Source organism: Streptomyces sp. NPDC026659 (assembly GCF_040638245.1).
Classification (GTDB): Bacteria; Actinomycetota; Actinomycetes; order Streptomycetales; family Streptomycetaceae; genus Streptomyces.
This window is the reverse complement of record NZ_JBEZXY010000002.1, coordinates 1-115,343: the sequence shown is the minus strand read 5'-3', so window position 1 is coordinate 115,343 and position 115,343 is coordinate 1. Positions and strand designations below refer to the sequence as shown.

The window sequence follows — 115,343 nt, the reverse complement described above, 5'->3', positions numbered from 1 at the left end:
TCGGGCGTACCGGGCGGCACGTTCTTGGTGAAGAAGACCTGGCCGCCGGGGCCGTCGGGGTAGCGCAGGAAGGAGACCGCGCGGTCGCGCAGGTGCGGCAGCAGGACGTCGGCGGTGGTGGCGTAGTAGTGCAGCAGCTCACCCTTGGTGAAGCCGCTCTCCGGATACAGCACCTTGTCCAGGTTGCTGAGCGTGACCCGCCGCCCCGCCACCTCCGTCACCGGCGTCATAGGATGACAATCCCAGAATCGGGGCGAATGGGATAAATCAAACCGTACGGAAGGGGCGCGGCACGTGCGATCCATTTGGAACGGCGCGATCTCGTTCGGCCTGGTCAGCATCCCGATCAAGGTCGTGAACGCCACCGAGAGCCACGCGGTCTCCTTCCGTCAGGTCCACACCGAGGACAACGGCCGCATCCGCTACCGCAAGGTGTGCGAGCTGGAGGACCGCGAGGTCGACCAGGCGGAGATCGGCAAGGCGTACGAGGCCCCGGACGGCGAGATGATCCCGATCACCGAGGACGACCTCTCGCATCTGCCGCTGCCCACCGCCCGCACCATCGACATCGTCGCCTTCGTGCCCGCCGACCGCATCGACCCGCTCCAGATGGACACCGCGTACTACCTCGCCGCCGCCGGAGCCTCCGCCGCCAAGCCGTACACCCTGCTGCGCGAGGCCCTCAAGCGCAGCAACAAGGTCGCCGTCGCCAAGTTCGCCCTGCGCGGCCGCGAACGGCTCGGGATGCTGCGCGTGGTGGGCGACGTCATCGTCATGCACGGCCTGCTGTGGCCGGACGAGGTGCGCGCGCCCGAGGGCGTGGCCCCGGACGTGGACGTCACCGTCCGCGACAAGGAACTCGACCTCGCGGACGCCCTGATGGACACCCTCGGCGAGGTCGACCTGGACGACCTGCACGACGAGTACCGCGAGGCTCTTGAGGAGGTCATCGCGGCCAAGGCGGCGGGCGAGGCCCCGCCCGAGGCCCCCGCCGCGGAGACCGGCGGCAAGGTGCTCGACCTGATGGCGGCGCTGGAGAAGAGCGTGCGGGAGGCGCGGGAGTCGCGGGGCGCGGGGGAACCGGGGGAGGACGCGGAGGTCCGCACCCTTCCTCGCGGCCGCAGCACCCCGAAGGAGACGGGCGGCAAGAAGTCGACGGCATCGGCCACCGCGAAGAAGCCCCCGGCGAAGAAGACGGCCGCGGCGCGGAAGTCCACGTCCAGGTCGGCGGAGCCGTCGGGGAAGCGGGGGGCGACGAAGAGTACGGCGAAGAAGGCGGCGACGGGGAAGAAGACGACGGCGAAGAAGACGGCGTCGCGGAAGCGGCCGGCGTGAGGGGGTGGACGCTCGCGGCGGCGGGGAGACCGATGGCCGCAGCGATGGCCGCGGCGATGACGAGGCCGATGATCACGAACACCCCCGACGGCGGGACTGCCTCCGATTCCCACCCCCTCCCCGCCTTCCCTCATGCACGATGAACGTGTGACATACGTGGTGACCGTGACCATGGCGCCGCCCGAGGGCACGCCGGACCTGGACGCGCTGCAACGGGAGGGCGTCCTCTTCCTGCTGCGCAAGGGCTTCGACTCGCTGGAGGCCATCGAGGGGCCGGACGGCACGGAGGTCGACCTGATGGACGACCTCATCGCCGTCCACCCCGGCGGAGCCCTGCTGAAACTCTTCGTGGACGCGCCCGCGCTGGAGTTCGCCGAGGAGGCGGCCCGCGAGGTCGTGACCGAACTCCTGGACACCTCCGAACCGCTCGCGGACTGGCTGATAACCCGCTGCGCGGTGGAGCTGAACTCCGAACTCCTCCAGGAGAGCCTGGACGCCGCCGACGGCCCCGACGCCCCACCCGCCGACCCGGCGGAACGAGCCCGCCGCCACGCGGCCGGCGACCACCCGAAGCCCTCCCCCGGAGACACCCCCGCCCCCACAGAGGCCGAAGCGATGCGCACCCGCCTCCGCGAACTGGCCCCCCTCCTCACGTCGTTCCCCCTGACGGCCTTCGGCTACGCGGGGGAGGAGACGGGACGAGCGGCGAACGGCGAGACGGCCGGGACGGCGAGCGGCGAGGTGACGGGAGCGGCGACGGGAGGGCCGGTCGGAGCGACCGGGGTGGTAGCCGGAGATCCGGTTGGATCGGCCGGGGCGGTGGCCGGAGATCCGGTTGGCTCGGCCGGACCGGCGAACGGAGAGGTGATCGGAGCGGCGCCAGGCGAGTCGGCCGGGGCGGTGGCCGGAGAGCCGGTCGGCTCGCCCGGGACGGCGAGCGGCGAGGCGCCCCGGGCGGTCGGCAAGGAGGCGGCGGAGATTGCCGCAGGCGCCCTGATCTACGCGATCGACCTCCTGGTGGACGAACTCTTCACCGACCTCGCCGCCCTGGAGGAGGACGGCCCCACGGTCGCCCGCAGCAACGCCACCTTCATGATCCTCGACGACCTCCCCCCACACCTGGCCGACGAGTACACGGTCCTCTTCACCCGCCGCCTCACGGTCACGGCGATCACCCTGACCTCGCGCCTCACCCGCCCCCCGTTCGGCCCCCCGACCTGCGTCGCGGAGAAACTCCTCCTGGGCTCCCTCCTCACCCAGGCGGAGGTGACCGCCGACCTCTACGGCCTCCTGACGGACGAAGTCGCCAAGGCCCTCGAGAACTTCGCCACCTCCCTCAACACAGCCGCCTCCCACCCCACCCACGAAGCCCCGGAATCCTGGTTCACCCCCTTCACGGAGGAATGCCGGGTCCACCCGTACGCGGCGAACGAGGAGCCGGAGGAGACCCTCCACGAACTGCCGGACTGACGCGACCGGATCAGCGGAACCGTTACATCCGGCCGATATCCGCTGTTACTGTCCGCTTGTGGGTACGCAGATGCACGTACAGGTCCCCGAAGATCTCTGGCACTGCCTCGACGAGGCCGACTTCGACTCACTCGGCTCCTTCCGGGGAGCCGACCAACGGGCCGACGTCGCGCACGCGGTCGTCGCCACGGCCGGCCAAGGACTCGGCATGGGAGCCAATCTCGTCACGGTGATCCTTGGCCGGGACGCCATCGCTTTGTTCGGCGACCAGGTGAGGCGTTGGACCGGCAGGCGCGAAGCGGCGGCGCGGAACACCGGCGAAGCGGTGGTGAACCTGACGGTCCGCACCGCCGACGACACGACCACGATCGCGATCACCCGCAAGGGAACGGCGGACGTGGACGTCGAGCTGCTCACCCGGCTCCTGACCTCCGCGATGAACTCCCGTCAGGGGCAGGACGGATGAAACTCTTCGGCCGCTCCCCCTCGCCGGCCGACCGGTACCGGGCGGCCGCACAGGCGTACAAGAGCATCGAGGACCGCTACAACGCCGCGACGCAGGCCCGACAGAGCCTGAAGAGCGTCCGCGACGACATCTGGGACCTGCAACTGGAGCTGTTCGACGACGTGGTGAGAGGCCACACTTCGGTAGCCGGCCCCCTGTTCGCCGCCTCCCGCCTGTCGCTCTTCTTTGAATTCAGCACGGGAGGCGACTGGATCAGAGCGACGATGGCCGCCCTGTCCCTCTCCACCGCGTGCTGTGTCATCGACGCCATATGCAGTCAAGGCGGCGAACCCATGCCCGCACCGCTGTTGCGCGAGATGCACGGCATGGCCCTCATGTCCGCGTACGCGGCCCATCGCGGCGGAGTCCCCCTGGCCGGTGTGACGACCGCGGAAGCCGTCACCTCCCTGGCTCTCTGGGACCGGATGATCACTCGCGAGACGACGGCCATCCTCTCCACCGACGACGGCGCGGCCGCCCTGCGACGCCAACTGTCGGAGATGCGCAGAACGGCCGCCAGCGAGAGGCGAGCATCGCGTACGGCGCTGCGGCACCTGGCGAAGGACAGCGGTCATTCCCTGCGGGAAGTCACGAAACAACGCTTCCTCGACGATCTCGCCACGTACGCCACGACGGACGGCGCCACCAGACTGGCCACGTCCCCCAACGCCGTAGCCGCCGCCCGAGCGGCCCTCTCCAGCGGCCGCACCCTGATCTACATCGCCCCCGGGCCGCTCAGCGGTGCGGCTCTGCGCCTCAACTACCCTCCCGGCGACCGGGAGATATGCGAAAGCGTGGAACTCCCCGCCCTGGACCTCACGACCGTACGCACCCTGGTCGACCGAGTACGAACCGCCTACGCGGCAGCCCAACGCCGCGAACTCGGCCCCAAGGCCCTGGACCGCCTGATCCGCAAAGCCTTGGACCAAGTGACCGCGACGTTCTGGGACCCCCTGCTGACCGAATGGCCCGAACTCCGCACCACTCCCCTGGCGTTGATCCCCCTGGGTGAAGCAGCCCTACTTCCCTTCTACACCGCCCTCGTGGCCGACACCCCCGCCTGCGCAACCCTGGACCTGACCATCGCCCCCTCCGCCCGCGCCCTCCTGCTCTCGGCCGGCTGGCAACCGCCCCCGAACGGCAAGATCCTGGTGGCCGCGGACCCTTGGTACGACGGCGACGGCTTGCGGTCGATCCCGCAGACGGTGTCGGAGGCGCGGGCGATCGCGGCGGTACACGGCGTAGAGCCAAGACTCTTCCGAGCCGATGCCGATACGGACAACGGGGACCCCAAGGGGATTTCACCGGACACCCCGGACCGGCTCCGCACGACCAGCGGAAGTTCGCCCGATTCACCACCCACGGAAACCCCCGACTTCGCCACCCAGTTGACCGAGGCATCCCTCCTCCACCTCGCCTGCCACGGCGACCTCCGCTCCGATGCCCCCTTGTCCTCGTCCCTCCTCCTGGGCGGCAGACTCCCCCTCGCCGACGTCCTCCGACGCAACCTTCACCCAGGCGCCACCGTCGTCCTCTCCGCCTGCGAACTCGGCAGCATCACGGGAGACCTTCCCGACGAACAACTAGGCTTCCCCGCAGCCCTGCTGGCGGTAGGCGCCCGCTCGGTCGTCGGCGCACTGTGGCCGGTCCCGGACACCCCGGCGACGGTGGACCTGATGACGGACACGCATCGTGCGCTGGCCGATTCCTCGGCGACGAGAGCCCTGGGCCGGGCGATCGGCAGGGCCCATGCGGACGGGGTTTCGCCGTTGGTGTGGGCGTCTTTCGCGTGCTTCGGGGCGTGACGCCCACTGACGCCGACGAGCATGCGCCGCCCCTGAAACGGAATGCCAGGGCGACAAGTACAACAAGACGGTCGGCCGAGAAATCGGCGGACGGGTAACGGCGTGGACCGACGGCGACGCCAGGAAGGGGGCGTGCAGCCGCTGCAAGAGGGCCGCCAAGCAACACAAGCCGAATCCCAACGCCAAAGGCCTCCGGGCTCAGTGGCCCGGAGAACCAGTCACCACCCATGAGTGGTGCAGCTGACCATTCCGAACGGCCGTGCCGTCCGGCCACGATTCCCCGAAAGCGATCATGCTTCTCTCACCCACCCCATCGCGGCAGGGTCCGCGCTTCGCGCTCATCGAAACCGGCGTGACCCTGTTCGCCGCCCTCTGCTGGAAAGCACTCGCTTTCGCGATGTACGCGGAGGGCTACGACCTCGACGCGAGCGCACCGGTCCAGGTGACCGGCGAGGACGACATCGACGCCCTGGCCCTGCTGTTCGCCCTCTCGGTCCCCCTCACCTGGCTCCTCCGCCTGACCCCCTGGCCCTCACTGCGCACCGCCACGGACGCGCTCATCGCCCTCCGCCTCGTACTGGTCGTGCTGCTGTCAGCGGTGATGTTCCTGGGGCTGCTCACCGGCATCCGCGTGCCACTGGTGGGCTGGAGGATCTGACCAGGGAGTCGCATTTCCCGCTTCGGCCGCGGTATCGGAGATGGACCCGGCCGAGGCCGCCGAGCGCATGGGCGACAGGAGATCGCCAACCGTAATGGGCGTGCTCTCGCACCCGACTGCCGCTACGCAGGTTCCCAGAAGTCTGCGGTGCCCTCATCAACAGGAGGGCACCGCAGGCCTTCGGTGTTACTGCGAGTTGTAGGCCTTGATGCTTACTGCCGGGCCGTAGGAGTTGCGTACCACCGCAGCGGCGGCTTTCCCAGAGACCTTCACTACTGCAGTGCCGTGGGCCGGTACCCGTGTCAGGCCGCCGATGACGGTGACCTCGACGGCTTGCTGTGTGACGCCTTTGGGGGGCTGGTCCCAGAGGATGTAGGCGATCCGTACAGAGGCGGGAATGTCGTCCTTGTTGGTCAGCCTGACTGCCGAGAAGCGCTCGAATCTACTGATCTCGCGCCCGTGAGCGTCCAGAGCCTGAGTCGTCACATCGTGTAGTCCAGCGGGTATTCGAGCCTTGGTTGTAGTCCGCACCATCACACGGACATCCGCCACGTCATGCTCCCCTGGACCGGAGAACCGCAGGATGTCCGTACTCATCCCGTATGGCGCAACCAGGCTGCCTCGGTCGCTTCCATACACCGTGCTCACCTTGACGTGAGGCAGCACATGCTCATTCTTGTCCAGCGCCTTGAAGGAAAGGACTGGGACCAACGAATCCGGCAAGCCGTTTTTGATCGTCAGTAGCTGATTCATGGTCTCGTCCACGCCGGAGTCGCCGACGTAGCGGAACGACAGCGCCTGGGACAGCACGTCGCTGACAGACCCCGACTCGGAGGGATGCGCATCTCGGGCTTCCCCTGCGAGGGCTCCCGGCTCGCACCCGGACACGAGCGTCCCGATCACAGCCACCGCCACACCTACGGCAGCCAGTCTTCGGCGACCCACCTTCATCGACAAGCACCCCTCCCCAGCGATCACTGTCGGAGGGACGCTACCCGGTTGTCCTCACCGTTTCCGATGCCTTACCTCGGCCGTGGGTCCACCGGCGGCGCAGGTGGTGTGGCTGCACTGCTCTGAGGTGGTGCGGACGAATCCCAAGTGCGACTGGCTGCCAGTGAATCCCAGGAAACCGTGCCATGTGCGGAGAGCGTTTCGGGAAGGAGGCGACGAGGCTGCCTCCACAGGTGTTGGCGCAGGGCCGCTCAGGGTCGCATACGCCTGCACAAACGCAAAGACCCCGGCCTCAGCGTTTCCGCTGTGAACGGGGTCTTTGGGCACCTTATCCAAGGTGCCCCCGGCAGGATTCGAACCTGCGCACACGGCTCCGGAGGCCGTTGCTCTATCCCCTGAGCTACGGGGGCGTGTCGGGCGTTGCGCTGGGCGCTTGCGGCGACGGGTAGAACCCTAGCAGGTCTTTCGAGGTGATCAGGAACGGGTTTGGGGGCGGTGTCCCCCGGGAGGCTGGAAGTGGGGAAAAGCCGGACGCGGTGGCCCGGGCCGACCTACTCTCGAGTTGTGTCAGGCGCCACTGGCCGGGTGCTCGTCGTGGACGACAGCAACGTCATCCGGCAGCTGATCAGGGTCAACCTCGAGCTGGAAGGGCTGGAGGTCGTGACCGCGGTCGACGGTGCCGAGTGTCTGGACGTGGTGCACCAGGTGCGCCCCGACGTGGTGACACTCGACGTCGTCATGCCCCGGCTCGACGGGCTCAGTACCGCCGCCCGCCTCCGGGCCGACCCCCGTACGCGTGATCTCCCGCTCGCCATCATCAGCGCGTGCACCCAGTACGAGGTCGAGAGCGGTCTCGGTGCCGGCGTCGACGCCTTCCTCCCCAAGCCCTTCGAGCCCGACGAACTCGTCCGGCTCGTCAAGGGGCTCATGGCGCGGGGGAAGAGGAACGGGAGGCGTGGCGGGGGCGATGACGACGTCAACGGTGGGGTCGCGGGTGGGTGCGGGTCGGTGATCAGTTAGGTCCCCCCGCCCCCTATTCCTATTCGCATCCGTCGGATGTCCGTCTTTACTTCCGCGTCCACCTCTGGTCCTCCCCCACTCCGTCCCCGTCCTACACCCCCCACCCGCCTCCCCTACGCTTGTCCCGTGACCCCCCTCGACCTCTCCCGGACCGTCCTGGACGCCGTGCGGTGTGCCGTGGACGCGGGGGAGCTGAGCGTGGATCTTCCTGAGCGGGTTGTCGTCGACCGGCCCGGGCCCGGGGGGTGCGGGGACTTCGCCACCAACGTCGCCCTGCGGCTCGCCCGGCCCGCCAACGAGACCCCGCTGCGCGTCGCCGAGATACTGCGGCCCCACCTCGTCACAGCCGAGGGCGTCCGGGACGTCGTCATCACCGGCCCCGGCTTCCTCAACATCAGCCTCGCCGCGCGCGACGACCTCACCGCCGGGATCGTCGACGACATCCTCACGCGCGGCATCGCCTACGGCCACAGCCGCGCCCTCGCCGGGCAGGTCGTCGTACTCCGGGTGCCGTACGAGGTGCGGGCCGAGGTCGTCGCCGATGCCGTCGGTCGTATCGTCGCCACCCAGGGCGGCCGCGCCGAGATCGGGCACGTCAAGGCAGGTGTCGACGAAAACACCGGCGTCCTCCTCCGCCCCGTCCCCGCCCCGGAGGACCCCGCCCCGCTCGGTCCCGACGCCGCCCAGTGGGCCCTGCTCCACCCCGCCGCGCACGACCGGCCCCGGATCAGCGCCGATCACCTCGTGCAGCGCGAGAGCAACCCCCTCTTCCGGGTGCGGTACGCCCACGCCCGTGTCCGCTCCCTCTCCCGCGCCGCCCACCTTCTCGGCTTCACCGCCGAACCCGGCGACACCGGCGACACCGGACTCCACGACACCCACGCCCTCCTCACCCCCCTCACCGCCCACCCCCGCGTCCTCACCGCCGCCGCCACCCAGCACGCCCCCGACCGCCTGGCCCGGCACCTCGTGACCGTCGCCGACGCGCTGTTCCCGCTGCTCCACGACGTGCTCCCGCTCGGCGAGGAGAAACCCGAGGCCGCCCACCGCGCCCGGCTGGCGCTCGCCGAAGCGGCCGGGACGGTGCTCGCCGGTGGCCTGTCCCTGCTCGGCATCGACGCACCCGAACACCTCTGAGGGCACCGCAAGAGGCCTCCGCAGGAAGCCTCGGCAAGAAGCCCCCAGCGCGACACAGAGAGCCAACGTCATGAGCCGTTCCGCCCACCCCGCCGGGCCCCGCCACGCCGACGTCCTCCCCGAGGGTCACTACTCCGCCCCGCCCGCCGACCTCAACGCACTGGACCCCAAGGTGTGGGCCCGTACCGTGCGCCGGGACGAGGACGGTGTCGTCACCGTCGGCGGCATCCCCGCCACCCGGCTCGCGGAGGAGTTCGGCACCCCCGCGTACATCCTCGACGAGGACGACTTCCGGGCGCGGGCGCGCGCCTGGCGCACCGCGTTCGGCGAGAGCGCCGACGTGTTCTACGCGGGCAAGGCGTTCCTCTCCCGCGCCGTCGTGCGCTGGCTGGACGAGGAGGGGCTGAACCTCGACGTCTGCTCCGGCGGCGAGCTGGCGACCGCGCTGTCCGCCGGGATGGACCCCGCGCGCATCGCCTTCCACGGCAACAACAAGTCGGTCGAGGAGATCACCCGCGCCGTCGAGGCCGGGGTCGGGCGGATCGTGCTGGACTCCTTCCAGGAGATCGCCCGCGTCGCGCACATCGCGCAGGGGCTCGGCAAGCGGCAGCGGGTGCAGATCCGCATCACCGTCGGCGTCGAGGCGCACACCCACGAGTTCATCGCGACCGCGCACGAGGACCAGAAGTTCGGCATCCCGCTCGCGGGCGGCCGCGCCGCCGAGGCCGTACGGCGCGCGCTCACCCTCGACGGGCTCGAACTCATCGGCATCCACAGCCACATCGGCTCGCAGATCTTCGACATGTCCGGCTTCGAGGTCGCCGCGCACCGCGTCGTCGGGCTCCTCAAGGACATCCGCGACGAGCACGGTGTCGAGCTGCCCGAGATCGACCTCGGCGGCGGCCTCGGCATCGCCTACACCAGCGACGACGACCCCCGCGAGCCGCACGAGATCGCCAAGGCGCTCACCGAGATCGTCACCCGCGAGTGCGAGGCGGCCCGGCTGAGCGTGCCGCGCATCTCCGTCGAGCCGGGCCGCGCGATCGTCGGGCCCACCGCGTTCACGCTGTACGAGGTCGGCACCGTCAAGCCGCTCGCGGGACTGCGCACCTACGTCTCGGTCGACGGCGGCATGTCGGACAACATCCGTACGGCGCTGTACGACGCCGAGTACAGCGTCGCCCTCGTCTCGCGCACCAGCGACGCCGAGCCCATGCTCGCCCGCGTCGTCGGCAAGCACTGCGAGAGCGGGGACATCGTGGTCAAGGACGCGTTCCTGCCCGCCGACCTGGCGCCGGGCGACCTCATCGCCGTACCGGCCACCGGCGCGTACTGCCGGTCCATGGCGAGCAACTACAACCACGTGCTCCGGCCGCCGGTCGTCGCCGTCCGCGACGGCGAGGCCCGCACGATCGTCCGGCGTGAGACCGAGGAGGACCTGCTGCGCCTCGACGTCGGCTGAGCCGAGCCGAGCCGTCGGAAAAGCACCCCGGCCCGGGGCCGCCCGGAAAACCTCCTGCGGCCCCACCGGGCGAGATGAAATACATGTCTCAGGATCCGGACCAAGGGTAGAAACCGCAGTCCGGTGAGTGAGACTGGTCCCACCGCACACGGTATGAGGGAAACGAGGTCGGATGATGCGTACGCGTCCGCTGAAGGTGGCGCTGCTGGGCTGTGGAGTGGTCGGCTCCGAGGTGGCGCGCATCATGACGACGCACGCCGACGACCTCGCCGCCCGCATCGGCGCCCCGGTGGAGCTGGCCGGTGTCGCCGTACGCCGTCCCGCCAAGGTGCGCGCGGGCATCGACCCCGCGCTGGTCACCACCGACGCGACCGCGCTGGTCAAGCGCGGTGACATCGACGTGGTGGTGGAGGTCATCGGCGGCATCGAGCCCGCCCGCACCCTCATCACCACCGCGCTGGAGCACGGCGCCTCCGTCGTCTCCGCGAACAAGGCCCTGCTCGCCCAGGACGGCGCCGCGCTGCACGCCGCCGCCGAGGAGCACGGCAAGGACCTCTACTACGAGGCCGCCGTCGCCGGTGCCATCCCGCTGATCCGCCCGCTGCGCGAGTCGCTCGCGGGCGACAAGGTCAACCGCGTGCTCGGCATCGTCAACGGCACCACCAACTTCATCCTCGACAAGATGGATTCCACCGGCGCGGGCTACCAGGAGTCCCTGGACGAGGCCACCGCGCTGGGGTACGCCGAGGCCGACCCCACCGCCGACGTCGAGGGCTTCGACGCCGCCGCCAAGGCCGCCATCCTCGCCGGGATCGCCTTCCACACCCGGGTCCGCCTCGACGACGTGCACCGCGAGGGCATGACCGAGGTCACCGCGGCCGACTTCCGCTCGGCCAAGCGCATGGGCTGCACCATCAAACTGCTCGCCATCTGCGAGCGCGCCGAGGACGGCGCCTCCGTCACCGCGCGCGTCCACCCCGCGATGATCCCGCTGACCCACCCGCTGGCCTCGGTGCGCGGCGCGTACAACGCCGTCTTCGTGGAGTCCGACGCCGCCGGCCAGCTGATGTTCTACGGCCCCGGCGCCGGCGGCGCGCCCACCGCCTCCGCGGTTCTCGGCGACCTGGTCGCGGTCTGCCGCAACCTGCTCAGCGGTACGACGGGGCCGGGCGAGTCGGCGTACGCGGCGCTGCCCGTCTCCCCGATGGGGGACGTCGTCACGCGCTACCACATCAGCCTCGACGTCGCGGACAAACCGGGTGTCCTCGCCCAGGTCGCCACGGTGTTCGCCGAGCACGGGGTGTCCATCGATACGGTCAGGCAGCAGGGGAAGGACGGCGAGGCATCGCTCGTCGTCGTCACCCACCGGGCCTCCGACGCGTCCCTCAGCGGGACTGTCGAGGCGCTGCGCAAGCTCGACACCGTGCGGGGTGTCGCCAGCATCATGCGGGTTGAAGGGGAGTAAGCGGCAATGACCCACCAGTGGCGCGGAATCATCGAGGAGTACCGGGACAGGCTGCCGGTGAGCGACAGCACGCCCGTCGTGACGCTCCGCGAGGGCGGCACGCCTCTCGTGCCCGCGCGGGTGCTCTCCGAGCGCACCGGCTGCGAGGTCCACCTCAAGGTGGAGGGGGCCAACCCCACCGGCTCCTTCAAGGACCGGGGCATGACCATGGCCATCACGCGGGCCAAGGAGGAGGGCGCCAAGGCGGTCATCTGCGCCTCCACCGGCAACACCTCCGCCTCGGCCGCCGCCTACGCGGTGCGCGCGGGCATGACCCCGGCGGTGCTCGTCCCGCAGGGCAAGATCGCGCTCGGCAAGATGGCCCAGGCCCTCGTGCACGGCGCGACCATCCTCCAGGTCGACGGAAACTTCGACGACTGCCTCGACCTCGCCCGCGCCCTGAGCGACAACTACCCGGTGGCGCTGGTCAATTCGGTCAACCCGGTGCGTATCGAGGGCCAGAAGACGGCCGCGTTCGAGATCGTGGACGCGCTGGGCGACGCGCCCGACATCCATGTCCTCCCGGTCGGCAACGCGGGCAACATCACGGCCTACTGGAAGGGCTACAAGGAGTACAAGGCCGACGGTCCCGCCGGTCGCACCCCGCGCATGTGGGGCTATCAGGCGGCGGGCAGCGCGCCCATCGTGCGCGGCGAGGTCGTCAAGGACCCGCACACCCTCGCCACCGCCATCCGCATCGGCAACCCCGCCTCCTGGCAGTACGCCCTCGCCGCGCGCGACGAATCCGGCGGTGCCATCGACGAGGTGACGGACCGTGAGATCCTGCGCGCCTACCGGCTGTTGGCCTCGCAGGAGGGCGTCTTCGTGGAGCCCGCCTCCGCCGCCTCGGTCGCCGGTCTGCTCAAGGCGGCCGAGCAGGGCAGGGTCGACCCGGGCCAGACCATCGTCTGTACGGTCACCGGCAACGGCCTGAAGGACCCCGGCTGGGCCACCGAGGGTGCCCCGGAGCCGGTCGTCGTCCCGGTGGACGCGGCCGTCGCGGCCCAGCGCCTCGGCCTGGTCTGACGCCCGCCGCGACCTGCGAAACCCCGAGGGACCGGCCGGGGCGGTTGGAACGGATGCACAGGGGGCTTACGACACGCATCGTGCGCCTCCTGTGCGCCCTATGTCGCCACTGAACCTTCCTTCGATAGGCTGGGACCAACCCGCCCACCGCACCTGCCCACGCGTGTGGCACGGCGCCGCGTCGTCTCCGCGGCCCGACGGGTCTTCGTACGTCATCGAATGTCATCGAATGTCCACACCGAATGTCCGCCGTGCGGCACATTCGGGCAGTCACGCAGCTCAAGGAGAGTCTCGAGCGATGGCCGGTCCCGCGTTCCGCGCCGCCGCCGTCCGGGTGCGCGTTCCCGCCACCAGCGCCAACCTCGGTCCGGGCTTCGACGCCCTGGGCCTCGCGCTGGGGCTCTACGACGACGTGGTCGTCCGGGTGGCCGACGCCGGGCTGCACATCGACATCGCGGGCGAGGGCGGCGAGAGCCTGCCGAGGGACGAGCGTCATCTGCTGGTCCGCGCCCTGCGCACCGCCTTCGACGTGCTGGGCGGCCAGCCGCGCGGGCTGGAGATCGTGTGCGCCAACCGCATCCCGCACGGCCGCGGCCTCGGCTCCTCCTCCGCCGCCATCTGCGCCGGCATCGTCGCCGCGCGCGCCGTGACGATAGGCGGCGAGGCCCGTCTCGACGACGCGGCCCTCCTGGAGCTGGCCACCGAGATCGAGGGCCACCCGGACAACGTCGCCGCCTGTCTGCTCGGCGGGTTCACCCTCTCCTGGATGGAGCGCGGCGCCGCCCGTGCCATCAGGATGGAGCCCGACGATTCCATCGTTCCGGTGGTTTTCGTACCCGGGAAGCCGGTGCTCACCGAGACCGCGCGCGGACTGCTCCCGCGCACCGTGCCGCATGTCGACGCCGCCGCCAACGCGGGCCGCGCGGCCCTGCTCGTCGAGGCGCTGACCAGGCGCCCCGAGCTGCTGCTGCCCGCCACCGAGGACCGTCTCCACCAGGAGTACCGCGCCCCGGCCATGCCCGACAGCGCCGCGCTCGTGGAGCGGCTGCGCGCGGACGGCGTACCCGCCGTCATCTCGGGCGCCGGACCCACCGTCATGGCCCTGGCCGACGCGGGCACGGCCGACAAGGTGGAGGCGCTGGCCGGGGCCGACTGGGCCGCCAACCGGCTGGCCCTCGATCTCCAGGGAGCGAGCGTGCTGCCGCTTGCGCCCTGACACCCGGTTGCCGGATTTGGAGAGGGGGAATGTTTGTTGCATCCGGTAGTGTTAATCTCAAGTCTGCACCCGACCCCACCATGGCGAGGTGCTTCGTGTCCCCGTCAGGGACAGACATTCTTCCGGGAGCCTCCCAAGCCACTCCGTGTTCCGTGCGCCGTACCTGGGCAGTACGACGTATGGGGGCACTGAGCGAGGCACGGGACCCGCTCCGGAATCGGCGCCGCCGCGCCACGTGACACCGAGTGTCACGACTCGCGGGGAGCGTCATCACCAGAAATTTCTCTTCCGCCGCTTCCAGGCGGACCACCGCCCCGGCTCGGTACTCACCGATAGCACCGATGCCGGACAGCACAACCGGTCGCCGAGCCAGACAGGCCGACGTCCGCTCCAGGGAAGGACCCTTCGTGAGCGACACCACCGATCTGATGGGCGCACGTGTCGAGGAGACCGCTGCCGCGCCCGCCACGGACTCCGCGCCTGCCACCGGTGCCGGCTCCCGGCGGCGCCGAGGCACCGGCCTCGAGGGCATGGTGCTGGCCGAGCTTCAGCAGGTCGCCTCCGGCCTCGGTATCAAGGGCACCGCGCGGATGCGCAAGAGCCAGCTGATCGAGGTCATCAAGGAAGCCCAGGCCGGGGGAGGAGCCCCCAAGGCCGAGGCCGCCGCCGAGACCAAGCCCAAGCGCCGCGCCACCTCCAAGACCCGTACGGGTGAGGAGGCCGCCGAGGCGAAGGCGGAGCAGTCCGCCGACAAGGCCGCCGCCCAGATCGAGATCCCGGGCCAGCCCTCCCCGAAGGGCCAGCCCGAGCAGCAGCCCGCCGCCGAGGACTCCTCCGGCGAGCGCCGCCGTCGCCGCGCGACCGCCGAGGCGGGCAGCCCGGCCGAGACCGCCGCCGAGGCGAAGAGCGAGCCGAAGGCCGACACTCAGCAGCAGAACAACGACGCCAAGGGCGACGCCGGTGACGGCGAGGGCCGTGGCCGCCGCGACCGCCGTGACCGCGGCGGCCGGGAGCGCGACCGCGACCGCCGTGGCGGCAAGGGCGACGACCAGCAGGGCGGCCAGCGTCAGCAGGGCCAGCAGCAGGGCGGCCAGCGTCAGCAGAGCCAGCAGCAGCAGGACGACGACGACTTCGAGGGCGGCCGTCGTGGCCGTCGTGGCCGCTACCGCGACCGCCGTGGCCGTCGCGGCCGCGACGAGGTCGTCGAGCCGCAGGTCAACGAGGACGACGTCCTGATCCCCGTCGCGGGCATCCTGGACATCCTCGACAACTACGCCTTCATCCGGACCTCCGGCTACCTGCCCGGTCCGAACGACGTGTACGTCTCCCTCGCCCAGGTCCGCAAGAACGGCCTGCGCAAGGGCGACCACCTCACCGGCGCGGTCCGCCAGCCGAAGGAGGGGGAGCGCCGCGAGAAGTTCAACGCGCTCGTCCGCCTCGACTCCGTCAACGGCATGGCGCCCGAACACGGCCGCGGCCGCCCGGAGTTCAACAAGCTGACGCCGCTGTACCCGCAGGACCGCCTGCGCCTCGAGTCCGAGGCGGGCATCCTGACGACCCGCATCATCGACCTCGTGTCGCCGATCGGCAAGGGCCAGCGCGGTCTGATCGTGGCCCCGCCGAAGACCGGCAAGACCATGATCATGCAGGCGATCGCCAACGCGATCACGCACAACAACCCCGAGTGCCACCTGATGGTCGTCCTGGTCGACGAGCGTCCGGAAGAGGTCACCGACATGCAGCGGTCGGTCAAGGGCGAGGTCATCTCCTCGACCTTCGACCGCCCGGCCGAGGACCACACCACGGTCGCCGAGCTGGCCATCGAGCGCGCCAAGCGTCTGGTGGAGCTGGGTCACGACGTGGTCGTGCTGCTCGACTCCATCACGCGTCTGGGCCGTGCGTACAACCTCGCCGCCCCGGCGTCGGGCCGCATCCTCTCCGGTGGTGTGGACTCCACCGCCCTGTACCCGCCGAAGCGCTTCTTCGGTGCCGCGCGCAACATCGAGGACGGCGGCTCGCTGACCATCCTCGCCACCGCGCTCGTCGACACCGGCTCCCGCATGGACGAGGTGATCTTCGAGGAGTTCAAGGGCACCGGCAACATGGAGCTCAAGCTCGACCGGAAGCTCGCCGACAAGCGCATCTTCCCGGCGGTGGACGTCGACGCGTCCGGTACCCGTAAGGAAGAGATCCTGCTCGGCAGCGAGGAGCTGGCCATCACCTGGAAGCTGCGTCGCGTGCTGCACGCGCTCGACCAGCAGCAGGCGATCGAGCTGCTGCTCGACAAGATGAAGCAGACCAAGTCGAACATCGAGTTCCTGACGCAGATTCAGAAGAACACGCCCGCCCCGGGCAACGGCGACTGAGTCACGCGCAACACCCCCCGCCCGCAAGGGCGTTGAGGCCGCCCCCGTCGGATCTTCCGCCGGGGGCGGCCTCTTTGTGTACGCCCCCTGTCCGCATCCGCGCGGTACGGCGCCGTACGAGACCTTTCCCACACATGTCCCTTCCGCGCCGCCTCCGGACCCCGTCGTCCACCCCGTCGAAACCCCAGGTGAGCGCGGGGATCTCCCGCTCACTCCGGTCACGTTCCGTGACGTTCGTCGCACGCGGTCGGCCCGGTCGGCTGTGCGAGCCTGTCCCGAGTTTCCCTGTATGACCAGGTGGAGCGACGATGGTGCGTGACGACTGCACCCGACCCTGAACGCAGGGGGTAACCAACCGGACGAGATCTAGGAGTGACGTGTCCGCCGAGAGCACCCCGGAGCCCGGCCATCGCGGCAAGGGCCGCCGCCGCAAGCCCCGCAGTACGCGCCGCAAGGCACTGCTCGCCACCGCCTGGGCCGCCGCGGGCGTCGTCGTCCTGGGCGGCGCCGGAGCCGGATACGTCTACTTCAAGCTCAACGGCAACCTCACGAGCATCGACATCAACCAGCTGCTCGGCGCCCACCGGCCCGCCAAGGGCGCGACCGGCTCCGAGAACATCCTGGTTCTCGGCTCGGACACCCGCGCGGGCGCCAACCGCAGACTCGGCGGCGGGGCCGCCGACAGCGGGGCCCGTGCCGACACGGCGATGATCGTGCACGTCCACAAGGGCCACAAGAAGGCCACCGTCGTCTCGATCCCCCGCGACACCCTCATCGACCGCCCCGCCTGCGCCGACACCAAGGGCAACACCTACCCGGCCGCCCAGGGCGTGATGTTCAACTCCGCGTACGCCACCGGCGGCGCCCCCTGTGCCGTGAAGACGGTCGAATCGCTCACCGGCCTGCGCATGGACCACTACCTCGAGGTCGACTTCACGGGCTTCCAGCGGCTGATCGACGACCTCGGCGGCGTACCGGTGACCACCACCCGGGCCATCCACGACCCGCAGAGCCATCTGAACCTCCCGGCCGGCACCCACACCCTCGACGGCACCCAGGCCCTCGGCCTGGTCCGCACCCGGCACGGCGTCGGCGACGGCTCCGACCTCGGCCGCATCCAGCTCCAGCAGGCGTTCGTCAAGGCGCTGATGGACCGGGTCAAGGACATCGGCGTCCTCAGCAACCCCAAGCGGCTCTACGACCTCGCCGACACCGCCACCAGGTCCGTCACCACCGACTCCGACCTCGGCTCGGTCAACTCCCTCGCGGACTTCGCCGGCGGCCTCAAGGGCATCAAGTCCTCCCACGTCCAGATGGTGACGATGCCGGTCCGGTACGACCCCGCCGACCCCAACCGCGTCCTCCTGGAACCCGGCAAGGCCGCCCAGGTCTGGAAGGCGCTGAAGGAGGACCGCCAGGTCCCCGCCACGGCGACCGCGGACGCGGCGACGGGCAGGGCGGGCAAGGTGATCGGCACCCCGCGGGGGTAGCCGTTCGGGACGGCCCCTCGCCCCACGGGGAATAGAAAACGGACGCCCCCGGTTTTGGGGGATGGCGCCAGTCCTGGCAGACTGGTACGTCGGCCCCGGTTCACGCCCCGCATCCCGCGGCAGCGACCCGGAGCCCTCCCGAACCTAGGAGACACCTTGAAGCGCGAGATCCACCCCGAGTACGTCGAGACGCAGGTCAGCTGCACCTGTGGCGCGTCGTTCACCACCCGCAGCACCATCCAGTCCGGCGCCATCCGCGCCGAGGTCTGCTCCGAGTGCCACCCGTTCTACACGGGCAAGCAGAAGATCCTCGACACCGGTGGCCGTGTGGCCCGCTTCGAGGCCCGCTTCGGCAAGGCTGCCGCCGGCTCGAAGAAGTAGCGAGCGCGAAACCGCCGGTCCACGGTCACGCCCCGCCCGGGGTGTGCCCGGGACCGGCGTTTTTGGTCGCCCGCCAGCCCTTCACCCGCAGTACAGGAGCCGAAAGATGTTCGAGGCAGTCGAGGAACTCGTCACCGAGCACGCCGATCTGGAGCAGAAGCTCGCCGACCCCTCGGTCCACGCCGACCAGGCGAACGCGCGCAAGCTGAACAAGCGCTACGCCGAGCTGACCCCGATCGTCGCCACGTACCGCTCCTGGAAGCAGACCGGTGACGACATCGAGACCGCGCGCGAGTTCGCGGCCGACGACCCCGACTTCGCCGCCGAGGTCAAGGTGCTGGACAAGCAGCGCGAGGAGCTGACCGACAAGCTCCGCCTCCTGCTCGTCCCGCGCGACCCGAGCGACGACAAGGACGTCATCCTGGAGATCAAGGCGGGCGCGGGCGGCGACGAGTCCGCCCTGTTCGCCGGTGACCTCCTGCGCATGTATCTGCGGTACGCCGAGCGCGTGGGCTGGAAGACCGAGATCATCGACGCCACCGAGTCCGAGCTGGGCGGCTACAAGGACGTCCAGGTCGCGGTGAAGACCAAGGGCGGCCAGGGCGCCACCGAGCCCGGCCAGGGCGTGTGGGCCCGGCTGAAGTACGAGGGCGGTGTGCACCGCGTGCAGCGCGTGCCCTCGACCGAGTCGCAGGGCCGTATCCACACCTCCGCCGCCGGCGTGCTCGTCACGCCCGAGGCCGAGGAGGTCGACGTCGAGATCCACGCCAACGACCTGCGCATCGACGTGTACCGCTCGTCCGGCCCCGGCGGCCAGTCCGTGAACACCACCGACTCCGCCGTGCGCATCACCCACCTGCCCACGGGTGTCGTCGCCTCCTGCCAGAACGAGAAGAGCCAGCTCCAGAACAAGGAGCAGGCGATGCGTATCCTGCGCTCCAGGCTGCTCGCCGCGGCCCAGGAGAAGGCCGAGGCCGAGGCCGCGGACGCCCGCCGCAGCCAGGTCCGCACGGTCGACCGCTCCGAGAAGATCCGTACCTACAACTTCCCGGAGAACCGCATTTCCGACCACCGCGTCGGCTTCAAGGCGTACAACCTGGACCAGGTCCTGGACGGCGACCTCGACTCGGTGATCCAGGCCTGCGTCGACGCCGACTCGGCGGCGAAGCTCGCCGCCGCGTAAGCACCACCGCACGACAGCACCCACCGCACGACGAAGCACGAGACCGGAGGAGAAGCGTGCAGCAAGACTTCGGGGGGCGACCCCCGAGCCCCCGCAGCGTGCTGCTCGCGGAGGTGGCCCAGGCCACCCAGCGGCTGGCCGACGCCGGTGTGCCCTCGCCGCGCAACGACGCCGAGGAACTCGCGGCGTTCGTGCACGGCGTCAAGCGCGGCCAGCTCCACTCCGTGAAGGACGCCGACTTCGACGCCCGCTACTGGGAGGTCGTCGCCCGCCGCGAGCAGCGCGAACCGCTCCAGCACATCACCGGACGCGCCTACTTCCGCTATCTGGAGCTCCAGGTCGGCCCCGGCGTCTTCGTCCCCCGCCCCGAGACCGAGTCGGTCGTCGGCTGGGCCATAGACGCGGTGCGCGCCATGGACGTCGTCGAGCCCTGCATCGTCGACCTGTGCACCGGCTCCGGTGCCATCGCGCTGGCCCTCGCCCAGGAGGTGCCGCGCTCGCGGGTGCACGCCGTGGAGCTGTCCGAGGACGCCCTGCAGTGGACCCGCAAGAACATGCAGGGCTCCAGGGTCGACCTGCGCCAGGGCGACGCCCTGGCCGCCTTCCCGGACCTCGACGGCCAGGTCGACCTGGTCATCTCCAACCCGCCGTACATCCCGCTCACCGAGTGGGAGTACGTCGCCCCGGAGGCCCGCGACTACGACCCCGACCTCGCCCTCTTCTCCGGCGAGGACGGCCTCGACCTGATCCGCGGCCTGGAGCGCACCGCGCACCGGCTGCTGCGCCCGGGCGGAGTCGTCGTCGTCGAGCACGCCGACACCCAGGGCGGCCAGGTGCCGTGGATCTTCACCGAGGAGCGCGGCTGGGCCGACGCGGCCGACCATCCCGACCTCAACAACCGCCCGCGCTTCGCCACCGCCCGCAAGGCGATGCCGTGAGCGCCCCCCGGACTTCATCCCCGCAGTACCCGTACGAGGAGGCCCGCTAGATGGCACGGCGATACGACACCAACGACGCGACCGACCGCGTGACGGGTCTGCGCGAGGCCGCGTCCGCCGTCCGTCGCGGCGAACTGGTGGTGCTGCCGACCGACACGGTCTACGGCATCGGCGCCGACGCGTTCTCCTCCGAGGGCGTCGCCGACCTGCTCGCCGCCAAGGGCCGGGGCCGCAACATGCCCACCCCCGTCCTCATCGGCTCCCCGAACACCCTGCACGGCCTCGTCACGGACTTCTCCGAGAAGGCGTGGGACCTCGTCGACGCCTTCTGGCCCGGCGCCCTCACCCTGGTCGCCCGGCACCAGCCCTCCCTCCAGTGGGACCTCGGCGACACCCGGGGCACCGTCGCCGTCCGGATGCCGCTGCACCCGGTCGCCATCGAACTGCTCACCGAGTTCGGCCCCATGGCCGTCTCCTCCGCCAACCTCACCGGCCACCCCGCCCCCGAGACCTGCGACGCCGCCCAGCAGATGCTCGGCGACTCCGTCTCCGTCTACCTCGACGGCGGTCCCACCCCGGGCAACGTGCCCTCCTCCATCGTGGACGTCTCCCGTGACGTCCCGGTGCTGCTGCGCGCGGGCGCGATCTCCCCGGAGGAGCTGCGCAAGGTCGTACCCGACCTTGAGGTGGCGAATTGACGGCCCCCGAGCCCGCCGTCCTCCCCGTCCCGCCCGAGCAGGGGGTCACCCCATGCGCGGCATAGGCGGCGGGGAGAGCGCGGCGGAGCAGACCACCACCTTCGGGTTTCCGCGCGACACCTTCCGCATCCTCCACGTCAGCACCGGCAACGTCTGCCGCTCGCCCATCACCGAGCGGCTGACCCGGCACCTCGTGGCGGAGCGGCTCGGCGTGCTCGGCGGCGGTCTGATCGTGGAGAGCGCCGGCACCTGGGGACACGAGGGTGCCCCCATGGAGGAGAACGCGGAGACCGTGCTGGCCGAGTTCGGCGCGGACGCGGCCGGGTTCACCGGCCGTGAGCTGCTGGACGAGCACGTCATCATGGCCGACCTCGTCCTGACCGCCACCCGCGACCACCGCGCCCAGGTCATCTCCATGGGCCACTCCGCGGGCCTGCGCACCTTCACACTGAAGGAGTTCACCCGCCTGGTGCGGGCGATAGATCCGGCCACTCTGCCGCCCCTGGAGGACGGCGTCGTGCTGCGCGCCCGCGCCCTGGTCCGGGCCGCCGCCGCGCTGCGCGGCTGGCTGCTCGCCCCGACCGCCGAGGCGGACGAGGTGTACGACCCCTACGGCGCCCCGCTGCCCTTCTTCCGCTCCATCGGGGACGAGATACGGGACGCGCTGGACCCGGTCGTCACCGCACTGACCGGCGTCCCCGCGCACATGTGACGTCCCCGCCGCCCAGGAGGCGGCGGGCACCTCCGGGCTCACCGACACCGGCCCGGACACCGCCCCGGCACCGAACCGGACCCGGGGCGGAGCGGCCGCGGACCCGGGGCGGAGCGGCCGAGCGCCCCTTCCGCCCCGGGCCTACATTGGAGGTGACTCCACTTCCGACCGCCCGGAGCCCTCCATGCCGGTCACCCCCGCCCTGGACCCGGACGTCCTGCGCCGGCAGGACCCGGAGCTGGCCGACATCCTGCGGGGCGAGCTGGACCGGCAGACGACCACCCTCCAGCTGACCGCGGCCGAGAACTTCGCCTCCCCGGCCGTCCTTGCCGCGCTCGGCTCCCCGATGGCCAACAAGTACGCCGAGGGCTATCCCGGCGCCCGTTTCCACGGCGGCTGCGCCTTCGCGGACGCCGCCGAGCACCTGGCCGTCGAGCGGGCGAGGGAGCTGTTCGGCGCCGAGCACGCCAACGTCCAGCCGCACACCGGTTCCTCGGCCGTGCTCGCCGCGTACGCGGCCCTGCTGAGCCCCGGCGACACCGTCCTCGCCCTCGGGCTGCCCCACGGGGGCCATCTCAGCCACGGCTCGCCCGCGAACCTCTCCGGCCGCTGGTTCGACTTCGTCGCCTACGGCCTCGACCCCGAGACCGGGCTCGTCGACCACGAACAGGTGCGCCGCCTGGCCTTGGAACACCGGCCCAAAGCCATCGTGTGCGGCTCGATCGCCTACCCCCGCCATCTCGACCACGCCTTCTTCCGCGAGGTAGCCGACGAGGCGGGCGCGTATCTGATCGTGGACGCGGCGCATCCCATCGGCCTGGTCGCCGGGGGAGCGGCGCCGAACCCGGTGCCGTACGCCGACGTCGTGTGCGCGACCACGCACAAGGTGCTGCGCGGACCGCGCGGCGGCCTGATCCTGTGCCGCGCGGCGCTGGCCGAGCGGGTGGACCGGGCGGTGTTCCCGTTCACCCAGGGCGGCGCGCAGATGAACGTCGTCGCCGCCAAGGCCGTCGCGTTCGGGGAGGCGGCGACGCCCGAATTCGGCGGCTACGTCCACCGGGTCGTCGACAACGCCCGGGTGCTCGCGGCCCGGCTGGCCGCCGAGGGGCTCGCCGTCACCACCGGGGGCACCGACACCCATCTGATCACCGTCGACCCGGCCCCGCTCGGCGTGGACGGCCGCACCGCGCGCGGTCTGCTCGCCGCCGCGGGACTCGTCCTCGACTGCTGCCCGCTGCCGCACACCGAGGACCGGGGACTGCGCCTGGGCACGGCCGCGATCACGACGCAGGGGATGGGAGAGGCGGAGATGCACCGCGTCGCCGCGCTCCTTGCGGGCGTGGTGCGGGGTGATTTTGCTCCCGGTACGGTGCGCGCCGAGGTGCGCGAACTGACTGGCGCGTTTTCGCCCTACCCCGCCTGAGCAGGGGTAGACGGTAGGCCGTACGGTCCCGTGAGCGGGTGGTGCGCGGGGGGCGGTGCAACCATCGTCACTACCCGGAAGTCCTCAACCGTATGCCCCGCTCGCTAGGGTGTGGGGCTGTGATGGCCAGCGAGATCTGTGGGGAAGCCCGTGCGTGAATACCTGCTGACGCTCTGTGTCACGGCCGCGGTGACGTACCTCCTGACGGGACCGGTACGGAAATTCGCGATCGTGGCGGGAGCGATGCCGGAGATCCGGGCACGCGACGTGCACCGCGAACCCACTCCGCGCCTCGGCGGGATCGCGATGTTCTTCGGACTGTGCGCGGGCCTGCTGGTGGCGGACCACCTCGGCAGCCTGAACGAGGTCTTCGTCCGCTCCAACGAGCCGCGCGCGCTGCTCTCCGGCGCCGCCCTGATCTGGCTGATCGGCGTCCTGGACGACAAGTTCGAGATCGACGCCCTGATCAAGCTCGGCGGTCAGATGATCGCCGCGGGTGTGATGGTCATGCAGGGTCTGACGATCCTCTGGCTGCCGGTGCCGGGCGTCGGCACGGTCGCGGTGACCCAGTGGCAGGGCACCCTGCTGACGGTGGCGCTGGTGGTCGTCACCATCAACGCGGTCAACTTCGTGGACGGTCTCGACGGCCTCGCGTCGGGCATGGTGTGCATCGCGGCGGCCGCGTTCTTCATGTACGCCTACCGCATCTGGTACTCGTACGGCATCGAGGAGGCCGCCCCCGCGACGCTGTTCGCGGCGATCCTGATGGGCATGTGCCTGGGCTTCCTGCCGCACAACATGCATCCCGCGCGCATCTTCATGGGCGACTCGGGCTCGATGCTCATCGGACTGGTCCTGGCCGCGGGCGCGATCTCCGTCACCGGACAGGTCGACCCGGACCGGCTGTTCGGCGCCTCCGAGCGCAGCACCGTGCACCAGATGGTGCCCGTCTACATCCCCCTGCTGATGCCGCTGAGCATCATCGCGATCCCCGCCGCCGACCTGGTCCTCGCCATCGTGCGCCGCACCTGGCGCGGCCAGTCGCCGTTCGCCGCCGACCGCGGGCATCTGCACCACCGCCTGCTGGAGGTCGGCCACTCGCACAGCCGGGCCGTGCTGATCATGTACTTCTGGTCGGCGCTGATCGGCTTCGGCGCGCTGGCCTACTCGGTCAACTCGGCGTCCATGTGGATCGTCCTGAGCGTGGTCTTCCTGAGCGCCATCGGACTCGTCCTGCTGCTCCTGCCCCGCTTCACACCGCGCGCCCCGCGCTGGGCGGAGGGCTTCGTGCCGCCGCGCTACCGCCGTCGCCGCCAGGCGGCCGCCGAGGCCCGGGAAGCGCTGCCAGCTTCGGAGGCGGAGCCCGCCCAGGAAGCGGAGCCGACGCCGGAAGCGGAGGCCGGTGAGCGGGTCGCCGTCGCCTCGGGCGCCCCGACCGTCAACGGCGCAACCGCGATCGGCGGCTCCCGCCCGAGGTTCGCCGACCGGTACAAGGGCTAGAGCTACGGCCGACGAGACCGGCCGCCACAGACGGTGGTGAGCCGTCACAGCCGGACAAGGGCAATCTTGTTCGATTTCAAGACGAACGCCGACGTCGGCCTGTGCGGGGATTTTCCGGACCTCACGGCATGGAACCTCCCTCACCAGGCACGTTGCTGATCTTCGCGTTCGCTCCTGTGCGTCATTTCGTCAGGCAAGTGGATTTTGAGACGCAAGAGCACGGTGATGCGCAAGTAACCGCTGGTGCGAGCGTGACCCCCATTGCTAGAAATGGGCCCGCCAGGGGGAATTGAGGCGCCGGTCATGACCAGACTGGCGCCGCCCCATTCGCTCGTGAATGGAGGTAAACCATGCGCAAGTTCGCAGCAGCGGGCGTCGCCGTCGTGGCGCTCAGTGGTTCGCTCGGATTCGCCACCACGGAGGCCGTGGCCGCGCCGCAGGGCGACAAGGTCGTACAGGTCGCCCAGGGGGCCGTGCCGAGCTGCGTCAAGGTTCAGAAGACCACTGTCGACGCCGGGTACCCGGCGTACAAGGTCACGAACAACTGCAGCGGCACGAAGAAGCTCAAGGGCGTCTTCAAGTACGGCTACGACTCGGCCTGCGAGTCGGTGGCGAAGAACAAGTCGGCCCTGCTCACGTCCTCGCAGCCGTGGGTGGACTACGACAAGGTCGTCACCTGCTGACCGTGCCGGCCGTGAGGGCTGACTGAGTCATGCTCGAGCGCCCCGGGAAAGGACCGCCAAGGCCCTTTCCCGGGGCGCTCTTGGCGTTGCCGGGGGCTGTCGCAAGGTAAGAATCTGACTAGAGCATTGCCAAGTCGTGGGGGAGCAAAGACCCCCAATACCAGACAAGTGGGCGCGGTTTTTGCACAGGCGCGCAGGGTCACCCTCATGTGTGACGCCGTGCACACCAGGTGGGTAAAGACCTCATCAAATAGTTTGTGATACGGTTCACGAGAACCCCGGAGACAGCCGAAGGACCCTAGTGCGACGGTCCATTGGCGCGAGTAATCGATCACTCGGCCCGGGACTACGCTCGTCCATGACGACACCTGCCCCCTGTGAAAGCGGAGTTGCCGCCATGCCGTCCAATGACGTCCGGATCCTGGCCCAGGCCGCCGTGCCCACGGCTGTCGTCGGTGCGATCACCACCGTCGTCAGCGGTGTGGTCGCGGGCGGCAAGGGGGCCATCGGGGCGGTCGTCGCGACGCTGTTGGTCAGCGCCCTCATGGGGCTTGGTCTCTTCGTGCTTCAACGCACCGCCAAGTCACTTCCCCATCTGTTCCAGATGATGGGTCTGATGCTCTACGCGGCCCAGCTCCTGCTGGTGATCATGTTCATCGCCGTGTTCAAGGACACGACGGCGTTCAATCCGCGGGCCTTCGCCATCGGGATCGTGGTCTGCACGCTCACTTGGACCGCCGCGCAGACGCGCGCGCACATGAAGGCCAAGACTCTCTACGTCGAACCTGATGCCTCGTCGAAGGGCGACAAGCCCGATAAGACAGGGCACTCGTCGTGAGAGGTAGGGCCGGGATAAAGGCGCACGCGAGATCCTGCTATCGTCCGGTGCCAACTGCGGCATCGCGGACGCGGGCATCCCAGCTGACGCCTGTTCCATCGCGAGGCGAGATGCCCCCGAGCCGCCCCCACATCCGAACCACCAGTCCCGTGCCGACCCGCGGCCCTGAGCCGTGCCGACACAACGAGGTTGCCGTACCCATGCGCCACGATGAAGGAGCCCGCGGTGAGTGCTGATCCGACGCAGACGCTCGCTTTCGACACGAGCTGCCACCTGTTCACCGGGTGCGGCTTCCCGGCTCCGGGCCTGCACTCGTTCCTGTTCAAGCCGCTCTGGGGCGACGCGGACAGCAACCTGTACTTCAACAAGCCGATGCTCCTGGCGTTGCTCGGTTCGATCATCGTCGTGGTCTTCTTCTGGGCCGCCTTCGCCCGCCCGAAGGTTGTCCCGGGCAAGCTCCAGATGATCGGTGAGGCCGGCTACGACTTCATCCGGCGCGGCGTCGTCTACGAGACGATCGGCAAGAAGGAGGGCGAGAAGTACGTACCTCTCGTCGTCTCGCTCTTCTTCTTCATCTGGATGATGAACCTCTGGGCGATCATCCCGGTCGCTCAGTTCCCGGTGACGTCGATCATCGCGTACCCCATCATCCTGGCTCTGATCGTGTACGTCCTGTGGGTCTCGCTGACCTTCAAACGGCACGGCTTCGTCGGTGCGTTCAAGAACTTCACCGGCTACGACAAGTCCCTCGGCCCGGTGCTTCCGCTGTCGATGACGATCGAGCTCTTCTCGAACCTGCTCGTCCGGCCCTTCACTCACGCCGTGCGACTCTTTGCGAACATGTTCGCGGGTCACACTCTGCTGCTGCTCTTCACGATCGCCAGCTGGTACCTGCTGAACGGCATCGGCATCGCGTACGCCGGCGTGTCGTTCATCATGACCATCGTGATGACTGCCTTCGAGCTGTTCGTCCAGGCTCTTCAGGCGTACGTCTTCGTGCTCCTGACGTGCAGCTTCATCCAGGGCGCGCTCGCCGAGCACCACTGAGCATCCGCCAACCCCCATCCCCTGAGACGTCCGGTGGCCCAAGTACCACCGGTCCTTGAAAGAGAAGGAAGAACTGGCATGTCCCAGACTCTTGCCGCTGTCACCGGTGACCTCAAGGCCCTCGGCTCCATCGGCTACGGTCTCGCCGCCATCGGCCCCGGCGTCGGCGTCGGCATCATCTTCGGTAACGGCACGCAGGCTCTTGCCCGTCAGCCCGAGGCTGCCGGCCTGATCCGTGCCAACCAGATCCTCGGCTTCGCCTTCTGTGAGGCGCTCGCCCTGATCGGTCTGGTTATGCCGTTCGTCTACGGCTCCTGATTCGACCGCCGCACCCTTAGACGAAAGGCACTGATATGAGCCCCCTGGTTCAGCTTGCGGCTGAGGAGGCCGAAAACCCCCTCATCCCGCCGATCCCAGAGCTCGTCATCGGCCTGATCGCCTTCGTCATCGTCTTCGGCTTCCTCGCCTGGAAGCTGCTCCCGAACATCAACAAGGTTCTGGAGCAGCGTCGCGAGGCCATCGAGGGCGGTATCGAGAAGGCCGAGGCCGCGCAGACCGAGGCCCAGAGCGTCCTTGAGCAGTACAAGGCCCAGCTGGCCGAGGCTCGGCACGAGGCCGCGCGGCTGCGCCAGGAGGCTCAGGAGCAGGGCGCGGAGCTCATCGCGGAGATGCGGGCCGAGGGCCAGCGTCAGCGCGAGGAGATCATCACCGCCGGTCACGCCCAGATCGAGGCCGACCGCAAGGCCGCTTCCGCCTCGCTCCGCCAGGACGTCGGCAAGCTCGCCACCGAACTGGCCGGCAAGCTCGTCGGTGAGTCCCTCGAGGACCACGCCCGGCAGAGCCGTGTGATCGACCGCTTCCTCGACGAGCTCGACGAGAAGGCCGAGGCCACGCGATGAACGGAGCGAGCCGCGAGGCACTGGCAGCCGCGCGTGAGCGTCTCGACGCGCTGACGGACTCCACGTCCGTGAACGCCGCGCAGCTCGCCGACGAGCTGGCGGCCGTGACCGCGCTGCTCGACCGCGAGGCCGGCCTGCGCCGGGTCCTCACCGACCCGGCGCAGCCCGCCGAGGGCAAGGCCGAGCTGGTGCAGCGCCTGATCGGCGGCCAGGTGAGCGGTCAGACCGCCGACCTGGTGGCCGGGATGGCACGCTCCCGCTGGTCGCAGCCCCGCGACCTGGTGGACGCGCTGGAGGAGCTGGCGGACATCGCCGACCTCACCGCGGCGGAGAAGGACGGCACGCTCGACGACGTCGAGGACGAGCTCTTCCGGTTCGGCCGGATCGTCGCCTCCGACACCGCCCTGCGGGCCGCGCTGACCGACCGGGCCGCGAGCGCCTCGGCCAAGGCCGAGCTGCTGCGCCGACTCCTCGGCGGACGGGCCAAGCCCGTCACCGAGCGTCTGGTCACGCGCCTCGTCACCGCGCCGCGTGGACGTAGCCTGGAAGCGGGACTCGAGTCCCTGTCCAAGCTGGCCGCGGAGCGCCGGGACCGGCTGGTCGCCACCGTCACCTCCGCGGTGCCGCTGAGCGACGCGCAGAAGCGACGCCTGGGCGACGCCCTGGCGAAGCTCTACGGCCGCCGGATGCACCTCAACCTGGACGTGGACCCCGACGTCGTCGGCGGACTGCGCGTGCAGGTCGGTGACGAGGTCATCAACGGCGCCATCGCGGACCGGCTGGAAGACGCCGGCCGTCGCATGGCGAGCTAGAACTCAAAAGCAAGACGTACCTACGGCCCTGGTTGGGCCGTGCAGAGGATTCACCTCGTTCAGGGGGGAGTCCCCATCCCCCCAAGTGAAACTTCGGGCCCAACAAGGAGAGCAGGGAACCCAGATGGCGGAGCTCACGATCCGGCCGGAGGAGATCCGGGACGCGCTGGAGAACTTTGTCCAGTCGTACAAGCCGGACGCGGCCTCGCGCGAGGAGGTCGGTACGGTCACCCTTGCCGGCGACGGCATCGCGAAGGTCGAGGGCCTGCCCTCGGCCATGGCCAACGAACTGCTGAAGTTCGAGGACGGCACCCTCGGCCTCGCCCTCAACCTCGAGGAGCGCGAGATCGGTGCCATCGTCCTCGGTGAGTTCAGCGGCATCGAGGAGGGCCAGCCGGTGCACCGCACCGGTGAGGTGCTCTCCGTGCCCGTCGGCGACGGCTACCTCGGCCGTGTCGTCGACCCGCTCGGCCAGCCGATCGACGGCCTCGGCGAGGTCGAGACCGACGGCCGCCGCGCGCTTGAGCTGCAGGCGCCCACGGTCATGGAGCGTCAGTCGGTGCACGAGCCGATGGAGACGGGCTACATGGCCGTCGACGCGATGACCCCGGTCGGCCGCGGTCAGCGTCAGCTGATCATCGGTGACCGCCAGACCGGCAAGACCGCCCTGGCCGTCGACACGATCATCAACCAGCGCGACAACTGGCGCTCGGGCGACCCGAAGAAGCAGGTCCGCTGCATCTACGTCGCCGTCGGCCAGAAGGGCTCCACCATCGCCGGCGTGCGCCGCGCGCTGGAGGAGAACGGCGCGCTGGAGTACACGACCATCGTCGCCGCCCCGGCGTCCGACCCGGCCGGCTTCAAGTACCTGGCGCCGTACACCGGTTCGGCCATCGGTCAGCACTGGATGTACCAGGGCAAGCACGTCCTGATCGTCTTCGACGACCTGTCGAAGCAGGCCGACGCCTACCGCGCCGTGTCCCTGCTGCTGCGCCGCCCGCCGGGCCGTGAGGCCTACCCGGGTGACGTCTTCTACCTGCACTCCCGTCTGCTGGAGCGCTGCGCCAAGCTCTCCGACGACATGGGTGCCGGCTCGATGACCGGTCTGCCGATCGTCGAGACCAAGGCCAACGACGTCTCGGCGTTCATCCCGACCAACGTCATCTCCATCACCGACGGCCAGTGCTTCCTGGAGTCGGACCTGTTCAACGCCGGTCAGCGCCCCGCGCTGAACGTCGGTATCTCCGTCTCCCGAGTCGGTGGTTCCGCGCAGCACAAGGCGATGAAGCAGGTCTCCGGCCGACTGCGCGTGGACCTCGCCCAGTACCGCGAGCTGGAGGCGTTCGCCGCCTTCGGTTCCGACCTGGACCAGGCCTCGAAGAACCAGCTCGAGCGCGGTACCCGCATGACCGAGCTGCTCAAGCAGAACCAGTACCAGCCGATGTCCACCGAGGACCAGGTCGTCTCGATCTGGGCCGGTGGTACGGGTCGCATGGACGATGTCCCGGTCGACGACGTCCGCCGCTTCGACAAGGAGCTCCTGGAGTTCCTGCACCGCAAGCACCAGGGCCTGATGACCTCCATCCGTGAGGGCGGCAAGATGTCGGACGACACCCTGCAGGGCATCGGCGACGCGATCGCGGAGTTCAAGAAGCAGTTCGAGACCTCCGAGGGCAAGCTGCTCGGCGAGGACGCCCCCGCCACTGCCGCCAAGTGACGTAAGGAAGGGACCTGACTCATGGGAGCCCAGCTCCGGGTCTACAAGCGTCGCATCCGATCCGTCACCGCGACCAAGAAGATCACCAAGGCGATGGAGATGATCGCCGCCTCGCGTGTCGTCAAGGCGCAGCGCAAGGTGGCGGCCTCCAAGCCGTACGCGGACGAGCTCACGCGCGCCGTCACGGCGGTGGCCACCGGGTCGAACACCAGGCACCCGCTGACCACGGAGGCGGAGAACCCGACCCGTGCCGCGGTCCTGCTCCTCACGAGCGACCGCGGCCTGGCCGGCGCCTTCAACTCCAACGCGATCAAGGCGTCCGAGCAGCTGACCGAGCGCCTTGAGCGCGAGGGCAAGCAGGTCGAGACCTTCATCGTCGGCCGGCGCGGTATCGCCCACTACAACTTCCGTGACCGCAAGGTCGCGGAGTCGTGGACGGGCTTCACCGACGAGCCGACGTACGCGGACGCCAAGAAGGTCGCGGAGCCGCTGATCAAGGCCATCGAGACCCCCGACTCGGAAGGCGGCGTGGACGAGCTGTACATCGTCTACACCGAGTTCGTGTCGATGATGACGCAGACGGCGGTCGCCCAGCGGCTGCTTCCGCTGCGTCTCGACGAGGTCGCCAAGGAGGCCGCCCCCACGGGGGAGATCCTCCCGCTGTACGACTTCGAGCCCTCGGCGGAGGACGTCCTCGACGCCCTGCTGCCGCGGTATGTGGAGAGCCGCATCTACAACGCGATGCTCCAGTCGGCCGCTTCGAAGCACGCCGCCACGCGGCGCGCGATGAAGTCGGCCACCGACAACGCGGGCGAGCTGATCAACACGCTCTCCCGTCTTGCCAACGCGGCCCGCCAGGCCGAAATCACCCAGGAAATCAGCGAGATCGTCGGTGGCGCCAGTGCCCTGGCCGACGCGAGCTCGGGGAGTGACCGATAAATGACCACCACTGTTGAGACCGCGACGGCTACGGGCCGCGTCGCCCGGGTCATCGGCCCGGTCGTCGACGTGGAGTTCCCCGTCGACGCGATGCCGGAGATCTACAACGCCCTGACCGTCGAGGTCGCCGACCCGGCGCGGGCGGGCGAGAAGAAGACGCTGACCCTGGAGGTCGCCCAGCACCTGGGTGACGGCCTGGTCCGCACCATCTCGATGCAGCCCACCGACGGTCTGGTCCGCCAGTCCGTGGTGACCGACACCGGCGACGGCATCACCGTCCCGGTCGGCGACTTCACCAAGGGCAAGGTGTTCAACACCCTCGGTGAGGTGCTGAACTCCGAGGAGAAGCACGAGGGCGAGCGCTGGTCCATCCACCGCAAGGCCCCGAACTTCGACGAGCTCGAGTCGAAGACCGAGATGTTCGAGACCGGCGTCAAGGTCATCGACCTGCTGACCCCGTACGTCAAGGGCGGCAAGATCGGTCTGTTCGGCGGTGCCGGCGTCGGCAAGACGGTGCTCATCCAGGAGATGATCTACCGCGTCGCCAACAACCACGACGGTGTCTCCGTGTTCGCCGGTGTCGGTGAGCGCACCCGTGAGGGCAACGACCTCATCGCGGAGATGACCGACTCGGGCGTCATCGACAAGACCGCCCTGGTCTTCGGTCAGATGGACGAGCCCCCGGGCACCCGTCTGCGCGTCGCGCTGGCCGGCCTCACCATGGCCGAGTACTTCCGTGACGTCCAGAAGCAGGACGTGCTGTTCTTCATCGACAACATCTTCCGCTTCACGCAGGCCGGTTCCGAGGTCTCCACGCTGCTCGGCCGTATGCCGTCCGCCGTGGGTTACCAGCCGAACCTGGCCGACGAGATGGGTCTCCTCCAGGAGCGCATCACGTCGACCCGCGGTCACTCGATCACCTCGATGCAGGCGATCTACGTCCCCGCGGACGACCTGACCGACCCGGCCCCGGCCACCACGTTCGCCCACCTCGACGCGACGACGGTTCTCTCCCGTCCGATCTCCGAGAAGGGCATCTACCCGGCCGTGGACCCGCTGGACTCCACGTCCCGGATCCTGGACCCGCGCTACATCGCGCAGGACCACTACGACTGTGCGATGCGCGTCAAGAACATCCTGCAGAAGTACAAGGACCTCCAGGACATCATCGCGATCCTCGGTATCGACGAGCTGGGCGAGGAGGACAAGCTCGTCGTCCACCGTGCCCGTCGTGTGGAGCGCTTCCTGTCCCAGAACACCCACGTCGCCAAGCAGTTCACCGGCGTGGACGGTTCGGACGTTCCGGTGGACGAGACGATCCGCGCGTTCAACATGATCTGCGACGGCGAGTTCGACCACTTCCCGGAGCAGGCCTTCTTCATGTGCGGTGGCATCGAGGACCTGAAGAAGAACGCGAAGGAGCTGGGCGTCTCCTGAGTCCCGTGCTCTTGAGCCTGTGCTCTTGAGTTCGTGCTCTTAGAGGAGGGGGCGGGGTCCGTCCCGCCCCCTCCTTCACGCCCTTTAGAATTGACCCCAACACCCGGCACAACCGCCGGGTGGTGACCCGAGGAGCCAACCTTGGCTGCTGAGCTGCACGTCGAGCTGGTCGCCGCCGACCGCCAGGTCTGGTCCGGCGAGGCCACCCTGGTCGTGGCGCGCACCACCTCCGGCGACATCGGCGTCATGCCCGGTCACCAGCCGCTGCTCGGTGTGCTGGAGTCGGGCCCGGTGACCATCCGCACGAGCGACGGCGGGACCGTCGTCGCCGCGGTGCACGGCGGTTTCATCTCGTTCGCGGACGACAAGCTGTCGCTGCTGGCCGAGGTCGCCGAGCTGGCGGAGGAGATCGACGTCCAGCGCGTCGAGCGGGAGCTGGAGCGCGCGAAGGCGGAGGAGGACGCGGACGCCGAGCGTCGCGCCGATGTCCGTCTGCGGACGGCGACCGCGGCGAAGTGATCCCACGCGCCGTGTGACCATGTCATTCAGCCGCGGCCGGCCCGGAACATTCCGGTGCCGGTCGCGGCTGTGGCGAATACGGGTGTTTTTCCGGTTCCATTACCTGGCACTGCGGTTTCATTACCTGGTGCCGTCCGTAGTACCCCTACCAGGAAGACGAGGAGGTCGGTGTCGATGATCCTCGCTCTGACTGTGTGCGGAGCCGTGGTGGTGCTCGTGCTGGTGGGGCTGTTCCTGTTCGGACTGCGCCGCAGGCTGATCCAGCGCTCCGGCGGCACCTTCGACTGTTCGCTGCGCTGGGACGTCGACACGGACCCGGACACCAGCGGCAAGGGCTGGAGCTACGGCGTCGCCCGCTACAACGGCGACCGCATCGAGTGGTACCGGGTCTTCTCCTACGCGATCCGCCCGCGCCGCGTCCTGGAGCGCTCCCGTATCGAGGTGGCCGGACGCCGGCTGCCCGAGGGCGAGGAGGAGCTGGCCCTGCTGTCCGACGCGGTGATCCTCGCCTGCGTCCACCAGGGCACCCGCCTGGAACTCGCGATGAGCGAAGACGCGCTGACCGGGTTTCTCGCTTGGCTGGAAGCAGCCCCGCCCGGACAGCGCGTCAACGTCGCTTGAGGTCTCGCGACCCTTCGTACTTTCTTACGACAGGCCGCTGTTCACGGCCGTCACGAGCTCACCGTTGCTGGTGTCACCGCTGAAGTCCCAGAAGAACGCGCCGCCCAGGCCCTGGTTCTTGGCCCAGCTCATCTTTCCGGCGATGGTCGACGGGGTGTCGTAGGACCACCAGTTGCTGCCGCAGTGCGCGTAGGCCGTGCCCGCGACGGTGCCGGTGACCGGGCAGGAGCCCTTGAGGACCTTGTAGTCCTCGATGCCGGGCTCGTAGGTGCCCGGGGCCGCGCCGGTGGCGGTGCCGCCCGGGGCGTCCTGGGTGACGCCGGTCCAGCCGCGGCCGTAGAAGCCGATGCCGATGAGGAGCTTGCTCGCGGGGACGCCCGCCGCCTTGTACTTGGCCATGGCGTCGGCGGTGGTGAAACCGGCCTTCGGGATGCCGTTGTACGAGGTGAGCGGGGAGTGCGGGGCGGTCGGACCCTGGGCGTCGAAGGCGCCGAAGAAGTCGTACGTCATCACGTTGTACCAGTTGACGTACTGCGAGGCGCCCGCGTAGTCCGCGGCCTCGATCTTGCCGCCGTTGGAGCCGTCCGCGGTGACCGCGGCGGTGACCAGCGCGCCGGCGCCGAACTTGGAGCGGAGCGCCGAGACGACGTTCTTGAAGGCCGCCGCGCCGCTGCTGTCACAGGACAGACCGCAGGCGTTGGGGTACTCCCAGTCGATGTCGATGCCGTCGAAGACATCGGCCCAGCGGGGGTCCTTGACCAGGTTGTAGCAGGACTGGGCGAAGGCCGCCGGGTTCTGGGCCGCCTGGCCGAAGCCGCCGGACCAGGTCCAGCCGCCGAAGGACCAAAGCACCTTGATGTTCGGGTACTTGGCCTTCAGCTGACGCAGCTGGTTGAAGTTGCCGCGCAGCGGCTGGTCCCAGGTGTCGGCCTGGCCGCTGACCGACTGGTCGGCGGTGAAGGCCTTGTCGTAGTCGGCGTAGGAGTCGCCGATCGCGCACTGGCCGTTGGTGACGTTGCCGAAGGCGTAGTTGATGTGCGTGATCTTGGCGGCCGAGCCGGACGTCACGATGTTCTTGACGTTGTAGTTGCGGCCGTAGATGCCCCACTCGGTGAAGTAGCCGAGCTTGACCTTGTCGCCGGTGGCGGGCGGCGGGTTGGTGCCGCCGCCGGTGGTGTGCACCGCTACGGAGCCGCTGGCCGGACCGGTCTGGTCGGCGGTGTCACGGGCCTGCACGGTGTACGAGTAGTCGGTGCCCGCGCTCAGACCGGTGTCGGTGTACGAGGTCGAGGTGACGGTGGCGACCTTGCTGCCGTCGCGCAGGACGTCGTAGTTCTTGACGCCCTTGTCGTCGGTGGCCGCCGACCAGGACAGCTTGACCGAGGTGTCCTTGATCTCGGACGCGGCCGGGGTGCCGGGGGCGGAGGGCGCCGCGTCACCGGGGACCGTGGTGCCGTCGCAACTGCCGCCGTTGAGCTTGCAGTTGGACGGGGAGCCGGAGCCCGCGCCGTTGAACGAGAACGAGACCGAGGCGCCGGGGGCGACCGAGCCGTTGTAGGACTTGTTCTTGGCGGTCCAGTGGGTGCCGGAGGACGTGACGTCCGCGTCCCAGGCGGAGGAGACGGACGTGCCCGAGGGGAAGTCCCACTCGATCGTCCAGGAGCTGATGGCGGTGGAACCGGTGTTCTGGACGGTCCACTTGCCCTCGAAGCCGGTGCCCCAGTCCTGGGTCTTGGCGTAGGTGGCCGTCACACTGGTCGCGGCTTGTGCGGGGCTTGCGATGCCGACCAGGCCGGCCAGGGGGAGTGCCAGGGTCGCGGCTGCGGCCGCGGCTCTGAGTCCGAAGCGCATACTGCGCCTCCCTCGTATTGGGGGGTGTCAGGAGGCATGGGGGGCATGACTGAGCCTTCACGCCCATGCTGCCGCGAGAATAGGAAAGGTCTGGACCACCGGTCAATAGGTCTGGACCATATGGGAGAGAAGTCGGGGAAATTCTCAACTCCCTTGACTTGCAGGTTGGTTGAACGAGGAGAGCGCATGGGTGACACACCACGTTCCGGGACGGTCCTGGTGGTCGACGACGACGCGGCGATCCGCCGATCCCTGGAACGCGGGCTCCGGCTGAACGGCTTCGCGGTGCGCACCGCCCCCGACGGCGCCCGCGCGCTCACCGCCGTCACCGAGGAACCGCCCGACGTGCTGGTGCTCGACGTGTCGATGCCCGGCCTCAGCGGTATCCAGGTGTGCTCCCAATTGCGCGCCGAGGGCCGCGAACTGCCCGTGCTCATGCTCTCCGCGCTGGACGAGACCGCCGACCGCATCGCCGGGCTCCAGGCGGGCGGCGACGACTACCTCGTCAAGCCCTTCGCCCTCCAGGAACTGGTCCTCCGGCTGCGCGCCCTGCTGCGCCGCAGCCCGCCCGCAGACCGCGAGGTGCTGCGCGCGGCGGGCCTCGTGATCGACCCCGCCGCCCACACCGCCGAGCGCGAGGGCCGCGAACTGGAGCTGACCCGGCGCGAGTTCGGTCTCCTGGAGGTGCTGGTGCGCAACGCCGGTCTCGTCCTCACCCGCGACCAGCTCCTGGAACGCGTCTGGGGCTACGACTTCGAGGTGCGCACCGACGCCGTGGACACCTTCGTCAGCTATCTGCGGCGCAAGCTGGAGGCGGGCGGCGCACCCCGGCTGATCCACACCGTGCGCGGGGTCGGCTTCGTCCTCAGGGAGACGCCGTGAAGCTCTCCACCCGCGTCGGCCTCGCCGTCGGCTGCACCGTCCCGCTGCTCGTGCTCGCCTCGGGCTGGCTGCTGCTCCACCTGGTCGCCCGTGATCTGCGCGGCGCGGGCACCGAGCATCTGCGGCAGCGGGCCACCGCCATCGCCCCGGACGCCCGCGCCCTGCTGCGCGCCTCCGCGAACGGCCGCCCCCGGGTCGCCGACGTCCGCGAGCGGCAGCTGTTCAGCGCCGCGCTCGACGTGGGCGTACGCGTCGAGGGCGCGGGCACGTCCTTCAGCGGCGGACCGCAGCCCGGCGCCTCGGCCCGGCTGCCCGCGCCCGGCGGCGGACCCGTGACCGTGCGGGACGGCGGCCGCGCCTGGCAGGTCCTGGCCCGCCCGGTCCGCGCCGGTGACGCGCGCGGCACGCTCTGGGTCTTCGCGCCCGACACCGCGAGCCGCGCCCAAGTGCAGCTGGTACGGCGCCGGGTGGTGCTGACCGCGCTCCTCGCCGCGCCGCTGTCCGGGCTGCTCGCCTGGGGGGTCGCCGGGGGCGCGAGCGCCCCGCTGCGCCGCCTCACGCGCCGTACGGCCGGGCTCGACCCGCGTATCAGCGGGGACCGGCTCGGCCAGGAGCGCACCGGGGTCACCGAGGTGGACGAGCTGGCCGCCACCCTGCGCACCGTCCTCGCCCGCTACGACGAACAGGCCGCGCGCACCGCAGAGGCCCTGGACACCGCCCGCTCCTTCTCCTCCGCCGCCGCGCACGAACTGCGCACCCCGCTGATGAGCATGGGCACCAACCTCGACATCCTCGGCTTCCCCGGCCTGCCCGACGGCGACCGGGACGAGGTGCTGACGGACCTCCGGCTCGAACACGCCCGGCTGCTCGGCCTGTTGGTGATGCTGCGGGAGCTGGGGCGCGGCGACCTGGTGGAGGCGGAGACCTTCGCGCCCGTGGACCTCGCGGACGTCGCCGACGCGGCCGTGGCCGAGGCCCGCCGCCGGGACCGGGCCGCCGGAATCGCCCTGGACGCCGAACCGGGACTGTCCGTGCACGGCTGGGAGCCGGGGCTGCGGCTGCTGCTGGACAACCTGCTCGCCAACGCGCTGGCCCACGGCCGCGACACGACGGGCGCCGCCCGCATCCGGGTGAGCGCGCACCGCTTCGGGAACGACGCCGTCCTCGCCGTGACCGACCGGGGGCCCGGCATACCGCCCGAGGCCCGGCAGCGGGTCTTCGAGCGGTTCCGGCGCGGCCCGGACAGCACGGGCTCCGGCCTCGGCCTCACCCTCGTCGCCCAGCAGGCGGCGCTGCACCGGGGGAGCGTGGGCGTCGCCGACGGCCCGGACGGCACGGGGGCGCGCTTCGAGGTACGGCTGCCGCTCGGGGGGCCGGGCCTGCCCGGGCGCCGGGACTGGCTGATCGGCACGGCGGAACACGGCCTCACAGCCGGGACGAACCGGTCACAGGGTTTCCCCAAAGAAGCCTCCTAGCTTCTCCCTCGACGGACGGCCGAGTCGGCCGCCCCGGAAGCGAAGGAGAGGCACATGCACATACGACCGCAGGCCCGCACCCTCCTGGCCGGACTCGCGGCCGCGGCACTCCTGGCGGGCACGGCGGGAGTCGCCTCGGCCACCGACGCCACGCCCACCCCGAAGGCCGCCGGGCCCACCGGGGACGGCGCCCAGGCGCTGTGCAAGCGGGTGCCGAAGATCGACCGGCGGCTGGACCGCGCCCTGGAGCGGCTGGACGCGGGCGCGGCCCGGCGCGGCTCGGTGGCCCGGCTCCAGCAGCGCGTGGACAACGCCGAGAAGGCGGGCCACTCCGAGATCGCCACGTTCCTCAAGGACCGGCTGGACTTCCGCAAGTCGCTGCGGACGAACCTGGAGCAGCGCCAGAAGGACCTGAACTCGGTCAAGGACTGGTGCGCGAAGAACGACGACGGCAAGGCGGGGAGCTGATGCGCGTCGCCGCTGCCGTACTCCTGACGGCGCTCGCGGCCCTCGCCACCGGCTGCGGCCACGACGACGCCGCGACGACCCCGGGCACCGGGGGCTCGCCGGCGGCCGCCACCTCCGCCCCGTCCGGCTACGCGGACATGGAGAAGAAGGTCGACGCCGCCGAGTCGGCGGCGGCCGCCGCGGACCGCGACGCGACGAGCGACGCGGACAAGTAGCGGCGGGGGAGAGGGCCGGGACACCGAGGGTGCCCCGGCCCTTCGGCCTCCCGGCCCTTCGGCCTCCCGGCTCAGCGATCCCCGCCCGGCACCCACAGCACGTCCCCGGTCTCCTTGTTCGCCGTGCGGGCCAGGATGAACAGCAGGTCGGAGAGGCGGTTGAGGTAGGTCGCGGTGAGCGGGTTCATCGCGTCGCCGTGCACCTCCAGGGCCGCCCAGGTGGACCGCTCGGCCCGCCGTACGACCGTGCACGCCTGGTGCAGCAGGGCCGCGCCCGGGGTGCCGCCCGGCAGGATGAACGACCGCAGCTTCTCCAGCCGTTCGTTGAACCGGTCGCAGTCCGCCTCCAGCCGGTCCACGTAGAACTGCTCGACCCTCAGCGGCGGGAACTCCGGGTTCTCCACCACCGGCGTCGACAGGTCCGCACCCACGTCGAACAGATCGTTCTGCACGCGGGTGAGGACCGTGACGACCTCCTCCTCGAGCCCGCCCAGGGCGATGGCGGTACCGATCACGGCGTTCGCCTCGTTGGCGTCCGCGTAGGCGGCGATCCGGAGGTCGGTCTTGGCGGTCCGGCTCATGTCGCCGAGGGCGGTGGTGCCCTTGTCGCCGGTCCTGGTGTAGATGCGCGTCAGATTGACCATGCGGCCAGCGTAGTTACGCCCCGGCCGTACGGAACACTCGTGTGCCCACCGCCACGGCGAGCACGGCGAATCCCACGGCGACGAGCGAGCCGTACAGCATGTGGGCGCTCGCGTACCGGCCCACGTAGGCGTCGCGCACCGCGTCCACCAGATAGCGGAACGGCACGAGGTGCGAGAGCAGGTCCAGCCAGCGGGGACCGAGCGTCATCGGCAGCATCAGCCCGGACAGCAGCATCGACGGCACCGTCAGGGCGTTGATCAGCGGGGCGAACTCCTGCGGGGTGCGCGCCTTCATCGCCAGCGCGTACGACAGCGAGGCCAGCGACACCGTCAGCAGGGCCACGAACGCGAAGCCGGCCAGGATGCCCGGCAGCGGTGCCCGCAGCCCCAGCACCAGCGCGGCCAGCACCAGCAGCACGGCCTGGAGAACGAGGACCGTCGCGTCCCGCAGCACCCGGCCGAGCAGCAGCGCCAGACGGCTGACCGGGGTCACCCGCAGCCGCTCCACCACCCCCTGCGCGTTCTCCATGATGAGGGCGAAGCCGGCGAACGAGGCGCCGAACAAGGTCAGTTGGAGCAGCAGTCCGGGGACGAGCAGCTGCCAGGAGCTGCCCCGGGCGCCCAGCGGCAGACGGGTCAGCAGCGGGCCGAAGAGGAACAGATAGAGCAACGGCGTCAGCAGTCCGAAGAGCAGCCCCACCCGGGAGCGCAGGGACTGGCGCAGAGAGCGGCCGTAGATGAGGGCCGTGTCGTGCAGAAGCATGGGGAGTCCTGTGCGTCCTAGACGGCGACGGGGGAGGAGTCGGCCGGGGCGGGGCCGCGGCCGGTGACGGCGAGGAAGGTGTCCTGAAGCGTGGCGTCGAGAGAGCCGCCGTACTCCAGCTTGAGGGCGGCCGGGGTGCCCTCGGCGGCGACCACGCCCCGGTCGACGATCACCAGCCGGTCGGCGAGGGCGTCGGCCTCGTCCAGGTAGTGGGTGGTCAGGAACACGGTCGTGCCCTGCTCGTCGCGCAGTCGCCGGATCAGCGCCCACAGGCCGGCGCGGCTGCCGGGGTCGAGGCCGGTCGTCGGCTCGTCCAGGAACAGCACCCTGGGCCGGTGGGTGAGCGCCATCGCGATGTCCAGACGGCGGCGCTGGCCGCCGGAGAGCGCGCCCGCCTTGCGGTCGAGCAGTTCGGTGAGGTCCAGCTCGCGGGCGAGTTCCTCGGCGCGGGCGACCGCCTCGGCTCTGGACAGCCGGTACAGCCGCCCCTGGGTGACGAGTTCCTCGCGCACGCCGACCTGCGGGTCGACCCCGCCGGACTGGGCGACGTAGCCGCACACCCGGCGCACTCCGGCCGGGTCGGTCGCGAGGTCGTGCCCGGCGACGGTCGCCGCGCCGCCGGTGGGCTTCAACAGAGTGGTGAGCATGCGCAGGGTGGTGGTCTTGCCCGCGCCGTTGGGCCCGAGGAGGCCGAGGATCTCGCCCTCGCGCACGGCGAGGTCGACGCACCGTACGGCCTCCACGGGTCCTGTCTTCGTACGGAAGGTGCGGGCCAGTCCGGCCGCGCTGATGACTGCTGCCATGCCCACAGAAAAACAGAGAGACTCTAAAATTGCAATGACTCCAAAATTTCAGAGACTCCACCCAGGGAGGGGTCGATCTACGATGACGGCATGGCAGAGGGGCTCAGGGAGCGGAAGAAGCGCGAGACCAGACAGCGGATCTCGGACATCGCCACCGGACTGTTCCTGGAGCGCGGCTTCATGGCGGTGACGATGGCGGACGTGGCCGAGGCGGCCGACGTCTCCGTGAACACGGTCTACAACTACTTCCCCGCCAAGGAGGACCTCTTCTTCGACCGCGCGGGCGGTCTGGTCGACCGGCTCACGCGCTGGGTGCGCGGCCGCGACACGGGGGAGTCCGCGGCGGTGGCCGTGCTGCGCGAGCTGCGCGGCGAGGTCGAGGCCGTCTCGCCCCGGGTCGGCCTGACCAAGGGCTACGACCGCTTCATGCGCGTCGTCCACGAGGCGCCGCCCCTCAGGTCCCGGCTCTGGACCTTGCAGCAGGAGATCCAGGACCACCTGGCGGCGGCCCTGCGCGAGGAGACGGGCGCCGCCGACGGCGATCCCCGGCCCGAGCTGATGGCCGGGCAGATCTGCTGGGTCCACCAGACGGTCTCCGCCGCCATCGGGCGCGCCATGCTCGCCGGGCGCGAACCCGGCGAGGTCTCCCGTGAAGTACTCGTCCTCCTGGACGACATCGAGGAGCTGCTGAGCGAGCAGGTCCTCAACTATGCGGTCCGGGAACCCTGCTGACCGGATCGCGCGCCAAAGGGTGCGAAAGCGTACGCATTTGACGCCCCGCGCCGGTCCCACCGGAACGTGACGGGTGTCTCACGCCCTGAGACCGTGACACGCGTTACTTACGGTCCTCACGGCCGTGCCCGGGCGCTAATGTCCGCCGGAGAGGAACCATAAACAGCGCGTAAGGGGTGTGGGAGTGGCTGGGAAGCTCGCCGTCATCGGAGCCGGGCTCATGGGGTCCGGGATCGCCCAGGTCGCCGCTCAGGCCGGTTGGGACGTCGTGCTGCGCGACGTCACCGACGAGGCGCTCAAGCGGGGGACCGACGGCATCCGGGCCTCGTACGACAAGTTCGTGGCCAAGGGCAAGCTCGACGCGGCCGACGCCGAGGCCGCCCTCGGGCGGATCACCCCGACCACCGACCTCGACGCGGCCGCCGACGCGGACATCGTGGTCGAGGCCGTCTTCGAGAAGCTGGAGATCAAGCACGAGATCTTCCGCGCGCTCGACAAGATCGTGCGGCCCGACACCGTGCTCGCCTCCAACACCTCCGCCATCCCGATCACCAAGATCGCGGCCGTCACCGAGCGCCCCGAGCGGGTCGTCGGCGTGCACTTCTTCTCGCCGGTGCCGATGATGCGGCTCGTCGAGCTGGTCCGGGGTTACAAGACCAGCGACGAAACCCTCGCCACCGCGCGGGAGTTCGCCGAGTCGGTCGGCAAGACCTGCATCGTCGTCAACCGCGACGTCGCCGGGTTCGTCACCACCCGCCTGATCTCCGCCCTCGTGGTCGAGGCCACCAAGCTCTACGAGTCCGGCGTCGCCACGGCCGAGGACATCGACCTCGCCTGCAAGCTCGGCTTCGGACACGCCATGGGCCCGCTGGCCACCGCCGACCTCACCGGCGTGGACATCCTGCTGCACGCCACCGGCAACATCTACACCGAGAGCCAGGACGAGAAGTTCGCCCCGCCGGAGCTGATGCGCCGGATGGTGGACGCCGGTGACATCGGCCGCAAGAGCGGGCAGGGCTTCTACACGTACTGATCCGTACTGACGCGGTACCGGGTCGGAACCGGCCCGGTACCGACCCCCGTACCGATCCGTACGCATCCGGACAGACACCCCTGGAGTATCACTCTCGGGGGTGAATTCGGTATCGGTTCGCTTACAAAGAGCAACCGCTCTGCCACTCACACAGTCAGACGGTGCACAGCACCGACACGGAGTACGCCACTCGCACTCAACGGGGAGCGCATATGTACATCAGGGGCGACCACGCCGAGCTGGTCGTCGGGGGGCGCCTCGACGTCCGCAGCGCGGCGGACGCCCGTACGGCCCTGCACGCGGCCGTCGACCACGGGGTCGGCGATCTCGTGCTCGACCTGTCCGAACTGGACTCCTGGGACGCCACCGGGCTCGGGGTGATCATGGGCGCCCACCGGAGGGCCGGCCGCTGCGGCCGCCGTCTGGTGCTGCGCCATGTGCCGGCGCAGATGCAGCGCCTGCTGGTCGCCACGCGGCTGCACCGCATCCTCGCCATCGAGGGCGGCATCGGCGTCGAGTCGCTGCCCCGGGTGTGACCCCCGGGCAGTAACGGTCCTGCCGCCGCGCGCGGTTCACCGCGGTAAGCCGCAAGGCCGGACACGGACGCCCAACCGCACGTCGGGGGCATTCCTCACCGGACCGTGATCTCTCGGACCACCGGGCACCCCGCTCTGTCGCGGATGCCGTCCGAAGGTTTAAGGTTCGGTCGCCCGCCGCCTCGTATCCCTTCCGGCGGGCCCGGACCAGAAGCGACAGCGCGATGTGCGGCAGGCCGGTGGGGGCCGAGACAGGGCACACGACGCTTTTGGGGAGAACCCATGGACCCGATCATTCCGGGAGCCGAGGAGCACGACCGGGCGCCGGGCCGCCGACCGCCCCGCGACTCCCTCACCGCCCACCTCGTCCAGAGCGCCCCGGCCCTCGCCCGTACGACCCGGATCGTCTCCGGTGACTTCCTGCTGACCGTCAACCCCGTCGACGGCAGCGAGATCGCGCCCGTCCCGCCCGGCACCCCGGGCACCGGCACGCCCCGCAGGCGCAGCCCCGAGGAGCGCGCCGAGGCCGAGTACGCCGCCCTGCCGCCCGGCGCCGAGGAGTCCGAGGTCGAGCTGCTCGCCCGTCAGGAGGTGCGCGAGAGCCTGGTCCAGCTGCTCACCCGGGGCCGCTCCGTGCGCCTGACCGGCCCGGCCGGCGCCGGCCGCACCTCCCTGCTCGACCTGGTCGCCGAGGACTGCACCGACCTCGCCCCCGACGGCGTGGTCCGCCTCACCGGCGCCCACCGCACCGCCGACGACCTGCTGCGCGACCTCTTCCACACCGTCTACGACGCCCCGCACCACCGCCCCGAGCCGGACGAACTGCGCGCCCTGGTCAAGGAGATCGGCGCCGTCGTCGTCGTGGACGACCTCGAGTTCGGCGGCGCCTCGCTCTCCGGCCTCCTCGACGCCACCCCCGAGTGCGCCTTCCTGCTCGGCGCCACCCCCGACATCCCCGCCCCCGCCGCCGACCTGGAGGTCGAGGAGGTCGAACTCCCCGGCCTGGACCGCGCGGCCGGCATGGAGATCCTGGAGCGCACGCTCGGCCGCGGCCTCACCGAGGAGGAGGCCAACTGGGCGGGCGACCTGTGGTTCGAGTCCGAGGGGCTGCCCCTCAGATTCGTCCAGGCGGGCGCCCTGCTCCGGCAGCGCGAGCAACTGCGCGCGGGCGCCGGGGTGGTGGACGAGTACGGCGTCTTCGAGGACGTACGGCCTCCCGCCGAGGCGGTGTTCGGGGTACCGGTCGAGGAGGACGAGGCCGAGGAGGTCCCGCTGCCCTCCCTCGGCGAGGCCGCCGCCCCCGCCCCGCTGCTCGCCTCCCGGCTCAGCTCCTCCGCCCGCGCCACGCTCCGCTTCGCCGTCGCGCTGGAGGGCGAGGTGCCCCACCAGGCCCATCTGCCCGCGCTGGTGGGGGACACCCACGCGGACGCCGCGCTCGCCGAGCTGTCGGCCTGCGGCCTGGTCTCCCGCGCCGGTGCCCGCTACCGGCTCGCGTCCAGCGTGCGGGTCCAGCTGGAGGCCGCCGGATACGGCGACGACGCCGCCGAGCGCGCCCTCACCGCCGCCCGGCACTACGCCTGGTGGGCGGGCCACCCCTCGGTCGCCCCGGAGCGGGTGTGCGCCGAGGCCGACGCGGTGCTCGCCGCGCTCGCGCTGCTCGCCCCCGCCGTACGGCAGCAGGCCGACGGCGAGGGGAACGAGGCGGAGGCGGAGGAGAACTGCGCGGTACGGCTCGCCCACGCGGCCTGCGCCGCCTTCGCCGCCGGACTGCACTGGAACGCCTGGCAGCGCACCCTGCGGGTCGGCACCGAGGCCGCCCGGCTCGCCGGTGACACGGCCGAACAGGCTTACTTCCACCACGAGTTGGGCGTACTCGCGCTGTGCGAGGGCCAGTTGGACCGGGCCCGTACCGAGCTGGAGGCGTCCCAGGGGCTGCGGGCCGCGCTCGCGGACAAGCGCGGCACCGTCGCGGGCCGCCGCGCGCTCGCGCTGGTCGCCGACCGTGCGGGCGACCTGCCCGCCCTCGCCGCGCTGACGGCCGCCGAGGCGTCCGAGGCCCGGCACGACCAGACCGTGGCCGTGCCCGTCGCGCTGTACGGCCCCACCGACGCGGGCACGGTCACGATGCGCCCGGTGGCCGAGGACGGCCGGGCCGGAATCCGCAGAACGGCCCGGCGCAATCTGGTGGCCGCCGGGTCCGGCGCGCTGCTCGTCGCCGTGCTCGGCACGGTCGTCACGCTCGGCATGACCTCGCAGCAGAACGCCGACCGCGATCCGGCGGGCAGCGTGGAGATCGACCCGTCCGCGACCCAGGGCCTGGACGACGGGAACCTGGGCGCGGTGCCGAAGAAGGACGACGCCAAGGCCCGCGACACGTCCGCCCCGAGCGCCCGGCCCACCGACGCGGGCCCGGACGGCACCCTCGGCACCGCCGACGACCCGGCGTCGTCCGCCACGCCGCTCAAGGCGCCCGCCGGCGCGGGGGAGACGAGGGGGACGGGCGGGGGACAGCAGCACACGCAGAAGCCCGGCCCGACGCCGAGCCGGAGCGCGGAATCCCCGAGCCCGCCCCCGCAGACCAGCGACTCGCCGACGCAGTCGACGCAGACCCCGACCGCACCGACCACACCCGCGTCGCCGACCGCGACGGAGACCGGGACCGACCCGGAGACCTCCACCTCCGCCAGCGGTCCCGCGCCCTCCAGCGCGTCGGCCCCCGTCGACCCGGCGAGCAGCGACCCCGGCGAGGTGATGTGAGCCGGGGAGGCGCGGGTCAGAACAGACGCAGCTTGTCGTCCTCGATGCCGCGCATGGCGTCGTAGTCGAGGATCTGGCAGTTGATGCCCCGGTCCGTGGCGAGCACGCGGGCCTGGGGCTTGATCTCCTGAGCGGCGAAGACCCCGCGCACCGGGGCGAGGTGCGGGTCGCGGTTGAGCAGCTCCAGATAGCGGGTGAGCTGCTCCACGCCGTCGATCTCGCCGCGCCGCTTGATCTCGACCGCGACGGTGCCGCCGTCGGCGTCCCGGCACAGGATGTCCACCGGGCCGATGGCGGTCATGTACTCGCGGCGGATGAGCGTGTAGCCCTCGCCGAGCGTCTCGATGCGGTCGGCGAGCAGCTCCTGGAGGTGCGCTTCCACGCCGTCCTTGATCAGACCGGGGTCCACCCCGAGTTCGTGGGAGGAGTCGTGCAGGATCTCCTCCATCGTGATGATCAGTTTTTCGCCCGCCTTGTTGATGACGGTCCACACCCCGCTGTCGTCCCCCGTGCCCTCCTTGAGGGTGCAGGGCGGCGACATCCAGTTGAGGGGCTTGTAGGCCCGGTCGTCCGCGTGGATGGAGACGCTGCCGTCCGCCTTGACCAGGATCAGGCGGGGAGCCGAGGGCAGGTGGGCGGTGAGCCGGCCGGCGTAGTCGACCGAGCACCGGGCAATGACGAGACGCATGGTCGGCAACGCTACTCGACGCGCACCGGTGCACGCGATTCGCCCAGCTCCCGCCCCGCCCCACCCGCCTCGGCCGTCCACTGGGTCACCCTATTTGTCCCTGGAAACTCTTGTTCATCCCTGGCCGATTGTGACCGCAGAGCGACCGTTCCATATACGCATTCTGCTGGTGTGGTCACCGACGGTTGCCTACCGTAGGAATCGGGGGGCGCGGTGGTGCTACCGATCGTCCGGATGTCGCGCACTCCCACATCTGTCCGGCAACCCCTGCCCGTCGGGGGTGCGAGAGGAGAACCCATGTCGCTCGACGTCTCACCGGCCCTACTCGAAAAGGCCGAGCGAGGCGAGGTCGACGATGCAGAATTCGTCGACTGCGTCCGGACCTCCCTGCCTTTTGCGTGGGAGATGATCAGCGCCCTGGTGGCCCGGCTGAACGTGGACGGCGGACCCTTCGCCGACAACCAGACGCCCCCGCCGGACGAGCACGCGCGTGGTGAGCTGCTGCGTGTGCTCGCGAGCGATGCCATGCGCGGCGCACTGCAGCGGCACTTCGGAGTGCGGCTGGCCTTCCAGAACTGCCACCGGGTGGCGGTGTTCCCGCTCGACCCCTCGGCGGACGAGACGCTGGCCCGATTCACGTCGGTGCGCAGCCAGTTGCTCAACCAGTCGCCGGAACTCCGGGACTGCTGACGGCCCGGCCGGCCTGCCGCTCCGCCCCCGCGCAGCCCGCGCGGCGGGGGAGCGGCGGGCAGCCCGGCCGGGGCCCGGGGAGCCGGTCAGCGCAGCTGGGGCAGTACCTCGGCGCCCAGGCGCCGCAGGTTCTCCTCGGTCGCGTCCAGATCGCCGGACCCCTCGGTCAGCAGGGCGAACCGGGAGATGCCGGTGCGCTCGGCCGTCGCCGCGAGCCGGTCGGCGGCGAGCCGGGGCGTGCCCACCGGGTGCAGCCCGCAGAGCAGTTCGGTGTAGGCGAACGGGTCGCGCATCGCGCGGGGCCGGCCGTCCACCGTCACATGCGCGTCGAGGCCCTGTTTCAGCCAGCCCGGCATCGCCTTCAGCAGCGTCTCCACCGCGTCCGTGCGCCGGTCCGCGAGCTGGCAGACCCCGGCCGAGACGTGCGCGGCCCCGGCGATCTCCTCGCCGGAACGGCCCGCCGCCCGTGCGTGGCGTCGCCACAGCCCGACCATCTCCGCCTTCTCCTCGTCCCCGATGTGCATCCCGAGCAGCATCGGCAGCCCGCGCTCGGCGGCCAGCCGTACGCTCGCGGGCGAGGTGCACGCGACGACCACCTCGGGCCCCGGCGCCTCGGTCAGCGACTCCGACGGACGCGGTACGACGGGCACCTCGCGGAAGCGGTACCGCTCGCCCGAGGCTGCCACCGACGGCTCCCGCAGCCAGCGCAGCAGCAGGTCCAGAGACTCCGGGAAGCCGCGCTCGTACGCCCCGAGGCCGGTGCCGAACACCTCCAGGTCGACCCAGGGGCCGCCGCGGCCGACGCCGAGGGTGAAGCGGCCGCCGCTGGTCACGTGGAGCAGCGCCGCCTGTTCGCCGACGGCGACCGGGTGGGCGGTGGGCAGCACGCTGACCGCGGTGCCGACCCGGACGCGGCGGGTGCGGCCGAGCAGCAGGGCGGCCAGGGTGATCGCCGACGGGCAGGTCCCGTACGGCACGAAGTGGTGCTCGGCCAGCCACACGGTGTCCAGTCCGGCCTCGTCGGCCACCTCCGCCGAGCGCACCGCCCGGTGCAGGGCCTCCCCGGGCCCCTGGCCCGGGAACCGGGCCGCCAGGACAAAACTTCCTACACGCATCGCACTTCCCGCTTTCTCGGCTCCGACCGGAGCTCCCCCGCTCTCGGCATAACCACATGACACGTGCCCAGGACACGGCTCGGCAGGGGGATTTGCGGATTGTCTGCAGAATGGTCGGTTCTCTGCTGGAATGGATCGCCCCTGAGGGGGACTTGTGCGGGTTGGTTCTTTACGCCTGCCCGCTCGGGTGCCGCGTAGGCTGGACGCGGACCGTACTTCCTGTATAGCCCCGAGAGGTGTCCCGTGTCCCCGCGTCGCAACCGACCGAAGGCAGCCGGAGCGTCCGGCCGCAGCGCCGAGGACGAGGGGACCGGCCGGTACGGCGGCTGGCAGGCCAGCGAGAGCTGGCGGGGCGAGGACTGGAGCGTGCGCCATGTCGCGGGGGCGAGCGCCGAGGGCAAGACCTATCGCTGCCCCGGCTGCGACCAGTTGATCCCCTCCGGCGTCCCGCACGTGGTGGCGTGGCCCGAGCACGCGGGCGTGGACGACCGCAGGCACTGGCACAAGGCCTGCTGGAACGCGAAGGACCGCCGCACCACGAGGGTGCGACGGCCCGGTGGCGCGCCGAGGTTCTGAGCGGCCCTTACCGCATGGGTCCTTACCGCGCGGGTCCTTACACGTCCCGGCTCCGCAGCAGCGCGTACGCCGCCGCGTAGGCCGCGGCCGTCACGCCCAGCATGATCCACAGCGGCTCCCAGCCCGAAGGCCCGGAGTGGCTCAGGGTGTTGTCGTAGAAGACGCCCATCTGGCTCGGGATCGAGTACTCGAGCAGCAGTTGCTGGACCTTCTCCAGCGAGGACGCGTTCATGAAGAGGGCGATCACCAGCGGGGCGAGCACCGCGCCGATCATGAGGGTGATGGCGCCCGCGGAGTGCCGGATCATCGAGCCGACCAGCAGCGAGATCAGCCCGATCAGGGCGATGAAGAGGCTGATGCCGACCGTGGCCTTCAGCCAGTCCTGACCGGTCGGCGGCTCCACGCCCTGGCCCGTCAGCAGCGAGGTCTGCACCAGGGCCGTCACGGTCACGGTCACCAGCGTCACCACGAACGCGAGCACGAAGAACACGATCGACTTGGCGGCGAGGACCCGGCCCCGGGTCGGGCACGCCGTCATCGTCGTACGGATCATGCCCGTGCCGTACTCCGAGGCCGTCGTCAGCACGCCCAGCGTGATCACGCAGACCATGCCGAGCAGCAGCCCGAAGAAGCCCATGGCGAGGGCGGTCGCGCCGGACAGGTCGGCGGAGGTGCCGCGCACCGCGAGCGCGACCAGCAGGCCGATGCCGAACACGAGCAGCGCGAACACGCCCAGCGTCCAGATCGTCGAGCGCACCGACCTGATCTTCGTCCACTCCGAGGCCAGCGCGTGCCCCAGATGGGTGCGCACGATGGGGATGGGCGAGCTGTAGCCGGGGTACGGTCCGCCGCTCACGGCGGCCGCGGGTGCCTGCGGCAGCGGGGTGTTGTGCGTGCTCATCGGGCGTCCTCGGGCTGGGTCGGTTCGGCGGATGCGGCGGCCTTGCCGGCGGCTCCGGCGGACTGCGCGGGCTCGGCGGCCGGGGCCGGCTGCGGGGCCGGGGGAGCGGCGGCGGGCGCGGGCTGCGGCTGAGGGGCCTGTGCGGGCGTCGCGTACGGGTTCGGGGCCCCGGCACCCGCCGGGCCGTATCCGCCGCCGTACGGCCCGGGGGCCGGGTTCTGCGGGGCGTACGGGGCGCCCGGCTGGGGCGGCGGCGGGGCGTACCAGCCCGGCTGGCCCTGGCCCGGCACCGGCATCGGAGGCTGGGCGTCCGGCGGCAGCGGCTGCTGGAGGCCCGAGCGCTGGTCGGTGGTCGAGCGGTAGTCGACCACGCCCTGCGTCATCCGCATGTACGCCTCCTCCAGCGAGGCCTGGTGCGGGGACAGCTCCCACAGCCGTACGTCCGCGCCGTGCGCCAGGTCGCTGATGCGGGGCAGCGGAAGGCCGGTCACCCGCAGCGCGCCATCCGGCTCGGGGAGCACGTGGCCGCCCGCCTCGGTGAGCGCGGCCGTCAGCTTCTCGCGCTGCTGCGGCTCGGTCTCGGGGGTACGCACCCGGGCGAAGTCGGCGGAGTTGGCGGAGATGAACTCCGACACGCTCATGTCGGCCATCAGCTGGCCGCGCCCGATCACGATGAGGTGGTCGGCGGTCAGCGCCATCTCGCTCATCAGGTGCGAGGAGACGAAGACCGTACGGCCCTCGGCCGCGAGCGCCTTCATCAGATTGCGCACCCAGAGGATGCCCTCGGGGTCGAGGCCGTTGACCGGCTCGTCGAAGAGCAGCACCTGCGGGTCGCCGAGCAGCGCGGCCGCGATGCCGAGCCGCTGGCCCATGCCGAGCGAGAAGCCCTTGGAACGCCTCTTCGCCACGTCCTGGAGGCCGACGACCCCGAGGACCTCGTCCACCCGGCGGGCCGGGATGCCGGACAGCTGGGCCAGGCTCAGCAGGTGCTGACGGGCCGAGCGGCCGCCGTGCACCGCCTTGGCGTCGAGGAGCGCGCCGACCTGGCGGGGGGCGTTGGGCAGCTTGCCGTAGGGATGGCCGCCGATCGTCACCGTCCCCGAGGTCGGGTTGTCCAGCCCGAGGATCATCCGCATGGTCGTGGACTTGCCCGAGCCGTTGGGCCCGAGGAAGCCGGTCACCGCACCCGGACGTACCTGGAAGGAGAGGTTGTGCACCGCGGTCTTGTCACCGTAGCGCTTGGTCAGGCCTGCCGCCTCGATCATGCTCCGCACCCATCGGAAGGTTCAGGACAGCGGGGCGCACGCCCCCGTAAGGGTTAGGAGGATATCCGGGCGCTGACGGTTCCGCTCAAGAGAAAGTAAAGCCAGAGCTTCACCCGGCGTGTCCGAAGGTTCCCGGGCGGCCCGGCCGGAGACCGTGGCGATCATGCCAGGACCGGGCGGAGCCCCCTGCCGACTGCAACGGAAGGGGGCTCCGCCCGGTCCTGGCGACCGTACGGGAAAGCTGCCGCGCGGGTACTAGCGCGTCTGCTGCGCCGGGACGCCGCGCGAGACCGACTCGTCCTCGACCGGCGAACCGGCGGCGGCCACCGCGGCACCGGTCAGCGTGGCCAGCATCTCGCGGACGTTGGTCAGCTGGGCGTTGATGCTGTCGCGGCGGTTGGTCAGGGCGGCCAGCTCGCGCTCGGACTCCGAACGGATGCGGTCGGCCTTGGCGTTGGCGTCGGCCACGATGTCCTCGGCCTGGCGCTGCGCCGTCTCCACCGTCTGACGGGCACGGCGGTCGGCGTCGGTGCGCAGCTTCTCCGCCTCCAGACGGAGCTGCTCGGCGCGGTGCTCGATCTCCGCCAGACGCTTCTCCGCCTTCTGCTGACGGGAGGCCAGGTCGCGCTCGGACTGCTCGCGGCGCTTGGCGAGGTTCGTCTCGAAGTCGGCGGCGGCCTGCGCGGCCTTGGCGCGGGTCTCCTCGAAGAGGGCGTCCGCCTCCTCGCGCTTGGACTGCGCGTCCTTCTGCGCGTCGGAACGCAGCTGGGCCGCGTCGCCCTTCGCCTTCTCGACGATCCGGACGCCGTCGTCCTCCGCCTTGGCCTTGCGCTCGGAGGCGAACGACTCGGCGTCGTTACGGACCTGCTGGGCGGCCGACTCGGCCAGCTCACGGTGCTGCTCGGCCGCGCGCCTGGCCTCCTCGCGCAGATCCTTCGCCTCTTCCTCGGCGAGCCGAAGGATCTTCTCGACCCGCGCGCCGAGACCCGCGTACGACGGCTCGGCGTCGGTGACCTGGGCCTGGGCGTTCTGCGTCTCGAGGTGGAGCTCCTCGATGCGCTTCTCCAGAGCGGTGATCCGGGAGAGCGCGCTGTCACGGTCGGAGACGAGCTTGGAGATGCGTTCGTCCACCTGAGCGCGGTCGTATCCACGCCGCACAAGCTCGAAGCCGTAGGGGGAAGTGTCGCTCATGGGGTTCCTGTCGAATGAGACCGGTGAGGTGATAGGTGGAATCCTAGGCGCCTGAGCGGTGTGTCATCGAGCGGATACGTGTTTGATCAATAGAATGACACCTCTTTCGGGTGGCCGGGCCCCTGACAACTTGCCAAAGACCCGGCCGAACCCCCTGCCCCACACGGCGCATCGCACCGGCCGCTAGTTCTCCTGGGGTTTGCCACCCGATCGGGGTGCCCCCACCGTGGCGCCCGCCTTGACCCCGCCGTCCTTGCCGCCCGGACCCTCGAAGGATTCGAGCGCCTCCAGCACGTCCTGGACCCGCGAGATCTCCGTGTTGATGTCCTCGCGCCGGCGCACCAGCAACTCCAGCTCGCGCTTGCCCTCTTCGACGGTCTCCCGCGCCTCGCGGATCGCCTCGGCCTTGAGGTCCTCGGCCTCCTTGACCAGCCTGGCCTTCTTCTGCTCGGCCTCCTTGAGCAGCCCCTCCACCTTCTTGACGGCGGCGATGCGCACCTTGCTCGCCTCCGAACTGGCCTCCGACACCAGCTCCTTGGCCTTCGTCTGCGCCTTGGCCAGCTGCTCCTCGGCCTGCTTGATGAGGTTGTCGCAGCGGTCGCCGGTCGACTTCATCGTCTCGGCCGCCTCACGGCGGGCCCGCTCGTGCAGCTCCTCGATCTCGGAGGTGACCCGGTCGCGCAGCTCCTCGGCGCGCTCCCGGATCGCGGTCGCGTCCCGGCGCGCCCCGACCAGCAACTCGTCGGCGTCCGCACGGGACTTCTCCACCCGGGAGTTGCCCTCGACCGTCGCGTCGCCGACGAGCCGCTCGGCCTCGGTGCGGGCCGCGCCCACCATCGAGTCGGCCTGCGTCTCCGCGTCCGCGGTGGTCTGCTGTGCCTGCTGCTGCGCCTCGGCGAGCAGCTTGTCCGCCTCGGCCGCCGTCTCCGTGATGAGCGTGTCGACCTGCTCGGCCGCCTCCGAACGCCGCTTGTTGGCCTCCTGGCGCGCCTCGTCCAGCGTCCGCTCGGACTCCTCGCGCGCCGAACCGACGAGCCGCTCGGCCTCCGACTCCGCCTCGGCGCGCACCCGTTCGGCCTCCGCGCGCATCCGCTCCGCGTGCCGCTGGGCCGTACCCACCGTCTCGGCGGCCTCGGCGCGCAGCCGCTCCGCGTCGTCGGTCGCGTCCGCGATCAGACGCTCCGCGCCCGCGACCGCCTCCGAGCGCACCCGCTCGGCCTCGGCGGCCGTCTCCGTCTGGAGCCGCTCCGCCTCCGCACTCGCCTCGGTGATGAGGGTGTCCACCTGCGTCGCCGCGTCCGTACGGATGCGGTTGGCGTCCTCCCGGGCGTCCGCCCGGGTGCGCGAGGCCGCCTGGTCCGTCTCGGCCAGCGCGTCGGACGCCTCGGTCCGCACCCGCTGCGCGTACTCCGTCGTCTCCGTGCGCAGCCGCTCGGACTCCGTGATCGCCTCCGCGACCGTGCGCTCCGCGAGCGACTTGGCCTCCTCGGCCTCCTCGTTCGCCTCGCGGCGCAGCCGTGCCGCGTCCTCGCCCGCGCGCTCGCGCTCGGCGTAGGCGTCGGTGCGGACGCGGTCCGCCTCCTCCTCCGCCTCCCGGCGCGTACGCTCCGCCGCGTGCTCGGCGGCCGAGCGCAGTCCGACGATCTCCTCCTGCGCCTGCTCGTGCAGCCCGGAGACCGACTCGCGCACCTGCTGGGCGTGCTGCTCGGCGGCGGACACCATCTCCGTCGCGCGCCGGTCGGCCTCCTCGACCAGCCGGGTCGCCTCGGTCTGGGCCTCCTCCACGCGCTTGCGCGCCGAGGCGAGCAGCTCCTCGCTCTGCTCGCGGGCCCGCTCGCGCTCCTGGTCCGCCTCCTCGCGGGCCGAACCGAGCAGTTCCTCCGCCTCCCGGCGGCGGCGCACGGCCTCCTCCTGGGCGGCGGCCAGCGTCTCGGACGCCTCGGTGGCCAGCCGCTCGGCGGCGGCCTGCGCCTCCGCGCGCACCCGGTCCGCGGTGTCCTGCGCCTCCACCTTGAGCCGTTCGGCCTCCGCCGCGGCCTCGGACCGCAGCCGTACGGCCACGGATTCGCCCTCGGCGCGCGAGGCGGACGCGTCGGCCGCGGCCTCGTCGCGCAGCCGCTCGGCCTCGGTCGCGGCCTGCTGCTGGAGCGTACGGATGCGCTCGGCGGCCTCCGACCGCAGCCGCTCGGCCTCCTCGCCCGCCTCCCGGCGGATACCGGACGCCTCCTCGCGGGCCTCCGTCAGCGCCTGCTCCGCCGACTCCAGGCGGTCCTGCGTCTCCGTCTGGAGCCGCGTCAGCTCGGTGGCGGCCTCCTCACGGCGCGCCTCGGCGGCCCGCTCGGCCTCCTCGCGCAGCTCGCGCGCGGCCCGCTCGGCGTCCTCCCCGACCGACTCGGCCCGCTCCTCGGCCTCGGCCTTGAGCCGCTCGGCCTCCTTGCGGGTGCGCTCCAGGGTCTCCTCGGCCTGCCGGCGCAGCGCCGTGGCGCGCTCGATGGCCTCGGTGCGGACCTTCTCGCTGTCCGTGGTGGCCGTCTTGCGCAGCTCGTCGGCGTCCGCCTTGGCCTTGGAGAGCAGTTCCTCGGCGGACCTGGCCGCCTCCTCGATCTGCGCCACCGCCTCGCGGCGGGCCTCGGCGCGGATGGACTCGCCCTCTTCGACCGCGTCGGCGCGCAGCTGCTCGGCCTCGCCGCGCAGCCGCCGGGCCTCCTCCTGGAGCTCGACCGTCTTGGCCCGGTACTCCTTGGTGTCGTCCTTCGCCGTGCCCTTGAGCTGCTCGGCCAGGTCGTGCGCCTCGGCCCGCAGCCGGTCCGCCTCCGCCTCGGCCTCCGAGCGGATGCGCTCGGCCTCCTCGGCGGCGGCCTTCGTGGTCCGACGGGCGTCCTCCGACGCCTTGTCGAGCACGTCCTCGGCGGTCCGGGCGGCCTTCGACAGCTGACTCGCCGTCTCCTCGGCGGTCGCGTTGCGGGCCCGCTCCCCGGCCTCCGCGAGGACCTTCTCCGCCTCGGCACGGGCGTCGGCGACCAGCTGCTCGGCGTCCGCCTTGGTGGTCTCCGCCTCCTTGGTGGCCTCGCCGACCAGCCGGGCGACCTGCTCCTTGGCGGTACGGGTACGCGTCTCGTTGGCCGCCTCGGCACTGGAGATGGCCTTGGCGGCCCGCTCCTCGGCCTCCGCGACCAGCTTGTCGGCCTCCGAACGCGCGCTGCGCAGCGCCCGCTCGGCCTCCGCCATGCGCTCCTCGGCCGTCCGGCTCAGCTCGGCGGCCTGCCGGCGCGCGGCGTCCGACTCGCTGACGGTGGACGTCCGCACCTGCTCGGCGTGGTCGGTGGCCTCCTGGGCCTGGGCCGAGGCCGCGTTCAGCAGCCGCTCGGCGTCCGTGCGGGCGCGACGCAGGATCTGCTCGGCCTCGGACCGGGCCGCCTCGGCGTCGTTGCGCAGCCGGTCGCGGGCCTCCCGGGTCAGCCGCTCGGCCTCCGCGCGGGCGGCGGTCATCGCCTGCTCGGTCTCGGCGCGGGACTCGTCGAGCAGCCGGCGTGCCTGCTGCTCGGTACGGGCGCGCAGCTGCTCCGCCCACGCCACGTTCTCGTTGACGTGCGACTCGACGGTCTGCCTGCGCTCCGCCAGCTCCTGGTCGAGCTGCTGGCGACGGGTGACCGCCTCCTGGTGCAGCTCGGCCTGCAGCCGGGCCGCCTGCTCGGCGTGCTCCTGCAGGATGCGCTGGGTCTGCGCGCGGGCCTGACTCAGCTCCCGCTCCGCGTCCTGCCGCAACTGCTCGGCCTGCACCTGGGCATTACGCAGCAACTGCTCGGCCTGATAGCCGATGTCGCCGCCCTCGTAGGAGGGCCTGGTCATGAGGGTGCGGCGCGCCTCGTGCAGCTTGGCGCGCAGCACCTCGACCTGGTAGCCGAGGTCCTCGGCGTGCTGGATCGCCTTTTCCCGCTCGGTCTTCAGCCGCTTCATCTCGGCCTCGAACCGAGAGAGGTGGTCGACGTCAGCCGCCGGCTCTCGCTCCTGGCTCTCGTAGCCCCGCACTGCGCGGTCCCATCCGTCCCCTGGTCAGCTTCTCCAACGAGCTCCGTCCGTCCGCCGGACGGGGCCCCCGGGGAATGGTGTCAGATCATCGGCGGAGCACGGGCTGCTGCCCCGACGCTCGTCCCCCAACCCGGACCCCGGCATCGGTCGTCCCCCGTGTTCGGAGACGACCGCCCCCAACCCTACCGGCCCTTATGTACGAAGGTCAGTGGTCAGGTGACTCAACCGAGGCCGAAGTGACCAGTTCTGTCAGGACTCCGTGGCAATCCTTCGGGTGCAGGAAGGTGATCCTCGACCCCATGGACCCACGTCGTGGCTCGTCGTACAGAACGCGTACGCCCTTGCCGCGGATCTCCTCGGAGTCCGCGTCCACATCCGCCGTACCGAAGGCGATGTGATGGACGCCCTCGCCATTCTTGGCGAGCCATTTGCCGACCGCGGAGTCCTCCCGGGTCGGCTCCAGGAGCTGGAGGTAGGAGGCGCCGCCGTCGGACGTCTCGTTGATCTTGAGCATGGCCTCGCGCACGCCCTGCTCTTCGTTCACCTCGGTGTGGAACACCTCGAAGCCGTAGGTGGTCCGGTAGAACTCGACGGTGGCGTCGAGGTCGTGGCAGGCGATCCCGATGTGGTCGATTCGCGTCAGCATGTTTTCAGTGCAGCGCGTGCGAAGTGGTTACGCAACGTGCGCGCGATCACACCGTACGCCCGGTGACGGCTTCCGGTACCGGTCAGTACATTCGAAGTAAACCCTCGTTCACTCCTCGGCTGTGCAGGCCGGTAAGGGGATCGCAGCTCATGTCTTCTGGAACGACCACCTCTGTGATCGTCGCGGGCGCGCGGACGCCCATGGGACGGTTGCTCGGTTCGCTGAAGTCCTTCTCGGGTGCCGACCTGGGCGGCTTCGCCATCAAGGCCGCCCTCGACCGCGCCGGCATCGGCGGCGACCAGGTCCAGTACGTGATCATGGGCCAGGTGCTCCAGGCCGGCGCCGGCCAGATCCCGGCCCGCCAGGCGGCGGTCAAGGCGGGCATCCCGATGAGCGTCCCGGCGCTCACTATCAACAAGGTGTGCCTCTCCGGGCTCGACGCGATCGCGCTCGCGGACCAGCTGATCCGCGCGGGCGAGTTCGACATCGTGGTCGCGGGCGGCCAGGAGTCCATGACCAACGCCCCGCACCTGCTGCCCAAGTCCCGTGAGGGCTTCAAGTACGGCGCGGTCGAGATGCTCGACTCCATGGCGTACGACGGGCTCACTGACTCCTTCGAGGGCATCGCCATGGGCGAGTCCACCGAGAAGCACAACACCCGGCTCGGCATCGGCCGCCCCGAGCAGGACGAGATCGCCGCGCTGTCCCACCAGCGGGCCGCCGCCGCGCAGAAGAACGGCCTGTTCGAGGCCGAGATCACCCCGGTGGAGATCCCGCAGCGCAAGGGCGAGCCGGTGCTCTTCAGCAAGGACGAGGGCATCCGGGGCGACACCACCGCCGAGTCGCTCGGCAAGCTGCGCCCTGCCTTCGCCAAGGACGGCACCATCACCGCCGGGTCCGCCTCGCAGATCTCGGACGGCGCCGCCGCCGTGGTCGTGATGAGCAAGGCCAAGGCCGAGGAGCTGGGCCTGGAGTGGCTCGCGGAGATCGGCGCGCACGGCAACGTGGCCGGGCCGGACAACTCGCTCCAGTCGCAGCCGTCCAACGCGATCAACCACGCCCTGAAGAAGGAGGGCCTGGAGGTCTCGGACCTCGACCTCATCGAGATCAACGAGGCGTTCGCGGCGGTCGCCGTGCAGTCAATGAACGACCTCGGCGTGTCCACGGAAAAGGTGAACGTCAACGGCGGCGCCATCGCCCTCGGCCACCCGATCGGCATGTCCGGCGCCCGTCTCGTCCTGCACCTGGCGCTGGAGCTCAAGCGCCGGGGCGGCGGGGTCGGCGCGGCCGCGCTGTGCGGTGGCGGCGGGCAGGGTGACGCGCTGATCGTGCGGGTACCGAAGGCCTGAGGAATCCTTTTCCGGCGGTTTTGATTCCGGCGGTGTGATCCCGGCGGTTCGACCGGCCGGTGGTTGGACCGACCGGCGGTGCGAGTGAACGGAGCTGTATCGATGCGGGACGTCTCCTCTCTGGTGGCCGAGGCGCGAGAAGGGCGGCCCCGGGCCGTCGCCCGGCTGATCTCCCTGGTGGAGGGGGCGTCCCCGCAGCTCAGGGAGGTCATGGCGGCGCTGGCCCCGCTGACCGGCAACGCCTACGTCGTCGGGCTGACCGGCTCGCCGGGCGTCGGCAAGTCGACCACCACCTCCGCGCTCGTCACCGCCTACCGCAAGCAGGGCAAGCGGGTCGGCGTCCTCGCCGTCGACCCGTCCTCCCCGTTCTCCGGCGGCGCCCTGCTCGGCGACCGGGTCCGCATGTCCGACCACGCCTCCGACCCCGGCGTCTACATCCGCTCCATGGCCACGCGCGGCCACCTCGGCGGCCTCGCCTGGGCCGCCCCGCAGGCGATCCGCGTCCTGGACGCGGCGGGCTGCGACGTGATCCTCGTGGAGACCGTCGGCGTGGGCCAGTCGGAGGTCGAGATCGCCTCCCAGGCGGACACCTCCGTCGTCCTGCTGGCCCCCGGCATGGGCGACGGCATCCAGGCGGCCAAGGCCGGAATCCTGGAGATCGGCGACGTGTACGTCGTCAACAAGGCCGACCGCGACGGCGCCGACGCCACCGCCCGCGAGCTGAACCACATGCTCGGCCTCGGCGAGGCCCGCGGCCCCGGCGACTGGCGCCCGCCCATCGTCAAGACGGTCGCCGCCCGCTCCGAGGGCGTCGACGAGCTCGTGGAGGCCCTGGAGAAGCACCGGGCCTGGATGGAGGAGCACGGCGTCCTCACCGAACGCCGCCGCGCCCGCGCCGCCCGCGAGGTGGAGACGATCGCGGTCACGGCCCTGCGGGAGCGCATCGGCGACCTCCACGGCGCCCACCACCTCCCCAGCCTCGCGGGACGCGTCGCCACGGGCGAACTGGACCCCTACGCGGCGGCGGACCAGCTGCTCGCCGGACTGACCCGGGAGCCGGGGGAGGACTGACCCGGGAGACCGGGGAGAGCTGACGCGGGAGACCGGGGAGAGACGGGGAGGCCAGGGAGAACCGGCGCGGCCCCGGCCCCCGACCGGGGCCCACGTCCGGAAAACCGCTACCGCTCCGCCGCTCCCGCTGTTAGCTTGATCCACATGTTCCTCCTCTTGGCATAGCGCGCGCCCATGCCCGCGCGAGTGCCCGGCACACGGCCGGCACCTCGTGCGGCGCACCGTCGCGCCCTGTCCCGCCTCCTGTGAGGAACCCCGCGCATGTCCGCGCCCGCTCCCGCGCGCCCCGCCGCGCCCTCGTACGCCGCCGTCCTCCGCGTTCCGCACGCGCGCCGCACCTTCGCCGCCGCGCTTGCCGGCCGCTTCTCCTACGGCGTCGCCCCGCTCGCCGTCCTGCTCTCCGTCAACCGCGCCACCGGGTCCTACGCCGTCTCCGGCATGGTGATGTCCCTGTTCGGCGGCGCGGCGGTCTTCCTGATGCCGCTGCGCGCGTCCTTGGTCGACCGGTACGGCGCGCGCCGCGCCCTGCTGCCCATGGCCACGCTGTACGCCGTCCTGCTCTGCGTCCTCGCCGCGCTTCTCTGGCGTCCGGGCGCCCCGGCCGCGCTCATCGGCGCGGCCGCCGCGCTCGCGGGCGCCTGCGCGCCCCCGCTGGGGTCGGTCATGCGCGCGCTGTGGTCCGAACTCGTCACCGACCGGCATCTGCAGCGCCGTGCCTACAGCCTCGACGGGGTCGCCGAGGAACTGCTCTTCGTCTCCGGTCCGGTCCTGGTGGGCGCCCTCATCACCTGGGCGCCTCCGGCCTCCGGCATCCTGCTGGGCGCGCTGCTGATCGTCGGCGGGACGGCCGCGTTCGTCACGTCCCCGGCGATGACCGGGCCGCGCACGGGGTCGGGCACGGGGCCGCGCGCGGGGCGACGCACCAAGTCCCGCCGGACCCGGTCGGGCGGGGTGCCGGGGCTGCTGGTCCCGGTCGTCGTGGCGGCGGGGGCCGGGCTCGCGCTGAGCGGGGTGGAACTGCTGGTGACCGCCTACGCCGAGCGGGGCTCCTACGACACCGCGTTCGTCCCCTGGGTGCTGGGCGCCCTCTCGGTCGGCAGCGCGCTGGGCGGTCTCGCGAACGGTGCGATCGACTGGCGGCTGTCCGCGCGGGCACGGCTGGCCCGCTTCACGGCGGGGCTCGGGCTGATGATCGCGGCGGCGGGTCTCGCGCCCGACCTGTGGACCCTCACCGCGGCCATGGTCCTCACGGGCGTCTTCATCGCCCCGACGCTGACGACCTCGTATCTGCTGGCCGACGAGACGGCGCCGAAGGGCGCCCGCGCCCAGGCCGGAGCCTGGGTGAACATGGCGGTGAACGGGGGCAATTCGAGCGGGGCGCTGATGGCCGGGGCGCTGATCGGCCGGCTGCCGCTGCCCCTGTGCTTCGCGCTGGCCGGTGCCGCGTCGCTGGCCGCGGCGGCCGTCACCCTCGTCGCACGGGGGCCGGGCGGGGTGCCCGCCGCCGAGGCCGGGGCGTCGGGGGCGTCCGCCGTCGAGGCGTCGGGGGTGCCCGCCGTGGACCAGGCGGGCGTGGGCTGCTGAGGCCGCCCGGGGCGGAGGCGCGGTCCGGCGGTCGGCCTGGATGCCGCGCCTCGCCCTGGCCGCTCTGGTGGGTGTCAGAGGCGGCCGCGTTGGGTGCGCAGATGTTCCGCGACGGGCTTGAGGGCCTTGTTCAGGTCCTGGAGGGCGTCGGGGGAGAGCAGGTCGATGAAGTGGCGGCGCACCGAGGACACATGGTGGGGCGCGACCTTCTTCATCAGCTCCAGGCCGTGATCGGTCAGCACGGCATACAGCCCGCGCCGGTCCGACTCGCAGTTCTCCCGGCGCACCAGGTCCGCGTTCTCCATGCGGGTGATCTGGTGCGAGAGCCGGCTCTTGGACTGGAGGGTGGCGGTGGCGAGATCGCTCATCCGCAACCGCATGTCCTCGGACTCGGACAGATTGACGAGGATCTCGTAATCGTTCATGGTCAGTCCGAACGGTTGCAGATCCTTTTCGAGCTGGTACGTCAACAGCCTGTTGACCTCCAGGTGGGTGCGCCAGGCGCACTGCTCCGCATCGGTCAGCCAGTGCGTGGCCGTCTCGGTCTCCATGAATGAAGTCTACCTAAGATGTTGAATGACGAACTACTCTGAGTGATGTGACTGTGCGCACGCGTTCGACGTCACACTCCGCAGACTACCGCTCACAGCCCGAAGCGACGCTGGAGATCTCCCAGCTGTCCGGGAAGGCGCGGTACTCCTGAGGCTCCTGTGACAGGGCCGCCGGGTGCCGCTCCACCCCCTCCGGGTACCCCTGGTTCGGACGGAACCGCACCCGTCTCCCGCTCCGCCATCAGCACCTCGGTCGACTGCAGCAGCACCGTCCCGGCGCCGACGAACTCGAACTGGTGCTCCTCCCCGGAGGCCCCGCCCAGCCCTGTCATCGCACGTAGACCGCCCAGCACGCCGGTCAGATAGCCGTGGTCGTAGTGATGGCAGGGCGACGGGCAGTCGGCCCAGCCGACCAGCGCCTGGGGGTCCACCCGGATCGGGGGCTCCATGAACACCACCGGGCCGTTGGAGGCGGCCACGAATTTCCCCGTGCCGATCAGTGTGAGAAAGCCGGGCACGATCGACTGTTTGAGTGCCAAGCTTGGCTGGAAAGCGATCAAGTTGCCTGCGCGAACGGTCAGATTGCCCTCGTCCAGGTCGTACGAGTTCACGTCGAACGCCCGGTCCGCGAGCAGCATCTTGCCCGAGCCCTCCGCCACGACCCAGTCGCTCGCGTGCAATGGCGAATGGAACGAGGAACGCACCAGCCGGTCCAGCCGCCCGTGCCCGATGCCGTTGAACTCGATCGCCCCGTAGTAGGCGATCATCTTCCCCTTCTGCAGGAACCACTGACTGCCCTTGAGCTCCACGCAGAACGTGTACGGGTTCACGTTGTCGTCGGCCGGCAGGGTCACGGGGTCGAACACCACCGGGCCCCCGGCACCCGCGTACGCGCTCACAGCTTCTCCTCCGATGCCTGGACATAGACCGTGCCGCTGCCGCTCAGCTCCAGCTGGAACGCCTCGCCGGAGCCCCGGCCCACCATGTCGCGCCAGCCGAGCGCGGTGGACAGCCGGTTGCGGACCTCGCCGTGATGGGCGACGTACGCCTGGGGGTCCACATGGACCGGGCGCTGCGGGGTGATCGGTATCCCGAAGACACCGCCGTGCGCCATCACGGCCACCGCGCCATGGCCCTGGAGGGTGGTGGTGAACAGCCCCTGCCCGGTGGCCTGGCCACGGACGATGCCCATGACGCCGCCCTGCGAGCCCATGAACATCGTGCCCTGCCGCAGCGAGCCCTCGAAGGCCAGCAGCCGGTCCGCCTCCACATAGAGCGTGTCGCCGGTCAGGTTGATCACCTGCACATGGTGGCCGCCGTGCCCGAAGAACACCGTGCCGCTGCCCTCGACCGACATCAGCGGGGCCGCCTCGCCCGCCACCCGGCGCCCGAGCATCGACATGATGCCGCCCTGCCCGCTCTGGACACTGGGCGTGAACGACACGTCCCCGCGGTAGGCGAGCATCGCCCCGCGCTGGCTGAACAGCCGCACGCCGGGCGCCACCGTCGCCTCGATCATCTTCGAGTTGATCTCCCGGAAGCCCATGTCACAGATCCCCCGCGATCGTGTTCCGCTCGCTCGGCTGGACGTACACCAGCCCGTCGCCCTCGAAACGGATCTGGAACGCCTCGCCGCCGCCCTCCCCGAGGAGCGTGCGGAACGTCACGCCCGACTGGAAGGACTGCCGGACGTCTCCCTGGTGCGCGATGTACGCCCCCGGGTCGACCGTCAGCGGGTACTGCGGGGAGACCCGGAGCACCACCGCCGGGCCGTCGGACAGCAGGGCCGCCTGGCCGTTGCCCTCGACGGTCGTGGTGAACAGGCCGTTGCCCTGCGAGGCGCCGCGCAGGCCCGTGAACGCCGTGCCCGTGCGCAGTCCCGCGTCCGTCGCCAGCAGATTGCTCGACTCCACCCAGAGCTTGTCGCCCCGGAGCGTCACGAGATTGATCTCCGACGCCCGGTCCGCGAACCAGCAGGTCCCCTGCCCCCTCACCTCCATCACCGTCATCTGCTCGCCGGTCAGCCGCCGGGTCACCATGCCCCGCAGACCCTCGCCACCGCCGCTCAGCTTCTTGAAGGCCATCTGCCCGTCGTACGCGACCATCGAGCCGTTCTTCGCCTTCACGGCATCCCCGGTCATGTCGACGGCGAGCACCTTGCTGCCCTGTAGTCGGAACGTCGCCACACCGCGAAAGTAGCCCCCGGCCGGGTGGAGAGAACAGGGCCTCCGGGTGGAGAACGACCCTGACCGCACCCCTAGGGGCACGGTTTGCCACAATGTGGCGACGCTTGTGCTTCCGTTCACAAAGGATCATGAGCCGCTCACCGGGCGACCGTGCCCGCGCCCCAGCGACCTCCCCCACCGAAGGTGACCCGTGGACCTCAAGACAGCATCCGCCATCCGCCGCCTGCGACTGGTCTCGGCGCCCGAGGCCGTGTCCTTCCTGATCCTGCTTCTCTGCTCGGTGCTGAAGCGGACCACGGACTTCAACGCCGTCCCCGTGATGGGCGCGGTCCACGGCGTGCTGTTCATCCTCTACGTGCTCTTCTGGATCGACGCCTGGAACCGCGCCAAGTGGAGCTTCGGCACCGCCGCGCTCTACTTCGTCCTCTCTGTCCTGCCCACCGGCGGCTTCTTCGCCGAGCGCAGGCTGCGCCGCGAGTCCGAGGCCGCCGTCATGGCCGCCCGCGCCCGCCGCGAGGGAGTCGTGAACGCATGATCGTCGCCTTCTCCGTGACGCCCCTCGGCGTCGGCGAGGACGTGGGGGAGTACGTCGCCGACGCCGTCCGCGTGGTCCGCGAGTCGGGCCTGCCCAACCGCACCGACGCCATGTTCACCTCGATCGAGGGCGAGTGGGACGAGGTCATGGACGTCGTCCGGCGCGCCGTCGCCGCCGTAGAGGCCCGCGCGCCGCGCGTCTCCCTCGTCCTCAAGGCCGACATCCGACCCGGTGTCACCGACGGCCTCACCTCGAAGGTCGAGACCGTGGAGCGTCACCTGGCCGGGTGACATCCCGCGACGCACCCCACCCGGACCCCGGCCCGCCCCTGGCGGCCGGGGTCCGGTCGTCCCCCGCCCGGTCCGGCCGCCACAGCGGCGAAGACACCATGATCCTCCGGGTAGTTTGAGCCTGAAATCCGCTCCGACGTGGGGGAACACCACATGGGTCTCTACATAGAGACGCACATCCGCACCGATCTGGACGACCTCTGGACCCGCACCCAGGACCCCGCCCACCGCCGGCGCTGGGACCTCAGGATCGGCGAGATCGAGTACCTCCCCCACCCCGCCCCGGAGACCTCCCCGCGCCCCTTCCGCTACCGCGCCCGGCTGCTGCCGTTCCTCACCGTCCACGGCACCGGACTCGCCGCCGACGAGCGCGAACGCCCCGACGGCACCCGCACCTCCGCCCTCCGCTTCGCCTCCCCGCACCCCCTCTCCCCGCTCGCCGAGGGCAGCGGCTACTGGCGCTACGTCCCCGACGCCCACGGCGTCCGCTTCCTCACCGGCTACGACTACCGCCCCCGCTGGGGCAGGCCCGGCGCCCTCGCCGACCGGCTGCTGCTGCGTCCGCTCACGGTCTGGGCCACCGCCTGGTCCTTCGACCGGTTGCGGCTGTGGCTGGAACGGGGCATCACCCCCGAGCGCGCCCTCGCCAACTGGCTGGCCGAACTCGCCGTACGCGCCCTCGTCCTGACCGTCTGTGCGGCCGGGCTCGGCCTGGAGCCCATGCTCCCGCTGCTGGGCCCCCTCGCCCCCGTACTCGCCTTCCTGTGCCCGCTGCTGCTGGTGCTCGTCATCTCCGCCGCCCTGTTCACGTCCCCGCTCCCCGGCACCCCGGCGGCCCGCCGCTGTCTGCGCTCGCCCGTCACCCAGCCCCGGACCCCGGGCGTCCTGCGGACCCTGGAGGAACAGGGGAGCTGATTCAGGCAGGCCCGGTCGTCAGCGCCGTACCGAGCGGTGTGCGCGCGTACAGCACCTGGTGGCCGTGCCGGGTCGCGGTGAGCAGGCCCGCCTCCTTCAGGACCGTCAGATGGTCCGAGACCGAGGAGGGAGCGAGGCCGAGCCGGTGGGCCAGGGCCGTGGTCGTCGCGGGTTCGCCGAGCGCGGTCAGGACGGCCGCGCGGTTGCGCCCGAGGAGCCGTACCAGCGCCTGCGGGGTCCGCCCGGCGGGCTCGGTCCACAGATCGCCGATGCCCCGCGCCGGATACACCAGCATCGGCTGCCAGGGCGCCTCGAAACCGGTGATCACGTCCGGCCAGCAGAACACGCTCGGCATCAGCAGCAGACCCCGGCCGCCCAACTCGCGCGCGTACCGCCCGTGCGGCAGCGTCAGCGTCCGCCCGTCCCAGGACAGCCGTCCGTCCAGCTCCGGCAGCAGCGCGCCCAGGCCCACCTCGGCCAGCCTGCGCGAATGGAAGGCCACGTCCGCCTCCAGGAGCGCCCGCAGCCGGGGCCACTCCGGCGCCACCAGCACCCGCCAGGCCGCCTCCAGCAGGTCCGCCAGCTCCCGCACCATCCGCGCCGGGTCCGCGAGCCACGCCCGGCCGCGCGCCGACTCCAGGGCCCCCGGCGTACAGGCCAGCGAACGCGCCGTCTCCGCCCGCGCCACCTCCGGATCGGCCGCCCGCACCGCCGCGATCTCGTCCGCGAAGGACGTCAGCGGCCCGAGCGGCGGGGGACAGAGCCAGTCCGGCGAACTGCCCCGGCGCGGCATCAGCAGCCACAGCGGCGCCAGATCGAGCCCGCCCGCCGCCGCGCGCACGCGCCGCAGCCAGGGCCCGTGATAGCCGTGCCGGTCCGGCCGCCGCAGCGTCCGCACCGCGTCCTGCGTCTCCCACAACGGCGAGATCGCGAACCGGCAGCGCAGGAAGTCCTCCTCGCCGAAGCGGAGCTGCGAGGGCACGACACCTCCGTCACTGTGGAGCGCGCGCGTTCATGGAGCGCGATGCGGCCGGACGACCGACAGGAAGCGACTGGACGACCGACAGGGAATCGGCCGGACCACCGACAGGATTCGGCTGGAGCCGAAACTCTACGGCCCGCCGCCCCCGCCCCGGCACCCTGCCCGTCATGTCCGCACCACCCCAGAACACGACGCTCCAAGCCGACGAGCCCGCCCGCGCCGGATACCGCGGCGTCCTGGCCGTCCGCGAGTTCCGCGCGGTCTTCGCCGCCCACGTCCTCTCCCTGCTCGGCGTGATCGTCAGCGAGATCGCCCTCTCCGTCCTCGTCTACGACCTCACCGGCTCCCCGCTGATGAGCGCCCTCGTCTTCGCGCTCGGCTTCCTGCCCTACGCCGTCGGCGGCGCCCTCCTCGCCCCGGTCGCCGACCGCTTCCCGGCCCGGCGCGTCCTGGTGACCTGCGACCTGGTGTGCGCCGTGTGCGTGGCCGCCATGGTCGTGCCGGGCGCGGGCGTCGGCGTCCTGCTCGTGCTGCGCTGCTGCCTCGCCGTCGTCGCGCCCGTCTTCAGCGGCACCCGCATGGCCACTCTCGCGGACGTGCTCGGCGACGGCGAACCGTTCGTGCTCGGCCGCTCCCTGCTGCGGATCGTTTCCCAGAGCGCGCTTCTCACCGGCTACGGCCTCGGCGGCCTCCTGCTGACCGTGACGGCCCCCCGCCACGCCCTGCTCGTCACGGTGGCCACCTTCCTCGCCTCCGCCCTGCTGCTGCGCCTCGGCACCCGCCACCGCCCGGCCCGGGTCCGCGACCGCGCACAGGACACCGGGAACGGACTCCGCGCCCTCTTCGCGCACCCGCGCGTGCGCGTGCTGCTCCTCGTCTTCTGGGTGCCCTCGTTGTTCGGCGTCGTCCCCGAGGCGCTGGCCGCGCCCTACGCCCACGACCTCGGCGCGGGCTCCCCGGGCCTCGGCCTGCTGATGTGCGCGCTGCCGGTGGGCACGGTGGCCGGCGAACTGTACGCCGGAGCCCGGCTCGGCGCGGCCACCCGCGAGCGGATCGTGCTGCCGCTGCTCTGTCTGACCCTGCTGCCCTACATCGCCTACGCCCTGCGGCCCGACCTGGGGTTCTCGCTGCTGCTCCTGGTGCTCGCGGGCGCGGGCTCGGCGTACACCCTCGGCCTCGACCAGTGGTTCGTCCGCGCGGTGCCCGAGGAGCTGCGCGGCCGGGCCATGACCGTGCTCCACGCCGGGCTGATGACCGTCCAGGGCGCCGGAATGGCCCTCGCGGGGGTCGCCGCCGAGGTCACGGGCGTGCGCGCGGCCGTCGCGGGGGCCGGGGTGCTGGGCGCGCTGTGCTGCGCCGGGCTCGCGGTGGCCTGCCGGGCGACCGAAAGGCGAGACGGGGCTGACCGGCATATGACCGGCCGGTAGTGTCTGATGACGTGCCCAAGCCTCTCGGACTCCCCTTCGACCCCATCGCCCGCGCCGACGAACTCTGGAAGCAGCGCTGGGGCAGCGTGCCCTCCATGGCCGCGATCACCTCGATCATGCGGGCCCAGCAGATCCTGCTCGGCGAGGTCGACGCGGTGGTCAAGCCGTACGGACTGACCTTCGCGCGGTACGAGGCACTGGTGCTGCTCACCTTCTCCAAGGCGGGCGAGCTGCCGATGTCCAAGATCGGCGAGCGGCTCATGGTGCACCCGACGTCCGTGACGAACACGGTGGACCGGCTGGTCAGGTCGGGTCTGGTGGCCAAGCGCCCCAACCCGAACGACGGCCGCGGCACCCTCGCCGTCATCACCGACAAGGGCCGCGAGGTGGTCGACGCGGCCACCCGCGACCTGATGGCGATGGACTTCGGGCTCGGCGCGTACGACGCGGAGGAGTGCGGGGAGATCTTCGCGCTGCTGCGGCCACTGAGGGTCTCGGCGCACGACTTCGAAGAGGACTGACCGGCGCGTACGGGGGAGTGACCTGGGCCGATACGGCAGGGCGGACCCGGGGCAAGATCTCCCGGAACGGGTGGTTACGCTCGACGGCATGAAAAAGAGCGTGCTGACCCGCTACCGAGCCCTCGCCTACATCACCGGCGTGCTCCTCGTGCTCCTGTGCCTGGGCATGATCGCGAAGTACGCGTTCCACCTGGACGGCGCCCAGGACTTCACCCGTGTCGTCGCCATCGCGCACGGCTGGCTGTACGTCGTCTACCTGGTCTTCGCCTTCGACCTGGGCTCCAAGGCGAAGTGGCCGGTCGGCAAGCAGCTGTGGGTGCTCCTGGCCGGGACCATCCCGACCGCCGCCTTCTTCGTCGAGCGGAAGATCAGCCGCGAGCTGGAGTCCAAGGTCCAGGGCGCCGCTCCCGCCCCGGTCAAGGTCTGATTCGTACCGCCGTACGAGTGTCGTACGGCGGTCCCCCATCGACATTTACTAGGACGTCCAAGTAAATTCGAGGGTATGGACGCTCACGCGATCGACGAAGGCCGCCGCCGCTGGCAGGCCCGGTACGACGCCGCGCGCAAGCGCGACGCAGACTTCACCACACTCTCGGGCGATCCGGTCGAGCCGGTGTACGGCCCCCGCCCCGGGGATGTGTACGACGGCTTCGAGCGGATCGGCTGGCCCGGTGAGTACCCCTTCACGCGCGGGCTCCATCCGACCGGCTACCGGGGCCGCACCTGGACGATCCGCCAGTTCGCCGGCTTCGGCAACGCGGAGCAGACCAACGAGCGGTACAAGATGATCCTGGCCGCGGGCGGCGGCGGCCTGTCCGTCGCCTTCGACATGCCGACGCTGATGGGCCGCGACTCCGACGACCCGCGCTCGCTCGGCGAGGTCGGCCACTGCGGTGTGGCCATCGACTCGGCGGCCGACATGGAGGTCCTCTTCAAGGACATCCCGCTCGGCGACGTCACCACGTCGATGACGATCAGCGGCCCCGCCGTGCCCGTCTTCTGCATGTACCTGGTCGCCGCCGAGCGGCAGGGCGTCGACCCCGCGATCCTCAACGGCACGCTCCAGACCGACATATTCAAGGAGTACATCGCGCAGAAGGAGTGGCTCTTCCAGCCCGAGCCGCATCTGCGCCTGATCGGCGACCTGATGGAGCACTGCGCGGCGGGCATCCCGGCGTACAAGCCGCTGTCGGTCTCCGGCTACCACATCCGCGAGGCCGGGGCGACGGCCGCGCAGGAGCTGGCGTACACCCTCGCGGACGGCTTCGGCTACGTGGAGCTGGGCCTCTCGCGCGGCCTCGACGTGGACGTGTTCGCGCCCGGCCTCAGTTTCTTCTTCGACGCGCACCTGGACTTCTTCGAGGAGATCGCCAAGTTCCGCGCCGCGCGCCGCATCTGGGCCCGCTGGATGCGGGACGTGTACGGCGCGCAGACCGACAAGGCGCAGTGGCTGCGCTTCCACACCCAGACCGCCGGGGTCTCGCTGACCGCGCAGCAGCCGTACAACAACGTGGTGCGCACGGCCGTGGAGGCGCTGGCCGCGGTGCTCGGCGGGACCAACTCGCTGCACACCAACGCCCTGGACGAGACCCTCGCGCTGCCGAGCGAGCAGGCCGCCGAGATCGCGCTGCGCACCCAGCAGGTGCTGATGGAGGAGACCGGCGTCGCCAACGTGGCCGACCCGCTGGGCGGTTCGTGGTTCGTCGAGCAGCTCACCGACCGGATCGAGGCGGACGCGGAGAAGATCTTCGAGCAGATCAAGGAGCGGGGCCTGCGGGCGCACCCGGACGGGAAGCACCCGATCGGCCCGATCACCTCGGGCATCCTGCGCGGGATCGAGGACGGCTGGTTCACCGGCGAGATCGCGGAGTCCGCCTTCCGCTACCAGCAGGCGCTGGAGAAGGGGGAGAAGCGGGTCGTCGGCGTCAACGCCCATACCGGTTCGGTCACCGGGGACCTGGAGATCCTGCGGGTCAGCCACGAGGTGGAGCGCGAGCAGGTCAGGATGCTGGCCGAGCGGAAGTCCGGGCGCGACGAGGCCCGCGTGAAGACCTCCCTGGACGCCATGCTGGCCGCCGCGCGCGACGGCTCCAACATGATCGCCCCGATGCTGGAGGCGGTCCGCGCGGAGGCGACCCTGGGCGAGATCTGCGGGGTGCTGCGGGACGAGTGGGGGATCTACACGGAGCCCGCCGGGTTCTGAGCGCCCCCAAAGCGCGACGGGGCCCGCCGGGACGGCTGTCCGTCCCGGCGGGCCCCCGCGCTGTCGCGCGCTACTCCGTCGGTGCTTCCGCGCTTCCTCAGAACTCCTGCACGAAGTACGGCTCGACGGTCATCCAGCCGTTGCCCCGGGCGCCGTAGTAGGTGCCGTTGTAGTTCTGCGCCAGGGTGTACCAGGAGTCGACGTAGTCGGGGTCGTCGGTCCACCAGGAGGTGGGGATGGCGTTCAGGATCGCGTCCACCAGGGGGATGTAGGCGCCCTGGTCGGTGATGGTGAGCAGCGCGCCCGCGATGGCGACGGCGAGGTCGTGGTAGTTGGTGTCGCCGTCGTCCTCCATCATCACGGCGTCGGCGAGGTTGTACTTGTAGTTCGACCAGTTCACGAGGATCTGGTTGGGCCGGTAGACCGTGCCGTCGTAGTCGAGGTAGGGCATGTCGACCGGGTCGACGCGGACCTTGCCGTCCTGGCCGAAGCCGGAGACCAGGGTGTAGATCTCGGCGGCGCCCTTGACCCAGGGCTCCTCGTCGTCGGACAGCTCGACGGCGTCGATCTTCGTGGTCCAGAAGCCGCCCGAGGCCGCGGCGGCGGACCGCCCCGAGGTCGCGGTGTTCGCGGCGGTGTTCACGGCACCGGGCGCGTCGGAGCGCACCCCGCTCTTCGCCAGTTCGTCACGGAGTACGTCGAGTCCGGCCGCGAGCGCCTTGGAGCCGTCGATGTCGACGACGTACACCGGGTGGTCCGGGGCCGTGCGGGCGTCCAGGGTGTGGGCGTTGCCCCGGCTGTCGTAGGCGGTGACCGCCGTGGCGTCGTCGTCGGAGACGGCCGCGGCGACCCAGGGGGTGGTGCCGTCGGCCAGCGCGGCGCGCATGGAGCTCGCGCCGAGCCGGAGTTGGAGCAGGGAGCCGACCTTGCCGTTCAGGCCCTTGGCGTCCGCGATGGCGTGGTCGGCGGCGGCGAGGTCGGACCCGAGGGCGGGGTCGGCCCGGGCGGCGAGCGGGGTGACGGCGACGTCCGAGGACGTGAGGACGGCCGTGCTCAGACGGGTGCGCCAGGACTGGTCGCCGAGCGAGCGGGCGATGGCCCGGGCGGCGCGGTCCTGGGCGCCGGCGACCTTCTGGGCGGTGGCGGAGTGGGCGGGGGTGGGGGTGGCGGGCGCTGCCGTGGCCGAGGGGGCGGTGATGAGGGCCTGGGCGGCGGCGAGGGCGAGCAGGGTGGCCGCGGTGACGGTCTGGGCGGCGCGGCGACGGGACTGACGGGGTCTCACGGGGATCGATCCCTCCGGATGCGAGTGGCCAGGTGGGGGAGTGACGCACTGTCAGGGGGGTGGTGCCGGGACGACTGCCGGACGGGAGTCCGGATGAGGTTCTATGCGAGTAGAACTCGCAGCCCATGGTGACCTGAACATGTCACGCCCGCAAGACCTTCACACCGTCAACGCCTCGTGAGGACAGGGGAGTTCAGCCCTCGGCGGCCGTGAGCCCCCCGAGCAGTACCGCGATGAAACGCCGTACCCACTCGGTGTCCGCCGGTTCCGCGCTCACCAGCATCCGGTGCACGACCGTGCCCGCCACGATGTCGAAGATGAGGTCCACGGCGCGGCACGCCGCCTCCGGGTCGGACTCCGGCGGGATCTCGCCGCGCTCCTGTGCCCGCTCGCGGCCCGTCACGACCAGGTGTTTCTGGCGCTCGACGATGGAGTGGCGGATGCGCTCGCGCAGGGCGTCGTCCCGGCCCGCCTCCGCGACCACCGCGATCAGGCCGCTCCGCGCCTCCGGGCGGCCGAGGATGGCCGCGAACTGGAGGACCACGCCCTCGATGTCGTCGGCGAGGCTGCCCCGGTCGGGCACCTCCAGCTCGTTGAACAACTCGGCGATCGCGTCGACCACCAGCTCGCTCTTGCCGGACCAGCGGCGGTACAGCGTCGTCTTCGCAACCCCGGCGCGCGTCGCCACGTCTCCCAGGGTGAGCCCGGACCAGCCCAGTTCCACCAGTGCCTCCCGGGTGGCGGCCAGGATCGCGGCGTCCGCGGCGGCGCTGCGCGGTCGGCCCGTACGGGCTGCTGGGGTGCGGCTCTGCATGTCCCCGACCATAACCGGCCACCTCCGGGCGGTCGTGAGGGAGATCACCGGAAAAGGCTGTCGCCGGAACCCCTTCTGCCATTACGCTACGACCCGTAGCGAAAGCTCGCGATGGACGTACGCGGGCGACGGCCACCGGCGCGGGGTGGGGACCTCGGCGCCGGCCGACATCGCTTTTTTCCTTCATGCGCGGGAACGGGGGAGGATAGACCCATGCAGCCACGGAACATGTCCATGAGCGGCGTCGTCGACCTCGCCGCGGTGAAGGCGGCCCAGGAGGCCAAGGCCAAGGCGGAGCAGGCGCGCGCCGATTCCGCCCGGCGCGGCGGCGCGGGGGCGATCTCCCCGGCCGATCTCGTCGTCGACGTCAACGAGGCGGACTTCGAGACCGAAGTCCTCCAGCGCTCCGCCGAAGTCCCGGTCGTCATCGACTTCTGGGCCGAGTGGTGTCAGCCCTGCAAGCAGCTGAGCCCGGTCCTGGAGCGGCTGGCCGTCGAGTACGACGGCCGCTTCCTGCTGGCCAAGATCGACGTGGACGCCAACCAGATGCTGATGCAGCAGTTCGGCGTCCAGGGGATCCCGGCGGTCTTCGCCGTGGTCGCGGGCCAGGCGCTGCCCCTCTTCCAGGGTGCCGCCGGTGAGCAGCAGATCCGCGAGACGCTGGACCAGTTGATCCAGGTCGCCGAGCAGCGTTTCGGGCTGACCGGTCTGACCGTGGACCCGGACGCGCAGCCGGGCGCCGCCCCGGCCGAGGAGCCGGAGGGGCCGTACGACGCGCTCCTGGAGGCGGCCGTGCGGGCGCTGGACGAGGGCGATCTGGGCGGTGCCGTCCAGGCGTACAAGAACGTACTCGCCGACGACCCGGCGAACACAGAGGCGAAACTCGGCCTGGGTCAGGCGGAGTTGCTCCAGCGCGTGCAGGGTATGGATCCGCTGAAGGTGCGCCGGGACGCCGCCGAGAAGCAGGCCGACGTCGAGGCGCAGATCGCGGCCGCCGACCTGGATCTGGTGGGTGGTCACGTGGAGGACGCCCTCGGGCGCCTCATCGAGACCGTCGCCCGCACGGCCGGTGACGACCGGGACGCGGCGCGGCGCAGGCTGCTGGAGCTGTTCGAGGTCGTGGGTGTGGAGGACCCGAGAGTGGTGGCGGCCCGTCGGGCGCTTGCGCGGGCGCTGTTCTGACGGTCCGTCGGCTTGTGGCGCGGCGGTGAAGGAATGGCCGATGTGGCGTGGGAGCCGCCGCGCTTTACCAAATCTTGGTAATCGGTTCAGCTGTTACTCCGAGTAAATCAAGGTCGTTGGTCTGTCCGGCTTCGCCCGGGGATCAACGACTTTGTTCTGCCCAGTGTTGGCACCGTGCGTCGCCCTTTGAGACCACTGAGTCGTCTTTCGGTTATCCCGCCGTTACTAGGCAGTAACGAAGCCCCTTGTGCGGGCGGCGAGAATGCACCACGATCGGCCACGCTCGGTCCATTTCCGTTACCCCGGCACCCGGCCGGGTCACGGCGAATGTGTCCCCACCGGGCAGAACCGGCGGCAGTGGCGCCGGTTCTGGGACAGGGGGGTCTTCGCCACTGCGGCGAAGCCTGTCCAGAAGGTTGTGCGTGATGTGTGTCAGGCGCGACCAGTGGTTGTCGCTCGGGGGTGAACGCCGGTTGTCCGGGCGCGTCTCGCGCCGTCGGGCGCGGGCGCTCTCCTTCCCGAGGACGTAGCACTTCTCCCATCCCTGTCCGGTCGCAACCCCCCTGGGGCGGTCCGGACCAGGAGATGTACGTCCGAGAAGGAGGAAATATGGAGTCCCAGGTGCGTGGCGGGACCAGATGGAAGCGGTTCGCTGTGGTCATGGTGCCCAGCGTCGCCGCAGCGGCATGTGTGGGTGTCGGTCTGGCGCAGGGTGCCCTCGCGGCGTCCTTCAGCGTTTCCGGCCAGTCGTTCAAGGTCAGGGCCGAACACCTGCACGGTGAGGGCTTCGCCCAGTACGGCGGTATCGACAGCGGTTACGCGACGACCGAGGGCGACGACAAGAAGAGGACGGTTCACCCCGTCGCCATCTCGTCGTTCGACAGCGCGACCATCACCAAGATGTGCCAGTCGGTCGCCACCGACGTTCCGCTCATAGGCAAGACGGTCTACCTCCGTCTCGACGCCGGTCCGAGCGAGAAGAAGCAGGTCGAGGCCACCAACCTCTACATCGACGTCGCCCAGCTCGACGCCGACGCGGAGTTCAAGAACATCGACATCGGCGTCGCGCTGAAGGACAAGTCGCGCGGCCCGGCGGTCAAGGACACGGCGAGCACGCTGCCGGGCGGCTTCGCCCAGCAGGCCGAGTCGGCCGACCTCTACGACGTGAAGCAGACGGCGTGGGCGACCACCGCCGGCACGTTCAAGCTGAGCGGTCTGTCGATGAAGCTCGGCTTCGACAAGGGCCTGGAGTGCTACTGACGGCTCCGGTCACCGGGTGACCCGGGACGGCCGAGCCGTCCCGGGAGTCCGCGTCAGGGGCGGGGGAGCCGCTGCTTTCCCGCCCCGGGCACCCGGCCCGACCCCGCGTCGGGCCCCCCATCGACTCAACATTCTCCGGCTTCTCGGCGCGACGGCCGAGCCGGTACGTACGTCCACTGGACCCAGGGAGCTGTTTTCCATGAGTGCCGAGACTCCGGTCCAGAGCGCCGGGAACTTCGCCCGGCTGCGTCTGCGATTCCATGACTGGCGGGGCACCCGGCCATTCTGGGCAGGCCTGTTCACCCTGCTCGGCGGGGTGCCGATCGCCTACTTCCCCTATGCCACGTTCAAGCTCGGCACCATGTCGATCGCGATGTCGACCACCGCGGGTGCCGGATCGCTGATCATCGGGGCCCTCTTGATCACGCTGGGTCTGACCATGTGGTTCCAGTCGGCCACCCGGATCTTCGCCGGAGTCGCGGCGATCATCCTGGCCCTGGTGTCCCTGGTGGTCTCCAACATCGGCGGCTTCATCGTGGGCTTCCTGCTCGCGCTGGTCGGCGGCGCCCTCGCCCTCTCCTGGGCACCGACCGGGAAGCCGGCCAAGGCAGCGGCGGCCACGGGCGCCGTACAGCCGGCTCCCGCCACCGACGACGGCTACCCGGCCGCACCGGGCGCCCCCACCGTCCCCGCCCAGCCGCAGCCGGCGTACGACACCCCCGTGGAGCACACGGCCGACGGCGCCACGGACGGCGAGCGGGCCGAGAAGCCCAACGGGGGGTCCCGTGTCGGCTGACCAGGCGCGCGGTCAGGACCAGACGGCCATCACCTCCTCCTCGGAGAGAACGGGGCCGCGTCACGCGGCGCCGAGAAAGCCGCTGTTCACCCGGCTCCACATGCCGGCCGGCAAGGCGATAGCCTCCGTGGCGATGCCGACGGCCGTCATCATGGGCATGGGCTTCACGTCCACGCTCGCCATCGCCGACAGCACCGGCACCAGCCCCGCGTCCAACAGCCAGAAGGCGGCGGACTACAAGGACTGCGTGAGCGCGCTGGACGGCTCGGACGCCTCCCCGTCGGCGAGCGCGTCGGCCACGCCTTCCGCGACCGCGACACCTTCCGCGACGGACTCCTCGAAGGACTCCCCGGACTCCTCAGGCACTTCGGGCTCCGACGGTTCCCCGAGTTCCAAGGGGTCGGATTCCAAGGGCTCTTCGGACACGCAGGGCGGTACGGACAAGGCCTCTTCGCCGGATTCAGGTTCCGACGGCAAGGCCGCCGCGCTCCCGAGCGCCCCGAAGGGCGACGCGCAGTCGACCCCGGCCGCCGAGACGCCCGCCGCCACCCCGGCCCCGTCCAAGAGCGCCGACGGCGGTCTGCTCGGCTCCCTCGGCGACGCGATCGGGGACGTCCTCTCCGGCGGCAAGCAGGCGGTCGGGGCCACGACCCCGGCGCCCGCCGCGTCGTCGACCGCGCCCGCTCCGGCCCCTTCGGCCACGTCCGCTCCGGCGGCCGGTACGGACAAGGCCGGTACGGACAAGAGCGACACGGACAAGGCCGGTACGAGCGGTGGCGCCGCGACCACCAAGAAGGCGCCGCGCGCGGTCCAGGACACCCCGGAGAAGGACGCCGCCGCTGCCACGCCGTCCGCCACGCGGAGCCCGTCCGCCGCCCCCTCCACGAGTGCCTCGCCCGACCCCTCCGCGAGCGACTCGGCCGCGCCGGAGGACTGTCTCAAGGCCACCGACGACAAGGGGGGCGTGGACAACAAGCTGGAGGTGGCGAACGACCCCTGGTACCTGAACGCCAGCTCCCTGCTGCTCAAGGGCGCCGACTACAAGGGCATCGTCGAGGTCCGCACGGCCGACGGCACCACCAAGAAGGTGCTGAAGTACGTCATCTCCGGCGGCACCGACATCGGCGACCTGCACCAGACCGTGAAGGACAAGCAGGCGGGCAAGACCTACCACGTCCAGGCGGCCAAGGGCTCGATGTCCACCATCACCGGCGGCGACACGGTGATGTACACCGAGAGCATCTCCGGCAACCTCTTCGGCCTGATCCCGGTGACCTTCAGCCCCGACAGCCCGCCCCCGCTGAACATCCCGCTGATCTACTTCACCGACGCCAAGGTGACCCAGGCGGGCCAGTTCGGCGGCAACCTCCACATCCCCGGCATGCAGGTCTACACCACGGACTGACCCCCAGCGCCATTCCGGGAGCCGCAAAAACGTGGCCCGGTTCCCCTCACCGGGGGGACCGGGCCACGTGCGTGGGTCACTCCTCGGGTGAGCGGTTCCGGCGTCCGTTCAACGCCGAGGGCGCCCCCTGTCGCAGGGAGCGCCCTCGGTGATGCGTGAATCCTCGGAGAGGAGACGTCAGTTGGCGTCTCCGCCGCCCACGTGGTGCACCCGGACCATGTTGGTGGTGCCGGGGACGCCGGGGGGCGAGCCCGCGGTGATGATGACCGTGTCGCCCGCGCTGAAGCGGTTGAGACCGGCCAGCTCCTGGTCGACCATGTCGACCATCTCGTCCGTGGAGTTCACGAACGGGACGACGTGCGACTCGACGCCCCAGCTGAGGGTCAGCTGGTTGCGGGTGCCCTCGTCGGTGGTGAAGGCGAGGATCGGCTGGGCGGCGCGGTAGCGCGAGAGGCGGCGGGCGGTGTCGCCGGACTTGGTGAAGGCGATCAGGCCCTTGGCACCGAGGAAGTCGGCGATCTCGCAGGCCGCGCGGGCGACCGAACCACCCTGCGTGCGCGGCTTCTTGCCCGGCACCAGCGGCTGGAGGCCCTTGGAGAGCAGCTCCTCCTCGGCCGCCTTGACGATCTTCGACATCGTCTTGACGGTCTCGACCGGGTACGCGCCCACGCTCGACTCGGCCGACAGCATGACCGCGTCGGCGCCGTCCAGGATCGCGTTGGCCACGTCGGAGGCCTCGGCGCGGGTCGGCCGCGAGTTGGTGATCATCGACTCCATCATCTGGGTCGCGACGATCACCGGCTTGGCGTTGCGCCGGCACAGCTCGATCAGGCGCTTCTGCACCATCGGGACCTTCTCGAGCGGGTACTCGACGGCGAGGTCACCACGGGCGACCATCACACCGTCGAACGCCATCACGACGTCCTCCATGTTCTCGACCGCCTGCGGCTTCTCCACCTTGGCGATCACCGGAACACGGCGGCCCTCCTCGTCCATCACCTTGTGGACGTCCTGCACGTCCTTGGCGTCACGGACGAAGGACAGCGCGACCATGTCGCAGCCCATGCGGAGGGCGAAGCGCAGGTCCTCGACGTCCTTCTCGGACAGCGCGGGCACGTTGACGGCCGCGCCGGGCAGGTTGATGCCCTTGTGGTCGGAGACCACACCGCCCTCGATGACGATCGTCCGCACCCGCGGGCCCTCGACGTCGACGACCTTCAGCTCGACGTTGCCGTCGTTGATGAGGATCTGGTCGCCGCGCGAGACGTCACCCGGCAGACCCTTGTACGTCGTGCCGCAGATCTGCTTGTCGCCCGGCACGTCCTCGGTCGTGATGACGAACTCGTCACCGCGCTCCAGCTCGACCGGACCCTCGGCGAAGGTCTCCAGGCGGATCTTCGGGCCCTGGAGGTCGGCCAGCACACCGATGGGGCGGCCGGTCTCCTTGGAGGCGGCACGGACGCGGTCGTACCGCGCCTGGTGCTCGGCGTGGCTGCCGTGGCTGAAGTTGAAGCGGGCCACATTCATGCCCGCCTCGATCATGGCGACGAGCATCTCGTGGGAGTCGACCGCGGGGCCGAGAGTACAGACGATTTTCGAACGGCGCATGAGGCGATCCTATCGGTTTGTTTCACTGCGGAATATTCCGGCCGGCGGAGATACAAATGGGCGGACATGCGCTCAGGCGTGTTACTGCGGTGTAATGCTCAGCTGTTCTTTCCGACCAGCGCATAGGTCTGCGTGGCGATCTCCAGTTCCTCGTCGGTCGGCACCACGGCGACGGCCACCCGCGCGGACGCGGGCGAGATCAGCCGGGCCCCGTCGGCCCGTACGGCGTTCAGCTCCTCGTCCACCGCCAGGCCAAGGCCCTCAAGGCCCGCGACGGCCGCCGAGCGCACGGCCGCCGCGTTCTCCCCGACCCCGGCGGTGAACGCCACCGCGTCCACCTGCCCGAGTACGGCGTAATAGGCGCCGATGTACTTCTTGATGCGGTGAATGTAAATGTCGAAGGCGAGGGACGCCTCTTCGTCGCCCTCCTCGATCCGGCGGCGGATCTCCCGCATGTCATTGTCCCCGCACAGTCCGAACAGACCGCTCCTCTTGTTCAGAAGAGTGTCGATCTCGTCCATGGACATTCCGCCGACACGGGCCAAATGGAAGATGACGGCCGGGTCCAGATCACCCGAGCGCGTGCCCATGACCAGACCCTCCAGCGGCGTCAGCCCCATCGAGGTCTCCACGCACCGCCCGCGCTCCACCGCCGACGCCGAGGCGCCGTTGCCCAGGTGCAGCACGATCACGTTGACCTCGTCAGGGGCCTTGCCCAGCAGCTTCGCGGTCTCGCGGGAGACGTAGGCGTGCGAGGTGCCGTGGAAGCCGTAGCGGCGGATGCGGTGCCGGTCGGCGATCTTCGGGTCGATCGCGTAGCGCGCCGCCGACTCCGGCATCGTCGTGTGGAAGGCGGTGTCGAACACGGCGACCTGGGGGAGGTCCGGGCGCAGTGCCTGGGCGGTGCGGATGCCGGTGAGGTTGGCCGGGTTGTGCAGCGGCGCGACCGGGATCAGCCGCTCGATCTCGGTGAGCACCGCCTCGTCGACGACCGTCGGCTCGGTGAAGAACATGCCGCCGTGCACCACCCGGTGCCCGATCGCGGCCAGTTCGGGCGAATCGAGGCCGAGCCCGTCGCGGGCCAGCTCCTCGGCGACCGCCTTGAGCGCGGTGTCGTGGTCCGCGATCGGGCCGTTCTGCTCACGGGTCTCGCCGGTGGCGACCAGGGTGTGGCGCAGCCGCGAGGTCTGCTCGCCGATCCGCTCGACCAGGCCCACCGCGAGCCGGCTGCTGTCCCGCATGTCCAGGAGCTGGTACTTCAGCGAGGACGAGCCGGAGTTGAGGACGAGGACACGGGTGGGGGTCACTGCTCGGAAGCCCTTTCGGTTTCGGCCGACTGCTGGGCCTGGATGGCCGTGATGGCGACTGTTGTCACGATGTCCGGAACCAACGCGCCCCGCGACAGGTCGTTGACCGGCTTGCGCAGCCCCTGGAGGACCGGGCCGACCGCGATGGCGCCCGCGGAGCGCTGCACGGCCTTGTAGGTGTTGTTGCCGGTGTTCAGGTCGGGGAAGATCAGCACGCTGGCCTGGCCCGCGACCTCCGAGCCGGGCAGCTTGGTCGCGGCCACGGCGGCGTCCACGGCCGCGTCGTACTGGATCGGCCCCTCGATCTTCAGGTCGGGGCGCCGCGAGCGCGCCAGCTCGGTCGCCGTGCGCACCTTCTCCACGTCGGCGCCCGAACCGGACGTACCCGTGGAGTACGACAGCATCGCGATCCTCGGCTCCACGCCGAACTGCGCCGCCGTCGCCGCCGACTGCACGGCGATGTCCGCGAGCTGCTCGGCGTCCGGGTCGGGGTTGACCGCGCAGTCGCCGTAGACCAGCACCTTGTCGGCCAGGCACATGAAGAAGACGGACGAGACGATCGAGGAGTCCGGCCTGGTCTTGATGATCTCGAAGGCAGGGCGGATGGTGGCCGCCGTGGAGTGCACCGAGCCGGAGACCATGCCGTCGGCCAGGCCCTCCTGGACCATCAGCGTGCCGAAGTAGTTCACGTCGGTGACCACGTCGTACGCCAGCTCCACGGTGACGCCCTTGTGGGCGCGCAGCGCGGCGTACTTCTCCGCGAAGGAGTCGCGCAGTTCGGAGGTCGCCGGGTCGATCAGCTGACTGTCGCCCAGGTCGATGCCGAGGTCGGCGGCCTTCTTGCGGATCTGGTCCTCGGGGCCGAGCAGCGTGAGGTCGCACACGTCCCGGCGCAGCAGCACCTCGGCCGCGTGCAGCACCCGCTCCTCGGTGCCCTCGGGGAGCACGACCCGGCGCTTGTCGGCGCGGGCCCGCTCCAGGAGCTTGTGCTCGAACATCATCGGCGTGACCCGGTCGCCGCTCGACGCCGAGACCCGGTTCGCCAGGCCCGCGGTGTCGGCGTACCGCTCGAACAGGCCGAGCGCGGTCTCCGCCTTGCGCGGGGTGGCGGCCGTCATCCGGCCTTCCAGCGAGAACAGCTGCTCGGCGGTGGGGAAGCTGGTCCCGGCCACCGAGAGCACCGGAGTGCCGGGGGCGAGGCGGGCGGCCAGGGTGAGGATCTCCTCGCTCGGCACCTCGTTCAGGGTGAGCAGCACACCGGCGATGGGCGGGGTGCCCGCGTTGTGCGCGGCGAGCGCGCCCACGACCAGGTCGGCCCGGTCGCCCGGGGTCACGACCAGGCAGCCGGGGGTCAGGGCGGCGAGGAAGTTGGGCAGCATGGCGCCGCCGAAGACGAAGTCCAGCGCGTCGCGGGCCAGGCCGGAGTCGTCGCCCAGCAGCACCTTGGCGCCGAGGGCGTGCGCGATCTGCGAGACGGTCGGCGCGGACAGGGCGGGCTCGTCGGGCAGCACGTAACAGGGCACGGGCAGCCGGTCGGCCAGGCGCTCGGCGATCTCGTCGCGGTCCTCGCGGGCGACCCGGTTGGCGACCATGGCGAGCACGTCGCAGCCGAGGCCCGCGTAGGCGCGGAAGGCGTTGCGGGTCTCGGCGAGCACGGAGGCGGCGGTCTGCTTGCGGCCGCCCACGACCGGGATCACGGAGGCGCCGAACTCGTTCGCGAGGCGGGCGTTGATCGCCAGTTCGTCGGGCAGCTGGGTGGCGGCGAAGTCGGTGCCGAGGACCAGGACGACGTCGTAGTCGCGGGCCACCCGGTGGAAGCGGTCGACCAGGACGGAGACCAGCTCGTCGGTGCCGCGCTCGGCCTGGAGGGCGGACGCCTCCTCGTAGTCCATGCCGTAGACCGTCGCCGGGTCCTGGGTGAGGCGGTAGCGCGCCCGCAGCAGCTCGAACATCCGGTCCGGCCCGTCGTGCACCAGGGGGCGGAACACCCCGACCCGGTCGACCTGCCGGGTCAGCAGTTCCATGACTCCCAGTTCGACGACCTGGCGGCCGTCGCTCCGGTCGATCCCGGTCACGTACACGCTGCGCGTCACGCGTGCTCTCCGATCCTTGCTCGTACGGCTCCGCCACCTGGGGGATCGCCGTACGCCGGCACAAAAATCGCCCACCGAGGTGAGCACAACCCTCTTGACAATACTCTGGGCCGTCGATAAGGCGCCCATCAGCCCGGGGGTCACGCAGGGTGCCCGGCGGCCCCCTGGGCGGTGGCCGGAAAGGTGGCGGGAGGGTGGCGGGAGGGTGGTGGTCGTCGGCTCTTCGGCGGCCGTGAAAGAATCGAAGCGGCTCACCGGTACCCACAGCGAGCAGGAGACACAGCACGATGCGCATCGGAGTTCTCACCGCAGGCGGCGACTGCCCGGGCCTGAACGCCGTGATCCGGTCGGTCGTGCACCGCGCGGTGGCGCACTACGGCGACGAGGTCATCGGCTTCGAGGACGGCTACCGCGGTCTGCTCGACGGCCACTACCGCTCCCTCGACCTGGACGCGGTCAGCGGCATCCTCGCCCTCGGCGGCACCATCCTCGGCTCCTCCCGCCTGGAGCGGGACCGGCTGCGCGAGGCGTGCGAGCGGGCCACCGACATGGCCGAGGAGTTCGGCATCGACGCGCTGATCCCGATCGGCGGCGAGGGCACGCTGACGGCGGCCCGGATGCTGTCGGACGCGGGTCTGCCGGTCGTCGGCGTGCCGAAGACCATCGACAACGACATCTCCGGCACCGACCGCACCTTCGGCTTCGACACCGCCGTCGGCGTGGCCACCGAGGCGATGGACCGCCTGAAGACCACGGCCGAGTCCCACCAGCGGGTGATGGTCGTCGAGGTCATGGGCCGCCACGCGGGCTGGATCGCCCTGGAGTCCGGCATGGCCGCCGGCGCCCACGCCATCTGCCTGCCCGAGCGCCCCTTCGACCCGGCCGACCTGATGAAGATGGTCGAGGAGCGGTTCGCGCGCGGCAAGAAGTTCGCCGTGATCTGTGTCGCCGAGGGCGCCCACCCGCTCGACGGCACGATGGACTACGGCAAGGGCGAGATCGACCAGTTCGGCCACGAGCGCTTCCAGGGCATCGGCACCGCGCTGGCCTACGAGCTGGAGCGCCGCCTCGGCAAGGAGGCCCGCCCGGTCATCCTCGGCCACATCCAGCGCGGCGGCACCCCCACCGCCTACGACCGCGTCCTCGCCACCCGCTTCGGCTGGCACGCCGTGGAAGCCGCCCACCGGGGCGACTTCGGCGGCATGACCGCCCTGCGCGGAACCGACATCACCCTGGTCCCGCTCGCGGAGGCGGTCACCGAACTGAAGACGGTGCCGGTGTCGCGGATGGACGAGGCGGAGTCGGTCTTCTAGCCGGTCCCGGCTGCCCGGCCGGTCCGTCCCGGCTTCCGGCCGGTCCCGCTCTCGCCGGTGCTGCCCGGAGGGGGCGTCAGCGCCCCCTCCCCTCCGGCAGCCAGTGGTACATCAGCTCCGGGCGGCCCACCTGGCCGTACTGCGGCCGTCTGACCGCCCGGGCCGACTCCACCAGGTACTCCAGATAACGGCGCGCCGTGATGCGCGAGATGCCCACCTCCTCGGCGACCCCGGCCGCCGTCAAGCCGTCCGCGCCGTCCCTCAGTACGGCCGTGACCCGCTCCAGCGTCGGCGCGCTCAGCCCCTTCGGCAGGGCCGCCGGAGTCGGCGCGCGCAGGGCGGCGAGGGCTCGGTCGACGTCCTCCTGGCCCGTCGCCTCGCCCGCGGCGGCGTGGTAGTCGGCGTAGCGGAGGAGGCGGTCGCGCAGGGTGGCGAAGGTGAAGGGCTTCAGGACGTACTGGACGACGCCCAGGGAGACGCCTTCGCGGACCACGGCCAGGTCGCGGGCCGAGGTGACCGCTATGACGTCCGCCTGATGGCCCGCCGCGCGCAGGGAGCGGGCCAGCTGGAGGCCGTGGACATCGGGCAGGTGGAGGTCCAGGAGCAGCAGGTCCACCGGGGTGCGGTCGAGGAGGCGGAGGGCCCGGGCGCCGGTGGGGGCGCTGCCGACCGCGGTGAAGCCGGGGACGCGGTTGACGTAGAGGACGTGCGCGTCGGCGGCGACCGGGTCGTCCTCCACGACCAGGACCCGGATCGGCTCGCCGGTGCCCGTCATTCCTCGCCTCCCGCCGGGACCGCGGTGTGCAGCGGCAGCCGGGCCTCGAACAGCGCGCCGCCCTCCGCCGCCTCCGTCACCGTCAGGGTGCCGCCGAGCCGGGTCACCGCCTGACGGACCAGGGCCAGGCCGAGACCGCGCCCGCGTCCGCCGGGACCGGCCGGTTTGGTCGACCAGCCGCGCTGGAACACCAGTCCCGCGTGGGCCGGGTCGACACCCGGGCCGGTGTCGGATACCCGCAGGACCAGGGAGTGCGCGGACCCGGACGCGTACGCCGTCACCGTGACCCGTGCGCCCGGACCGCCCTGGGCCGCGTCCACCGCGTTGTCGATGAGGTTGCCGAGGACGGTCACCAGGTCCCGGGCGGTCAGGCCGGGCGACAGCACCCCGTCGTCCAGGCGGCTGTCGGGGGAGACCACCAGCTCCACGCCCCGCTCGTTCGCCTGCGCGGTCTTGCCGAGCAGAAGGGCCGCGAGGACCGGTTCGCCCACCGCCGCGACGACCCGGTCGGTCAGCGCCTGGGCCAGCTCCAGTTCGGCCGTGGCGAACTCCACCGCCTCCCCGGCCCGGTCCAGTTCGATCAGCGAGACCATGGTGTGCAGCCGGTTCGCCGCCTCGTGCGCCTGCGCGCGCAGCGCCTGGCTGAAGCCCCGCTCGGAGTCCAACTCGCCCATCAGAGACTGGAGTTCGGTCACGTCCCGGAGCGTCACCACGGTGCCCCGGCGCTCCCCGCCCGACACCGGCGAGGTGTTGAGCACGAGGATGCGGGAGGCGGTCAGATGTACTTCGTCGACACGTGAGGACCGGGACAGCAGCGCCCCGGTCAGCGGCCCTGGCAGCCCCAGCTCCGCCACCGACCGCCCCACCGCGTCCTCGGCGAGCCCCAGCAGTTCGCGCCCGCCGTCGTTCGCCAGCGCCACCCGCCCCTGCCCGTCCAGCATCAGCAGACCCTCACGCACCGCGTGCAGCGCGGCCTGGTGGTAGTCGTGCATCCGGCTCAGCTCGGCCGCGTTCATGCCGTGGGTGTGGCGGCGCAGCCGGACGTTGACGACGTACGTGCCCACCGCGCCGAGCAGCAGCGCCGCGCCCGCCACCGCGAGCAGCGCCGCCACCTGGTCCTGGACCCGCGCGCTGATCGCCTCCACCTTGATGCCCGCGCTGACCAGGCCCACGATCCGGCCGCCGTCCCGCACAGGAGTCACCGCGCGCACCGAGGGCCCGAGCGTGCCGGTGTACGTCTCGGTGAAGGTCCGCCCCCGCTGCGCGGGCCCGATCCGGCCCAGGAACCGCTTGCCGATCTCCCCGGTGTGCGGGTGGGTCCAGCGGATGCCGTCGGGGTTCATGATCGTGACGAAGTCGACGTCGGCGTCCCGGGTGACCTGGAGGGCGTACGGCTCCAGGTCGGCCGTCGGGTCCGGGGTGCGGATCGCCGCGCGCACCGAGGGCGCGTCCGCGATGGTCCGCGCCACCGCCCGCACCTGCCGTACGGCCGCGTCCTCCGCCTGCCGCCGGTCGCTGACGTAGGTGAACAGCGCGTACCCCGCCACCACGACCGCTATCAGCACGGCCTGCATGGCGAACAGCTGGCCCGCGAGGCTGCGGGGCAGGGGGAGGGCGGGCGGACGCATCCCAGCAGTGTGCCTGGCCATCCCGGCGTGAACTAAATGAACGCAAGGGTGACCGCCGTCACATGGCGGGAGATAGTACGGCGATCCCCCGCACCGCCCGGACGTGAGCCGCACGCCGAAGGTGCCGACGAAGACGTCAAGGAGGGCAGCCGTGGCCGCCAGCACCCCCGATACGGCACCTGCCGCACCCGCCGTGAAGCGGGACCGCACCCACTATCTCTACCTCGCCGTCATCGTGGCGGTCGCACTCGGCATCGCCGTGGGCCTCATCTGGCCCGACGCCGGAGTCGAGCTGAAGCCGCTGGGTACCGGCTTCGTGAACCTGATCAAGATGATGATCTCGCCGATCATCTTCTGCACGATCGTGCTCGGCATCGGCTCCGTACGGAAGGCCGCCAAGGTCGGCGCGGTCGGTGGCATCGCGCTCGGCTACTTCACCGTCATGTCGCTGGTGGCGCTCGCCATCGGCCTCGTCGTCGGCAATGTCCTGCACCCCGGCGAGGGCCTGCACCTGACCGACGCCCTCCGCCAGACCGGGCACGCGCAGGTCGCCGGCGACGCGCTGCCCCCGGTGGACTTCGTGCTGTCGATCATCCCGGTCACCTTCGTGTCCGCCTTCACCGAGGGTCAGGTCCTGCAGACCCTGCTGATCGCGCTGCTCGCCGGGTTCGCGCTCCAGGCGATGGGCGCGGCCGGACAGCCCGTGCTGCGCGGGATCGAGCACATCCAGCGGCTGGTCTTCCGCATCCTCGCCATGGTCATGTGGGCCGCGCCCATCGGCGCGTTCGGCGCCATCGCGGCCGTCGTCGGCTCCGCCGGACTGGACGCGCTCAAGAGCCTCGCCGTGCTGATGCTCGGCTTCTACGTCACCTGCGTGCTGTTCGTCTTCGTGGTGCTCGGCGCGCTGCTGCGGATCGTCTCCGGGCTGAACGTCTTCTCGCTCTTCAAGTACCTCGCCCGCGAGTTCCTGCTGATCCTGTCGACCTCGTCCTCGGAGTCCGCGCTGCCCCGGCTCATCGCCAAGCTGGAGCACCTCGGCGTCAGCAAGGCGGTCGTCGGCATCACCGTCCCGACCGGGTACTCCTTCAACCTCGACGGCACCATGATCTACATGACCATGGCGTCCCTCTACATCGCCGACGCCCTCGGCACCCCGATGTCGGTCGGCGAGCAGATCCCGCTGCTGCTCTTCCTGCTGCTCGCCTCCAAGGGCGCGGCGGGCGTCAGCGGCGCCGGTCTTGCCACGCTGGCCGGCGGACTCCAGTCGCACAAGCCCGCGCTGGTGGACGGCATCGGCCTGGTCGTCGGCATCGACCGCTTCATGAGCGAGGCGCGCGCCCTGACCAACTTCGCGGGCAACTCGGTCGCCACGGTGCTCATCGGCACCTGGACCAAGGAGATCGACGTGGAGCGGGTCAAGCGGGTGCTCGCCGGTGAACTCCCCTTCGACGAAACGACGTTGCTCGACGAAGGCGCCGGTGCTTCGCGGGAGCCGCAGGAGCGGGAGGGCGGGGAGAAGGAGTTGGCCACGGCGTGAGGCTCCGCCGGTCCGCGAACCTCTCCACGAGCCGACGCCGTTGAAGTCTCCGGACGCCCGGCCCCGCCTGAACCGGGGCCGGGCGTCCGGCTGTTGAGGGCGGTCTACGCCTCGCCCCGTGCCCGCTCCACCAGTTCGACCGCCCGCTCCGCCGGCACCCCCGCCGCCGTCAGCATCGTCACCGCCGCCGCGCTCCCCGCCTCCTCGGCCGGGAGCGCGCCCTCGTTCACGGCCTCCATCACCGCGAACAGCAGCTGCTCGTGGACGAGCGAGAGCGCCGCGGGCGGCAGCGGGGAGCTGAACGTGCCGTCCTCCAGGCCGCGTTGGAGCAACCGCGCCTTCTCCGCGCGCAGCGGGGCGAGCCGGTCGCGGATGCCCTGCACGGTGACCGTGCGCTGGGCGAGGGCCACCAGTAGCCGGTAGCGGTCGGCGATCTCCCAGACCGTGAGCACCGAGCGGGCCACCGCCTCCGCCGGGTCCGTCACGTCCGTCCGGGCGCACGCGTCGGTCTCCGTCAGCACCTGCACCGCCTCGTCCACGAGCGTGCCGATCAGCGCCTCCCGGCTCGGGAAGTGCCCGTACACCGTGCGCCGTACGACGCCCGCCGCGCGCGCGATCTGGTCCATCGAGGCCTCGGGGTCACGCAGCAGTTCGGTGAGCGCGACATCGAGGATGCGGCGCCGGTTGGTGTCGGCGCGGCTGGGGTTACCCGTGGTCATGGCAGTCATTGTGCACATCCTCTCGACTTGCACAGCGTTGTGCAGCGGCGTACATTGCACATCGTTGTGCAATTGCACGCTCCTGTGCAAATCCATTTCGCGCAGGTTGTCCCGTCGCGCACGCTGTTGAGGAAGGCCACCCCTGCCATGCGACTCGTCATGAACGAACCGGTCGAGCGAACGGGGCGCCCGTACCCCCGGCGCTGGTGGGCACTGCTCGTGCTGTGCCTCAGCCTGTTGATCATCGTGATGGCGAACACCGCCCTCACGGTCGCCGCTCCCGACATGACCCGTGACCTGGGGCTCTCCAGCGCCGACCTCCAGTGGGTGATCGACGGCTACACCGTTCCGTACGCCGCGCTGATGCTGCTCCTTGGCGCGATCGGCGACAAGTACAGCCGTCGCGGGGCGCTGATCCTCGGTCTCACCGTGTTCGGCGGGGGCGCGGTCTTCGGGTACTTCGCCGACAGCTCCACCACCGTCATCGCGGCGCGCGCCGTGATGGGCTTCGGCGCCGCGCTGATCATGCCGGCCACCCTCTCGCTGCTCGCGGCGACCTTCCCGCGCGCCGAGCGCGCCAAGGCCATCACCCTGTGGACCGCGACGGCGGGCCTCGCCATCGCCGCCGGACCGGTCGTCGCGGGCGCGCTGCTGCGCGACCACGGCTGGTCCTCGACCTTCCTGATCAACGTGCCGATCGCGGCCGTCGCGATCGTCGCCGCCCTGGTCCTCGTACCGCCGTCGAAGGCGGGCCACAGCGAGCGGATCGACTACGTGGGCGGCCTGCTCTCGGTCGTCTGGGTCGGCGCGCTCGTCTACATGATCATCGAGGGCCCGCACTTCGGCTGGGGCACCAAGGCCGTCACCGCCGCGGTCGTCGCGGGCCTCGGTCTGATCGCCTTCGTCGGCTGGGAGCTGCGGCACCCGCGCCCGGTGCTGGACGTACGCCGCTTCGCCGACCGCCGCTTCGCGGGCTCCAACCTCGCCGTCGCCCTGTTCTTCCTGGCCGTCTTCGGCGCCTTCTACTACCTGACCCAGCACCTCCAGTTCGTCCTGGGCTACGACGCCCTGGAGACCGGCGTACGGATGCTGCCGCTGGCCGGCGCGGTGTTCGCCGGCTCGGCGCTCACCGCCTTCCTCACCCCGCGCGTCGGGATGCGCTGGACGGTCGGCGCGGGCATGCTCGGCGGCACGGTCGCGCTCGCGCTGCTGACCCGCGTGGACGCGGGCTCGACGTACGGCGACTTCGTGGCGCCCCTCGTCGTCCTGGGCCTCGCCATCGGCCTCGCCCTCTCGCCCTGCACCGACGCGATCATGGGCTCCTTCCCGGAGTCCGAACTGGGCGTCGGCGGCGCGGTCAACGACACCTCCCTGGAACTGGGCGGCTCGCTCGGCATCGCGATCCTCGGCTCGCTCCTCGCCACGTCCTACGGCGACCACCTGACCTCGGCCACTCGCGGGTCCGGCCTCCCGGCAAGCGCGCTGGACACCGCGCGGGACTCCGTCGGCGCGGGATACGCCGTCGCGCAGGGCATCGGCGACAAGGCGCACGCGCTGGCCGCGAAGGCGGCGGCCGCGACCGACCCGCAGCAGGCGGCACAGCTGAAGGCCCAGGCGACCCAACTGGCGTCCGGCGCGCACCGGATGGCCGAGGCGGTCGGCGCGTCGTTCTCCGACGCGGTGGCGCACACGAGCCTGATCGGGGCGGTGATTCTGGCGGTGGGCACGGTGGTGGTGACGGTGTTGCTGCCGGGGCGGGGGGAGCGGGAGGTTCCCGGGACGGCGCGGGGGGCCGAGGGGATGGAGGCCGAGGTCGCCACGACGGCCGGAGTGGCCGAAGCGGAGGCCCCGGAGTCGGAGCCCGTCAAGGAACCCGGGACGGTACCGGCCCCGGCTTCGTAACCGGCCGAAACCCTGGCCAACTGACCACCCGCACCCAACGGCCCGCCGAGATCCACTAACGTGCCGTGCCGGAACCGTGAACCAGCGGAGCCGGCACGGCACGTACCCACGGAGGCACGGGGGATGAAGATCGACTGGGACCGGCGGACCTGCGCGCGCAAGGGCCATGTGACCTACGCGCCGGACGACCCCCGACTCCGCATACGCCTGCACGCCCGCACCGAACTGGGCGACATCTGGCGCTGCCTGCGCTGCGGCGACTTCACCCCGGGCGAGCCGCACGGCTCGGGCCCGGCGTCGGAGGCCCCGCTCGTCCCGCGCGGAAAGGTGCTGCGGGACCTGTTCATCCTGCGCTTCCTCGCCGTGGAACGGGCGCTGCGCGGGGTGTTCATCGTCCTCGTCGCGGTCGCGGTCTGGAAGTTCAGCAACAGCCAGGACGCGGTGCGCCGCCTCTTCGACGAGTACCTGGACGTCTTCCGCCCGGTCTTCCGCCACTTCCACTACGACCTGGACCACTCCCCGGTCATCGGCTCGATCCAGAAGGTGTTCGGCTACCACCACTCCACGCTCCTGGCGGTGGCGGCCGTGCTCGTGGGGTACGCCCTGATCGAACTGATCGAGGCGGTCGGCCTCTGGTACGCCAAGCGCTGGGCGGAGTATCTGACCGTCGTCGCCACGGCCGCCTTCCTCCCCCTGGAAATCTACGAACTCACCGAACACATCAGCTGGGTCAAGATCGCCACCCTGACCCTCAACATCCTCGCGGTCCTCTACATCGCCCTGGCCAAGCGGCTGTTCGGGCTGCGGGGCGGGCGCAGGAAGTTCGACGAGGAGCGGCGGAGTGCTTCGTTGCTGGAGGTGGAGGAGTCGGCGGGGTTGTGATCAGTCCCTGTCGGGAGTCCCCTGTTCGGCGAGCACCAAGGGGCGATCAAGCCAACTCGCCGACCTGCGTTGCCGCAGCGCCGCAGGACAGACAAATATGTGTGATGAGATGTGTGACGTGACGTGAGTGGCGTCTGAGCGCGCCGGGACGTCGCGCCGATCGACGTTCTGGACTACGGGTGCGGGGGAATCTCCATGAAGTTCGACATGGGGTCGACGACGCTTGCGACGCTGACGAAGAGCACGGTCGGGTCGAGTGACGACCTGGGCGCGTTGATCCAGCAATTGATCGCCGCAGCACAGCCGTTGGAGGGGAAGTTCAACGGCGAGGGCAAGGCCGTGTTCGACTCGTTCAAGCTGCGCGCGGACGAGATCACTGCCGCGCTGAACGGCTCGCTCGCGTCGATCCTGGGCGGCCAGTCCGGCATGGACCACGCGTTCGTCAGTGGTGATCAGGAGCAGTCCGACAACGCCCACCAGACGATGAGCGCCGCGAACTTCGACGCGGCCCGCTTCCGCGGCTGAGCCACGAGGGGGACTTGAGCATTATGGCCAATCAGGATCGCCGTTCATACGACACGGGCGCCTCCGCCGACGTGCAGAGCAGCCTGCAGGGAATCATCGGCCGGCTGGAGACGGTGCTCGGCGAGCGCGAGAGCGCGGTGAAGGCCGCGATGGCCGACTACCAGGCCGACGGGGTCTCGGACGAGTACCACGGCAAGGAAGCCCGCTGGCACAAGGCCGCGGGCGAGGTCCGCGACATCATCCAACTGGTGCGCGGCACGCTGGAGAAGAACGACGGGACCGCACAGGCCACGCTGGCCAAGGCCCGGGCCGCGGTCGACAACATCGGCTGACACGGCGGTAGGCGTCCGCCGGGCAGGTGCTCGGCGGGTACGGGGATGAGGGGCATTTCGTGACGGGGTGGGACGTCGATCCGGCCGGGGTGTACGGCGTGCTGTCCAAGGCGGGCACCGCTGCGAAGAACATGTCGGACGTGGGCAGTGCGACGCAGGGCAACCTGGAGGAGGCTGCGTCCGCGGCCGGCACGCTGACCAGCCAGTACGGTCCCTACAGCAGTACGGTCGGCCTGGTCGGCTCGGCGCTGGGACAGTTCGCGCAGGCCTGGGGCCGGGACCTGGTCTACATCGCCAAGCGCACCTCGAAGTCCCTGAACGGGGCCGACCAGGCGACCCGTTGGTACGTCGCCGGTGCTCTGGAGCAGGCGGCGAACGCGCAGCAGGAGGCGGCCAAGGAGCCGAAGGTGGATCTGCCCGGCGCGGACGGGAGCCACGGGGAGGGCCGGCCCCGCCGATGAGTGACGACGCGAAGCTGATCGATCCGTCCGGCATACCGCACTTCATCGGCGACCTGGGCACGCTCGACACCGATGTGATGCTGCTGACGGCGGACGCGGGCCAGTTGCGCGCCTCCGGAGCGGACGTGCACACAGAGTTCCAGGGACTTTCCGCCTTCTACGAGGCTCCGGAAGCGGAGCAGTTGTTCGCCAGCACGCTTCCGGTGAAGCAGAAATCCGACGCTTTCGCCGACGACCTGGAGAAGGTCGCTACGGCACTGTCGGACTACAGCTCCGAAGCCCAGCCGCTGGTGAAGAAGCTGGAAACGCTGAAGGCGGATGCCACCGCGTTCGTGAACGCGGTCGCCGGTGACGACGACTGGCGCAAGGACCAGGACAAGGTCGACCACAACAACGACCTCTGGCACGACGTCAATCACACGGTGGCCGCCTTCCAGGCCGCGGAACGCACCGCCTACAACAAGATCATGGCGCTGATCGGCGGCACCCGCATGGGCGTCGACGACGGCTCCGGCGGCAAGAACAAGTACGGCTACCGGGCCGAAGACCTCGACCACGCCGAGGCGACCCCCTGGGGAGCGCCCGCCGAGCGGGAGTACGAGGGGTGGGCGTGGCTGGCCCACCAGGGCAAGCAGGTGTGGGACGGCGTCTGGCAGGACGGTGTCATCGGCACGATCCACGGCGTGGGCACCCTGTTCGGCTCGGACGGCTGGGGTGCGGCTGGCGACGCGTGGGAGAACCTCGCGAAACTCGGCACGGCCGCGACACTCACCACCGCGACCGGGGGCGCCTGGTGGCTGACCCCGGACGACCAACTGCCGTCCTGGCTCCGTGATTCGCGTACGGCCTACAAGCAGGCGGTGAAGGGCTTCGTCGCCTACGACGAATGGAAGACCAACCCGGGCCGCGCTGCGGGTGCGGTCGGCTTCAACGTCCTGACGGTGCTCGGCACCGACGGCATCGGTGGCGCGGCGAGCGGTGCGGGCAAGGCGGGCGCGGCGGCACGTGCCTTCTCCCTGGCCGGCAAGGCTGGCCGCGCCATCGACCCGATGACCTACGCGGGCAAGGCGGCCAAGTTCGCCTTCGTCCGTGTCGGCGACACCTTCACCACCTTGAAGAACCTGCGTACCGGGGCGTACGCGGACATGGCGGACCTGGGCGGCACTTACGCGCCCGTCGACACCCCGCTGCGCCCTGTACACAGTCATGTCTCCATACCCGAGAACGCGATCGAATACGTCGACGCTCAGGGCAGGCCCGTCTATCTGACCCAGGGCGGTCATGTCCTGAACGCGGATGGAAGTCTGCGCCAGCACGCAGGCCACACCGCGACCGAGCTGTCGGCCGACGACCGTGCTGTTCTGGATTCCGCCCGGCGTACGGGGGCGTCGGCGGCAACTCGCTCTCCCGCATTGGTCGAGGCTCCTTCGGTAACCAACTCGATAGCCGACCCGGTTGGCGGCGTTGAGCACGTCACGAGCAGCCCAGAGCACACCGTTGCTCCCCACCTGCAGTCAGGTGAGGGGGGCCACGCGGCTCGCACCAGCGGCTCGGGTTCGAGGCCGCCGGGTACAGGCAGGGGCGTTGACGGTAACCAGCCAAGTCACCCTGAGGATCAAGCCTCTGAGGACAAGCAGGGGCGGGACCTGTCTCCGGAGCAGCGTAAGGAGATTCAGGATGAACATGTTAGAAAAGCAAATGAAGACCCGGATTGGTTCAAAAACCATTACGATACGCTGGGCCGACGTAGACCCAATATAGGGCTGGTGGACGGCACCGAGCTTCCTCAGCTGGCGAGAGATCCTCAGGGGCAGTGGGTAGCCAAGCATGACTTGCCGAGCGGGCCGTCCGAAGTCCGGTTCGGGTCCAAGCCGCTCGGTCGAGACACCGCGCCCCACGAAGTCTTGCCGGAACTCGACAGGGCGGCGGCAAACCGCCAGGTTTATCGAGATCTCATGAATGCGCAAAGGGTGTACGAGGAAACACCTTCTGCCCTCCATTATGACGCACTTCTTCACGCTCAGGCCGATTATGCGCGGCAGTTGGGCGATGTGCCGCCCAACAGTAAAATATCTGAGGCGTTGGGCGAAGAATCTTCTCGGCTTCATGGAATTCCCCACCAGTTTCCTGATGCCACGCCGATCGATCTGCCCAAGACACCTAATGGCGCCAACTCGTTCGACGCGGCTTACAGGGTCGACAAGGATGGGATCCTCATAGTCGAGGACAAGGCCCCCGGAAACGATCTTGACTGGCGTCGAGGGCGCGCGGATCCGGAGAACCCCAAGGCTCCTCATCTGGGTGACGACGGTGGTGCTGCCGGTATGCGGGTCAAGCAGGGGACGGTGCTGTACCTGCGGACCATCATGGCCGAGATGACGGCCCGTGGTATGCGAGAGGCCGAGCTGGCGAGTGAGTTCCGTGCCGCGCTCAAGTCGGGGAAGCTGCAGTATGTTCTGGTCAAAGCCAGGGAGCCCGATGGCTCCCTCTACTCTGGTGTCATAGTCGAGTATTTGAGGATTCACTGAGAGGAGGTTGCGTGGACCTTCGCATTCTCCGGCATGACTTTCCGGTCGATGATGCTGCCAAGGCCATGGCACCGATCGTCAAGAGTTCCGAAGAGGTCGTTTCCGGTATTGAAACGTCTGATTTTGATCGCTTTGACGCCTTGGGCTACTCCCTTGTGGCGGCCAAGTGGCGCTGTGCGATCGACCCCACGGTTGCAGAACTTTCAACGTGGGAGGCGTGGATCACTGCGATGCAAGTCGGTTCGGCGCTCTTCATTTCTGGAGCCTCTGTGGACGGACCTGTCGCCTGTCGTGTCGGAGATGAGGTGAAACACCTTCCCGCAACCGGGCCTCAAGAGTATCTGCATGCAGGGAACTGGCTTACCGCGTACTATCTGGCTGCTGTTTGTCGTGAAAATGAACGACTTGAGCAATTGGCCAGGATTCCGGTCTCCTTTCTTCGTGCGTCCGGAGTGGAATTTGATGAGTATATTTACTCCTGGGTGAAGACCCTCCAAGACGCCTGGTTCGGTCGCCGGGAGATGTGGGACGGCCTGGTTTCCGCCATCAATGGAACTGATCCGGCTTCCCCTCACATCGCGAGCGCCGAACTCATGTTGAAGATCCTTTATCCTCCTCTGGAGCTTTTTCATCGTTATCAGCGGCAGGAAGCAGGGAAGTTCAACGCTGCTCTGGCCGAGGCTCTCGTCTGGCACAAGGAGTACTGGAGTGGCGATGAGGCCCGATCTCGCAGTGGTGAGGGGCTCGTTGCGTTGGGGCCGTTGGCCATCGCGTGCATGGCATACGATGCGAACATTCCGGTGGACATCGAGTCTGACTACCTTCCCAGGCATCTCTTGGATCGCACCTGGATCGGTCGAATCAACACCTGATGCGCAGGTTGTTCGGTATGCGGATCAATCGGACCACGAGGCGTTCGTGGGAGCGCAGTCGCGCAGGGAGTGTTGTGGTCGAAGCAGTGATTCGGCATCGTCGGCCGGGTGTTGTGGATATGGCTGCGGTTCAGTGCATGGCTGAGGAGGTGAAGAGCGACGCCCAAAGCCTGGGAGCGTCCACTACAGCGTTCGCGTTCGCCGTCGATGAGTCCCTCACCCTTCTCGAGGCTCGCCTCATCATCGACCCGCAGGCCTCCGAACTTCCCACATGGGAAGCCGCCGTGACTGCCATGCAGATCAGGCAGGCGGCCTTCGCCGCAGCGGCGCGGACTCAGGGTGCTGTGCAGTGCCGGATCGTTGGCGAGGTGCGTTCGATTCCCGCGACGGGCCCTCAGTTCTACGCGAATGCGGGGAACTGGCTTAGCGCTTTCTGGCTCGCCATCGTCTGCCGTGATCAGGCACGCATGACTGAGCTGTGCGAGGTTCCGTTGCAGGTGCTGCGCGCATCGGGTGTTCGTGGCGACGAGTACGTCTACAACTGGATCGATGCGCTTCAGACATATTGGATGGAGCGGCCGGGCCTGGTGGAGAAACTGGGGTCGGCGATCGATAATTCATTCCCCGAAGTGGCGATGATCGCACCTCGTGATCTCCTTCAAAATGTCCTGTATCCGCCGATCAATCTTTTTTACCAATTTCTTCGCAAGGATCACAGTGCCTTCAATGTCGCGCTGATGGAAGCGTTGCAGCTCCACAGGACTTACTGGACGGCCGACGATGAGCGTGCGAACGAATTCGCGGGTGTCGTGTCGTTCAGTCTTCTGGCCATCACCTGCCTCGCCTACGACGCCGGCTTCCCGATCGACGTGGAGTCGGACTACCTCCCCAAGCACCTCCTTGAGCGGGACTGGGTCGGCGAGTTCGAAGTCTGAGATTGTTTCGGCGACGTAAGGAATCCGTCCATGTCGGCCCAGGACTATGACAGCCAACTGCTCGAATCCGTCGCGGTGCGGCGGCGACGGTTGCGGGATGCCGTGTTGTTCGGCGGGCAGCGGCAGCGACGTACCGCCGATGAGCGGTTGGGGAAGGCGTTCGCGGGGGTCGTGATCGGGGCCGTGCTGTGTGCCGGCTGTGTGGGGTGGTCGTTCGTTTCGCACCGGGTGCTGCCTGCCACTCAGGCGCCCACAGGGGCGACCACCACTCGGTGATAAGTTCGAACGCGTGCTATCTACGGGGACATCGAGCCATACGGGACTGGCGTTGAGCCGGGTCACTCTGGTCGGTGAGCGGCGGCGGGTCGATCTGGTCCTGCCTTCGCGGGAGTCGGTCGGACGGCTGCTTCCCGAGGTGATGCGGCTGCTGGACGACCAGGTCGGTACACGACCGCAGATGCGTCATCTGGTCACGGGCGACGGCAGTGTCCTGGAGCCGGACGCCACCCTGGAGTCGGCGGCCGTGGCCGACGGCGCGGTGCTGCGGCTCGTGCGCGTGGAGGACGCCCCTTCCGCGCCCGTCATCCACGATGTGACCGACGAAGCCGCCGACGACCTGGACGTACGGGCCTGGCGATGGAACCCGGCGGCGCGACGCGTCGTCGCCGGGGCTGCCACGGTCACCTGGGCCCTCGCCGCATCCGCCCTCGCCCGACAGGAGTTCGCCGCACAGACGGTGGGTACCGCGCTGGTCGTCCTCGCCGTGCTCGGCGCGGTCGCGGGCGCCGTGGCCGGATGGACCGGGGCGCGCGGGCTCGCTGCCACGCTCGCCGTCACCGGTGGTGCCCTCGGTGTCCTCGGGATCTGGAGTCTCGCGGATGCCCACAACTGGCCGGGGCCGGCACGGCTCGCCGGTGTCGTGGGGGTCCTGGCAGGAGCACTGCTGCTGCTCGGCTGGTGCTCGTCCCTCGGGCGGGGCGGACTGTTCGGCGCTGCCGCGCTCGTGGGCGGTGGCCTGTGCTGGGAGGCCGCCCTCCTCTTCCAGCCGGCCGCACGTTCAGGGGCGCTGCTCGCCGTGGTGTCCGTGGTCGTGCTGGGGCTGCTGCCCAGGTTCGCGCTGATGGCCTCGGGCCTCGCGGGGCTCGACGACCGCAGGTCCGGTGGGGTCTCCGTGAGCCGGTATCAGGTATCGACCGCGCTCGCAGCCACGCACCGGGGGCTCGTGCTGGCGACGATCGTGACCGCCGCGTCCGCCGCCGTCGCCGGAGCGCTCGCGCTGCGCACGGTCTCGGTCTGGACGGTCTTGCTCGGGGTGGCCGTGGCGCTGGTGCTCGGTCTGCGGGCGCGGGCGTACCCGCTGGTCCCCGAGGTGGTCGCACTGCTCGTGGCCGCCGCGGTGGTGCTCGTCCGGCTTGCCTGGGTGTGGCAGGAGCGGTCGGACACGGCCGCTCCGCTCGCGGTACCGGTGGCGCTGGCGGTCGTTCCGCTCGCCGTCCTCGTCGTCCAGCCGCCCGAGCATGTACGGGTACGGCTGCGCCGGCTCGGCGACGTACTGGAGTCCATCGGGGTGATCGCGCTGTTCCCGTTCGTGATGGGCGTCTTCGGGGTGTACGGGCGGTTGCTCGGCACGTTCGCGTGAGCGGGAGGCGGCAAGCATGACCCGGCCTCAGGACGGCTGGCAGGACGAGGTGCTGCGGGAGCTGCGGAGTGACGTACCCCTGCCGAGTCCGGCAGCCGCCGTACCCACGGACGACAGCACCGGGTCCGATGCGCCGGTGCCGGAGAAACAGCGCGTTGCCCCGTACCCGGCCCCTGCGCACGCTTCCCCCGTCCGTCGCACCCCCACAGACCTCGCCCGCCCGCTGCCCACCCCCGAGTCCGTCCCCACCATCGACCCCCGCCTCGCCATGGCCCTCGGCAAGCCGCAACACGGGGACTCAGTCACCCAGCGCACCGGACGCTCGATCCTGCGGCTGGCCGCGTCCGCCTCGCAGGAGGTCGCGGAGGAGACGCGGATCGCGCTGGAGCTGCAGCAACCGGTGACCACGGGCCGTGTGATCGCCGTGACGTCCATCCGGGGCGGAGTCGGCAAGACGACGACTGCCGCGCTGCTCGCCCGTACCCTCCACCACTACCGGCACGACCCGGTGCTTGCGCTGGAGGCGGACGCCGCGCTCGGCACGCTGCCCGTGCGGATGGGCGCGGAGTCGGTGCGCTGGTCCTGCGCCGAACTGGCCCATATCCTCACCCCGTCCATGCAGCTCACCGACATCACCGGCTATCTGGTGCCCGTCTCGGATGGCGGCTGGCTGCTGCCGGCGAGCCAGGGACGGGTCGGCGCGCCCCTGGAGACGCGGGTCTACCTCAAGGTGACGCAGGCACTGCGCCGGTACTTCGCCGTCACCGTCGTGGACTGCGAGACGCTGCCCGCCGAAGTGGCCCGTGCCGCGATGGACACCGCCCATGCCCGCGTCGTCGTCGCGCCGCTCACCGCCGAGGGCGTCGGCGGCACCCGTGTCGTCCTCGACTGGCTGGCCCGGCTTCCGCACGACGCCCTGGCTTCCACCACCGTCGCCCTCACCTCGGGCACTCCCGACATGAACCTCGATCTGAAGACGGCCACGGCGCATCTGCGCGAGACAGGGGTCACCATCGTGCACCTGCCCTACGACCGGCATCTCGCGGCCGGCGGTCCCATCCGTACGGAACTCCTCGCCTTGGCCACACGCCGTGCGGCCACACGGCTGGCGGCGGAGGCGCTCCGGCGGGCGGTGCGGGTCCGTTGACACAGCACCTGATCCACCGCCCGGCCCGGGCCACCCGCCCGCTGCCCGAGACCGAGGCGCGCACCATCGAGCCGCCGCCGAATCTGCCCGAGGGCAAGATGGGCAGCGCGGCCACCGCACTGCTGCCCATGACCGGTGTCATGGGGTCCGTGGTGATGATGACCGTCATCCGGTCCAGCCAGTTCGCGGGACTCGGCGCGGTCGTGCTCGTCATCGCGCTCCTGGGCGCGGTGGCGCTGTTCCTGTCGCAGCGCGGCAAGGCGCAGCGTCAGCGCAGGGTGCAGCGCGAACGGTATCTGGAGTATCTGGAGGAACTGCGGGAGGAACTGGGCGCGGCCGAACGGGCGCGACGGCAGGCGGCACGGGAACTCAGCCCACCGCCCGCGGCGCTGTACGACCTCCTGCGCGACCCGGCCCGGCTGTGGGAACGGCGGCGCACGGACGCGGACTTCCTGCGGGTGCGTGTGGGCGTCGGCGATGTGCCGGTGCAGGAAGTGGTGGTCGGGCAGAACGCGGTGGGCGGGGTACTCACCCCACCGGACCCGTTCATGCTGAACGAGGCGCGCGCTCTTCAGGCCCGGTTCACCACGTCTGCCGGCCATCCGCTGACGGTGCCGCTGGACCGCGCGGGCGATGTGAGCGTGGTGGGCGACCGCGAGGGGGTCCTGCGTGTCGCGCGAGCGCTCCTCGTGCAGGCCGCGGTGACGCACGCGCCGGACGACCTGGCACTCGGGCTAGGCGTTCCCGGCGAGCGCCTGGCGGAGTGGGAGTGGGCCAAGTGGCTGCCGCACGTACTCGACACCGGCACGGACGACGGCCCGGTCGCCGCCCGCAGGATCGCACCGGACGTGACCCAGCTGGCCCACGTCATCGGAACCGACCTGAAGAAGCGTGCCTCCTACGCGGCCGAGGTGCGCCGCGGACTCGCCGGCCGTGCGGCGCTCGGCCTCGGCAGCCGTCTGCTCGTGGTGAGCGACGAGTACGGGCACAACGCGGCCGAACTCCCGCGCCCGGACTCGGCCGTGACCCTCGCCGACATGGGAGTGACGGTCGTGCATCTGCTCGCCGAGCAGGTGCAGGAGCCCGGTGACGTCGCGGTGCGGATCGTCGTCGACGAGGACCGGGTCGTGGTCGAGGATCTGCGGGGCGAGCGGGTCGTACGGGTCTCCGGAACCCTGGACCCGGTGAGCGACGCGGGGGCCGAGGGGCTCGCCCGGATGCTGGCGCCGCTGCGGCTGTCCCCGGAGTCGTCCGCGGAGGGCGCACCGGTGTCGGGGCCGGTGGACTTCCCGTATCTGCTCGGCATCGACGATGCGGCGGCGCTCGACCTGCCGCGGCAGTGGGCACCACGTGGCGAGCGGGACTTCCTGCGTGTGCCGATCGGGCTGGACGATCGGCACCAGCCGGTTCTGCTCGACCTGAAGGAGTCGTCGGAACTCGGCATGGGACCGCACGGACTGTGTGTGGGCTCGACGGGCTCCGGCAAGAGCGAACTGCTGCGCACTCTGGTGCTCGCGCTGGTGACGACGCACCCGCCCGAGGACCTGGCGATGGTGCTGGTCGACTACAAGGGTGGTGCCACCTTCGCACCGTTCGCGCGGCTGCCCCATGTGTCGGGTGTCATCACCAACCTGGAGAACCAGGCCGACCTGGTGGAGCGCGTCCACACTTCGCTGGCCGGTGAGATCAAGCGGCGCCAGCAGGTACTGAAGGACGCCGGGAACATCGCCGACATCGGGCACTACCGATCGCTGCGACAGACCGGCCGCCCGGATCTCGAACCCCTTCCACATCTGTTCGTAGTGATCGACGAGTTCGGTGAACTCCTGACCGCCAAACCGGACTTCATCGACCTGTTCCTCTCCATCGGGCGGATCGGCCGCTCCATCGGCGTGCATCTGCTGTTGTCCAGTCAACGCATCGAGAGCGGCAGGCTGAAGGGACTCGAGACCTATCTGTCCTACCGGCTCGGGCTGCGCACCTTCTCGGCGGACGAGTCGCGGACGGTCCTGGACACCCCGGACGCCTTCACCCTGCCGCCGCTTCCCGGCTTCGGCTACCTGAAGGTCGACACTTCCACCTACACGCGCTTCAAGGCGGGTTTCGTCTCCGGTGCGTACCGCGGGCCGGTCCGGCAGGCCGCGGTGGCCGACGACGAGCCCTCGGCGTGGCCCTACCCGGCCTACAACACGCTGGACACGCCCGCCGGTTCGGAGAGCGACGACCGGACGGCGGTTCCGCGCGAGCGGGAGACGGGGCCCACGGTGCTGTCCACCGTCGTGGACCAACTTGCGGGCGCCGGGAGACCGGTGCGCCGGATCTGGCTGCCCCCGCTGCCCGAGACGGTGACGCTGACCGGAGCGGCCGGACCACTGCGGGTGTCCGGCGACGGAATGCGACTCGCTGAAGCAGACAGCCCCTTGCGAGTGCCACTCGGAATACTGGACGACCCGGCGCGGCAGCGGCAGAGCCGGTGGGTGCACGACCTGAACACCGCCGGCGGCCACACCGCCGTTATCGGTGGCCCGCAGTCCGGCAAGACCACGCTGCTGCGCACCCTAGCCCTGTCCCTGGCCGTCACACACACCCCGCCCGATGTCGCGCTCTACGGGCTCGACCTGGCCGGCGGCGGCCTCGGCGCGCTTGCCGGACTGCCGCACGTCGGAGGCATCGCCGGACGTGCCGACCACGAACGCGCCGCGCGCACGGTCGCCGAGGTGCGCGCCATGCTCGCCGAGCGGGAGATGGTCTTCCGCGAGCGCGGCATCGACTCCGTCGACCAGCTCCGTGCCCTGCGCGCCAAGGGCGAACTGCCCGAACTGGGCTCCACCGAAGTGGTGTTGCTCATCGACGGGTTCGGCGCACTGCGGGACGAGTTCGCCGACCTGGACGAGCCGGTGACCGACCTCCTCAGACGGGGCGGCGGTTACGGCATCCACGTCGTGGCGGGCATGCTCCGCTGGAATGACGTACGCATCGCCACGCAGTCGATGTTCGGCAGCCGGATCGAGCTCAGGCTGAACGACTCCACCGACTCCTCCGTGGACCGCAAGCTCTCCGAGACCCTGCCTGCGGACGCACCGGGCCGTGCCCTCACCGACGGCAAGCTGTTCGCCCAGGTCGCCCTCCCGAGACTCGACGCTCTCGCCTCGGCGGCGGACCTGGGTGCGGCCCTCGAATCCGCCGCGCGTTCCCTGCGGGCCGCGTGGCACGGTGAATCGGCTGCCCCTGTCCGGGTGTTGCCGACACGCCTGCCCGCGCAACGACTGCCCGGCCCGGACAAGGAACCGCGCGCGGTGCCGATCGGGGTCGACCAGGACTCCCTGGCCCCGGTCGTCCTGGACCTGTTCGGGACCGACCAGCACCTCCTGGTTCTCGGGGACAACGAGTGCGGCAGGACGAACCTGCTCCGGCTGGTCTCCCAAGCACTCGTGGACCGATACGGCGAGGACGAGCTGGTGTTCGCGGTCTTCGATCCCCGGCGGGGCCTGCGCCGCGCGGTGCCGGAACCGTACAGGGGCGGCTACGCGCACAACGCGAAGCTCTCCCTCGCGCTGGCCGAGGGCATCAAGGCCGAGCTGGAGAAGCGCCTCCCGGAGACCGTCGATCCCGACGCCATGAACGAAGAACCCGGCTTCTCCGGCCCGCGCATCGTGATCCTCGTCGACGACTACGACGTCCTCACCGCGGCGGGCTCGCAGCCTCTCGCTCCGTTCCTGCCGTACATCTCCGCCGCCCAGGACATCGGACTCCACTTCGTCGTGGCGCGCCGTGTCGCGGGCGCCTCGCGCGCCCTGTACGACCCCGTCCTGACGGCGCTGCGCGAGACCGGTACGACAGCGCTGGTGATGACGGGCGACCGTACGGAGGGCCAGCTCTTCCCCGGTCTGTACGCCTCCGCCCAGCCGCCGGGCCGGGGCACTCTCGTACGGCGGGGCCGCCGACACCAGCTCATCCAGACGGCCCTCGCGGCGGAGAGCGGGCCCGGGGAGGCACCGGCATGACCAAGGACGTCATCGCGCTCACGCCGAAGATGCCCGACACCGGATCCCTGCTGGCCGCGCTGCACGCGGGCGGACCCGAGCTGGCTCTGACCGCCACGGACGGCGGGGCCGTCCTCCAGCTCTGCACGGCGGACGGGCGCCCGCTGGTGTCGGTCGAGGCGCCGTTTCTCGTCCACATCTCCGGCGAGGCCGAGCGGCTGCTCGGTTCGCGGATCGGCGCACCCGAGCCGCCGTACTGGTGGACCGAGACACGGGCTTCCACAGCGGTCCCCGCGGCCGAATCCCTCGCGGGATCCGTCTGCGGCCGCCTGACCATGCTGCTCGGCGGCATCACATGGCCGCCCGAGGCCGGCCATGCCACCCGCGTGACGGTCTCCGACGACGGGACGCTGCCGGCGACGGCTACCGGCGCCGTGGACACCGCCGCCGCCCTGCCCGTCGTGGACGTGCTGACCGATTCCACTGCGGTGGTACTGGCGGACCGCCCCGTCGTCCCCCTCACCGCGTGGATCTCGGACGTCCTGCGCGCCGCCGCCCGCTCGGACCGCGCGTTTCACCTCGTCACCCCGCCGCACGTCAGGCTGACGTTGCCACTGCGCACCGCGCTTGGTGGCACCCCCAACCGGTGGGTGGTCCACGACCCCGCGGGCGGCTACCACGACGGCCTGTCCGGTGTCCGGCTCGCCTGGCGCGACGGCACGTTCACCCCGCTCGGCACAGAGATCGCCGACGCGTTCACCGCGCGGGGCACGCCCGCCGGGCAGCGGCAGCTCACCGTCTCCTTCCGCACGGTGCACGCACCCGACGCAGACCTGGAGCTGGGCGGGGCCCTGGAAACCGCCTGGCACCATCTCACCGGCGCGCCACCCGCAGGCTGGGGCACGGCGGAGCCGGTGAACCTGCCCTGGTCGCGACGTCAGCTGACCGAGGTGTCCCGCGACCGGGCACCCGCGCCGACCCACCTCGTTGTCATCGGCACCCCCGGCCGGCCCGCCATCGCGACGCACCGCGTCACGCGCACCACCGCCGGAGTGGCCGAGGACACCACCCTGACCATCGGCTACACCGCACCCGACGACGTCCCCCTCGACGCCTTGGAGCACTTGGCCGAGAAGATGGTCGGCGAACACGGTCTGACGACCATGCTCACCACCCTGCGCGTGGCCCGCGCCGATCTCACGCAGCCGTCGCTCCTGGAGCCCCCGCCCCTGCCGGTCGCCTTCACCCTCGGCCCGCGCGACGTACGGACCATCGGCCTCACCCACGCCCGTCGGCCACCCCTGGCCCTCCGGCCCCGGCAACTGGGTCCCGCGACTGCTCCGGCTCTCCACTACCCCCTGGGCGACGGAACCGACGCCGCCGCCTGGACGGCACTCCAGGTCCTCTCCGGCCACCTCAAGGCCGGTTCAGTCGGCTGACCGCCTTGCCTTGCCCCCCACGTCAACCCCTACCGTCCCTGACATGCGAATCGGCGAGCTGGCCACGCGGGCCGGTACGACCACCCGGGCTCTGCGGTACTACGAGGCGCGGGGGCTGTTGCCCGCGCGGCGGGACGCGCAGGGGTACCGGGAGTACGACGAGGGGGATCTGCGGGTGTTGCGGCAGATCCGGACGCTGCGGGACTTCGGGTTCGAGCTGGAGGAGACGCGGCCGTTCGTGGAGTGTCTGCGGGCCGGGCATCCCGAGGGCGACTCGTGTCCGGCGTCGCTCGTGGTCTACCGGCGCAAGCTGGACGAGCTGGACGAGTTGATCGGGCAGCTCGCGGCGGTGCGGGAGACGGTCGCGGGGCAGTTGCGGCGGGCCGAGGAGGCGCGTGCGGAGCTGGCCGCCGAGTCGCTGGTTCCGGGGGGTCCGGAGCCTTCGTGCGAACTGGGAGGGCCGCGATGAGCGTGGCGAGCGGACTGGCCGAAGTGACGGACGCGGATTTCGCGGCGGAGGTGGTTGGGTCCGACCTGCCGGTCCTTGTGGAGTTCACGGCCGACTGGTGCGGGCCGTGCCGCCAGATGGTGCCGGTGCTGAAGGACATCGCCTTCAGTGAGGGCGACCGGCTCAAGGTCGTCCAGGTGGACGTGGACCGCAACCCGGCGACGGCCCTCGCGCACGGCGTGCTCTCTGCGCCGACCCTGGTCGTCTACCGCGACGGCGCGCCGGTCAGGTCGATGGTGGGAGCACGCTCCAAGCGACGGCTGCTGGAGGAGCTGGCCGACGCCGACGTGCTGTGAGACCCCTGGAGGGCTCCCGCAGGCCCCCTCCGCGGCCTTGCGGGCATAAGGAAATCCCCCGAGCAATTGCGCTCGGGGGATTTCCTTATGTATATTCATTGATTCGCGACTTCCGTAAAGGTGATCGCGAAGAAGTTCAGTGAGCACAGTATATGCGGGCGGGAGTGGAATTGTCAAACACAGAATTTCCGGACGATGAATTGCGGCACGAGCAGGAATTCATCGACGGACTGTACGAGCGCGTCGACGTGCTGCGCGGCGAGGCCGAGACCTCGGTCGAGGACGCCCTCGCGCAGGGCGACAAGCCCCAGCAGGCTCGGCTGGAGCGGGACATCCTGGTCGCCGAGCGCTCCGGGCTGCTCGCCGCGCTGAACTCCGTCGACGGCTCCCTCTGCTTCGGCCGGATCGACATGTCCGACGGAACCACCCACCACATCGGCCGCATCGGACTGCGCGAGGAGGACGCCGAACGCACCCCGGTCCTCATCGACTGGCGTGCCGACGTCGCCCGTCCCTTCTATCTCGCCACCGGGCACACCCCGATGGGCCTGCGCCGCCGCCGGCACATCACCACCGAGGGCCGCAGCGTCACCTCCCTGCACGACGAGATCCTCGACCTCGGCGACCAGGAGCGCACCGGACACGAGGACCCCACCGGCGACGCCGTGCTCCTCGCCGCGCTGAACTCTGCCCGCACCGGCCGCATGGGCGACATCGTGCGCACCATCCAGGCCGAACAGGACGAGATCATCCGGGCCCCGCACCGGGGCGTGCTCGTGGTCGAGGGCGGCCCCGGCACCGGCAAGACCGCGGTGGCCCTGCACCGCGCCGCCTACCTCCTCTACGAGCACCGCGAGCTGCTGGCCCGCCGCGCCGTCCTCATCGTCGGCCCCAACCCGGCCTTCCTCGGCTACATCGGCGAGGTGCTGCCCTCGCTCGGCGAGACCGGCGTACTGCTGGCCACCGTCGGCGAGCTGTTCCCCGGGGTGAAGGCCACCGCCACGGACACCCCCGAGGCCGCCGCCGTGAAGGGCCGCGCGGAGATGGCCGACGTGATCGCCGCCGTCGTACGCGACCGGCAGGCGCTGCCCGACCCGGTGATCGCCGTCGAGCACGACCGCGAGGTGCTGATGCTCGACCAGGGGCTCGTCGGCGTCGCCCGCGAGCGCACCCGAGCGACCGGGCTGCCGCACAACGTGGCCCGCGAGCACTTCGAGGGGCACATCCTCAACGCGCTGACCGAGCTGTACGCCGAACGCGTGGGCACCGACCCCTACGACGGCACCAGCCTCCTTGACCCCTCCGACATCACCCAGATCCGCGACGAACTCGCCGAGAACCCCGAAGTCTGGTCCGCCATCGACCAGTTGTGGCCCCGCGTCACCCCGCGCCGGCTGATCGCGGACTTCCTCGAGGAGCCCGACGGCCACCTCCCGGCGGCGGACGCCGATGCGATCCGCCGCCCGGAGACCCGCGCCTGGACCGTCGCGGACGTGCCGCTGCTGGACGAGGCCGCCGAACTCCTCGGCGAGGACGACCGGATGATCCGCGCCCGCGCGGAACGCGAGCGGCAGCACCAGATCGCCTTCGCACAGGGCGTGCTGGACGTGTCGTACGCCTCCCGCACCTACGAGTTCGACGACAAGGAGGAGCAGGACGCCGACGCCTCCGAGGTGCTCTCGGCGCACGACATCATCGACGCCGAGCGCTTCGCCGAGCGCCACGAGGAGGCCGACCACCGCAGCGCCGCCGAGCGCGCCGCCGCCGACCGAACCTGGGCGTTCGGGCACATCATCGTGGACGAGGCGCAGGAACTCTCCCCGATGGCCTGGCGGTTGCTGATGCGGCGCAGTCCGACCCGCTCCATGACCCTGGTCGGCGACCCCGCCCAGACCGCCGAGGCGGCGGGCGTCGGCTCCTGGTCGGACATCCTCGCGCCCTACGTCGAGGACCGCTGGGAACACACCCGCCTCGGGGTCAACTACCGCACCCCGTCCGAGATCATGGACCTCGCCGCGGGCGTGGTCCGCGCCACCGACCCGGACTTCGAGCCGCCCACCTCCGTCCGCTCGACCGGCGTACGGCCCTGGGTGCGCGAGGTGACCGACGACCTCCCCGGCGCCGTCGCCGAGGCGGCCGCCGAACTCACCCCGGACGAGGGCCGCTTGGCGATCATCGCCCCGCGCCCCCTCCACCAGTCCCTCGCCGCCCGCCTCGACGGCATCACCGCCGGAGCCGAACCCGACCTGACCCGGCACGTCGTCCTCCTCGACCCCCGCCAGGCCAAGGGCCTCGAATTCGACTCGGTCCTGGTGGTGGAACCCGGCGACTACGGCACGAGCGACCTGTACGTCGCCCTGACCCGCGCCACCCAGCGCCTGGGCGTCCTGCACAGCGAGAAGCTCCCGGCGGGGCTGGCCCCGGCCACCGTGTGACGGCACCGGTCCGGGAGCGCACGGCTCCCGGACCGGGCCCAGGTCAGGCCGGCCGCAGCCACACCGTAGCCAGCGGCGGCAGCGTCAGCCGGATGCTCGCCGGGAAGCCGTGCCAGGGTTGCGGCTCCGGCTTGATCACGTCCGGGTTGGTGACGTCGCTGCCGCCGTAGTGGGCGCTGTCGGTGTTGAGGGTTTCGTGCCAGGCGGGGATGTCGTCGGGGACGCCGAGGCGGTAGTCGTGGCGGACCGCCGGGGAGAAGTGGGACACCGCCAGGAGCGGGGTGCCGTCGGCGTCGCGGCGCAGGAAGGCGAGGACGTTGTCGTCGGCCGCGTCGCCCATGACCCAGGCGAAGCCCGAGGGGTCGGTGTCCCGCTGCCACAGGGCCGGGGCGGCGCGGTACCGGGTGTTGAGGTCGCGCACCAGGTCGCGCACGCCCCGGTGGTCGGCGGCGGCGCCGTACGACGGGTCGAGCAGCCACCAGTCCGGGCCGTGGGCCTCGGACCACTCCGCGCCCTGGGCGAACTCCTGACCCATGAAGAGCAGTTGCTTGCCGGGGTGGGCCCACATGAAGGCCAGGTAGGCGCGCAGGCTCGCCCGCTGCTGCCACCAGTCGCCCGGCATCTTCGACACCAACGACCGCTTGCCGTGGACCACTTCGTCGTGCGAGAGGGGCAGGACGTAGTTCTCGCTGTACGCGTACACCATCGAGAACGTCATCTCGTGGTGGTGGTACTTGCGGTGCACGGGGTCGTGGCTCATGTACTCCAGCGAGTCGTGCATCCAGCCCATGTTCCACTTCAGCCCGAAACCCAGACCGCCGAAGCCGCTCGGACCCCGGTGATGGGTGGGCCGGGTCACGCCGTCCCAGGCGGTGGACTCCTCGGCGATGGTCACCACGCCGGGGCAGCGCCGGTAGACGGTGGCGTTCATCTCCTGGAGGAAGGCCACCGCGTCCAGGTTCTCCCGGCCGCCCCGCTCGTTCGGCGTCCACTGGCCGGGCTCGCGCGAGTAGTCGAGGTAGAGCATCGAGGCGACCGCGTCCACGCGCAGCCCGTCGATGTGGAATTCCTCGCACCAGTACACCGCGTTCGCCACAAGGAAGTTGCGCACCTCGCGGCGCCCGAAGTCGAACTCCAGCGTGCCCCAGTCGGGATGGGCCGCCCGCAGCGGATCGTGGTGCTCGTACAGCGGGCGCCCGTCGAACTCCGCCAGTGCCCAGTCGTCGCGCGGGAAGTGCGCGGGCACCCAGTCCATCAGCACCCCGATGCCCGCCTGATGCAGCCGGTCCACCAGGTACTTGAAGTCGTCCGGGGTACCGAGCCGTGCCGTCGGGGCGTAGAAACCGGTGACCTGATAGCCCCAGGAACCGCCGAAGGGATGCTCCGCGACCGGCATCAACTCCACGTGGGTGAAGCCGAGATCGCTGACGTACGCGGTGAGCTGGTCGGCAAGTTGGCGATACGTCAACCCTGGTCGCCAGGACGGCAGGTGGACCTCGTACACGGAGAACGGCGCCTCGTGCACCGCCTGTTCACCACGTCGATCCATCCACTCCGCGTCACCCCACTCGTGGTGCGAGACCTCCACCACCGAGGAGGTGGCGGGCGGGACCTCGGTGCGCCGGGCCATCGGGTCGGCGCGCAGGGTGTGCGAGCCGTCCGGCCGGGTGATCTCGAACTTGTACAGCTCGCCCTCCCCGACCCCGGGCACGAACAGCTCCCACACCCCGCTGGAGCCCAGCGAGCGCATCGGATACCCGGTCGCGTCCCAGAAGTCGAAGCCGCCCGCGACCCGCACGCCCCGCGCGTTCGGCGCCCACACCGAGAAACGGGTGCCGGTCACGCCCTGGTGGGTCATGACCCGCGCGCCGAGCGCCTTCCACAGCTCCTCGTGGCGGCCCTCTCCGATCAGATGGAGGTCCAGGTCGCCGAGGGTGGGCAGGAAACGGTAGGGGTCCTCGGTCTCGTGCACGGTGCCGTCGTAGGTCACCAGCAGCCGGTGGACCGGCACATCGGTGAGGGGCAGCAGGCCGGAGAAGAATCCGTCGCCGTCGTCGTGCAGCGCGGCCCGCACCTCGCCGATGGCCACGGTGACCGCCTGGGCGTACGGACGGAAGACCCGGAAGGCGACCCCGCCGGGCATGGCGTGCGCGCCGAGGACGGAGTGCGGGTCGTGGTGGGTGCCGAGCAGCAGCCGAGCGCGGTCGTCCGCGCCGAGGGCGGGGGAGACGGGGGGTGAAGGGGGTGGGGAAGCGGGTTCGGTGCGCGGGGCGGGCATCCGCGGGGTGTCCTGCGGCGCGCGGGCCTGGGGGATCGCCGGGCCCCGACCGGTCTGCGGGGCCTCCGGGGTTTCAAAGGCCTCCGGCGCCTCCGGGCCCTTCACGGGCTTCGACTCGGCAGGCTTGACGGGCTTGACGGACTTGGCCGACTTGGCGGCCTTCGCCGCCCCGCCGGTCTGGTTCTTGGCGGACTTGTTCTTCGACGTGGCTCGCTTCTTGGGCGTCACGGACGGTTCTCCCGGGCGGGTCGGGTGAGGGGGAGGCAGGGCGGGGTCAAGCCGGATCCGGTGCGGCCAGGCGGCGGACGGCCGAGAGCGGGACCGGCAGCCACTCGGGGCGGTGCCGGGCCTCGTAGACGACCTCGTAGACCGCCTTGTCGGTCTCGTAGGCGCGCAGCAGCACCGGATCGGCGCGCGGGTCGCGGCCCGCGACCTCGGCGTAGCCGGAGCAGTAGGCGGACCGGCAGGTGTGCGCCCAGTCGGTCGCGGGCGGGCGGGCCGAGTGGGCGGCGTAGTCGAAGGAACGCAGCATCCCGGCGACATCGCGCACCACCGGCTGCGGCAGTCGCCGCTCGGCCAGCGGCCGGGACGGCTCGCCCTCGAAGTCGATCAGCGACCAGGACCCGGACGGCGAGCGCAGGCACTGACCGAGATGCAGATCGCCGTGCACCCGCTGCGCGGTCCAGGTACGGCCCTCGGCGGCCAGATCGGCCAGCGCCGCGTAGGCCGAGCGCAGCCCCGGCTCGTACGGCCGCAGCGCGGGCACCGCACGTACGGCCGCCGTCAGCCGCTCGGCCATGCCGTCCACCAGTTGCCGCAACTGGGCCTGGCCGAGCGTGACCGTGGGCAACGCGCGCGCGAGCGCGGTGTGCACCTCGGCGGTGGCCCGGCCCAGCGCCCGCGCCTCGGCGGCGAAGTCCTCGCCCTTGGCCAGCTCGCGCAGCGCCAGCTCCCAGCCGTCGGCCGCGCCGCTGACGTACGGCTGGAGGACGGCCAGGACGTACGGCTCGGCGTCCAGTTCGGTGTGCAGCCAGGCCACGGGCGCGGGCACCCGGGCGCAGCCCTCGCGGGCCAGGGCGAGGGGTAACTCCAGGTCGGGGTTGACGCCCGGGGTGACCCGGCGCAGCAGCTTCAGGATGAACGTATCTCCGTACACCACCGAGGAGTTGGACTGCTCGGAGGTCAGCAGCCGGGCCACCAGACCGTCCCGGATCTCCTGTCCCTCCGCCCGCTCGAAGGCGAGGGCGCCGACGCGGGCCCGGGTGCGCAGGGCCTCCAGGAGCACTTCGGCGGGCCGGGGGTCGTGCAGTGCCTCGTACACCGTGCGTCCGGCGAGCGGGCCCGAGGACACATGGCCGATCAGCGCGGGCGCGAGCCTGGGCGGCAGCGCCTCGCGCACACCTATCAGGAGCTGGTAGCAGTCGTCGGGCTGCGGCGGGGCGCCGGGCGCGGCGGACTGATGGACGCGCAGCAACAGGTGGTACAGCCCCAACCGGCCCTCGATGGGCAGTAGTTCGGTCGCGGCGACGAGGGTGAACCCGGTGACCGGGCGCCCCTTCCCGGCGAACCAGCGCTGCCGCGGCAGCCATTCGCGCAGCAAGGGGTCGAGCGAGGCGAGGAGCGGAGCGGTGGTGCCGGTTGGGGTGGTGCCGGAGGGGGTGACCGTTTCCGCCATGGGCGTCGTGTCCTTTCCCCGGTCGTGTTCGGGGTGTTACTCAACGTGCCCCGGGTGGGGCGACGGAAACCGCCCGCCGCCCCCCTGTGGCCGGACTACGCGGCGTCCTCGCGGAGCCGGAACCAGTAGAAGCCGTGCCCCGCCAGCGTGAGCAGATACGGCAGTTCGCCCACGGCCGGGAAGCGCACCCCGCCGAACAGCTCGACCGGATGCCGCCCGATGAACCGGCGCAGATCCAGCTCCGTCGGCTGCGCGAACCGCGAGAAGTTGTGCACGCAGACCACGATGTCGTCCTCGTACTCCCGCAGGAAGGCGAGGACCGCCGGGTTGGAGGACGGCAGTTCGGTGTAGGTGCCGAGTCCGAAGGCGGGGTTCTGCTTGCGGATCTCGATCATCCGGCGGGTCCAGTGCAGCAGGCTCGACGGCGAGGACATGGACGCCTCGACGTTGGCGACCTGGTAGCCGTACACCGGGTCCATGATCGTGGGGAGGTAGAGCCGGCCCGGATCGCTGGAGGAGAAGCCCGCGTTGCGGTCGGGGGTCCACTGCATCGGCGTGCGCACCGCGTCGCGGTCGCCGAGCCAGATGTTGTCGCCCATGCCGATCTCGTCGCCGTAGTAGAGGATCGGCGAGCCGGGCAGGGACAGCAACAGGGCGGTGAACAGCTCGATTTGATTCCGGTCGTTGTCGAGGAGAGGGGCGAGGCGGCGGCGGATGCCGATGTTGGCGCGCATACGCGGGTCCTTCGCGTATTCGGCCCACATGTAGTCGCGTTCCTCGTCGGTGACCATCTCCAGGGTCAGTTCGTCGTGGTTGCGCAGGAAGATGCCCCACTGGCAACTCGACGGGATCGAGGGTGTCTTGGCGAGGATCTCGGAGACCGGGTAGCGGGACTCACGGCGTACGGCCATGAAGATGCGCGGCATGACCGGGAAGTGGAACGCCATGTGGCATTCGTCGCCGCCCGCCTGGTAGTCGCCGAAGTAGTCGACGACGTCCTCCGGCCACTGGTTCGCCTCCGCCAGCAGGACCTTGTCGGGGTACTGCGCGTCGATCTCCTTGCGCACGCGCTTCAGGAAGTCGTGCGTGGCGGGCAGGTTCTCGCAGTTGGTGCCCTCCCGCTGGTACAGATAGGGCACCGCGTCCAGCCGGAACCCGTCGATGCCGAGGTCCAGCCAGAACTTCAGGGCGGAGATCATCTCCTCCTGGACGGCCGGGTTCTCGTAGTTCAGGTCCGGCTGGTGCGAGAAGAAGCGGTGCCAGTAGTACTGCTTGCGTACCGGGTCGTACGTCCAGTTCGACGCCTCGGTGTCGACGAAGATGATCCGGGCGTCCTGGTACTGCTTGTCGTCGTCCGCCCAGACGTAGTAGTCGCCGTAGGGGCCTTCGGGGTTCTCGCGGGACTCCTGGAACCACGGATGCTGGTCACTAGTGTGGTTCATGACGAAGTCGATGACGACGCGCATGCCCCGCTGGTGGGCGGCGTCCACGAAGTCCACGAAGTCCGCGAGGTCGCCGAACTCGGGGAGTACGGCGGTGTAGTCCGAGACGTCGTAACCGCCGTCACGCAGCGGGGACTTGAAGAACGGCGGCAGCCACAGGCAGTCGACGCCCAGCCATTGCAGGTAGTCGAGTTTGGCGGTGAGACCCTTCAGGTCCCCGATGCCGTCGCCATTGCTGTCCTGGAAGGAACGCACCAGGACCTCGTAGAAGACGGCGCGCTTGAACCACTCAGGGTCGCGGTCCCGGGCTGGAGTGTCCTCGAACGTGTCCGGGACGGGTTCGTTGACGATCATATGGTGGGTGACCCTCCGATCTGCGGGTTGGACGGTCGCAGAACCGAGAACACATGCGCGGGTCGACGACCCGGTTCGAGTCGCACATAGTTGGCCCTGCCCCAGTGATAGGACTCGCCGGTGAGCAGGTCGCGCACCGGCACCGACTCGTGCCAGTCGAGGCCGAGTTGCGGCATGTCCAACGAGATGGTGGCCTCCTGGGTGTGGTGCGGGTCGAGGTTGACGACGACCAGAACCGTGTTCGAACCGCTGCGTTTCGAATAGGCGATCACCGATTCCTTGTCCGTCTCGTGGAAGTGGAGGCCGCGCAACCGGTGCAGCGCCGGGTTCTGCCTGCGGATCTCGTTGAGGCGCGTGACGAGGGGGGCGATGGTCCGCCCCTCCAGGGCGGCGGCCTCCCAGTCACGTGGCCTGAGCTGGTACTTCTCCGAATCGAGGTACTCCTCGCCGCCCTCCCTCAACGGAGCGTTCTCACAGAGCTCGTAGCCGCTGTAGATGCCCCACGAGGGCGACAGTGTGGCCGCGAGCACGGCCCGGACCTCGAAGGCGGGACGCCCTCCGTGCTGGAGGTAGGCATGCAGGATGTCCGGGGTGTTGGGGAAGAAGTTGGGCCGCATGTACGCGGCCGTCTCCCCCGAGAGTTCGGTGAGGTACTCCGTCAACTCCCGTTTGTCGTTCCGCCAGGTGAAGTAGGTGTACGACTGCTGGAAGCCGACCTGCGCGAGGGTGCGCATCATCGCGGGGCGGGTGAACGCCTCGGCCAGGAAGAGGACGTCGGGGTCGGCGCGGTTGATCTCGCCGATGACGCGTTCCCAGAAGACGACC

General features: G+C 70.8%; 102 protein-coding genes, 1 tRNA gene and 1 pseudogene (1 of these 104 running past the window's edge). 73 read left to right on the top strand and 31 right to left on the bottom strand.

Going from position 1 to position 115,343, the window contains the following annotated elements; all coding sequences use genetic code 11:
• Positions 1-230, bottom strand: partial view of a non-homologous end-joining DNA ligase gene (gene ligD / locus AB0E91_RS05090; RefSeq protein WP_361775430.1) — the beginning only. 652 nt of this gene lie to the left of the window's left edge; only the first 230 of its 882 coding nucleotides appear in the window; it begins with the start codon at positions 228-230; its stop codon lies off the left edge, out of view.
• A 64-nt stretch (positions 231-294) separates the two neighbouring features.
• Here ligD and AB0E91_RS05085 point away from each other — a divergent pair, with 64 nt between their 5' ends.
• The 5 genes from AB0E91_RS05085 (at position 295) to AB0E91_RS05065 (ending at position 5,773) form a co-directional block, all read left to right on the top strand.
• A complete protein-coding gene (locus tag AB0E91_RS05085) occupies positions 295-1,335 on the top strand; it encodes a Ku protein (protein ID WP_361775427.1) in 1,041 nt (346 codons plus the stop codon).
• 147 nt (positions 1,336-1,482) lie between these two features.
• Positions 1,483-2,805 carry a hypothetical protein gene (locus tag AB0E91_RS05080; protein ID WP_361775424.1) on the top strand — a complete coding sequence of 441 codons (1,323 nt, stop codon included), beginning with the start codon at positions 1,483-1,485 and terminating at the stop codon, positions 2,803-2,805.
• Positions 2,806-2,863: 58 nt separating this feature from the next.
• Positions 2,864-3,271 (top strand): hypothetical protein, encoded by a 408-nt coding sequence (locus AB0E91_RS05075; protein WP_361775421.1) that lies wholly within the window; start codon positions 2,864-2,866, stop codon positions 3,269-3,271.
• Entirely contained in the window at positions 3,268-5,115 is a 1,848-nt protein-coding gene (locus AB0E91_RS05070) for a CHAT domain-containing protein (protein ID WP_361775418.1), read from the top strand. Before AB0E91_RS05075 ends, AB0E91_RS05070 begins: the two co-directional genes overlap by 4 nt.
• Positions 5,116-5,467: 352 nt before the next feature.
• Positions 5,468-5,773, top strand: a complete 306-nt coding sequence (locus AB0E91_RS05065) for a hypothetical protein (protein WP_361775415.1) — start codon at positions 5,468-5,470, stop codon at positions 5,771-5,773.
• A gap of 186 nt (positions 5,774-5,959) precedes the next feature.
• Here the strand turns inward: AB0E91_RS05065 and AB0E91_RS05060 are convergent, their stop codons facing one another.
• Both AB0E91_RS05060 and AB0E91_RS05055 read right to left on the bottom strand, forming a co-directional pair.
• Positions 5,960-6,730: a hypothetical protein gene (locus AB0E91_RS05060; protein WP_361775412.1), complete on the bottom strand. Its 771-nt coding sequence runs from the start codon at positions 6,728-6,730 to the stop codon at positions 5,960-5,962.
• A 332-nt stretch (positions 6,731-7,062) separates the two neighbouring features.
• A tRNA-Arg gene (locus tag AB0E91_RS05055) sits at positions 7,063-7,134 on the bottom strand.
• 106 nt (positions 7,135-7,240) lie between these two features.
• Between AB0E91_RS05055 and AB0E91_RS05050 the strand changes: the two genes are divergently transcribed.
• From AB0E91_RS05050 to AB0E91_RS04925, 26 genes are all read left to right on the top strand, one after another.
• Positions 7,241-7,744 carry a response regulator gene (locus AB0E91_RS05050; protein WP_361777267.1) on the top strand — a complete coding sequence of 168 codons (504 nt, stop codon included), beginning with the start codon at positions 7,241-7,243 and terminating at the stop codon, positions 7,742-7,744.
• A 126-nt stretch (positions 7,745-7,870) separates the two neighbouring features.
• On the top strand, positions 7,871-8,881 hold the full coding sequence (nrtL, locus tag AB0E91_RS05045) for an ArgS-related anticodon-binding protein NrtL (RefSeq protein WP_361775409.1): 1,011 nt from the start codon (positions 7,871-7,873) through the stop codon (positions 8,879-8,881).
• A 70-nt stretch (positions 8,882-8,951) separates the two neighbouring features.
• Positions 8,952-10,343, top strand: a complete 1,392-nt coding sequence (lysA, locus tag AB0E91_RS05040) for a diaminopimelate decarboxylase (protein WP_361775406.1) — start codon at positions 8,952-8,954, stop codon at positions 10,341-10,343.
• 175 nt (positions 10,344-10,518) lie between these two features.
• Complete coding sequence (locus AB0E91_RS05035) at positions 10,519-11,808, top strand: homoserine dehydrogenase (RefSeq protein WP_361777264.1); 1,290 nt, start codon at positions 10,519-10,521, stop codon at positions 11,806-11,808.
• 6 nt (positions 11,809-11,814) lie between these two features.
• Positions 11,815-12,873 carry a threonine synthase gene (gene thrC, locus AB0E91_RS05030; protein WP_361775403.1) on the top strand — a complete coding sequence of 353 codons (1,059 nt, stop codon included), beginning with the start codon at positions 11,815-11,817 and terminating at the stop codon, positions 12,871-12,873.
• A gap of 298 nt (positions 12,874-13,171) precedes the next feature.
• The gene (gene thrB, locus AB0E91_RS05025) at positions 13,172-14,089 is read left to right on the top strand and encodes a homoserine kinase (protein WP_361775400.1); all 918 of its coding nucleotides are present in this window, start codon (positions 13,172-13,174) and stop codon (positions 14,087-14,089) included.
• Between the two features lie 407 nt (positions 14,090-14,496).
• Positions 14,497-16,455, top strand: a complete 1,959-nt coding sequence (rho, locus tag AB0E91_RS05020) for a transcription termination factor Rho (RefSeq protein WP_361775397.1) — start codon at positions 14,497-14,499, stop codon at positions 16,453-16,455.
• A 377-nt stretch (positions 16,456-16,832) separates the two neighbouring features.
• The gene (locus AB0E91_RS05015) at positions 16,833-17,945 is read left to right on the top strand and encodes an LCP family protein (RefSeq protein WP_361775394.1); all 1,113 of its coding nucleotides are present in this window, start codon (positions 16,833-16,835) and stop codon (positions 17,943-17,945) included.
• A gap of 156 nt (positions 17,946-18,101) precedes the next feature.
• Entirely contained in the window at positions 18,102-18,326 is a 225-nt protein-coding gene (gene rpmE, locus AB0E91_RS05010; RefSeq protein ID WP_018544505.1) for a 50S ribosomal protein L31, read from the top strand.
• A gap of 106 nt (positions 18,327-18,432) precedes the next feature.
• Complete coding sequence (prfA, locus tag AB0E91_RS05005; RefSeq protein ID WP_361775391.1) at positions 18,433-19,509, top strand: peptide chain release factor 1; 1,077 nt, start codon at positions 18,433-18,435, stop codon at positions 19,507-19,509.
• A gap of 98 nt (positions 19,510-19,607) precedes the next feature.
• Complete coding sequence (prmC, locus tag AB0E91_RS05000; RefSeq protein ID WP_361777261.1) at positions 19,608-20,447, top strand: peptide chain release factor N(5)-glutamine methyltransferase; 840 nt, start codon at positions 19,608-19,610, stop codon at positions 20,445-20,447.
• Between the two features lie 50 nt (positions 20,448-20,497).
• A complete protein-coding gene (locus AB0E91_RS04995) occupies positions 20,498-21,145 on the top strand; it encodes an L-threonylcarbamoyladenylate synthase (RefSeq protein WP_161178771.1) in 648 nt (215 codons plus the stop codon).
• Between the two features lie 52 nt (positions 21,146-21,197).
• Positions 21,198-21,857: a low molecular weight phosphatase family protein gene (locus AB0E91_RS04990; protein WP_018544509.1), complete on the top strand. Its 660-nt coding sequence runs from the start codon at positions 21,198-21,200 to the stop codon at positions 21,855-21,857.
• A 184-nt stretch (positions 21,858-22,041) separates the two neighbouring features.
• A complete protein-coding gene (gene glyA / locus AB0E91_RS04985; protein ID WP_361775386.1) occupies positions 22,042-23,280 on the top strand; it encodes a serine hydroxymethyltransferase in 1,239 nt (412 codons plus the stop codon).
• A gap of 150 nt (positions 23,281-23,430) precedes the next feature.
• Complete coding sequence (locus AB0E91_RS04980) at positions 23,431-24,780, top strand: MraY family glycosyltransferase (RefSeq protein WP_361775383.1); 1,350 nt, start codon at positions 23,431-23,433, stop codon at positions 24,778-24,780.
• A 350-nt stretch (positions 24,781-25,130) separates the two neighbouring features.
• A complete protein-coding gene (locus tag AB0E91_RS04975; RefSeq protein WP_361775380.1) occupies positions 25,131-25,463 on the top strand; it encodes a hypothetical protein in 333 nt (110 codons plus the stop codon).
• A 397-nt stretch (positions 25,464-25,860) separates the two neighbouring features.
• Positions 25,861-26,301 carry a hypothetical protein gene (locus AB0E91_RS04970; RefSeq protein WP_361777258.1) on the top strand — a complete coding sequence of 147 codons (441 nt, stop codon included), beginning with the start codon at positions 25,861-25,863 and terminating at the stop codon, positions 26,299-26,301.
• Between the two features lie 210 nt (positions 26,302-26,511).
• A complete protein-coding gene (atpB, locus tag AB0E91_RS04965; RefSeq protein ID WP_361775377.1) occupies positions 26,512-27,348 on the top strand; it encodes a F0F1 ATP synthase subunit A in 837 nt (278 codons plus the stop codon).
• Positions 27,349-27,426: 78 nt separating this feature from the next.
• Positions 27,427-27,666: an ATP synthase subunit C gene (locus AB0E91_RS04960; protein WP_005311859.1), complete on the top strand. Its 240-nt coding sequence runs from the start codon at positions 27,427-27,429 to the stop codon at positions 27,664-27,666.
• Between the two features lie 35 nt (positions 27,667-27,701).
• A complete protein-coding gene (locus AB0E91_RS04955) occupies positions 27,702-28,247 on the top strand; it encodes a F0F1 ATP synthase subunit B (protein WP_361775373.1) in 546 nt (181 codons plus the stop codon).
• Positions 28,244-29,059, top strand: coding sequence for a F0F1 ATP synthase subunit delta (locus tag AB0E91_RS04950; RefSeq protein ID WP_361775370.1), 816 nt, complete (start codon positions 28,244-28,246; stop codon positions 29,057-29,059). Before AB0E91_RS04955 ends, AB0E91_RS04950 begins: the two co-directional genes overlap by 4 nt.
• Positions 29,060-29,183: 124 nt before the next feature.
• Positions 29,184-30,776: a F0F1 ATP synthase subunit alpha gene (gene atpA, locus AB0E91_RS04945; RefSeq protein ID WP_361775367.1), complete on the top strand. Its 1,593-nt coding sequence runs from the start codon at positions 29,184-29,186 to the stop codon at positions 30,774-30,776.
• A gap of 21 nt (positions 30,777-30,797) precedes the next feature.
• Entirely contained in the window at positions 30,798-31,715 is a 918-nt protein-coding gene (locus tag AB0E91_RS04940; protein WP_361775364.1) for a F0F1 ATP synthase subunit gamma, read from the top strand.
• A complete protein-coding gene (atpD, locus tag AB0E91_RS04935; RefSeq protein WP_361775361.1) occupies positions 31,716-33,152 on the top strand; it encodes a F0F1 ATP synthase subunit beta in 1,437 nt (478 codons plus the stop codon). It begins immediately after the preceding gene.
• A 141-nt stretch (positions 33,153-33,293) separates the two neighbouring features.
• Positions 33,294-33,671, top strand: coding sequence for a F0F1 ATP synthase subunit epsilon (locus AB0E91_RS04930; protein WP_161178781.1), 378 nt, complete (start codon positions 33,294-33,296; stop codon positions 33,669-33,671).
• A 174-nt stretch (positions 33,672-33,845) separates the two neighbouring features.
• Entirely contained in the window at positions 33,846-34,292 is a 447-nt protein-coding gene (locus AB0E91_RS04925; protein WP_361775358.1) for a DUF2550 domain-containing protein, read from the top strand.
• Between the two features lie 24 nt (positions 34,293-34,316).
• Here the strand turns inward: AB0E91_RS04925 and AB0E91_RS04920 are convergent, their stop codons facing one another.
• Positions 34,317-36,143, bottom strand: a complete 1,827-nt coding sequence (locus AB0E91_RS04920; RefSeq protein WP_361775355.1) for a glycoside hydrolase family 18 chitinase — start codon at positions 36,141-36,143, stop codon at positions 34,317-34,319.
• A 186-nt stretch (positions 36,144-36,329) separates the two neighbouring features.
• Here AB0E91_RS04920 and AB0E91_RS04915 point away from each other — a divergent pair, with 186 nt between their 5' ends.
• Genes AB0E91_RS04915 through AB0E91_RS04900 form a run of 4 tightly spaced genes read left to right on the top strand, consistent with a single transcriptional unit; the run spans position 36,330 to position 39,183 of the window.
• On the top strand, positions 36,330-37,025 hold the full coding sequence (locus AB0E91_RS04915) for a response regulator transcription factor (protein ID WP_361775352.1): 696 nt from the start codon (positions 36,330-36,332) through the stop codon (positions 37,023-37,025).
• Complete coding sequence (locus tag AB0E91_RS04910) at positions 37,022-38,500, top strand: HAMP domain-containing sensor histidine kinase (protein ID WP_361775349.1); 1,479 nt, start codon at positions 37,022-37,024, stop codon at positions 38,498-38,500. Before AB0E91_RS04915 ends, AB0E91_RS04910 begins: the two co-directional genes overlap by 4 nt.
• A gap of 54 nt (positions 38,501-38,554) precedes the next feature.
• Positions 38,555-38,968 (top strand): hypothetical protein, encoded by a 414-nt coding sequence (locus tag AB0E91_RS04905; protein WP_361775346.1) that lies wholly within the window; start codon positions 38,555-38,557, stop codon positions 38,966-38,968.
• Positions 38,968-39,183 carry a hypothetical protein gene (locus AB0E91_RS04900; protein ID WP_361775343.1) on the top strand — a complete coding sequence of 72 codons (216 nt, stop codon included), beginning with the start codon at positions 38,968-38,970 and terminating at the stop codon, positions 39,181-39,183. The genes AB0E91_RS04905 and AB0E91_RS04900 overlap by 1 nt, the downstream gene beginning before the upstream one ends.
• Before the next feature lie 71 nt (positions 39,184-39,254).
• Here the strand turns inward: AB0E91_RS04900 and AB0E91_RS04895 are convergent, their stop codons facing one another.
• Genes AB0E91_RS04895 through AB0E91_RS04885 form a run of 3 tightly spaced genes read right to left on the bottom strand, consistent with a single transcriptional unit; the run spans position 39,255 to position 41,393 of the window.
• Positions 39,255-39,827 (bottom strand): cob(I)yrinic acid a,c-diamide adenosyltransferase, encoded by a 573-nt coding sequence (locus AB0E91_RS04895; protein WP_361775340.1) that lies wholly within the window; start codon positions 39,825-39,827, stop codon positions 39,255-39,257.
• 13 nt (positions 39,828-39,840) lie between these two features.
• Entirely contained in the window at positions 39,841-40,590 is a 750-nt protein-coding gene (locus AB0E91_RS04890) for an ABC transporter permease (protein ID WP_361775337.1), read from the bottom strand.
• Between the two features lie 17 nt (positions 40,591-40,607).
• The gene (locus tag AB0E91_RS04885; RefSeq protein ID WP_361775334.1) at positions 40,608-41,393 is read right to left on the bottom strand and encodes an ATP-binding cassette domain-containing protein; all 786 of its coding nucleotides are present in this window, start codon (positions 41,391-41,393) and stop codon (positions 40,608-40,610) included.
• Between the two features lie 90 nt (positions 41,394-41,483).
• Between AB0E91_RS04885 and AB0E91_RS04880 the strand changes: the two genes are divergently transcribed.
• The 4 genes from AB0E91_RS04880 to AB0E91_RS04865 all read left to right on the top strand — a co-directional run bounded on the left by AB0E91_RS04880 (position 41,484) and on the right by AB0E91_RS04865 (position 46,451).
• Positions 41,484-42,125: a TetR/AcrR family transcriptional regulator gene (locus AB0E91_RS04880; RefSeq protein ID WP_361775331.1), complete on the top strand. Its 642-nt coding sequence runs from the start codon at positions 41,484-41,486 to the stop codon at positions 42,123-42,125.
• Positions 42,126-42,309: 184 nt separating this feature from the next.
• Positions 42,310-43,158: a 3-hydroxyacyl-CoA dehydrogenase family protein gene (locus AB0E91_RS04875; protein WP_361775328.1), complete on the top strand. Its 849-nt coding sequence runs from the start codon at positions 42,310-42,312 to the stop codon at positions 43,156-43,158.
• A gap of 212 nt (positions 43,159-43,370) precedes the next feature.
• The gene (locus AB0E91_RS04870; protein WP_361775325.1) at positions 43,371-43,694 is read left to right on the top strand and encodes an STAS domain-containing protein; all 324 of its coding nucleotides are present in this window, start codon (positions 43,371-43,373) and stop codon (positions 43,692-43,694) included.
• A 282-nt stretch (positions 43,695-43,976) separates the two neighbouring features.
• On the top strand, positions 43,977-46,451 hold the full coding sequence (locus AB0E91_RS04865; protein WP_361775322.1) for an ATP-binding protein: 2,475 nt from the start codon (positions 43,977-43,979) through the stop codon (positions 46,449-46,451).
• A gap of 16 nt (positions 46,452-46,467) precedes the next feature.
• Here the strand turns inward: AB0E91_RS04865 and nucS are convergent, their stop codons facing one another.
• On the bottom strand, positions 46,468-47,139 hold the full coding sequence (nucS, locus tag AB0E91_RS04860; protein WP_018544534.1) for an endonuclease NucS: 672 nt from the start codon (positions 47,137-47,139) through the stop codon (positions 46,468-46,470).
• Between the two features lie 297 nt (positions 47,140-47,436).
• Between nucS and AB0E91_RS04855 the strand changes: the two genes are divergently transcribed.
• Positions 47,437-47,829 carry an SCO5389 family protein gene (locus AB0E91_RS04855; RefSeq protein ID WP_161181269.1) on the top strand — a complete coding sequence of 131 codons (393 nt, stop codon included), beginning with the start codon at positions 47,437-47,439 and terminating at the stop codon, positions 47,827-47,829.
• A gap of 86 nt (positions 47,830-47,915) precedes the next feature.
• Here the strand turns inward: AB0E91_RS04855 and AB0E91_RS04850 are convergent, their stop codons facing one another.
• Positions 47,916-48,944, bottom strand: coding sequence for an LLM class flavin-dependent oxidoreductase (locus AB0E91_RS04850; protein WP_361775318.1), 1,029 nt, complete (start codon positions 48,942-48,944; stop codon positions 47,916-47,918).
• A gap of 243 nt (positions 48,945-49,187) precedes the next feature.
• Here AB0E91_RS04850 and AB0E91_RS04845 point away from each other — a divergent pair, with 243 nt between their 5' ends.
• The gene (locus AB0E91_RS04845; RefSeq protein WP_361775315.1) at positions 49,188-49,520 is read left to right on the top strand and encodes an ATP/GTP-binding protein; all 333 of its coding nucleotides are present in this window, start codon (positions 49,188-49,190) and stop codon (positions 49,518-49,520) included.
• A 37-nt stretch (positions 49,521-49,557) separates the two neighbouring features.
• On the opposite strand, the gene AB0E91_RS04840 is transcribed toward AB0E91_RS04845, so the two are convergent.
• The 5 genes from AB0E91_RS04840 to mce all read right to left on the bottom strand — a co-directional run bounded on the left by AB0E91_RS04840 (position 49,558) and on the right by mce (position 57,552).
• On the bottom strand, positions 49,558-50,421 hold the full coding sequence (locus tag AB0E91_RS04840; RefSeq protein ID WP_361775312.1) for an ABC transporter permease subunit: 864 nt from the start codon (positions 50,419-50,421) through the stop codon (positions 49,558-49,560).
• Positions 50,418-51,686, bottom strand: a complete 1,269-nt coding sequence (locus AB0E91_RS04835; protein WP_361775309.1) for an ABC transporter ATP-binding protein — start codon at positions 51,684-51,686, stop codon at positions 50,418-50,420. The genes AB0E91_RS04840 and AB0E91_RS04835 overlap by 4 nt, the downstream gene beginning before the upstream one ends.
• Positions 51,687-51,941: 255 nt before the next feature.
• On the bottom strand, positions 51,942-52,877 hold the full coding sequence (locus AB0E91_RS04830) for a cellulose-binding protein (protein WP_161178888.1): 936 nt from the start codon (positions 52,875-52,877) through the stop codon (positions 51,942-51,944).
• Between the two features lie 183 nt (positions 52,878-53,060).
• Positions 53,061-56,906, bottom strand: a complete 3,846-nt coding sequence (scy, locus tag AB0E91_RS04825) for a polarized growth protein Scy (RefSeq protein WP_361775305.1) — start codon at positions 56,904-56,906, stop codon at positions 53,061-53,063.
• A 205-nt stretch (positions 56,907-57,111) separates the two neighbouring features.
• Positions 57,112-57,552, bottom strand: coding sequence for a methylmalonyl-CoA epimerase (gene mce / locus AB0E91_RS04820; protein WP_018544542.1), 441 nt, complete (start codon positions 57,550-57,552; stop codon positions 57,112-57,114).
• Between the two features lie 149 nt (positions 57,553-57,701).
• Here mce and AB0E91_RS04815 point away from each other — a divergent pair, with 149 nt between their 5' ends.
• From AB0E91_RS04815 to AB0E91_RS04805, 3 genes are all read left to right on the top strand, one after another.
• Positions 57,702-58,901: an acetyl-CoA C-acetyltransferase gene (locus tag AB0E91_RS04815; protein ID WP_361775301.1), complete on the top strand. Its 1,200-nt coding sequence runs from the start codon at positions 57,702-57,704 to the stop codon at positions 58,899-58,901.
• Between the two features lie 102 nt (positions 58,902-59,003).
• Positions 59,004-59,972: a methylmalonyl Co-A mutase-associated GTPase MeaB gene (gene meaB, locus AB0E91_RS04810; RefSeq protein WP_361775298.1), complete on the top strand. Its 969-nt coding sequence runs from the start codon at positions 59,004-59,006 to the stop codon at positions 59,970-59,972.
• Between the two features lie 261 nt (positions 59,973-60,233).
• Entirely contained in the window at positions 60,234-61,556 is a 1,323-nt protein-coding gene (locus tag AB0E91_RS04805) for an MFS transporter (protein ID WP_361775295.1), read from the top strand.
• Positions 61,557-61,630: 74 nt separating this feature from the next.
• On the opposite strand, the gene AB0E91_RS04800 is transcribed toward AB0E91_RS04805, so the two are convergent.
• From AB0E91_RS04800 to AB0E91_RS04785, 4 genes are all read right to left on the bottom strand, one after another.
• On the bottom strand, positions 61,631-62,107 hold the full coding sequence (locus AB0E91_RS04800) for a MarR family transcriptional regulator (RefSeq protein ID WP_361775292.1): 477 nt from the start codon (positions 62,105-62,107) through the stop codon (positions 61,631-61,633).
• A gap of 92 nt (positions 62,108-62,199) precedes the next feature.
• Positions 62,200-63,006 carry an AIM24 family protein gene (locus AB0E91_RS04795; protein ID WP_361775289.1) on the bottom strand — a complete coding sequence of 269 codons (807 nt, stop codon included), beginning with the start codon at positions 63,004-63,006 and terminating at the stop codon, positions 62,200-62,202.
• Positions 63,003-63,653, bottom strand: a complete 651-nt coding sequence (locus AB0E91_RS04790; protein WP_361775286.1) for an AIM24 family protein — start codon at positions 63,651-63,653, stop codon at positions 63,003-63,005. The genes AB0E91_RS04795 and AB0E91_RS04790 overlap by 4 nt, the downstream gene beginning before the upstream one ends.
• A 1-nt stretch (position 63,654) precedes the next feature.
• Complete coding sequence (locus AB0E91_RS04785; RefSeq protein WP_161178595.1) at positions 63,655-64,293, bottom strand: AIM24 family protein; 639 nt, start codon at positions 64,291-64,293, stop codon at positions 63,655-63,657.
• A gap of 190 nt (positions 64,294-64,483) precedes the next feature.
• Here AB0E91_RS04785 and AB0E91_RS04780 point away from each other — a divergent pair, with 190 nt between their 5' ends.
• The 3 genes from AB0E91_RS04780 (at position 64,484) to AB0E91_RS04770 (ending at position 66,033) form a co-directional block, all read left to right on the top strand.
• Entirely contained in the window at positions 64,484-64,828 is a 345-nt protein-coding gene (locus AB0E91_RS04780; protein WP_361775283.1) for a DUF3817 domain-containing protein, read from the top strand.
• Complete coding sequence (locus AB0E91_RS04775; protein WP_052840632.1) at positions 64,825-65,118, top strand: MTH1187 family thiamine-binding protein; 294 nt, start codon at positions 64,825-64,827, stop codon at positions 65,116-65,118. Before AB0E91_RS04780 ends, AB0E91_RS04775 begins: the two co-directional genes overlap by 4 nt.
• A gap of 153 nt (positions 65,119-65,271) precedes the next feature.
• Complete coding sequence (locus AB0E91_RS04770; protein WP_361775280.1) at positions 65,272-66,033, top strand: hypothetical protein; 762 nt, start codon at positions 65,272-65,274, stop codon at positions 66,031-66,033.
• 1 nt (position 66,034) lies between these two features.
• Here AB0E91_RS04770 and AB0E91_RS04765 read toward each other — a convergent pair whose 3' ends face one another.
• Positions 66,035-67,015: a DUF5937 family protein gene (locus AB0E91_RS04765; protein WP_361775277.1), complete on the bottom strand. Its 981-nt coding sequence runs from the start codon at positions 67,013-67,015 to the stop codon at positions 66,035-66,037.
• A 167-nt stretch (positions 67,016-67,182) separates the two neighbouring features.
• On the opposite strand from AB0E91_RS04765, the gene AB0E91_RS04760 reads away from it, so the two are divergent.
• From AB0E91_RS04760 to AB0E91_RS04745, 4 genes are all read left to right on the top strand, one after another.
• Positions 67,183-68,442, top strand: a complete 1,260-nt coding sequence (locus tag AB0E91_RS04760; protein WP_361775274.1) for an MFS transporter — start codon at positions 67,183-67,185, stop codon at positions 68,440-68,442.
• Positions 68,443-68,453: 11 nt separating this feature from the next.
• Positions 68,454-68,963: a MarR family transcriptional regulator gene (locus AB0E91_RS04755; RefSeq protein WP_018544555.1), complete on the top strand. Its 510-nt coding sequence runs from the start codon at positions 68,454-68,456 to the stop codon at positions 68,961-68,963.
• Between the two features lie 88 nt (positions 68,964-69,051).
• On the top strand, positions 69,052-69,390 hold the full coding sequence (locus tag AB0E91_RS04750) for a DUF3817 domain-containing protein (RefSeq protein WP_361775271.1): 339 nt from the start codon (positions 69,052-69,054) through the stop codon (positions 69,388-69,390).
• A 75-nt stretch (positions 69,391-69,465) separates the two neighbouring features.
• Positions 69,466-71,166 (top strand): methylmalonyl-CoA mutase family protein, encoded by a 1,701-nt coding sequence (locus AB0E91_RS04745; protein WP_361775268.1) that lies wholly within the window; start codon positions 69,466-69,468, stop codon positions 71,164-71,166.
• Positions 71,167-71,263: 97 nt separating this feature from the next.
• Here the strand turns inward: AB0E91_RS04745 and AB0E91_RS04740 are convergent, their stop codons facing one another.
• Positions 71,264-72,448 (bottom strand): DUF3103 family protein, encoded by a 1,185-nt coding sequence (locus AB0E91_RS04740; RefSeq protein ID WP_361775265.1) that lies wholly within the window; start codon positions 72,446-72,448, stop codon positions 71,264-71,266.
• A 193-nt stretch (positions 72,449-72,641) separates the two neighbouring features.
• On the bottom strand, positions 72,642-73,262 hold the full coding sequence (locus AB0E91_RS04735) for a TetR/AcrR family transcriptional regulator (protein WP_361775261.1): 621 nt from the start codon (positions 73,260-73,262) through the stop codon (positions 72,642-72,644).
• A 213-nt stretch (positions 73,263-73,475) separates the two neighbouring features.
• On the opposite strand from AB0E91_RS04735, the gene AB0E91_RS04730 reads away from it, so the two are divergent.
• The 4 genes from AB0E91_RS04730 (at position 73,476) to AB0E91_RS04715 (ending at position 77,905) form a co-directional block, all read left to right on the top strand.
• Entirely contained in the window at positions 73,476-74,444 is a 969-nt protein-coding gene (locus tag AB0E91_RS04730; RefSeq protein WP_361775258.1) for a tetratricopeptide repeat protein, read from the top strand.
• A 609-nt stretch (positions 74,445-75,053) separates the two neighbouring features.
• Entirely contained in the window at positions 75,054-75,704 is a 651-nt protein-coding gene (locus tag AB0E91_RS04725) for a DUF6230 family protein (protein ID WP_361775255.1), read from the top strand.
• A 199-nt stretch (positions 75,705-75,903) separates the two neighbouring features.
• Positions 75,904-76,500 carry a DUF6114 domain-containing protein gene (locus AB0E91_RS04720; RefSeq protein WP_361775252.1) on the top strand — a complete coding sequence of 199 codons (597 nt, stop codon included), beginning with the start codon at positions 75,904-75,906 and terminating at the stop codon, positions 76,498-76,500.
• Between the two features lie 100 nt (positions 76,501-76,600).
• Positions 76,601-77,905, top strand: coding sequence for a hypothetical protein (locus AB0E91_RS04715; protein WP_361777255.1), 1,305 nt, complete (start codon positions 76,601-76,603; stop codon positions 77,903-77,905).
• Positions 77,906-78,082: 177 nt separating this feature from the next.
• Here AB0E91_RS04715 and pyk read toward each other — a convergent pair whose 3' ends face one another.
• From pyk to pta, 3 genes are all read right to left on the bottom strand, one after another.
• Positions 78,083-79,513, bottom strand: a complete 1,431-nt coding sequence (gene pyk, locus AB0E91_RS04710; protein WP_361775249.1) for a pyruvate kinase — start codon at positions 79,511-79,513, stop codon at positions 78,083-78,085.
• A gap of 98 nt (positions 79,514-79,611) precedes the next feature.
• The gene (locus AB0E91_RS04705; RefSeq protein WP_361775246.1) at positions 79,612-80,820 is read right to left on the bottom strand and encodes an acetate kinase; all 1,209 of its coding nucleotides are present in this window, start codon (positions 80,818-80,820) and stop codon (positions 79,612-79,614) included.
• The gene (gene pta / locus AB0E91_RS04700) at positions 80,817-82,913 is read right to left on the bottom strand and encodes a phosphate acetyltransferase (protein WP_361775243.1); all 2,097 of its coding nucleotides are present in this window, start codon (positions 82,911-82,913) and stop codon (positions 80,817-80,819) included. The genes AB0E91_RS04705 and pta overlap by 4 nt, the downstream gene beginning before the upstream one ends.
• Before the next feature lie 287 nt (positions 82,914-83,200).
• Between pta and AB0E91_RS04695 the strand changes: the two genes are divergently transcribed.
• Positions 83,201-84,226 (top strand): ATP-dependent 6-phosphofructokinase, encoded by a 1,026-nt coding sequence (locus tag AB0E91_RS04695; RefSeq protein WP_361775240.1) that lies wholly within the window; start codon positions 83,201-83,203, stop codon positions 84,224-84,226.
• Between the two features lie 76 nt (positions 84,227-84,302).
• Here AB0E91_RS04695 and AB0E91_RS04690 read toward each other — a convergent pair whose 3' ends face one another.
• Together AB0E91_RS04690 and AB0E91_RS04685 are read right to left on the bottom strand one after the other, a co-directional pair.
• A complete protein-coding gene (locus tag AB0E91_RS04690) occupies positions 84,303-85,001 on the bottom strand; it encodes a response regulator (RefSeq protein WP_361775238.1) in 699 nt (232 codons plus the stop codon).
• Complete coding sequence (locus tag AB0E91_RS04685) at positions 84,998-86,629, bottom strand: sensor histidine kinase (protein WP_361775235.1); 1,632 nt, start codon at positions 86,627-86,629, stop codon at positions 84,998-85,000. Before AB0E91_RS04685 ends, AB0E91_RS04690 begins: the two co-directional genes overlap by 4 nt.
• Before the next feature lie 151 nt (positions 86,630-86,780).
• On the opposite strand from AB0E91_RS04685, the gene AB0E91_RS04680 reads away from it, so the two are divergent.
• Positions 86,781-88,166, top strand: coding sequence for a cation:dicarboxylase symporter family transporter (locus AB0E91_RS04680; RefSeq protein WP_361775232.1), 1,386 nt, complete (start codon positions 86,781-86,783; stop codon positions 88,164-88,166).
• Positions 88,167-88,270: 104 nt separating this feature from the next.
• Here AB0E91_RS04680 and AB0E91_RS04675 read toward each other — a convergent pair whose 3' ends face one another.
• Positions 88,271-88,885, bottom strand: a complete 615-nt coding sequence (locus AB0E91_RS04675; RefSeq protein WP_361775229.1) for a TetR/AcrR family transcriptional regulator — start codon at positions 88,883-88,885, stop codon at positions 88,271-88,273.
• 147 nt (positions 88,886-89,032) lie between these two features.
• On the opposite strand from AB0E91_RS04675, the gene AB0E91_RS04670 reads away from it, so the two are divergent.
• From AB0E91_RS04670 to AB0E91_RS04595, 16 genes are all read left to right on the top strand, one after another.
• Positions 89,033-90,787: an MFS transporter gene (locus tag AB0E91_RS04670; protein ID WP_361775226.1), complete on the top strand. Its 1,755-nt coding sequence runs from the start codon at positions 89,033-89,035 to the stop codon at positions 90,785-90,787.
• A gap of 123 nt (positions 90,788-90,910) precedes the next feature.
• Positions 90,911-91,669: a DUF2127 domain-containing protein gene (locus AB0E91_RS04665; protein ID WP_361775224.1), complete on the top strand. Its 759-nt coding sequence runs from the start codon at positions 90,911-90,913 to the stop codon at positions 91,667-91,669.
• Positions 91,670-91,864: 195 nt separating this feature from the next.
• Positions 91,865-92,194 (top strand): hypothetical protein, encoded by a 330-nt coding sequence (locus AB0E91_RS04660; RefSeq protein ID WP_361775221.1) that lies wholly within the window; start codon positions 91,865-91,867, stop codon positions 92,192-92,194.
• A 20-nt stretch (positions 92,195-92,214) separates the two neighbouring features.
• Positions 92,215-92,526, top strand: a complete 312-nt coding sequence (locus tag AB0E91_RS04655) for a pore-forming ESAT-6 family protein (RefSeq protein ID WP_361777252.1) — start codon at positions 92,215-92,217, stop codon at positions 92,524-92,526.
• Between the two features lie 59 nt (positions 92,527-92,585).
• Positions 92,586-92,987: a DUF6507 family protein gene (locus tag AB0E91_RS04650; RefSeq protein WP_361775218.1), complete on the top strand. Its 402-nt coding sequence runs from the start codon at positions 92,586-92,588 to the stop codon at positions 92,985-92,987.
• Entirely contained in the window at positions 92,984-95,515 is a 2,532-nt protein-coding gene (locus tag AB0E91_RS04645; protein ID WP_361775215.1) for a hypothetical protein, read from the top strand. The genes AB0E91_RS04650 and AB0E91_RS04645 overlap by 4 nt, the downstream gene beginning before the upstream one ends.
• Positions 95,516-95,526: 11 nt before the next feature.
• Positions 95,527-96,387 (top strand): immunity 49 family protein, encoded by an 861-nt coding sequence (locus AB0E91_RS04640; protein ID WP_361775212.1) that lies wholly within the window; start codon positions 95,527-95,529, stop codon positions 96,385-96,387.
• Positions 96,388-96,524: 137 nt separating this feature from the next.
• Positions 96,525-97,322, top strand: a complete 798-nt coding sequence (locus AB0E91_RS04635; RefSeq protein WP_361775209.1) for an immunity 49 family protein — start codon at positions 96,525-96,527, stop codon at positions 97,320-97,322.
• Between the two features lie 30 nt (positions 97,323-97,352).
• Positions 97,353-97,598: a hypothetical protein gene (locus AB0E91_RS04630; RefSeq protein ID WP_361775206.1), complete on the top strand. Its 246-nt coding sequence runs from the start codon at positions 97,353-97,355 to the stop codon at positions 97,596-97,598.
• A 46-nt stretch (positions 97,599-97,644) separates the two neighbouring features.
• Complete coding sequence (locus tag AB0E91_RS04625; protein ID WP_361777249.1) at positions 97,645-98,961, top strand: EsaB/YukD family protein; 1,317 nt, start codon at positions 97,645-97,647, stop codon at positions 98,959-98,961.
• A 16-nt stretch (positions 98,962-98,977) separates the two neighbouring features.
• Complete coding sequence (locus AB0E91_RS04620) at positions 98,978-100,108, top strand: type VII secretion protein (protein WP_361775203.1); 1,131 nt, start codon at positions 98,978-98,980, stop codon at positions 100,106-100,108.
• Positions 100,105-104,112, top strand: coding sequence for a type VII secretion protein EccCb (gene eccCb / locus AB0E91_RS04615; RefSeq protein WP_361775200.1), 4,008 nt, complete (start codon positions 100,105-100,107; stop codon positions 104,110-104,112). The genes AB0E91_RS04620 and eccCb overlap by 4 nt, the downstream gene beginning before the upstream one ends.
• On the top strand, positions 104,109-105,530 hold the full coding sequence (locus AB0E91_RS04610) for a DUF6177 family protein (RefSeq protein ID WP_361775197.1): 1,422 nt from the start codon (positions 104,109-104,111) through the stop codon (positions 105,528-105,530). Before eccCb ends, AB0E91_RS04610 begins: the two co-directional genes overlap by 4 nt.
• Before the next feature lie 43 nt (positions 105,531-105,573).
• Complete coding sequence (locus tag AB0E91_RS04605; protein WP_361775194.1) at positions 105,574-105,999, top strand: MerR family transcriptional regulator; 426 nt, start codon at positions 105,574-105,576, stop codon at positions 105,997-105,999.
• Entirely contained in the window at positions 105,996-106,334 is a 339-nt protein-coding gene (locus tag AB0E91_RS04600; protein WP_361775191.1) for a thioredoxin domain-containing protein, read from the top strand. The genes AB0E91_RS04605 and AB0E91_RS04600 overlap by 4 nt, the downstream gene beginning before the upstream one ends.
• A 152-nt stretch (positions 106,335-106,486) precedes the next feature.
• Positions 106,487-108,769 carry a UvrD-helicase domain-containing protein gene (locus AB0E91_RS04595; RefSeq protein WP_361775188.1) on the top strand — a complete coding sequence of 761 codons (2,283 nt, stop codon included), beginning with the start codon at positions 106,487-106,489 and terminating at the stop codon, positions 108,767-108,769.
• A 43-nt stretch (positions 108,770-108,812) separates the two neighbouring features.
• Here the strand turns inward: AB0E91_RS04595 and glgB are convergent, their stop codons facing one another.
• From glgB to AB0E91_RS04575, 4 genes and pseudogenes are all read right to left on the bottom strand, one after another.
• Positions 108,813-111,047, bottom strand: coding sequence for a 1,4-alpha-glucan branching enzyme (gene glgB / locus AB0E91_RS04590; RefSeq protein ID WP_361777246.1), 2,235 nt, complete (start codon positions 111,045-111,047; stop codon positions 108,813-108,815).
• Positions 111,048-111,321: 274 nt separating this feature from the next.
• Positions 111,322-112,722, bottom strand: coding sequence for a phosphotransferase (locus tag AB0E91_RS04585; RefSeq protein ID WP_361775185.1), 1,401 nt, complete (start codon positions 112,720-112,722; stop codon positions 111,322-111,324).
• Positions 112,723-112,817: 95 nt separating this feature from the next.
• The gene (treS, locus tag AB0E91_RS04580; RefSeq protein WP_361775182.1) at positions 112,818-114,518 is read right to left on the bottom strand and encodes a maltose alpha-D-glucosyltransferase; all 1,701 of its coding nucleotides are present in this window, start codon (positions 114,516-114,518) and stop codon (positions 112,818-112,820) included.
• Positions 114,515-115,343: pseudogene (locus AB0E91_RS04575) on the bottom strand (alpha-1,4-glucan--maltose-1-phosphate maltosyltransferase); the annotation flags it as partial. The pseudogene AB0E91_RS04575 and the gene treS, both read right to left, overlap by 4 nt.

Bases quoted from the DNA above. Each gene is read 5' to 3' on its own strand.
- AB0E91_RS04715 (WP_361777255.1), top strand. From the start codon at position 76,601: ATGCCGGCCGGCAAGGCGATAGCCTCCGTGGCGATGCCGACGGCCGTC.
- AB0E91_RS04675 (WP_361775229.1), bottom strand. From the start codon at position 88,885: ATGACCACGGGTAACCCCAGCCGCGCCGACACCAACCGGCGCCGCATC.
- AB0E91_RS04990 (WP_018544509.1), top strand. From the start codon at position 21,198: ATGCGCGGCATAGGCGGCGGGGAGAGCGCGGCGGAGCAGACCACCACC.
- AB0E91_RS04595 (WP_361775188.1), top strand. From the start codon at position 106,487: ATGCGGGCGGGAGTGGAATTGTCAAACACAGAATTTCCGGACGATGAA.
- AB0E91_RS04635 (WP_361775209.1), top strand. From the start codon at position 96,525: ATGGCTGAGGAGGTGAAGAGCGACGCCCAAAGCCTGGGAGCGTCCACT.
- AB0E91_RS04880 (WP_361775331.1), top strand. From the start codon at position 41,484: ATGGCAGAGGGGCTCAGGGAGCGGAAGAAGCGCGAGACCAGACAGCGG.
- AB0E91_RS04610 (WP_361775197.1), top strand. From the start codon at position 104,109: ATGACCAAGGACGTCATCGCGCTCACGCCGAAGATGCCCGACACCGGA.
- AB0E91_RS04725 (WP_361775255.1), top strand. From the start codon at position 75,054: ATGGAGTCCCAGGTGCGTGGCGGGACCAGATGGAAGCGGTTCGCTGTG.
- lysA (WP_361775406.1), top strand. From the start codon at position 8,952: ATGAGCCGTTCCGCCCACCCCGCCGGGCCCCGCCACGCCGACGTCCTC.
- AB0E91_RS04735 (WP_361775261.1), bottom strand. From the start codon at position 73,262: ATGCAGAGCCGCACCCCAGCAGCCCGTACGGGCCGACCGCGCAGCGCC.
- AB0E91_RS04855 (WP_161181269.1), top strand. From the start codon at position 47,437: ATGTCGCTCGACGTCTCACCGGCCCTACTCGAAAAGGCCGAGCGAGGC.
- atpA (WP_361775367.1), top strand. From the start codon at position 29,184: ATGGCGGAGCTCACGATCCGGCCGGAGGAGATCCGGGACGCGCTGGAG.
- AB0E91_RS04890 (WP_361775337.1), bottom strand. From the start codon at position 40,590: ATGCTTCTGCACGACACGGCCCTCATCTACGGCCGCTCTCTGCGCCAG.
- treS (WP_361775182.1), bottom strand. From the start codon at position 114,518: ATGATCGTCAACGAACCCGTCCCGGACACGTTCGAGGACACTCCAGCC.
- AB0E91_RS04750 (WP_361775271.1), top strand. From the start codon at position 69,052: ATGAAAAAGAGCGTGCTGACCCGCTACCGAGCCCTCGCCTACATCACC.
- AB0E91_RS04770 (WP_361775280.1), top strand. From the start codon at position 65,272: ATGGGTCTCTACATAGAGACGCACATCCGCACCGATCTGGACGACCTC.
- AB0E91_RS04690 (WP_361775238.1), bottom strand. From the start codon at position 85,001: ATGACGGGCACCGGCGAGCCGATCCGGGTCCTGGTCGTGGAGGACGAC.
- AB0E91_RS04605 (WP_361775194.1), top strand. From the start codon at position 105,574: ATGCGAATCGGCGAGCTGGCCACGCGGGCCGGTACGACCACCCGGGCT.
- AB0E91_RS04885 (WP_361775334.1), bottom strand. From the start codon at position 41,393: ATGGCAGCAGTCATCAGCGCGGCCGGACTGGCCCGCACCTTCCGTACG.
- thrC (WP_361775403.1), top strand. From the start codon at position 11,815: ATGACCCACCAGTGGCGCGGAATCATCGAGGAGTACCGGGACAGGCTG.
- AB0E91_RS04720 (WP_361775252.1), top strand. From the start codon at position 75,904: ATGAGTGCCGAGACTCCGGTCCAGAGCGCCGGGAACTTCGCCCGGCTG.
- AB0E91_RS04660 (WP_361775221.1), top strand. From the start codon at position 91,865: ATGAAGTTCGACATGGGGTCGACGACGCTTGCGACGCTGACGAAGAGC.
- AB0E91_RS04975 (WP_361775380.1), top strand. From the start codon at position 25,131: ATGCGCAAGTTCGCAGCAGCGGGCGTCGCCGTCGTGGCGCTCAGTGGT.
- AB0E91_RS04730 (WP_361775258.1), top strand. From the start codon at position 73,476: ATGCAGCCACGGAACATGTCCATGAGCGGCGTCGTCGACCTCGCCGCG.
- AB0E91_RS04665 (WP_361775224.1), top strand. From the start codon at position 90,911: ATGAAGATCGACTGGGACCGGCGGACCTGCGCGCGCAAGGGCCATGTG.
- AB0E91_RS04925 (WP_361775358.1), top strand. From the start codon at position 33,846: ATGATCCTCGCTCTGACTGTGTGCGGAGCCGTGGTGGTGCTCGTGCTG.
- AB0E91_RS04970 (WP_361777258.1), top strand. From the start codon at position 25,861: ATGCCGTCCAATGACGTCCGGATCCTGGCCCAGGCCGCCGTGCCCACG.
- atpB (WP_361775377.1), top strand. From the start codon at position 26,512: ATGAAGGAGCCCGCGGTGAGTGCTGATCCGACGCAGACGCTCGCTTTC.
- AB0E91_RS04620 (WP_361775203.1), top strand. From the start codon at position 98,978: ATGACCCGGCCTCAGGACGGCTGGCAGGACGAGGTGCTGCGGGAGCTG.
- AB0E91_RS04695 (WP_361775240.1), top strand. From the start codon at position 83,201: ATGCGCATCGGAGTTCTCACCGCAGGCGGCGACTGCCCGGGCCTGAAC.
- AB0E91_RS04950 (WP_361775370.1), top strand. From the start codon at position 28,244: ATGAACGGAGCGAGCCGCGAGGCACTGGCAGCCGCGCGTGAGCGTCTC.
- AB0E91_RS04775 (WP_052840632.1), top strand. From the start codon at position 64,825: ATGATCGTCGCCTTCTCCGTGACGCCCCTCGGCGTCGGCGAGGACGTG.
- AB0E91_RS04835 (WP_361775309.1), bottom strand. From the start codon at position 51,686: ATGATCGAGGCGGCAGGCCTGACCAAGCGCTACGGTGACAAGACCGCG.
- AB0E91_RS04940 (WP_361775364.1), top strand. From the start codon at position 30,798: ATGGGAGCCCAGCTCCGGGTCTACAAGCGTCGCATCCGATCCGTCACC.
- glgB (WP_361777246.1), bottom strand. From the start codon at position 111,047: ATGCCCGCCCCGCGCACCGAACCCGCTTCCCCACCCCCTTCACCCCCC.
- AB0E91_RS04685 (WP_361775235.1), bottom strand. From the start codon at position 86,629: ATGCGTCCGCCCGCCCTCCCCCTGCCCCGCAGCCTCGCGGGCCAGCTG.
- pyk (WP_361775249.1), bottom strand. From the start codon at position 79,513: ATGCGCCGTTCGAAAATCGTCTGTACTCTCGGCCCCGCGGTCGACTCC.
- nucS (WP_018544534.1), bottom strand. From the start codon at position 47,139: ATGCGTCTCGTCATTGCCCGGTGCTCGGTCGACTACGCCGGCCGGCTC.
- mce (WP_018544542.1), bottom strand. From the start codon at position 57,552: ATGCTGACGCGAATCGACCACATCGGGATCGCCTGCCACGACCTCGAC.
- AB0E91_RS05035 (WP_361777264.1), top strand. From the start codon at position 10,519: ATGCGTACGCGTCCGCTGAAGGTGGCGCTGCTGGGCTGTGGAGTGGTC.
- AB0E91_RS04805 (WP_361775295.1), top strand. From the start codon at position 60,234: ATGTCCGCGCCCGCTCCCGCGCGCCCCGCCGCGCCCTCGTACGCCGCC.
- AB0E91_RS04840 (WP_361775312.1), bottom strand. From the start codon at position 50,421: ATGAGCACGCACAACACCCCGCTGCCGCAGGCACCCGCGGCCGCCGTG.
- AB0E91_RS04745 (WP_361775268.1), top strand. From the start codon at position 69,466: ATGGACGCTCACGCGATCGACGAAGGCCGCCGCCGCTGGCAGGCCCGG.
- AB0E91_RS04995 (WP_161178771.1), top strand. From the start codon at position 20,498: ATGGCACGGCGATACGACACCAACGACGCGACCGACCGCGTGACGGGT.
- AB0E91_RS04865 (WP_361775322.1), top strand. From the start codon at position 43,977: ATGGACCCGATCATTCCGGGAGCCGAGGAGCACGACCGGGCGCCGGGC.
- thrB (WP_361775400.1), top strand. From the start codon at position 13,172: ATGGCCGGTCCCGCGTTCCGCGCCGCCGCCGTCCGGGTGCGCGTTCCC.
- AB0E91_RS04645 (WP_361775215.1), top strand. From the start codon at position 92,984: ATGAGTGACGACGCGAAGCTGATCGATCCGTCCGGCATACCGCACTTC.
- glyA (WP_361775386.1), top strand. From the start codon at position 22,042: ATGCCGGTCACCCCCGCCCTGGACCCGGACGTCCTGCGCCGGCAGGAC.
- atpD (WP_361775361.1), top strand. From the start codon at position 31,716: ATGACCACCACTGTTGAGACCGCGACGGCTACGGGCCGCGTCGCCCGG.
- AB0E91_RS04585 (WP_361775185.1), bottom strand. From the start codon at position 112,722: ATGGCGGAAACGGTCACCCCCTCCGGCACCACCCCAACCGGCACCACC.
- AB0E91_RS04790 (WP_361775286.1), bottom strand. From the start codon at position 63,653: ATGGGCTTCCGGGAGATCAACTCGAAGATGATCGAGGCGACGGTGGCG.
- AB0E91_RS04915 (WP_361775352.1), top strand. From the start codon at position 36,330: ATGGGTGACACACCACGTTCCGGGACGGTCCTGGTGGTCGACGACGAC.
- AB0E91_RS04870 (WP_361775325.1), top strand. From the start codon at position 43,371: ATGTACATCAGGGGCGACCACGCCGAGCTGGTCGTCGGGGGGCGCCTC.
- AB0E91_RS04955 (WP_361775373.1), top strand. From the start codon at position 27,702: ATGAGCCCCCTGGTTCAGCTTGCGGCTGAGGAGGCCGAAAACCCCCTC.
- AB0E91_RS04830 (WP_161178888.1), bottom strand. From the start codon at position 52,877: ATGAGCGACACTTCCCCCTACGGCTTCGAGCTTGTGCGGCGTGGATAC.
- AB0E91_RS04905 (WP_361775346.1), top strand. From the start codon at position 38,555: ATGCACATACGACCGCAGGCCCGCACCCTCCTGGCCGGACTCGCGGCC.
- AB0E91_RS05070 (WP_361775418.1), top strand. From the start codon at position 3,268: ATGAAACTCTTCGGCCGCTCCCCCTCGCCGGCCGACCGGTACCGGGCG.
- AB0E91_RS04850 (WP_361775318.1), bottom strand. From the start codon at position 48,944: ATGCGTGTAGGAAGTTTTGTCCTGGCGGCCCGGTTCCCGGGCCAGGGG.
- AB0E91_RS04815 (WP_361775301.1), top strand. From the start codon at position 57,702: ATGTCTTCTGGAACGACCACCTCTGTGATCGTCGCGGGCGCGCGGACG.
- prfA (WP_361775391.1), top strand. From the start codon at position 18,433: ATGTTCGAGGCAGTCGAGGAACTCGTCACCGAGCACGCCGATCTGGAG.
- AB0E91_RS04670 (WP_361775226.1), top strand. From the start codon at position 89,033: ATGCGACTCGTCATGAACGAACCGGTCGAGCGAACGGGGCGCCCGTAC.
- AB0E91_RS04630 (WP_361775206.1), top strand. From the start codon at position 97,353: ATGTCGGCCCAGGACTATGACAGCCAACTGCTCGAATCCGTCGCGGTG.
- meaB (WP_361775298.1), top strand. From the start codon at position 59,004: ATGCGGGACGTCTCCTCTCTGGTGGCCGAGGCGCGAGAAGGGCGGCCC.
- AB0E91_RS04895 (WP_361775340.1), bottom strand. From the start codon at position 39,827: ATGGTCAATCTGACGCGCATCTACACCAGGACCGGCGACAAGGGCACC.
- AB0E91_RS04800 (WP_361775292.1), bottom strand. From the start codon at position 62,107: ATGGAGACCGAGACGGCCACGCACTGGCTGACCGATGCGGAGCAGTGC.
- AB0E91_RS04920 (WP_361775355.1), bottom strand. From the start codon at position 36,143: ATGCGCTTCGGACTCAGAGCCGCGGCCGCAGCCGCGACCCTGGCACTC.
- AB0E91_RS04600 (WP_361775191.1), top strand. From the start codon at position 105,996: ATGAGCGTGGCGAGCGGACTGGCCGAAGTGACGGACGCGGATTTCGCG.
- AB0E91_RS04900 (WP_361775343.1), top strand. From the start codon at position 38,968: ATGCGCGTCGCCGCTGCCGTACTCCTGACGGCGCTCGCGGCCCTCGCC.
- AB0E91_RS04760 (WP_361775274.1), top strand. From the start codon at position 67,183: ATGTCCGCACCACCCCAGAACACGACGCTCCAAGCCGACGAGCCCGCC.
- AB0E91_RS04960 (WP_005311859.1), top strand. From the start codon at position 27,427: ATGTCCCAGACTCTTGCCGCTGTCACCGGTGACCTCAAGGCCCTCGGC.